The organism is Carnobacteriaceae bacterium zg-C25, assembly GCA_017945845.1.
Classification (GTDB): Bacteria; Bacillota; Bacilli; order Lactobacillales; family Aerococcaceae; genus WM01.
Genome location: CP072828.1, coordinates 288,358 through 403,700, shown reverse-complemented (window position 1 = coordinate 403,700; position 115,343 = coordinate 288,358). Strand labels below are relative to the sequence as shown.

General features: G+C 36.2%; 104 protein-coding genes, 1 pseudogene, 1 CRISPR repeat array, 1 riboswitch and 2 other annotated features (2 of these 109 only partly in view). Of the genes and pseudogenes, 13 read left to right on the top strand and 92 right to left on the bottom strand.

Annotation, left to right across the window (positions count from 1 at the left end; translation table 11 throughout):
* The 11 genes from J7S27_01945 to J7S27_01895 all read right to left on the bottom strand — a co-directional run.
* A protein-coding gene (locus J7S27_01945) for an InlB B-repeat-containing protein (protein ID QTU83301.1) crosses the window boundary here: on the bottom strand, positions 1-1,371 show its start. It extends 2,148 nt beyond the left edge of the window; 1,371 of the gene's 3,519 nt are visible here — the first part of the coding sequence; its start codon is at positions 1,369-1,371; the stop codon falls past the left edge of the window.
* Positions 1,372-1,891: 520 nt separating this feature from the next.
* Complete coding sequence (gene ptsP / locus J7S27_01940; GenBank protein ID QTU83300.1) at positions 1,892-3,619, bottom strand: phosphoenolpyruvate--protein phosphotransferase; 1,728 nt, start codon at positions 3,617-3,619, stop codon at positions 1,892-1,894.
* A gap of 1 nt (position 3,620) precedes the next feature.
* Positions 3,621-3,887 carry a phosphocarrier protein HPr gene (locus tag J7S27_01935; protein ID QTU83299.1) on the bottom strand — a complete coding sequence of 89 codons (267 nt, stop codon included), beginning with the start codon at positions 3,885-3,887 and terminating at the stop codon, positions 3,621-3,623.
* A gap of 511 nt (positions 3,888-4,398) precedes the next feature.
* On the bottom strand, positions 4,399-5,379 hold the full coding sequence (locus tag J7S27_01930) for a ribose-phosphate diphosphokinase (protein ID QTU83601.1): 981 nt from the start codon (positions 5,377-5,379) through the stop codon (positions 4,399-4,401).
* Between the two features lie 87 nt (positions 5,380-5,466).
* Positions 5,467-6,843, bottom strand: coding sequence for a bifunctional UDP-N-acetylglucosamine diphosphorylase/glucosamine-1-phosphate N-acetyltransferase GlmU (gene glmU, locus J7S27_01925; GenBank protein ID QTU83298.1), 1,377 nt, complete (start codon positions 6,841-6,843; stop codon positions 5,467-5,469).
* 230 nt (positions 6,844-7,073) lie between these two features.
* On the bottom strand, positions 7,074-8,504 hold the full coding sequence (locus tag J7S27_01920; protein ID QTU83297.1) for a family 1 glycosylhydrolase: 1,431 nt from the start codon (positions 8,502-8,504) through the stop codon (positions 7,074-7,076).
* Between the two features lie 183 nt (positions 8,505-8,687).
* Positions 8,688-8,882, bottom strand: coding sequence for a hypothetical protein (locus tag J7S27_01915; GenBank protein ID QTU83296.1), 195 nt, complete (start codon positions 8,880-8,882; stop codon positions 8,688-8,690).
* A complete protein-coding gene (locus tag J7S27_01910) occupies positions 8,882-9,169 on the bottom strand; it encodes a hypothetical protein (GenBank protein ID QTU83295.1) in 288 nt (95 codons plus the stop codon). Before J7S27_01910 ends, J7S27_01915 begins: the two co-directional genes overlap by 1 nt.
* Positions 9,170-9,221: 52 nt before the next feature.
* Entirely contained in the window at positions 9,222-9,428 is a 207-nt protein-coding gene (locus J7S27_01905) for a hypothetical protein (protein ID QTU83294.1), read from the bottom strand.
* A 507-nt stretch (positions 9,429-9,935) separates the two neighbouring features.
* Complete coding sequence (gene addA / locus J7S27_01900) at positions 9,936-13,631, bottom strand: helicase-exonuclease AddAB subunit AddA (GenBank protein ID QTU83293.1); 3,696 nt, start codon at positions 13,629-13,631, stop codon at positions 9,936-9,938.
* Entirely contained in the window at positions 13,624-16,953 is a 3,330-nt protein-coding gene (locus J7S27_01895; GenBank protein ID QTU83292.1) for a PD-(D/E)XK nuclease family protein, read from the bottom strand. Before J7S27_01895 ends, addA begins: the two co-directional genes overlap by 8 nt.
* Before the next feature lie 116 nt (positions 16,954-17,069).
* Positions 17,070-17,114: riboswitch (PreQ1 riboswitch) on the top strand.
* 5 nt (positions 17,115-17,119) lie between these two features.
* Here J7S27_01895 and J7S27_01890 point away from each other — a divergent pair.
* The 3 genes from J7S27_01890 (at position 17,120) to J7S27_01880 (ending at position 19,027) form a co-directional block, all read left to right on the top strand.
* A complete protein-coding gene (locus J7S27_01890) occupies positions 17,120-17,620 on the top strand; it encodes a QueT transporter family protein (protein QTU83291.1) in 501 nt (166 codons plus the stop codon).
* A 230-nt stretch (positions 17,621-17,850) separates the two neighbouring features.
* Positions 17,851-18,303, top strand: a complete 453-nt coding sequence (locus J7S27_01885; protein QTU83290.1) for a LytTR family transcriptional regulator — start codon at positions 17,851-17,853, stop codon at positions 18,301-18,303.
* A 4-nt stretch (positions 18,304-18,307) separates the two neighbouring features.
* The gene (locus tag J7S27_01880) at positions 18,308-19,027 is read left to right on the top strand and encodes a hypothetical protein (protein QTU83289.1); all 720 of its coding nucleotides are present in this window, start codon (positions 18,308-18,310) and stop codon (positions 19,025-19,027) included.
* 165 nt (positions 19,028-19,192) lie between these two features.
* On the opposite strand, the gene J7S27_01875 is transcribed toward J7S27_01880, so the two are convergent.
* The 9 genes and pseudogenes from J7S27_01875 to cas9 all read right to left on the bottom strand — a co-directional run bounded on the left by J7S27_01875 (position 19,193) and on the right by cas9 (position 27,933).
* Positions 19,193-19,699, bottom strand: a complete 507-nt coding sequence (locus J7S27_01875; protein ID QTU83288.1) for a GNAT family N-acetyltransferase — start codon at positions 19,697-19,699, stop codon at positions 19,193-19,195.
* Positions 19,700-19,872: 173 nt separating this feature from the next.
* Positions 19,873-20,232 carry a 50S ribosomal protein L20 gene (rplT, locus tag J7S27_01870; GenBank protein QTU83287.1) on the bottom strand — a complete coding sequence of 120 codons (360 nt, stop codon included), beginning with the start codon at positions 20,230-20,232 and terminating at the stop codon, positions 19,873-19,875.
* 77 nt (positions 20,233-20,309) lie between these two features.
* Entirely contained in the window at positions 20,310-20,510 is a 201-nt protein-coding gene (gene rpmI, locus J7S27_01865) for a 50S ribosomal protein L35 (GenBank protein ID QTU83286.1), read from the bottom strand.
* Positions 20,511-20,532: 22 nt separating this feature from the next.
* Positions 20,533-21,054, bottom strand: coding sequence for a translation initiation factor IF-3 (infC, locus tag J7S27_01860; protein QTU83600.1), 522 nt, complete (start codon positions 21,052-21,054; stop codon positions 20,533-20,535).
* A 22-nt stretch (positions 21,055-21,076) separates the two neighbouring features.
* Positions 21,077-21,188, bottom strand: a sequence feature (ribosomal protein L20 leader region).
* Between the two features lie 70 nt (positions 21,189-21,258).
* Positions 21,259-21,696: an Rrf2 family transcriptional regulator gene (locus J7S27_01855; GenBank protein ID QTU83285.1), complete on the bottom strand. Its 438-nt coding sequence runs from the start codon at positions 21,694-21,696 to the stop codon at positions 21,259-21,261.
* A gap of 229 nt (positions 21,697-21,925) precedes the next feature.
* A complete protein-coding gene (gene rplS / locus J7S27_01850) occupies positions 21,926-22,273 on the bottom strand; it encodes a 50S ribosomal protein L19 (protein ID QTU83284.1) in 348 nt (115 codons plus the stop codon).
* Between the two features lie 133 nt (positions 22,274-22,406).
* Positions 22,407-22,901: a CRISPR direct-repeat array (repeat unit 36 nt; unit sequence GTTTTGGAACCATTCAAAACAACACAGCTCTAAAAC).
* Between the two features lie 214 nt (positions 22,902-23,115).
* Positions 23,116-23,325: a hypothetical protein gene (locus J7S27_01845; protein QTU83283.1), complete on the bottom strand. Its 210-nt coding sequence runs from the start codon at positions 23,323-23,325 to the stop codon at positions 23,116-23,118.
* Between the two features lie 383 nt (positions 23,326-23,708).
* A pseudogene (locus tag J7S27_01840) lies at positions 23,709-23,884 on the bottom strand (subtype II CRISPR-associated endonuclease Cas1).
* Positions 23,884-27,933 (bottom strand): type II CRISPR RNA-guided endonuclease Cas9, encoded by a 4,050-nt coding sequence (gene cas9, locus J7S27_01835; protein QTU83282.1) that lies wholly within the window; start codon positions 27,931-27,933, stop codon positions 23,884-23,886. Before cas9 ends, J7S27_01840 begins: the two are co-directional and overlap by 1 nt.
* A 563-nt stretch (positions 27,934-28,496) precedes the next feature.
* Here cas9 and J7S27_01830 point away from each other — a divergent pair.
* The 3 genes from J7S27_01830 (at position 28,497) to J7S27_01820 (ending at position 31,502) form a co-directional block, all read left to right on the top strand.
* Positions 28,497-29,468: an asparaginase gene (locus tag J7S27_01830; GenBank protein QTU83281.1), complete on the top strand. Its 972-nt coding sequence runs from the start codon at positions 28,497-28,499 to the stop codon at positions 29,466-29,468.
* A gap of 10 nt (positions 29,469-29,478) precedes the next feature.
* Positions 29,479-30,558 (top strand): FAD-binding oxidoreductase, encoded by a 1,080-nt coding sequence (locus tag J7S27_01825; protein QTU83280.1) that lies wholly within the window; start codon positions 29,479-29,481, stop codon positions 30,556-30,558.
* Positions 30,559-30,677: 119 nt separating this feature from the next.
* The gene (locus tag J7S27_01820; protein ID QTU83279.1) at positions 30,678-31,502 is read left to right on the top strand and encodes a hypothetical protein; all 825 of its coding nucleotides are present in this window, start codon (positions 30,678-30,680) and stop codon (positions 31,500-31,502) included.
* 248 nt (positions 31,503-31,750) lie between these two features.
* Here the strand turns inward: J7S27_01820 and J7S27_01815 are convergent, their stop codons facing one another.
* The 17 genes from J7S27_01815 to J7S27_01735 form a co-directional block, all read right to left on the bottom strand.
* A complete protein-coding gene (locus tag J7S27_01815) occupies positions 31,751-32,500 on the bottom strand; it encodes a ChbG/HpnK family deacetylase (protein ID QTU83278.1) in 750 nt (249 codons plus the stop codon).
* A 55-nt stretch (positions 32,501-32,555) separates the two neighbouring features.
* Positions 32,556-33,998 (bottom strand): glycoside hydrolase family 1 protein, encoded by a 1,443-nt coding sequence (locus J7S27_01810; protein QTU83277.1) that lies wholly within the window; start codon positions 33,996-33,998, stop codon positions 32,556-32,558.
* A gap of 37 nt (positions 33,999-34,035) precedes the next feature.
* Positions 34,036-35,415, bottom strand: a complete 1,380-nt coding sequence (locus tag J7S27_01805; protein QTU83599.1) for a PTS transporter subunit EIIC — start codon at positions 35,413-35,415, stop codon at positions 34,036-34,038.
* Positions 35,416-35,481: 66 nt separating this feature from the next.
* The gene (locus tag J7S27_01800) at positions 35,482-36,324 is read right to left on the bottom strand and encodes a PRD domain-containing protein (protein QTU83276.1); all 843 of its coding nucleotides are present in this window, start codon (positions 36,322-36,324) and stop codon (positions 35,482-35,484) included.
* A 315-nt stretch (positions 36,325-36,639) separates the two neighbouring features.
* Positions 36,640-37,419 carry a ribonuclease HII gene (locus tag J7S27_01795; GenBank protein ID QTU83598.1) on the bottom strand — a complete coding sequence of 260 codons (780 nt, stop codon included), beginning with the start codon at positions 37,417-37,419 and terminating at the stop codon, positions 36,640-36,642.
* The gene (gene ylqF, locus J7S27_01790) at positions 37,406-38,269 is read right to left on the bottom strand and encodes a ribosome biogenesis GTPase YlqF (protein QTU83275.1); all 864 of its coding nucleotides are present in this window, start codon (positions 38,267-38,269) and stop codon (positions 37,406-37,408) included. Before ylqF ends, J7S27_01795 begins: the two co-directional genes overlap by 14 nt.
* Before the next feature lie 395 nt (positions 38,270-38,664).
* Positions 38,665-39,600 carry a sugar transferase gene (locus tag J7S27_01785; GenBank protein ID QTU83274.1) on the bottom strand — a complete coding sequence of 312 codons (936 nt, stop codon included), beginning with the start codon at positions 39,598-39,600 and terminating at the stop codon, positions 38,665-38,667.
* Positions 39,601-40,198: 598 nt separating this feature from the next.
* On the bottom strand, positions 40,199-41,233 hold the full coding sequence (locus J7S27_01780; protein QTU83273.1) for a glycosyltransferase: 1,035 nt from the start codon (positions 41,231-41,233) through the stop codon (positions 40,199-40,201).
* 10 nt (positions 41,234-41,243) lie between these two features.
* Positions 41,244-42,377: a glycosyltransferase gene (locus tag J7S27_01775; protein ID QTU83272.1), complete on the bottom strand. Its 1,134-nt coding sequence runs from the start codon at positions 42,375-42,377 to the stop codon at positions 41,244-41,246.
* Complete coding sequence (locus tag J7S27_01770; protein QTU83271.1) at positions 42,361-43,497, bottom strand: hypothetical protein; 1,137 nt, start codon at positions 43,495-43,497, stop codon at positions 42,361-42,363. Before J7S27_01770 ends, J7S27_01775 begins: the two co-directional genes overlap by 17 nt.
* Before the next feature lie 2 nt (positions 43,498-43,499).
* Positions 43,500-44,687, bottom strand: coding sequence for a glycosyltransferase family 4 protein (locus tag J7S27_01765; protein ID QTU83270.1), 1,188 nt, complete (start codon positions 44,685-44,687; stop codon positions 43,500-43,502).
* Between the two features lie 143 nt (positions 44,688-44,830).
* A complete protein-coding gene (locus J7S27_01760; GenBank protein QTU83269.1) occupies positions 44,831-45,610 on the bottom strand; it encodes a hypothetical protein in 780 nt (259 codons plus the stop codon).
* An 81-nt stretch (positions 45,611-45,691) separates the two neighbouring features.
* Positions 45,692-46,408, bottom strand: a complete 717-nt coding sequence (locus J7S27_01755; protein ID QTU83268.1) for a CpsD/CapB family tyrosine-protein kinase — start codon at positions 46,406-46,408, stop codon at positions 45,692-45,694.
* A 2-nt stretch (positions 46,409-46,410) separates the two neighbouring features.
* Positions 46,411-47,130: a hypothetical protein gene (locus J7S27_01750; GenBank protein ID QTU83267.1), complete on the bottom strand. Its 720-nt coding sequence runs from the start codon at positions 47,128-47,130 to the stop codon at positions 46,411-46,413.
* Between the two features lie 329 nt (positions 47,131-47,459).
* Positions 47,460-48,125 carry a rhomboid family intramembrane serine protease gene (locus J7S27_01745; protein ID QTU83266.1) on the bottom strand — a complete coding sequence of 222 codons (666 nt, stop codon included), beginning with the start codon at positions 48,123-48,125 and terminating at the stop codon, positions 47,460-47,462.
* Positions 48,126-48,206: 81 nt separating this feature from the next.
* Positions 48,207-49,436, bottom strand: a complete 1,230-nt coding sequence (gene pepT / locus J7S27_01740; protein QTU83597.1) for a peptidase T — start codon at positions 49,434-49,436, stop codon at positions 48,207-48,209.
* Positions 49,437-49,596: 160 nt separating this feature from the next.
* Complete coding sequence (locus tag J7S27_01735) at positions 49,597-50,718, bottom strand: NAD(P)-binding domain-containing protein (GenBank protein ID QTU83265.1); 1,122 nt, start codon at positions 50,716-50,718, stop codon at positions 49,597-49,599.
* A gap of 74 nt (positions 50,719-50,792) precedes the next feature.
* On the opposite strand from J7S27_01735, the gene J7S27_01730 reads away from it, so the two are divergent.
* Entirely contained in the window at positions 50,793-51,818 is a 1,026-nt protein-coding gene (locus J7S27_01730) for an ammonium transporter (GenBank protein ID QTU83264.1), read from the top strand.
* A 313-nt stretch (positions 51,819-52,131) separates the two neighbouring features.
* On the opposite strand, the gene J7S27_01725 is transcribed toward J7S27_01730, so the two are convergent.
* The 3 genes from J7S27_01725 to nagA form a co-directional block, all read right to left on the bottom strand.
* The gene (locus J7S27_01725) at positions 52,132-53,940 is read right to left on the bottom strand and encodes an ABC transporter ATP-binding protein (GenBank protein ID QTU83263.1); all 1,809 of its coding nucleotides are present in this window, start codon (positions 53,938-53,940) and stop codon (positions 52,132-52,134) included.
* Positions 53,933-55,669, bottom strand: coding sequence for an ABC transporter ATP-binding protein (locus tag J7S27_01720; GenBank protein ID QTU83262.1), 1,737 nt, complete (start codon positions 55,667-55,669; stop codon positions 53,933-53,935). Before J7S27_01720 ends, J7S27_01725 begins: the two co-directional genes overlap by 8 nt.
* 128 nt (positions 55,670-55,797) lie before the next feature.
* Positions 55,798-56,943: an N-acetylglucosamine-6-phosphate deacetylase gene (gene nagA, locus J7S27_01715; GenBank protein ID QTU83261.1), complete on the bottom strand. Its 1,146-nt coding sequence runs from the start codon at positions 56,941-56,943 to the stop codon at positions 55,798-55,800.
* Between the two features lie 114 nt (positions 56,944-57,057).
* On the opposite strand from nagA, the gene J7S27_01710 reads away from it, so the two are divergent.
* Positions 57,058-57,972: a ribonuclease HIII gene (locus J7S27_01710; protein QTU83260.1), complete on the top strand. Its 915-nt coding sequence runs from the start codon at positions 57,058-57,060 to the stop codon at positions 57,970-57,972.
* Between the two features lie 310 nt (positions 57,973-58,282).
* Here J7S27_01710 and J7S27_01705 read toward each other — a convergent pair whose 3' ends face one another.
* Complete coding sequence (locus J7S27_01705) at positions 58,283-59,890, bottom strand: potassium/proton antiporter (GenBank protein ID QTU83259.1); 1,608 nt, start codon at positions 59,888-59,890, stop codon at positions 58,283-58,285.
* A gap of 247 nt (positions 59,891-60,137) precedes the next feature.
* Here J7S27_01705 and efp point away from each other — a divergent pair, with 247 nt between their 5' ends.
* Positions 60,138-60,701 (top strand): elongation factor P, encoded by a 564-nt coding sequence (gene efp, locus J7S27_01700; GenBank protein ID QTU83258.1) that lies wholly within the window; start codon positions 60,138-60,140, stop codon positions 60,699-60,701.
* A gap of 115 nt (positions 60,702-60,816) precedes the next feature.
* Here the strand turns inward: efp and J7S27_01695 are convergent, their stop codons facing one another.
* From J7S27_01695 to J7S27_01585, 23 genes are all read right to left on the bottom strand, one after another.
* Entirely contained in the window at positions 60,817-61,914 is a 1,098-nt protein-coding gene (locus tag J7S27_01695; GenBank protein QTU83257.1) for a DUF871 domain-containing protein, read from the bottom strand.
* A gap of 62 nt (positions 61,915-61,976) precedes the next feature.
* A complete protein-coding gene (locus J7S27_01690; protein QTU83256.1) occupies positions 61,977-63,314 on the bottom strand; it encodes a PTS sugar transporter subunit IIC in 1,338 nt (445 codons plus the stop codon).
* Between the two features lie 28 nt (positions 63,315-63,342).
* On the bottom strand, positions 63,343-63,651 hold the full coding sequence (locus tag J7S27_01685) for a PTS sugar transporter subunit IIB (protein ID QTU83255.1): 309 nt from the start codon (positions 63,649-63,651) through the stop codon (positions 63,343-63,345).
* A 108-nt stretch (positions 63,652-63,759) separates the two neighbouring features.
* Positions 63,760-64,128: a hypothetical protein gene (locus tag J7S27_01680; protein QTU83254.1), complete on the bottom strand. Its 369-nt coding sequence runs from the start codon at positions 64,126-64,128 to the stop codon at positions 63,760-63,762.
* Between the two features lie 6 nt (positions 64,129-64,134).
* Positions 64,135-64,464 (bottom strand): PTS lactose/cellobiose transporter subunit IIA, encoded by a 330-nt coding sequence (locus tag J7S27_01675; protein ID QTU83253.1) that lies wholly within the window; start codon positions 64,462-64,464, stop codon positions 64,135-64,137.
* Position 64,465: 1 nt separating this feature from the next.
* Positions 64,466-65,368: an N-acetylmuramic acid 6-phosphate etherase gene (gene murQ, locus J7S27_01670; GenBank protein ID QTU83596.1), complete on the bottom strand. Its 903-nt coding sequence runs from the start codon at positions 65,366-65,368 to the stop codon at positions 64,466-64,468.
* Positions 65,369-65,470: 102 nt separating this feature from the next.
* Positions 65,471-66,319: a MurR/RpiR family transcriptional regulator gene (locus tag J7S27_01665; GenBank protein QTU83252.1), complete on the bottom strand. Its 849-nt coding sequence runs from the start codon at positions 66,317-66,319 to the stop codon at positions 65,471-65,473.
* 13 nt (positions 66,320-66,332) lie between these two features.
* A complete protein-coding gene (locus tag J7S27_01660; GenBank protein ID QTU83251.1) occupies positions 66,333-67,469 on the bottom strand; it encodes an anhydro-N-acetylmuramic acid kinase in 1,137 nt (378 codons plus the stop codon).
* 15 nt (positions 67,470-67,484) lie between these two features.
* On the bottom strand, positions 67,485-68,330 hold the full coding sequence (locus J7S27_01655) for a hypothetical protein (GenBank protein QTU83250.1): 846 nt from the start codon (positions 68,328-68,330) through the stop codon (positions 67,485-67,487).
* 102 nt (positions 68,331-68,432) lie between these two features.
* A complete protein-coding gene (locus J7S27_01650; protein ID QTU83249.1) occupies positions 68,433-69,071 on the bottom strand; it encodes a hemolysin III family protein in 639 nt (212 codons plus the stop codon).
* Positions 69,072-69,265: 194 nt separating this feature from the next.
* The gene (locus J7S27_01645; protein ID QTU83248.1) at positions 69,266-70,072 is read right to left on the bottom strand and encodes a TPM domain-containing protein; all 807 of its coding nucleotides are present in this window, start codon (positions 70,070-70,072) and stop codon (positions 69,266-69,268) included.
* Positions 70,073-70,098: 26 nt separating this feature from the next.
* Positions 70,099-70,689: a LemA family protein gene (locus J7S27_01640; GenBank protein ID QTU83247.1), complete on the bottom strand. Its 591-nt coding sequence runs from the start codon at positions 70,687-70,689 to the stop codon at positions 70,099-70,101.
* 938 nt (positions 70,690-71,627) lie between these two features.
* Complete coding sequence (dnaJ, locus tag J7S27_01635; protein ID QTU83246.1) at positions 71,628-72,770, bottom strand: molecular chaperone DnaJ; 1,143 nt, start codon at positions 72,768-72,770, stop codon at positions 71,628-71,630.
* A 55-nt stretch (positions 72,771-72,825) separates the two neighbouring features.
* Positions 72,826-74,652, bottom strand: coding sequence for a molecular chaperone DnaK (gene dnaK / locus J7S27_01630; GenBank protein ID QTU83245.1), 1,827 nt, complete (start codon positions 74,650-74,652; stop codon positions 72,826-72,828).
* A gap of 77 nt (positions 74,653-74,729) precedes the next feature.
* Positions 74,730-75,290: a nucleotide exchange factor GrpE gene (grpE, locus tag J7S27_01625; GenBank protein QTU83244.1), complete on the bottom strand. Its 561-nt coding sequence runs from the start codon at positions 75,288-75,290 to the stop codon at positions 74,730-74,732.
* Between the two features lies 1 nt (position 75,291).
* Complete coding sequence (gene hrcA / locus J7S27_01620; GenBank protein QTU83243.1) at positions 75,292-76,326, bottom strand: heat-inducible transcription repressor HrcA; 1,035 nt, start codon at positions 76,324-76,326, stop codon at positions 75,292-75,294.
* Positions 76,327-77,014: 688 nt separating this feature from the next.
* Positions 77,015-77,209 carry a helix-turn-helix transcriptional regulator gene (locus J7S27_01615; GenBank protein ID QTU83242.1) on the bottom strand — a complete coding sequence of 65 codons (195 nt, stop codon included), beginning with the start codon at positions 77,207-77,209 and terminating at the stop codon, positions 77,015-77,017.
* A 261-nt stretch (positions 77,210-77,470) separates the two neighbouring features.
* Positions 77,471-77,944 (bottom strand): 8-oxo-dGTP diphosphatase, encoded by a 474-nt coding sequence (locus tag J7S27_01610; GenBank protein ID QTU83241.1) that lies wholly within the window; start codon positions 77,942-77,944, stop codon positions 77,471-77,473.
* Positions 77,945-78,017: 73 nt separating this feature from the next.
* The gene (rpoD, locus tag J7S27_01605) at positions 78,018-79,127 is read right to left on the bottom strand and encodes an RNA polymerase sigma factor RpoD (GenBank protein ID QTU83240.1); all 1,110 of its coding nucleotides are present in this window, start codon (positions 79,125-79,127) and stop codon (positions 78,018-78,020) included.
* A 10-nt stretch (positions 79,128-79,137) separates the two neighbouring features.
* Positions 79,138-80,970 (bottom strand): DNA primase, encoded by a 1,833-nt coding sequence (gene dnaG / locus J7S27_01600; GenBank protein ID QTU83239.1) that lies wholly within the window; start codon positions 80,968-80,970, stop codon positions 79,138-79,140.
* A 378-nt stretch (positions 80,971-81,348) separates the two neighbouring features.
* Positions 81,349-83,739 (bottom strand): LPXTG cell wall anchor domain-containing protein, encoded by a 2,391-nt coding sequence (locus J7S27_01595; GenBank protein QTU83238.1) that lies wholly within the window; start codon positions 83,737-83,739, stop codon positions 81,349-81,351.
* 34 nt (positions 83,740-83,773) lie between these two features.
* Positions 83,774-84,346: a TlpA family protein disulfide reductase gene (locus tag J7S27_01590; GenBank protein QTU83237.1), complete on the bottom strand. Its 573-nt coding sequence runs from the start codon at positions 84,344-84,346 to the stop codon at positions 83,774-83,776.
* A gap of 262 nt (positions 84,347-84,608) precedes the next feature.
* Complete coding sequence (locus J7S27_01585; protein QTU83236.1) at positions 84,609-86,450, bottom strand: InlB B-repeat-containing protein; 1,842 nt, start codon at positions 86,448-86,450, stop codon at positions 84,609-84,611.
* Positions 86,451-86,866: 416 nt separating this feature from the next.
* On the opposite strand from J7S27_01585, the gene J7S27_01580 reads away from it, so the two are divergent.
* Entirely contained in the window at positions 86,867-87,634 is a 768-nt protein-coding gene (locus J7S27_01580; protein QTU83235.1) for a DUF1189 family protein, read from the top strand.
* A 71-nt stretch (positions 87,635-87,705) separates the two neighbouring features.
* Here J7S27_01580 and J7S27_01575 read toward each other — a convergent pair whose 3' ends face one another.
* Genes J7S27_01575 through J7S27_01560 form a run of 4 tightly spaced genes read right to left on the bottom strand, consistent with a single transcriptional unit; the run spans position 87,706 to position 91,513 of the window.
* Positions 87,706-88,527, bottom strand: coding sequence for a purine-nucleoside phosphorylase (locus J7S27_01575; protein QTU83234.1), 822 nt, complete (start codon positions 88,525-88,527; stop codon positions 87,706-87,708).
* 13 nt (positions 88,528-88,540) lie between these two features.
* A complete protein-coding gene (gene deoB / locus J7S27_01570; GenBank protein QTU83233.1) occupies positions 88,541-89,713 on the bottom strand; it encodes a phosphopentomutase in 1,173 nt (390 codons plus the stop codon).
* Positions 89,703-90,653 (bottom strand): tyrosine recombinase, encoded by a 951-nt coding sequence (locus J7S27_01565; GenBank protein ID QTU83232.1) that lies wholly within the window; start codon positions 90,651-90,653, stop codon positions 89,703-89,705. Before J7S27_01565 ends, deoB begins: the two co-directional genes overlap by 11 nt.
* Complete coding sequence (locus J7S27_01560; GenBank protein ID QTU83231.1) at positions 90,650-91,513, bottom strand: DNA-binding protein; 864 nt, start codon at positions 91,511-91,513, stop codon at positions 90,650-90,652. Before J7S27_01560 ends, J7S27_01565 begins: the two co-directional genes overlap by 4 nt.
* Positions 91,514-91,663: 150 nt before the next feature.
* On the opposite strand from J7S27_01560, the gene J7S27_01555 reads away from it, so the two are divergent.
* Positions 91,664-92,524 carry a YitT family protein gene (locus J7S27_01555; protein QTU83230.1) on the top strand — a complete coding sequence of 287 codons (861 nt, stop codon included), beginning with the start codon at positions 91,664-91,666 and terminating at the stop codon, positions 92,522-92,524.
* A 136-nt stretch (positions 92,525-92,660) separates the two neighbouring features.
* Here J7S27_01555 and J7S27_01550 read toward each other — a convergent pair whose 3' ends face one another.
* The 6 genes from J7S27_01550 to rplU form a co-directional block, all read right to left on the bottom strand.
* Positions 92,661-93,059 (bottom strand): rhodanese-like domain-containing protein, encoded by a 399-nt coding sequence (locus tag J7S27_01550; GenBank protein ID QTU83229.1) that lies wholly within the window; start codon positions 93,057-93,059, stop codon positions 92,661-92,663.
* Positions 93,060-93,130: 71 nt separating this feature from the next.
* Positions 93,131-94,324 (bottom strand): acetate kinase, encoded by a 1,194-nt coding sequence (locus tag J7S27_01545; protein QTU83228.1) that lies wholly within the window; start codon positions 94,322-94,324, stop codon positions 93,131-93,133.
* An 85-nt stretch (positions 94,325-94,409) separates the two neighbouring features.
* On the bottom strand, positions 94,410-95,402 hold the full coding sequence (locus tag J7S27_01540; GenBank protein ID QTU83227.1) for a class I SAM-dependent methyltransferase: 993 nt from the start codon (positions 95,400-95,402) through the stop codon (positions 94,410-94,412).
* Positions 95,403-95,459: 57 nt separating this feature from the next.
* Positions 95,460-95,747 carry a 50S ribosomal protein L27 gene (gene rpmA, locus J7S27_01535; protein QTU83226.1) on the bottom strand — a complete coding sequence of 96 codons (288 nt, stop codon included), beginning with the start codon at positions 95,745-95,747 and terminating at the stop codon, positions 95,460-95,462.
* Between the two features lie 27 nt (positions 95,748-95,774).
* A complete protein-coding gene (locus tag J7S27_01530; protein QTU83225.1) occupies positions 95,775-96,110 on the bottom strand; it encodes a ribosomal-processing cysteine protease Prp in 336 nt (111 codons plus the stop codon).
* Positions 96,111-96,121: 11 nt separating this feature from the next.
* Complete coding sequence (gene rplU / locus J7S27_01525) at positions 96,122-96,430, bottom strand: 50S ribosomal protein L21 (GenBank protein ID QTU83224.1); 309 nt, start codon at positions 96,428-96,430, stop codon at positions 96,122-96,124.
* Between the two features lie 15 nt (positions 96,431-96,445).
* Positions 96,446-96,517: a sequence feature (ribosomal protein L21 leader region), on the bottom strand.
* 167 nt (positions 96,518-96,684) lie between these two features.
* On the opposite strand from rplU, the gene J7S27_01520 reads away from it, so the two are divergent.
* On the top strand, positions 96,685-97,644 hold the full coding sequence (locus J7S27_01520) for an IS30 family transposase (GenBank protein ID QTU83223.1): 960 nt from the start codon (positions 96,685-96,687) through the stop codon (positions 97,642-97,644).
* A 272-nt stretch (positions 97,645-97,916) separates the two neighbouring features.
* Here J7S27_01520 and J7S27_01515 read toward each other — a convergent pair whose 3' ends face one another.
* Positions 97,917-98,945 carry a dihydrodipicolinate reductase gene (locus tag J7S27_01515; GenBank protein ID QTU83222.1) on the bottom strand — a complete coding sequence of 343 codons (1,029 nt, stop codon included), beginning with the start codon at positions 98,943-98,945 and terminating at the stop codon, positions 97,917-97,919.
* An 83-nt stretch (positions 98,946-99,028) separates the two neighbouring features.
* On the opposite strand from J7S27_01515, the gene J7S27_01510 reads away from it, so the two are divergent.
* The gene (locus J7S27_01510; protein QTU83221.1) at positions 99,029-99,886 is read left to right on the top strand and encodes a MerR family transcriptional regulator; all 858 of its coding nucleotides are present in this window, start codon (positions 99,029-99,031) and stop codon (positions 99,884-99,886) included.
* A gap of 218 nt (positions 99,887-100,104) precedes the next feature.
* Here J7S27_01510 and J7S27_01505 read toward each other — a convergent pair whose 3' ends face one another.
* The 17 genes from J7S27_01505 to atpB all read right to left on the bottom strand — a co-directional run.
* On the bottom strand, positions 100,105-101,418 hold the full coding sequence (locus J7S27_01505) for a DEAD/DEAH box helicase (protein QTU83220.1): 1,314 nt from the start codon (positions 101,416-101,418) through the stop codon (positions 100,105-100,107).
* Positions 101,419-101,471: 53 nt separating this feature from the next.
* Positions 101,472-102,146: a DUF1129 family protein gene (locus J7S27_01500; GenBank protein ID QTU83219.1), complete on the bottom strand. Its 675-nt coding sequence runs from the start codon at positions 102,144-102,146 to the stop codon at positions 101,472-101,474.
* A 336-nt stretch (positions 102,147-102,482) separates the two neighbouring features.
* A complete protein-coding gene (locus J7S27_01495; protein QTU83218.1) occupies positions 102,483-102,704 on the bottom strand; it encodes a hypothetical protein in 222 nt (73 codons plus the stop codon).
* Between the two features lie 24 nt (positions 102,705-102,728).
* Complete coding sequence (locus tag J7S27_01490) at positions 102,729-104,114, bottom strand: Cys-Gln thioester bond-forming surface protein (protein QTU83217.1); 1,386 nt, start codon at positions 104,112-104,114, stop codon at positions 102,729-102,731.
* A gap of 146 nt (positions 104,115-104,260) precedes the next feature.
* Complete coding sequence (locus tag J7S27_01485) at positions 104,261-105,037, bottom strand: hypothetical protein (protein ID QTU83216.1); 777 nt, start codon at positions 105,035-105,037, stop codon at positions 104,261-104,263.
* 100 nt (positions 105,038-105,137) lie between these two features.
* Positions 105,138-106,361, bottom strand: a complete 1,224-nt coding sequence (locus J7S27_01480) for a hypothetical protein (protein ID QTU83215.1) — start codon at positions 106,359-106,361, stop codon at positions 105,138-105,140.
* An 83-nt stretch (positions 106,362-106,444) separates the two neighbouring features.
* Complete coding sequence (locus J7S27_01475; protein ID QTU83214.1) at positions 106,445-107,254, bottom strand: undecaprenyl-diphosphate phosphatase; 810 nt, start codon at positions 107,252-107,254, stop codon at positions 106,445-106,447.
* A 21-nt stretch (positions 107,255-107,275) separates the two neighbouring features.
* Complete coding sequence (gene ftsX, locus J7S27_01470) at positions 107,276-108,157, bottom strand: permease-like cell division protein FtsX (GenBank protein ID QTU83213.1); 882 nt, start codon at positions 108,155-108,157, stop codon at positions 107,276-107,278.
* On the bottom strand, positions 108,150-108,836 hold the full coding sequence (gene ftsE / locus J7S27_01465; GenBank protein ID QTU83212.1) for a cell division ATP-binding protein FtsE: 687 nt from the start codon (positions 108,834-108,836) through the stop codon (positions 108,150-108,152). The genes ftsX and ftsE overlap by 8 nt, the downstream gene beginning before the upstream one ends.
* Before the next feature lie 232 nt (positions 108,837-109,068).
* A complete protein-coding gene (locus tag J7S27_01460; GenBank protein ID QTU83211.1) occupies positions 109,069-109,500 on the bottom strand; it encodes a F0F1 ATP synthase subunit epsilon in 432 nt (143 codons plus the stop codon).
* A 14-nt stretch (positions 109,501-109,514) separates the two neighbouring features.
* Entirely contained in the window at positions 109,515-110,981 is a 1,467-nt protein-coding gene (atpD, locus tag J7S27_01455; protein QTU83210.1) for a F0F1 ATP synthase subunit beta, read from the bottom strand.
* 17 nt (positions 110,982-110,998) lie between these two features.
* Positions 110,999-111,925 (bottom strand): ATP synthase F1 subunit gamma, encoded by a 927-nt coding sequence (gene atpG / locus J7S27_01450; GenBank protein ID QTU83209.1) that lies wholly within the window; start codon positions 111,923-111,925, stop codon positions 110,999-111,001.
* A 17-nt stretch (positions 111,926-111,942) separates the two neighbouring features.
* A complete protein-coding gene (gene atpA, locus J7S27_01445) occupies positions 111,943-113,454 on the bottom strand; it encodes a F0F1 ATP synthase subunit alpha (protein ID QTU83208.1) in 1,512 nt (503 codons plus the stop codon).
* 13 nt (positions 113,455-113,467) lie between these two features.
* Complete coding sequence (locus J7S27_01440; GenBank protein QTU83207.1) at positions 113,468-113,980, bottom strand: F0F1 ATP synthase subunit delta; 513 nt, start codon at positions 113,978-113,980, stop codon at positions 113,468-113,470.
* Positions 113,980-114,501: a F0F1 ATP synthase subunit B gene (gene atpF / locus J7S27_01435; GenBank protein ID QTU83206.1), complete on the bottom strand. Its 522-nt coding sequence runs from the start codon at positions 114,499-114,501 to the stop codon at positions 113,980-113,982. The genes J7S27_01440 and atpF overlap by 1 nt, the downstream gene beginning before the upstream one ends.
* Before the next feature lie 44 nt (positions 114,502-114,545).
* Positions 114,546-114,758, bottom strand: coding sequence for a F0F1 ATP synthase subunit C (atpE, locus tag J7S27_01430; protein QTU83595.1), 213 nt, complete (start codon positions 114,756-114,758; stop codon positions 114,546-114,548).
* Positions 114,759-114,806: 48 nt separating this feature from the next.
* Positions 114,807-115,343: the 3' portion of a F0F1 ATP synthase subunit A gene (gene atpB, locus J7S27_01425; GenBank protein QTU83205.1), read on the bottom strand. 183 nt of this gene lie beyond the right edge of the window; 537 of the gene's 720 nt are visible here — the last part of the coding sequence; its start codon lies beyond the right edge, outside the window; its stop codon occupies positions 114,807-114,809.

The following is a 115,343-nucleotide window of genomic DNA, read 5'->3' as shown; positions in this document are numbered from 1 at the left end:
TCCCGTATCGACATTCGATACAACCGTACTCTTCCAATAATCATAGTCTTCACGATTTGGATCGGGTTGTCCTAGCGGATGTGTTACTTTTTGCTTCCAATAAACAATCGTGTAACTCGTTTTACTTGGTGTCCATTTAGCATAAATCGTTGTATCACGTTGTGGTCTAGCGTCCCAGTTAAATGGGACTTTTAATTCTTTATCTGCAAACCACCCTGCAAAAGTATATCCTTGTCTAACCGGATCTGCTGGTTTCTTTGTTTTATTTTGTTGATTTTGTAAAATATAAACTGGAGAAAGAGATTCTGCTCCGTTTGTTTCAAAATAAATCCAGCGCGCTGATTGTACAATAGGATAAAGATCCATATCCGACGTTACAGGTGTACCTTCAGCAACCGGTGTCCGTCCATCCAATGTTCTCGACCAACCTGTCAATACTTTCCCATCGTCTGCTACAAAAGGAATATTTTTAAAATCTAATACATCATTACCATCTGATCGTGGATATTTTTGTGTAAACCACGCTGGTGAACCTTGCTCAGATTTCGATAAGTACCGTACAAAATATGCTTTTTCATACCGTGCATAGAGTTTTGTCTCTCTATTCGTTCTCAACGGTCCTTCTACTGTAAATCGATTATCAGCAAACTTTGTTCCACCTGTTTGAGCGGTATACCACCCTGTAAACACATACCCATCTTTATAAGTTGTTGGCGGTTTGCTTAATTTTTCTCCAGTAGATAATCTACGCACGTATTGCTCTCGTCCTTGTTCATCATAGAAACGATATGTATGAACGTTATGATTACTCAATCCTGTTCCTATGTAAACAGAAAAACTTTTTGCATCAAATGTAACGGTATCATCTTTTGCTGCTTTTGGTGTCACTTCCTCTTTTTGTTGCGTATCTCCTTCAACGTGATAAATCTTAATATTCGAAGCATCTTCAAAAATTGGATTTGACACACTCACTTGAATGCTATCAGATTCTTTTGGATTAAAAACACGTCCACTTGCATCATAAATCGTAATATCATAAGCAAATAAAACTGTTTCATTCCCTGACGGCACTTCAGCAGGATAAGCTTTGACAATGGCACCTCGTGGCATTTTTCCACGCAATGTAATCACACTCACATCTTCGGCTACTTCCTGATAACTAGCGTCTTGATAGATAGTTGCTTGTAATTCTTGTTCCACCGTATCGGCGTCACTAACATTGTCTATATTGTCTGATGTTCGTATTCGATTAACGTGTTCTGTGTGTTGCTCTTGGGCAAATGTTATCAATGGACCAAATACATTTGTCGATTGCGCAACTAACATCAAAACGGTCAACCAAACCAAACATTTTTTATTTACAGTTTTCACTTCTACCCTCTTTCTTCATGAAATAGATTACTAAAATATCCTTTCGAAAAAATTTTCAAACAGGGATACAATAGTGTGTTGTCGTGAACTGACGTATAATATTTTATTATTTCACAAATCATACTGTCAATAGCATTTTCAACATTATTTGCTTAGGAAACTATAAAATTAAACTAACCAATGACACAAAAAAAACACCTATAGAATGTACTTTCAATCACAACAAAAAAAGAGCGTACATTTGGGTAGATTTCACATCATTTTGCACCTTAATAAAACAAAAAAAACAGTGACTTAACACTGGTTAAATCACTACCTTTATCAATCACCAACACCATTTATCATAGAGCCCATAAATTTAGAGCTAGTGCCATATGCCATCAACTCTAAAAATGATACAGCCCTTTTGTCTACATCATTTAAAAGGTGTTGATAGCAACATTCGCAAGCCACCAACACCAAATAGTATAGAACCATTTATTGACACGCAAAAAGCGCCGGATAACCGACGCTTTCTTTCTTATAATTTTGCAATTGTTTCTTCAACTAAAGCAATCACTTCATCAACTGTTGAACATTCGTTAACCGCTTTTTCAGCCATCACTTTCATTTCAGCTGCATCTAATTTTTTCATTAAACTACGTGTTTTTAAGACACTTGACGCGCTCATTGAGAACTCGTCTAATCCTAAACCAACTAATAACGGCACAGCTGTTTGGTCACCAGCCATCTCGCCACACATACCTGCCCATTTACCTTCTGCATGAGCTGAATCGATAACGTGTTTAATTAATGTTAAAATTGATGGATTGTATGGTTGGTACAAGTAAGAAACTTGTTCATTCATACGGTCAGCAGCCATCGTGTATTGGATCAAGTCGTTTGTTCCAATACTGAAGAAATCAACTTCTTTAGCGAATTGGTGCGCTAATACAGCTGCCGCTGGAATTTCAATCATGATACCCACTTGAATATCAGATGACACACTCACACCTTCACTCATCAATTCTGCTTTTACTTCTTCTAAAATCGCTTTTGCTGAACGGAATTCTTGTACTGTTGCAATCATTGGGAACATGATACGTAATAAACCATGAACAGACGCACGTAACAACGCACGCAATTGTGTTTTAAACATATCTTTTTGATCCAATGAAATACGAATCGCACGATACCCTAAGAATGGGTTCATTTCATGTGGTAATTGTAAGTATGGTAACTCTTTATCCCCACCAATGTCCATTGTACGAACAACAACAGGTTTACCGTCCATACCTTCTAAAACCGCTTTATACGCTTCATACTGCTCGTCTTCTGTTGGGAATTCAGCAGAGTCCATGTATAAAAATTCTGTACGGTATAAACCGACACCTTCCGCACCGTTTGCATGCACACCTTTTAAGTCTTTTGGTGTACCAATGTTTGCAGCAATTTCAAAATGTTTGCCATCTTTTGTAACAGTTGGTTCGTTTTTCAACATTTCCCATTCTGCTTTTTGATCAGCAAACGCTTTTGCTTTCGCTTCGTATTCTGTAATTTCCGCTTCACTTGGGTTGATTAACACATTACCGTCTAAACCGTCAATGATTAAAACATCTCCGTTTTCAACTTCTTGTGTTATTGTACCTGTTCCAACAATTGCTGGAATTTCCAATGAACGCGCCATAATTGCAGAGTGAGATGTACGTCCGCCAATATCTGTGATAAAGCCTTTTACAAACTCACGATTTAATTGTGCAGTATCACTTGGTGTTAAGTCACGTGCCACAACAATCACTTGCTCTTTAATTGTTGCAGGACTTGGTAACTGTACACCTAATAAATTCGCTAATACACGTTTTGTAACGTCGCGAATATCCGCTGCACGCTCTTGCATGTAAGCATTGTCTGTCATTGATTCAAACAACGCAACAAACATATCTGCCACTTCTTTTAAACCAGCTTCAGCATTTACAGATTTTCCTTTAATAGTTGTTTGAATTTGTTCAACTAATTCTGGATCACCCAATACCAATAAGTGCGCTTCAAAAACTTGTGCTTCTTTTGGTCCTAAGTTTGCTAAAGCAACGTCACGAATGGCTTCGATTTCTGATTTAGATTGTGCTAACGCTACATCTAAACGATCTAATTCTGCTTGAACATCAGATACTTCACGTGTTTGGAAAGATAAATCTGGTTCAATTAAACGATAGGCCTTTGCAACCGCAACCCCATCACTTGCCGCAATACCTGTTAAGTGTTTTGCCATATTAGTTTGTTAATCCTTCTTTCTTCATTGCTTCGTCAATTGCTGCCATTGCGTCAACTTCATCAGCACCTTCACATGTGATTACCACATCTGCACCTTGACCAACACCTAAAGACATAACGCCCATAATTGATTTTAAGTTTACTGAACGTCCTTTATATTCTAAGTTAATATCAGAAGCAAATTTGCTTGCTGCTTGTACTAATAATGTTGCTGGACGTGCGTGGATTCCTGTTTCCGCTACTACGTGATATTCTCTTTTTTCCATGATAAAAGTCTCCTTTTATAATATATATTATTGTTTCGAGCATTTGCCCATTACTTCACCATTCTATCACGTTTCCAATTCACACTCAACACTTTTGTAAGGGATTACCATTGTTGTATACCTTTGTTTTCATTTACGGCATTTCATTTTCAAAAACCTTTTTCAAAACGTTACGATAAATAGACGTCTTCTATTTTTTAGCACAAAAATGTATCCGCTTTATTGAAAAAGAGAATGAAAACAGAAATTTCATGTCATCAAACAGGTTTTATCAATAGCAGACAACTTTGGGTGTATCATTTTTAAGGTGGCAACCATATATCATCAACCCTAACGCTATAAACCATCACCCTTAACGCCATTAGGCATAAACCTTTTAAACATCACACATCATTATTTATACGCTACACTCTTATTTTAACAAAACAACAAATTCATAACCGCCACTCATTTCAAGCAAGCAAATGACCACACAAAAACCGCCTATTGCTAGGCGGTTCGAATGGATTGATTAATCTTTTGAAACAAATTTTTCATTGAATAAAGGACTTACAGATAAGTTGTTGTGAATACGTCTAATCGCTTCAGCCAACAATTTACTTACTGATACCGTTACAATTTTATCGCTTTGTTTATCCTCATTTAACTGAATAGAGTCTGTGACAATAACTTCTTTAATGACAGAATCATTTAAGCGTTCTACTGCCGAACCAGATAAAATGGCATGCGTACAACAAACGTACACTTCTTTTGCACCACCGATTTCTTTAAGCGCTCGAGCACCCAATGTAATGGTTCCTGCCGTATCAATCATGTCGTCAATGACGATACAAGTTTTACCTTCAACATTACCAATGATATTCATAACTTCAGCAACGTTTTCTTTTGGACGGCGTTTATCAATAATTGCCAATGGCGCATGTAAAAATTCTGCTAATTTACGTGCACGTGTTACCCCACCATGATCGGGAGAAACAACGACAACATCACTAAATGTGGCAGGTCTTTCTAAGAAATAGTTCGCTAATAATGGCGCACCGAATAGGTGATCCACAGGAATATCAAAGAAACCTTGAATTTGTGCGGCATGTAAATCTAATGTAATGACACGGTCTGCACCTGCATGTGTAATCATGTTGGCTACTAATTTAGCTGTAATTGGCTCACGAGATTGCGCTTTACGTTCTTGACGTGCGTAGCCGTAATACGGAATAACAACCGTAATGGTTTTAGCACTTGCACGACGTAACGCATCCATCATAATTAACAATTCCATTAAATTGTCATTTACAGGATGAGAAGTAGATTGCACGATGTAAACATCGCCACCACGAATACTTTCATCAATGTTGATTTTAATTTCTCCATCACTAAAATGTGAAACCGTCAACTTTCCTAACTTTGTACCTAAAGCATCAGCAATTTTTTCTGCTAACGGTTCATTTGAACTTAACGAAAAAATTTTAAACGATGAATCGGTAATGTGTCCCATGTCCATTTCCTCCGATAAAAAGAGTATTTTATTTTGTACTCTCATCTTACTACTTTTTATATTTTTTTTCTAGACTAATTTAACCTTTTATTGATTTTTCATGTACGGCAATGACGAAACATAATCTTCTTTATTTTCTTGTCTACTCCGTGCAATCGCCAATGCGTTAGCGGGTACATCTTTTGTAATGGTTGATCCTGCGGCAATAAAGGCACCTTGTCCAATTTCAACAGGCGACACAATATTCGCATTACAGCCAATAAAACTATCATCACCAATAGTGGAATGATGTTTATATTTACCATCGTAATTTACAATAATTGTTCCGCAACCGATATTGATACGTTCGCCTAAAGTGGCATCTCCGATATACGTTAAATGACCCATTTTGGTGTCGTCACCAATTGTTGAATTTTTAACTTCCACAAAATTACCGACGTGAACACGTTTACCTAAACGACTGTTTGGACGAATGTGCGCCATCGGACCAACATCTGCCCCTTTATCAATATAAGATTGTTCAATACTTGATGAGCGAACCGACACATTATCTTCAAGTGTACTATCGATAATCTCACTATTCATTGACACAAAACAATTTTTACCAATACGCGTTTTTCCTTTCAAAAACACACCCGGTTCGATAACCGTATCTTCACCAATAACAACACGTGATTCAATATAAGTGTTGTCCGGATCAACTAAAGTTACACCATTTAACATATGCTCGCGGTTAATGCGTTTTTGCATAATGTTTTGAGCTTGTGCTAAAGCTACACGGTCGTTGACACCCAAACTTTCACTAAAATCGCTCAACTGATATGCCGTTACGATTTCTCCACGATTTTTTAACAACTCAATGACATCGGGCAAATAATACTCCCCTTGCGCATTGTTGTTCGTCACTTCTTCTAACACTTCAAATAACAACGCGTTGTCGAACACGTACGTTCCCGTATTGATTTCTTTAATGGCTAACTCTTCCGTGGTGGCATCTTTATGCTCAACGTTTTTCACGACAAACCCATTTTCATCACGCACAACACGACCATATCCCGTTGGGTCATCAGCAATTGCCGTTAAAATGGTTGCTTTAGCGTTTTGAGCGTGGTGGAAATGCATCGCTTCTTGAATAGTGCGCTCCGTAATTAATGGTGTATCACCACATAAAACAATTGTGACACCTTCTTGATTAGCTAACATCGGTTTAGCTTGTTTTACGGCATGACCCGTTCCAAGCTGTTCTTTTTGCAGTGCATATTGCACACGATCTTGTAAAAGCTCTTTAACGGCATCTGCACCATATCCAACAACGGTTACAATTTTATCTGCACCAGCCAATTCAACTTGTTTGACCACATGTTCAACCATTGGTTTACCACAAACTGGATGCAACACTTTATACAGTTTTGATTTCATACGCGTGCCTTTTCCTGCCGCTAAAATAATTGCAAATTTATTCATTTGAACGCTCCTTTAATCTTCTAGGGGTATTATACATGATTTTAATGAATTTATCATCACTGATCATCGTCTACCTAATGCTTATACGACGACAAGTACAAGCAATATACTGATTTTTTAGCAATAATACGCACTATCGTTTACCCTACTTTAAATCATTCATTTAATAACATTGTCCACGCACAATGACATGACTACAATGTGGATACCCCCCTATTTTGATGCAGTCATCATTTTTGTGATTGTATAAATTGTTTATACCACGCAAAGCTATCTTTTTTGTATCGCTTATACGTGCCGTTACCGTAATTATCGGCATCGACATACACCACACCATAACGCTTATCCATTTCACACGAACCGGCAGATACAATATCAATAATTCCCCAAGCGATATAGCCGAACACATCGACGTTATCTTCGTGTTTCGCTTTCATGATTTCATCAAAATGCGATTTAAAATAATCGATACGGTATTCATCATGAACTTTCCCATCAGCTGTCAATTCATCTTTTGCGCCTAACCCATTTTCACAAATGAGAACGGGCTTTTGATAACGATCGTACGCCTTATTTAGTGTTGTGCGTAAACCAACTGGGTCAATTTGCCAACCCCATTCGCTTGCTACTAAATACGGATTTTTAGTTGTTACGACTAAATTGCCCGCCGTCTTTGGCGCTTCATCAATCGAAATGACACTTGATGAATAGTATGAAAAGGACATAAAATCACACGAATAGTTTTGCAGTAATTCTCGTTCCTCATCGCTAAACTCTAACGCAACATCATGTTTTTTAAAAAATGGCGTCATGTAATAAGGGTACTTGCCGTTCATCAAGACATCTGCACAAAACCATTGATTGATTTGTTCTTCTTGTACCATTTTTAAATTTTCTTGTGGCTTTGCACTCATTGGGTAGTAACAAAAACACGCAATCATCGCACCAAATTGCCCACGTATTCCCATTTCACGTGCTTGCTTAATGGCACGGGCATTCGCTACAAATTGATTGTGCAACGATTGAAAAACATCTTGATAACGATAAGGGGTTTGCGCATCTTCACGAATTAACCCCGTCCCATTAAACGGACTGAAAAATCCCGTATTAATTTCGTTAAACGGCAACCAATAATCAACGGCATGCCCCCAGCGTTTAAAAATAAACGTGATATAACGCATATAAAAATCAATCATGCGTTTACTTTTCCAACCGCCATACGTTTCAACTAAATATAACGGCACTGCATAATGTGTTACCGATAAAAAAATTTTAATGTGATGTTGTGTTAAAAAATTAAAAATACGATCATAATACGCCACGCCCACAGGGTCCGGCACTAATTCATCTCCTTTCGGAAATAAACGTGCCCAAGAAATTGAAAAACGGTAAATATCCAAACCCAATTCCTTAATCAATTCCAAATCTTCTTCAACGTGTCCAAACCCGTCCGTTCCTTTACGAAACGGATAATAGTATGTCGATTGTATATTTTTCGCCTCATCGATGACCTGACGCGTCAATAAACGGGTCGCCGTCGTGGCATTGTTCGTACGCGGTAAGTAAGGACGACAATCTTGCGTATCCATACCTTTACGACCATCAAATCCTCCTTCATACTGTGCCGATGATGTCGCACCACCCCACAAAAAGTTTTTCATGTTTCCCCTCCTTAAAACAACAAAATAAACAACACTTTACTTTATTTTAACACAGAAAGAATAACCTTTTCATAACAGAGTGATTTTTATAAAGATTTTTTAGAAAGTTAAACATAGCGCTAAAAAACAGACAAAAAATTAAATGCCTCACTATTGGACAAAATAAAAAGCATCTAGAATTATCTAAATGCTTGAAATTGTATATTCTTTAACTTTAAAATCCAATTTATCTTTAATTTTTTCAAATAGCAAAATTGTTTCATTGGGAGTATTTTTATCAAACGTCAAAATAACACCATCTTCAGTATACTCTACCGCAGACACCCATTTATCTATTTTTTTAAAATAAATTAAAGTTTCTTTTTGTGGTATAGTCATTATGTCCATCGTAACACGCCTTTCACCAATTCTACCAAACGGGCATCTTCAACGTTACTATTTAAAACAATAACATCTGCAACTAATTCATTTATATTTCCTTTAGAAAATGCCGATTTTACATTCACACTAATTTTACTTAAGTATTGTCCATCTATAAACAATTGTTTTTTTACATAACTAAATAATTTTGAATCTAATTCATGTTTTGCTTGTTCAACGTTATTATACCGCTTTTCATTTGCTCTGTAAAACGCTTTCGCAATACCAAACAAAAAGTTTTTCATGTTTCCCCTCCTTAAAACAACAAAATAAAAAGCACCTAGAATTATCTAAGTGCTATACGAATATAACTGTTTGACCAACCTTTAATTCTTGTGTTTTTTCAATAAAAATATCAATATCACTTGAAATTGGAACACCTTTAATTTTATGGAAATTAATTCCATCAACTGTTATAGTTTTTCCCATCACACGACTTGGTATTTTGCTATAAAAACTAACAATTGTTCCGACTGGAGTTTGAATAATCTCTTTAATTTTCATATTTCTTTAACTCCTTTTTCAAAATTTTAAATTGCGTTCTGTATACTGTATTTCCACTACAGGTATATTATACCTTTTAGACAAAGAAAGCAAATAGTGTTGCGCTTCTTTTTCACGTTTAATTGTAACGACTAGCACGCTTTTGTATCAAAACTATTTCATGCAAATAACTATCGTTAACGATGTTTCTTAAATGCTTCGTTCACAAGTTAGTATCATTTTCAGACATATACGTCATAAACGCATCAATTTTTTCTAATCTATCGACTTTTCAATACGATTCGCAGATGTTGCACTGTCCATATCTGATAAATTAACAATAATTTGAAATAATTCTAATAAATTTATGAAACCAAAAAGAGAGAACCTTTTAAGATTCTCTCTAAAACTATTGATTTTATGACTTTTTAAAATCTTTAGATACTTATAAAAACACACTCTTGAATGCATTTCAAAGACTAAATTCATTAATCATCATTTAAAGTCATTTCTTATTGTTTTCATCATCTACTCACTAACATCAGTTAGTACATCAACAACATTTCCTGTCGATAATATCACAATATACGCATGTGTCACTTTTTTTCCTAAGCTTGCTTCTAATGCGCGCACATACGTTGTTAGCTGTACACGATAACGTGCAACAACATCATCTTGCGTAATGTTTCCGCCTACATAATCTGTTTTGTAATCAAATAACACAACGCCATCTGGTGTTTCATAATACCCGTCCACAATACCGTGAACCAGTACATCCGATTGATTCTCTTCCAATTGAGAAAACAGTTCCTTACCTTGAACAAGTAATGAAAATGGTACTTCAACACGTAACGTGTGTGCATGTTTTTTCATATCGTTTGCTAAGTCGGTACCAAAAAAACGCAACACATTGAAGTAATTGATTTTATCCGCTACATTTTGTTGTAAAACACCTTTTGCCACCAACTGATTGGCTTGTGATTGTAACGACGCCATCGTCACTTCTTGCGTCATATCCATACTTTGTAATAAAACGTGTGTTGCCGTTCCAATCATCGCCGGTGTAACAACTTCTTGTGACACCATAAATTTAGGTTTGGCAAAATCGTTTGTCACAAAGCGATACGTCGGGTTATCCAATTCCATTAAAATCGGGTCTTCATATAAACGTTTCAATTCCGACACCGACTGATAACTCGTTGTTTTTGTAGTGTTTTCAAATGGATAATCCCCCGTTAAATTTGATAGTGTTTGCTCTAATATACCTTGTTGGCTTTTTGATGATACAACACTTTCTTTCTGCACAGCAGACATCGGATTCACTTTAAAATCAGATACATTATAAAATTCATAATGAAATTTTGCTGGATGGTTTTTTAAACTATTTGGAATATACGCATGCGTCACAAAATCATTGCGATGATGTTCATGACGGACAAGCGCCATACTAATCCAATCAAATGCCGTTACACTGCTTTTTTCACGTTTACCTTGGGGTAAAAAGAGATGCGGATAATCTTGTAAAAAATCAAATTGTTCAAAATAGTGTTGACGGGATTTAGCACGTCCTACTAGAATCAATTTTTCTTTAGCACGTGTGAGTGCCACATATAATTTACGCATTTCTTCTGCCAATAATTGACGACGTTTAAACCATTTCATGCCCGTATGTGCCAATGTTTGATATTTCCATTTTTTGACAACATCAAAATCGTACGTCCCTACACCAAATTCTTCGGTAAAAATACTATCCCCTTTAATGTCTTGTAAATTGAATTGTTTTGCCAAGTCCATACAATAGACAATCGGAAATTCCAAACCTTTACTAGCGTGTATCGTCATGACACGTACGGCATTTTCACCTTGTGATAAAAGTGGCACTTGCGCAATGTCTTTATCTCTTTCTTGCATGCGTTCAATAAATTGAACAAACTGAAATAACCCTTTAAAGCGTGTTTGTTCGTACGCTTTAGCCGTATCATAAAGCGCATGTAAATTGGCTTGTCGTTGGACGCCTCCCGGCAGACCGCTAACAAAATCTAAAAATAAGGTTTGATCGTAAATATCCCAGATGAGCGCAACAATACTTTCTTTATTTGCCATATATCGCCAGCGACGCAAGCGCTCAATAAATACCGTCACTTTTTCAAATAAGGCATCATGAAATGCGTTCTGCTGTACACCACCGACACGGTAATCGTCCACAAAACGCAATAGCGCGCGGTAATAATCAGACGTTTGATCATTAATTCGAATCGCCGCCAACTGCGAATCATCTAAATCAACTAGCGGGGAACGTAAAACGGACACTAACGGAATATCTTGGTACGGATTATCAATAACACGCAAAAGCGATAACATGATCATAATTTCAGTCCGCTTAAAGTAGCTATCGGATTCTTGAATAACAACAGGAATACCATACGTTTCAAAAATCTCTTTAATTTTGACATTGTTTTTCTTCGTTGGAGATAATAGCACAATATCTTGATACGTCGCTTTTCGATTAGCTAAATCAAACCCTTCTGAAATCAAACGATTGATATGATTGGCAACCATATGAATTTCACCTTCCGTTGCAGAATCCACCTCATCATTTTCAGTATCGTCTTGGTCATCATTTTCATAAATCAACACCGACACATCACTATCTTCTTCATTTGGAAAACTCGTATTCCCATGCACAAGCATCGCATCCCCGTCATAATTCATTCCAGACAACACCTCGTCCATAATTTGCTGGAAAATAAGGTTTGTTGCATGAATGACGCTCCCACGTGAACGGAAATTTTCTTTCAGCAAAATGCGAACACCATCGGCGTTATCTTTAGCATACGCGTGATACTTTTCTAAAAACAACTTAGGATCTGCTAAACGAAACGCATAAATTGACTGCTTCACATCCCCTACCATAAACACATTTTTACCATTCGACACCGCTTGAATAATGCTCTCTTGCAAACGGTTCACATCTTGGTATTCATCCACCATAATTTCGTGGAAATGATTTTGATAATACTGCGCCACACTTGATACTTTTCGTGTGTTGTCGTGTTGTAAAGGCATTAAAATATTTAAAGCCAAATGCTCCAAGTCACTGTAGTCCACTAAATTATCTGCTTGTTTTTCTTGTGCATAAAGTTGTGCAAACCGTTTGGTTGCGCGTGCTAATGTTTGAATATTGCCCAATGCCGATTGTAAACGAGCAATTTGTGCTTGTTCATCGGCAAAATAAACCGCTTCGATCACCGATTCAACTATTTTTTTAGATGCGTTACGCAACCCTTTAGCTTTATCAATCGCTTCTTGAAAATCTTCACTATCTTTTATTTTCCCAATCATACGAGCATACTCGTACTGTGTCACAAATTGATAAATGTTGTCATATGTATCGAATTGCTCTAGTTTATCCAACCAAATGGCATAAAACTGACGCTCTTCTTGAAGAAATTGAGTGAGCTTGTCTAGCACTTTTTCACCGGCCAAAGTGTCTATCGCTTCATCGATCATTGTTAAAGCATCCATGACATTTTGTTGAATAAACGGCAACAATAACTCCCGATACAAGACACTTTCGTGAATCGTTGTGACGTAATATATCGTCGCTAAATCGTCTAGCCATTGGTCTGGTGCACTTTTTGAACGTGAAAAATCATATAGTTGAATGATGAGTTCAGCCACTTTTTTATCGGTACGTTTTGTGGCATAACTAAACATCAAACGCATAAAATCTTCATCGTCGCTCATCTCATTCACAATCATTTCATAGACACTTTCTTTCATTAACGAAATTTGTGTTTCATCCGTCAACATTTGAAAAACGGGATCCATGTGAATGTGTTCAAAGTGACGTGCAATCAACTTGGAACAAAAAGCATGAATGGTACTGATTTGTGCTTGCGGTAATAACGTTAATTGCTCTTGCAAATGATCGACTAAAGCATCATTTTTAAGGTCGATTTGTGCATTAATTTCTTTTTTTATGGCAGATTCAATACGCTCTTTCATTTCTAACGTTGCCGCATCGGTAAACGTACAGACTAATAATTGATCAACACGAACCCCTTTTTTTAATTTTTCAATAATGCGTCGCGTTAAAACGGTTGTTTTCCCTGATCCAGCAGAAGCCGATACTAGTATATTTGTACCGGTTAAATGAACTGCTTGCCATTGCGAATCTGTAAATTGCTCATTTTGTGGTTTTTCTGGAATACAACTAATCATGCACTTCACCTACTTTTTGTTGAATTTTCATTAAAATATCATCGTACGTGTTCGGTTTTTCAAAACGACGATAACGGTTTGTTGATTGTGTTGCGTCAAACAAAGAAATACTCCGATATTCATTTAATGACGGAATATACGGCGAATTTTCAATCGGATAAAGCGAAATATCGCCCGATAAAATGCGGTGACCCGCCTCTTTGATTTTTGCCATTAAATAATTAAATAACAGTGGTAATTGCGTTGTCTCAAAAATAAACGGTTGATTTTTAACATACTCTCCTTTTGTTGTCAAACGTGCATGATAAATCGCTTGATTGTCATCAAGTTCTTTTAACACCTGACTTGGTGACACAATTAACCCTTTTTGTTTCATCATCAATCGTTCTTCATCTACCTGTTGTGCCATTTGATACTCAAAATTCACTTCCCGATAAAACGCTCCAATCGGATGTTTATCTTTCGCAAAATAGGCATTTGCCACATATAAGTAGGTCATTAACTGTAACGACACACCTTCATAAAATTGTTCCAATTTAAATTGACGGTCACTTGATTTATAATCAACAACGCTATAATAGTGATCATTTGCATCTAATCGGTCAATAATCCCACGCAAATGTACCGCCGTTTTTGAATCAATTGGTATTGGTGGCACACTTAACATGCCCGCTTGTGCTTGTGTGCCAAATCGCATTTCTGTTGCGATAGTGTTTAATGATGTCATTTGATTTTGTCGATACAATTCCATTATCGTTTGTTGCAACGTTTCTTCAATCAAGCGTTTAGAAAATTGCATGGATTTCGTACGATTAAACACTTGATTTTGTGGTAAATCAAAGGTTCTATTGAGTTCCTGTTGTGTCAAATGCACCACATCGTCTAACGTTAAATTACGTAACTGTTTATTTTCTTTTAAAATATTTTGATGAATACCATCTAGTACCGCATGAAAAACATTTCCGATGTTGGCGGCACTTAATTCTAGCGTTGCACGCTCTTTTAATTTCAAGCCATATTTCAAAAAATGACTAAACGGATCTCCAAAATAACTTTCTAATTGTGAAATTGATAAATGCAATTGCCCTTGATACAATTGTTGCGCATTGATGAGTGGTTTTGGCTGATTCGTGTACTGCAAACTCGTCTTTAAAAATGCAAACCACTTCGCTAATTTAGGGGATTGTTCAATACCCTGTATCACTTTTTTGGATACATTCGTATCTAACGGTGACGCTTCTACATTGAGTGAACGCACGATTTGGCGTACCGCCATTTTACCAACACCAATCAGTTGATTAAAATCAATTGTCGGTGTATCAAAATGATTGGCTAATAAGTGCATATAGGCGGATTGACTCGATGAAGCCGTAGCGAATATAAACACTTTTTCTAGCGCACTCACCCACACATTCATCGCCACAAAAGGCTCGACACGTGTGCGGTAGTTACTACTTAAATCTAAATAGGTATCTTGTGAAAAATACGGTTGTAGCGCACCGATGTCATCTTGTGACAATAACGATTGTTGATCGTACATTTTTGGGAATTGAGTTGGTTGTGCACCAATGACAAACACCATTTTTTTAGGCGACAATCGTTTTCCATCAACACTGGCAACATTCACTTGATCAAGACTTGCCGGCACTAAATTAAACTCCGATTGTTCAAATCCGGTAATTAACACACGGTAAAACATTTCTTTATCAAACGATACATCTCCTAAAACAAGAACAAATTCATCTAAGAGTTGCACAAACGTTGTCCACGCTTGTTCTTGTTTTTTCCCACGTTCCAATTCTCCAAGTGCAATAAAATCATCGCGCCATTTTAATAACGTTTGAGGCACCTTTAATTCCAATAAAAACTGGTATAAAAGGCTAGCGGCTTCTTTCATGGTTTGGGCACTTTTTAATTGTTCAAAAAACGGTACAACACATTTTAAAAATGCTTGTCGTATCGCTTCATTTTCCCATTCGTCCGCTTTAAACCACCATCCGCCTGAATAACCGTTGGCTAGCAACTCATTTTCTAACAAATCTACCGCATCACTGGTGGCAAATGGCGGTAAATACGTTTTCAAAAATCGCATCACATCGTTATATTGATAATACCGTTTTTCAATGTCGTAAAGGCTGGCAATACATTCGATGAGCGGGTGTAAACTCATTGCTGAAGCATTATCAAAAAACAACGGAATTCGACTTTCTTTGAAAATCGGCTCCAATAACGTTTCGTAATCTTCAACTTGGCGCATTAAAACGTAAAAATCATTGTAACGATACCCTTTTTCGTGCACATAATATGAAATTAATTTCGCAACCGCTTCTACTTCTTCATACTTTGTCGCAAACGTGTGTAACATCAAATCGTCATTGGGCATTTTTTCAAGAGACACACTTTTATTCGAATACGTGTCTTCCCAAAACGTCAACAACGCCTGCATTCCTTTTGAATAGTTACGCGTCGTGTGCGTTAAATCAACATCAAACGCTACAGGCATTTTTTCCGATGTGGCAAAATGCAATAACTGTTGGTATGTTTGTTGCGGAATATAGCCTAAAGCATCAAATCGCGTCTGTTTAATTTTATGTTTTGGCAGTGGTAACGTGACCACAACTTTTTGACACGCTCGAATAAGGGCATGCACCACTTTTAACTCCATGGCATTAAAGCGTTCGTAACCATGAATATAAACAACCGTCTTAGACAAATCAGTTGCTTGAATGTAATTGACTAATTGTTCATAGAGCTGTTCCGTATCTAAAAATTGATGCGTGATATGCTTTGTGTAAGCATGATATAACAGTGTCAATTCACGCATTTTATTTAAAAGCGCTTCTTGCGATATATCTTTTGGCTGATAGCTTTTTACAAACTGTTCCAATAAATCCGTATCGACATTACCACGACGAAATTGTTGAAACAACTCACTCAAGCGCGTAATAAAGCCTTGCTTTCGGGCTTCCAATTTATAATGTTTTAAATCCTTCTCATGCGTCAATAACACGTAGCGCACAACCATTTCTTGTCCTAAACGACTTAAATGCGGTTTAGACAGTATGCCCGTATCTTTTAAAAACACCCATGACAACCGCGTAAAACTGTACACATTGACATTTAAATTTCCATAAATCGACTCGTTGTGTTGTTGCTGTGCTTTTAACCCGCGAAACATCGCCTTTTCAGCATCGAACTTCATATGGTCTGGTACTAACGTATAGATTTCTACACCATCATTATTGACTAATTGTTGATGAGCGTCTGCAATACACCATTGAAAATGATCTTGTGTTAAATCACCTAAAACAAACTGTAACATGGCAATCTCCTATTTGAGTATGACTTATTGTTATTATACAAAAGTTAAAGCTTGATTTCATCTGTTATTGTGTGTATAATTTTGGAGTTGTTCTTTCATGCTTTATGTATGGACACAAAAACGTGGTTCGAAACCATCCCACGAAAAAAAACTAGGAGGCATTTTTATGCAAAAAAATTTAACAAAACAAATCGTGCTTGCACTCGTTGCAGCAATTTATGTGGCAATGACGGTTTTAGTTGCCCCTATTTCATACGGGCCATTACAGTTTCGTATTTCGGAAACATTAAATCATTTAATGGCTTACAATAAAAAATATATCATCTCGCTTGGCGTTGGTGTATTTTTAGCCAATACCACTTCTCCATTCGGATGGATTGATATGGTATTCGGTACATTAGCAACTTTATTATGTTGCGTCATCTCTATTGTTGCCTTTAAAAAAATAAAAAACGAATTGGCAAGATTAGCGTTTAACATTTTCAACTTTACAGTAATCGGAATGTTACCCATTGCGTTAATTATATTTTTCGTAGATAACAGCGCTAATACAAGTGCATGGGCAATTTATTTCAGCTTGTTACCAAGCCAATTTGTCATTATGTCTATTGGTAGCGTTGCAATGTATATCATCAATAAAACCATTCATTTAAACGATATTGTCTAAATATAAATCGCTAAAAAACACACAACAAAAAGAGCAAATCTTACTTTTGTAAGGCTTGCTCTTTTTTACAACTTACTTTATACCACTTATCCATCAATTTATACCACTTACGCAAAAAGTATATCTTTTTTTACACAGAAAAGATATACTTTTTTATAGATAAGACATGATCATAGTAACACACTAAATTGGTCTATGCTTTTCACAACATAGGAAAGGAGCGTGTATGATTGAAGCTAATTATAGAGTTGGATGAATCTCTTCAAGATATTGAAGTCACGATTAAAACACCTGCATTTAACGAAAATTTTTCTAATTTACAAAAAGCGATTGAGATGAGTACAAAACAAACTTTAAAGTACGTCTTTTACAAAGAAAACAGTGAATATTATATACCAATTTCCGATATACTTTTTTTCGAAACCCAAGACAATATCGTATGTGCCCATACTGAAAAAGATACGTATACCACTAAATTGAAATTATATGAAATCGAATCTAGTATGCCTTTTGACTTTATACGAATTTCTAAATCAACGATTGTCAATACGAAAAAAATTCATGCACTGAATAAGTCTTTTTCGGGGACAAGTACAATTTCTTTTTACAAGACACATAAGCAGGTACATGTGTCTAGACATTACTATAAAGCATTGAAAGATAGATTAAACGAAACGAGGTAACATCATGAAAAAACAATTATGGGGTTTATGCTTTATCACCTTATCAGCATTGGTGATACTACAGTATTTTAAAGTAGTACCCAGTATACCGTTGATGCTCATTATTATCACTGGATTTTTATTCAATTGGTTCGTCCAAAGCATTAGAGGACGTCAATTATTCGGAATTTTTGCATCTTGTGTCATTGGATTTCTAGTATATAATCACGAATTTCAATTGGTCAATATACCGAATTGGACCGTTATACTATCGGCTACTCTAGCCTATATCGGTGTGAACATGCTTTTTGAACAACGTGAACCAAAAAAAATACACATTCATAAAAAAACGAAAAATAAAATCATTCTTGACAGTCATGATTTTAAAGAAATAGATTCTCAAGATACGCATGATGCGCAATCACGACACTATAATCACACCATTTTTGCGAGCACTACAGAATATATCAATACAAATGTAGACTATATGTCGTTTACTTGCTTATTTGGCGAAAGTAAAATATTTTTTGATAATGCTAAAATGGAAGACGACCAAGCATACATTCATGTTAACGCAACTTTTGGAGAAATCAATTTATTCATTCCGAAAAATTGGCAAGTCATCAATAAAGTATCTTGCTTTTTAGGAGAAACTACCCAAGCACAACATCCAAACACTTTTGAAAAAACACTCATTATCGAAGGTAGTGTGCAATTTGCACAATTAAATATCGTGTATATTTAAACAGTGTACAAACACAAAACACAACGTCAATTTTTTACAAATTGATACCTACCCAATCAACCTAAAAAGGTCAGTCGAAACGACTCTATCGTTCTCGACTGACCTTTTTATAATTACCCTAGCATCGTTTGTATTCAGTGGTTTTACGACATAATGACTTAGTGCTTACACCTTTTTCTCCATTATCCAATCGATTTGTTCATCATCGCCAACCCAAAAACTATGTGCGCCATTTTGTTCAAACCCTACTGACTGATAAAAAGCAATCGCTGCCGTATTACGCTCCCATACACCTAACCAAACAGATGTTTTGCCTAACTCTTTGGCTTTAGAGATTGCAAAATCCATCATTTGTTTACCGTATCCTTGGCGTTTAAACGCCACATCCACGTATAAACATTGAATTTCTAGCGTCTGTTCACCCATTTCTTCACTTTGCGCTGTTCCCCAATTCAATTTCAAATAACCCGCAACACCATCATCTACCATCAAAAAGTAATATTGTGATTGATCTTCTTGTAATTCGCGACTCAATTTATCCAAATGGTACGCCGTTTCAACATGCTTTTTCATATCTTCCGCTGTATTATCTTTACCAAATGTGTCCACAAACGTTTTTGAAGCGATGTGTTGTAATGCGCTAACATCTTGTAAAGTACATGGTTTAATCATTGTTTTCTCCAATAGTCTGCTTATTTTTTGCTATACAAATACACTTTTAACAAATGATAAAAGTCTACCGTATATAAAGGCACTTTCAATATAACATACATAGTGCACCTTATATCCGTGCATTTTCAATAAACTATAAAAGGCTTACCTTTCGGAAAGCCTTTTACTACTTGTTATTTATTTAAAGCTTTTTTAGCTTCTTCTACTAACGCTGTAAATGCTTGTGCATCGTTTACCGCTAAGTCAGCTAACATTTTACGGTTTACTTCGATACCTGCAACTTTTAAGCCGTTCATGAACACGCTATAGCTTAAGCCGTTCATGCGAGCCGCTGCATTAATACGTGTAATCCATAATTTACGGAAATCACGTTTTTTCGCACGACGGTCACGGTAAGCGTAAGTGTATGATTTCATTACTTGCTCTTTAGCAGTTTTGAACAATAAATGTTTTGCTCCATAGTAACCTTTAGCTAATTTTAAAATTCTTTTACGACGTCTGCGCGTCACTGTTCCACCTTTAACACGTGGCATAATCAATTCCTCCTTGCGTCATATTCACGTTATCGTGAATAACCAATATTCTCAATTATTAAATATTATTGTAACGATTAACGTAATTGCGCTAATTGTTTGCGGATACGTCTCATATCAGTGATATGTACCATAGTTGCTTTACGGTGTTGACGTCTTTGTTTTTTAGTTTTTCCGTGGAAGCGGTGGCTTCTTTCAGAGTGAGCACGTTTTAATCCTCCGTTACCAGTTCTTTTAAAACGTTTTGCTGATCCGCGGTGAGTTTTTTGTTTTGGCATGTTTACTTCCTCCTGTAAATATCTACTTGTCGCCTTTTGGTGCGAGCATTAAGAACATGCTACGCCCATCCATTTTCGGACGTGATTCAATGCTTGCAATATCTGCTGTTTCGTCGGCATATTTTTCTAAAACACGTTGTCCAATTTCTTTATGTGTAATCGCTCTTCCTTTAAAACGGATAGACACTTTAACTTTGTCGCCTTTTTCTAAGAATTTACGACCATTACGTAACTTCGTTTGGAAGTCATTGTCGTCAATCGTTGGACTTAAACGTACTTCTTTAATGGTTACCACTTTTTGATTTTTACGTGACTCACGCTCACGTTTTTGTTGCTCAAAACGGTATTTCCCATAATCCATAACACGTGCAACAGGCGGTTGTGCATTTGGTGAAACAAGCACTAAATCCATGTTTGAATCGTCAGCAATTTTTAATGCTTGTGCTTTTGACATAACACCTAATTGCTCTCCTGTTTCAGTAATGACACGTAACTCTTTTGCACGAATACCGTCGTTTACCATCATATCTTTTGCGATGATTATCACCTCCGTAATGATTTAACTTCAAACAGAAAAAAAGTGAGTGCACACAGCACCCACCATTCCAATACTAGAATCTCTATTTGCCCAAGGACTATGTCAACTTAGGCGAGAAGTGGGTACTTCTGCTTGTTCGTCTCTAATAATATATCAAAACACGACACACTTGTCAAACGTTTTTTCAGCATTTCTGCTCTATTTCAACAATTATTTTGTGTCTGGACATTGCATTTCTTGACTAAATAACGCTAGCGTCATCGTCTCTAATTTAGCATCTAGCGTTTGTTGAATATCGTCAAATGTATCGACCAATTTATGTTCTATAGATTGACCAAATGGACAATCTTTATTGTTTTGCGAATGGATACTAAATAACTGCCCTGATTTGCCGTTACTTTCCACCGCATAGTAAATATCTTTTAACGTAATACATTCTGGTTCTTTAGCTAATTGTGCTCCACCAACCCCACGTGAAACATGAATAATATCGGCTGACTTTAGCTGTTGCAAAATACGACGAATCACAACCGGATTGACATTTACTGTTTCAGCAAGAATCGCACTTGTTACTTTTTGTTTTTGTTGGTGCAATCCAATAAATACACACACGTGAATGGCAATGGAAAAGCGATTTGAAATTTGCATCGCAGTTCCTCCTTATGTGGCATAGTATACAATAAAACCATTGCCATCACAACTAATTCAACGCACGCTTAACATTACATAGATAGTGTATCACGTCATCAGACATATTTTTTCATTTTATACTGTTCATATATGTTTCGGCTGTATGTTTTTAGGGTTGATGGCATAAGCCACCAACCCTAATTTCATGTAGACAAAAAGGTCGCTTGCGCGACCTTCATTGTTTATCTTAACGACGTTTTTCAGCGATACGAGCTGATTTACCTGACAATGCACGTAAGTAGTACAATTTAGCACGACGTACTTTACCATGGCGAACCACTTCAATTTTCGCTACACGTGGTGTATGAATTGGGAATGTACGTTCCACACCAACACCGTTTGAAATTTTACGTACTGTATATGTTTCACTAATACCAGCACCACGGCGTTTAATAACAACACCTTCAAATAACTGAATACGTTCACGAGTACCCTCTACAACTTTCGCATGAACACGTACTGTGTCACCAGGGCGAAAATCAGGAATATCGTTACGTAATTGATTTTGTGTAATCAATTCAATTAATTTGCTCATTGTTTTTCTCCTTTTCCTGCGAAAATTCTTAAAAGTCTGCACTTCCAGCGGAATAATCTGAATCACGGTGCAATCACACCATTGCATAGTTTACTATTTTTCACCGCGTTTGTAAAGTTATTTTCACCGGAAAATATGCCGCCCATTCAAAACAACACAACTCTAAAACGTTCCTATGAAATGTTAGCGACGCTCTATAGTTTTGGAACCATTCAAAACAACACAGCTCTAAAACTTTAATCAACGCTAATCTTAACCCACCGGAGTTTTGGAACCATTCAAAACAGCACAGCTCTAAAACCCTACTTAGAGTACGGGGGCGCCTGCCGTTTTGGAACCATTCAAAACAACACAGCTCTAAAACGAAAAAGATAAATAAACATCGTCAAATTCAGTTTTGGAACCATTCAAAACAACACAGCTCTAAAACTTTCGGTAACATCACAGAAGTTATCTATACGTTTTGGAACCATTCAAAACAACACAGCTCTAAAACGTCTATCATTCATTAGTAAGTAGATTTTATGTTTTGGAACCATTCAAAGCAACACAGCTCTAAAACTCTGTTATTTGTTCTAATGTGACATGCATTGTTTTGGAACCATTCAAAACAACACAGCTCTAAAACCTCAAATTGTCTTTTCGGTTTATCATCAAACTGCTCATTCTAGCAAAATTTCAGTTTTGAATGGTCTTTTACTTCGATTATAACATATGCATATGATTAACGTTAAAACAATATAATTTCTCTTATAAAATTACGATATTTTTCAATTTTTCTATTATTATATAAATCGCTGAATCTTCAATAAGAATTGTAAAAGATTTTTCGTAGCGTTTTCCTACTCCATATATTTCAATTGTTCTTCTCGTTCTTGTATCAGTACCTTTAATTCGTTTAAATCTTCTTGTGTTGCTTTGTTTCTGATGAAACTTCTCGCTTTACTTCTATCGTTTAAATAATTTCGATGTTCTCTATTCTTTTCGTTCCACCGCTTATCAGCTTCTAATTGTTGTTGTATGTCTTTATAACCTTTTCTTTTTTCTGTCATTCGTCATCATCTCTTTCTATCCATTTGTATATTAAGTAAACAACAAAATATATGAGTATGTATTTCATTCTCTCTTTTAACATGTTATAGTCTTCATAAGGATTTCGAGAGTTTTCACTCTCTTTTCCTTGTAAACAACTACTTAACTTTCTTATGCTTGTCTTGCTTCGATTGTTTTTGTGGTTGTTTTTTTGTCTTTTAAACTTCTACAATAGTTATAATGAATTTACCATCATTATACATTTTTTATAATATACACATCTTTTTCTTCTATTTTTTTAAATAGCATAATACATCACAAACATCACAACAAACTATCGGAAATTATTTTCCGATAGTTTGTTGTCATTTACTGACTACGTTTGATTACTTCATAGCAATCATCTATTCTCATCAACTAGACGTTTAATTAACATCGTTGTCAACAGTATATCTGTTGTTTCGAGTAATTTTCAGAAAGATGAATCATTTCTGTTTTATACGCATCTTTAAAGACTAAATGGTTGTTTTTACACGCTAATTTTGAATGTGTATTAACAACAACTGTTCGCCATCCCATTACAATGCTCCTAAATCAATACGTGTTTCGTATAAACCTGTAACAGATTGATAAATTAATGTTGCTTGGTAGCACTCACTTATACTTGTATATCTTGTTCTTACGATTTTTGTATCAAAAAATTTAAAATCAGCAGGTGCACCAAAAGATGCGAGCGTCATTAAATTTACGAAAGATTCCGCAATCGCTTCAATATCACTATTTTTATTTTCATCATATAAACGCTTTAACTCATTAAATGATTTATCTATTAAAAGATATTGATTAAACTCTACCACTCGTTCAAATAATGTATCAAACAGATGTCTATTTTCTTCCAAACTATATGTATCTTCACTATCAACAGTTGTCTTTCCTAACGCTACGGCATGATATAATAATTCTGTTAAAGGTTTATCCAAACGCAAATAATTCCCTTTTTGTAATTCGTTTGAGGTAGCTAATAATCGACGTCTGCCATTTTCAAATTCAAACAAACTATATTTAGGTAATCTAAACCATATTTTAATATTTTCAAAACCTAACGACGTTAAATAAGCTCGTTCATCTTTTTCGAACGTCATTCGTTCAAGTAGATTGATACCAATGATTTTAGACACTTCTTTTGGTTTCTTTTTAGATTGATCCACATATTTGACGAAAACCGCATAGGCTTCTGTAGGTTCAATAAAACCACCGTATCTCGCCGCATTTAAATGTTGTTTTCTATCAATCAACTTATTGTTATATCCCGCCGGCTTATTTGATTCTTTATACAACCTTCCCGTTTGAATCTCCGTTTTTTTCGTCACTGTTACCGGCATGTTATATATCACATGCCCTAACTTCTCTTTCATACCTTCCTTATCCCAAACAACTTCACCAGTTAATGTATCCACAAGTCTTTCTTTCTGCATAAAGGAGAGGATTTTATTATACATTGCATGTCTTTGAGTTGCTTTCATTCCATTTTGGTCAAAAGTACCGTGTTTGATATAACTGCCATATACCAATTCTTTTTCCATTTGAGGATAAAGTTTCAACAATACATCGGCTACCACTGTTAGTAAGTAAGCATCATGAGCGTGATGATATGGATTAACTTCTCTTAACTTATACAACTTTAATTCTCGTCTAAAACGAGAAACAATATTAGCATGAACCGTCATCACTTTTACGCGTCTTATTTTTCTACCGTCATTATCTATCTCTTTATTGAATTTATCATCTAATAAACGCGCAACGTGTTTTGTAATTTGACGTGTTTCCACAATTTGTCGTTGAATAAATCGCATTTTATCTTCAACTGTCAATTCTTGCTTCATTAAACGACTTAATTTTTTATCACTTATTAAACCTACTGCATGCAATTTTTTCCAAAACAAACTTTCTTTTCTCACGATGTCTGAATCAAGTACATCATTTGTTTTTTTAGCATTTTCTTTAGCCGAAGTTAATACTTTATTATCAACTGAATCATCTTTAATAAAACTTCTTGGCACAATATGATCAACATGGTACTGTGATAAAAAGTTTATGTCTAAATCCTTACCAGTGTATAAATCTTTTCCATTTTGCAAATAATATAAAAACAGTTTCTCTTTATGCAGTAATCGATTATCCGCAACAGGCTCTTGCTTTAATAACTCACTTCCTAAATCATTCAGACCTTTTTCAATCGTTTCATATCTTTTTTTTGAATTATCTTTTCCTTTTTTCGTTGTTTGATGCTCTTTTGCCATTTCAATCACAATATTTTCTGGTAATTGATTTCCCATAACACGAATAATTTCATCAACAATTTTAAGACTTTGTAAAATACCTTTCTTAATTGCTGGACTACCTGAAAGAGAGGCAACAAGTTCTTCATTATTATCTAACTCTAATTGTTGTACTTGCGCTTTTTCAATTTCCTCTTTAAATGACAATGATGTATCACGAATTAACTGCATGAAATTACGATTATTTAATTCATCATCTATCAAATAATCTAAAATCGTTTTTCCGTTTTCTTTATTTCGTATCCCATGTAATAATGTTTTTGACAAACGTCCCCACCCAGTAAATTTCTTACGAGATAATTTTTTAATTATCGCATCATCAAGTATACCTAAATCAAATAACTGTTTTTCAATCATTTTTCGATCATCAAAAATAGTTAAAATATGAATCACATTTTCAATAAGTGCTTCATTTTTCACATCATCTAAAAAATCTTTAGAAAAAACGTTTAACAAGTCTATATATGTACTATACGATGCATTAAACGCTGCATCATTTTGTACATTTTTCAATTTAAAATCATAAAACTGCAATTCATTTTCCATAAAACGAATCAACTGTTTATAAGTGACTTTTCTATATTTTTTAAATAATGCATCAAATATTTTCTGTTTGTCTTGTGTCGATAAGTAAGCCCATTGACCTCCATTAAATTGGAATCTAACTTTTGTTAATTCATTAAATACCATATATTTTTCATAAATTAAACTATGTTTAGGTAAAACACGGCAATCAGGTAAATATGTATCAAATAGTGTCATTTTTTCAATAAATCGTTTCGCAGATTCTTCTTCATTGACAATTTCTTCAAAATTCCAAGGACGAATAGGTTCGTTTGATTTTCTAGACAACCAAGCAAACTCACTTTGTCCATTTGCTAGAGGGCCTACATAGTAAGGGATTCTAAACGTTAATATTTGTTTGATTTTGTCGGCGTTGTCTTTCAAAAATGGATAATGCTTTCCTTGACTTTCCAAAATAGCCTCTAATTCTTGTAAGTGAATTTGATGCGGAATAACGCCGTTGGCATACGAACGTTGTTTGTTAAGGAAAGTTTGTTCTTTTATTTTATCAATAAATATCTGTCCTTCTGGAATTTTATCAATAAGCTTTTCCGTATATTTATAAAAGGCTTCTTGAGAAACAGGTTTAGCCGTAGATGTAAATGTGGAACCAACTTTTTTATGTTCACCAGAAATATATCCTGCATATCCTTGTTGACTTTTATCTTTGAACATCACACCATATTTATCAGGAAGATATAATTTAAAGAACTGTTTTAAATCTTTTAAGTCTTGATGGTGTTCATGATATTTCACAACCATACTAGAAGATAGCGGGGCTTTAGAATCTAAGGGACTATCTCTTAAAATATCAAATAATAATATCGACTCATAAACTTTTTTAGCATACTCAAATAAAGGCTCATAATCTAAACCAATAATTGCTAAAAGAGCTTCTACTTCTTCTTCATAAGTTTCACTTGAAAATTGTAGGTCAAATTTTTCTGTTAGTTTGAATACTGTTTTAAAATCTACTTTATTTCCAATAATCAACTTAACAAAATATTTCAAAGCACTTTTTGACAACTCATCTGGAAAAAATTTCATCATATTTTCCACTTTTTTACTTTGTCTGAGTTTACGTGTCAATTCCTCTTCATATAAATGCTCATTTATTTTATTTAAACGTCCAAAATGTCCTTCGTACTCTGATAAAAACTCTTCAAAATTTTTTTGAACACCTATATTTGACACATCCAGTGCCCCTTCAAGGAGAAAATGTCCACGATATTTTAAAATATGTGCAATCGCTAAATAAACAAGGCGTAAATCAGCTTTTTCAGTTGTATTGGCTAAATATTCTCTAAGATGATAAATCGTTTTAAACGTCTTGTGATAGTGCCGTTCTTCTTCCAATGTTGCAAAAATCGGATATTTAGATTCCGATAATTTTTTATCATCTTCTTGCAAAAAACTTTCACTTAAACGATGAAAAAAGTTTTTATCTACTTTCATCATCTCTTCTGCAAAAATGTCTTGTAAATACAACAAACGGTTACGACGTCTGTTATATCTACGTCTTGTCGTTCGATGTATTCTTCTTTCTGCTGCTGTGTCAGCCGGTTCAAATAAAGAAGAACCCATCAAACTTTTTTTCACATACTTCTTATCTGTATTCCCTAAAACTTTTATTTTTTTAACCGGTACACGATAATCATCCATCACAACAGCATAACCAACAGATCCGACACCTATATCTAAACCAATTGAATATTTTTTCGACATGAAACCCCTCCCATTTGAAAATAAAGCGCTTTACATATTTAACAAAAGCTGATACTATAATGATGTTAGACCATTCAAAACAACATAGCGAGTTAAAATAAGGCTTTGTCCTTTAACAAATTTGTGTGCCGTTCCGGCACTTTTTTTATTTACAAAGCATTTGAAGCGCTTTCAATAATGTATCTATTTTCCATACCATACTACTCATTTTACGCTGTGTCAAATGGTATTCACATCAATCATTCAACGGGTTTATCCACTAATAAAAAACTTTTTTCTTCGATTATTTTTTCAAATAACGCACACAAATTCCGATTTTAATACCTTTCATTTAGACGCATACTTTTTTTACATTGACATTATTTTTCTTTCAAATTTCAGCTTATTTCACACTTTAATAAACGACTAGTGCCTCTCTTTTTTTAAGAGGCTATTTTTTAATTTTTAGTCGATTGAACACTGTTTATTTTTTGCCATTTTTCTAATTGATGATTGGACGATTTCCCCCTTTTTCAGCTATAATATATGAAAATAATTGAATTGAAATGAAGGAACGTCTGACAATGAAAAAATTATTGCTTCTACATACTGGCGGCACAATTTCCATGCAAGAAAACGAAACAACTGGACATGTAACGCCAACACAACAAAATCCTTTAATTACGTTATCTAAACAGTTCGGCCACTTGGCGACGTTGGAACAGGAAAGTATTTTTCAATTACCTAGCCCGCACATCACCCCTAAAGAAATGTTTGTTTTAAAAACACGAATTGAACGCGCCATTCAAGAAGGTTATGACGGCATTGTTGTCACACATGGTACCGACACGTTGGAAGAAACGGCATACTTTTTAGATTTAACGGTCGGTCAGCAACTGCCTATCGTCATTACAGGGGCAATGCGTCCAAGCAACGAGCTAGGTTCGGACGGCTTAATCAATTTACAAAATGCGATTCTTGTTGCTTTAGATGCCAATACTGTCGAAAAAGGTGTCGTCGTTGTCATGAACGATGAAATTCATAGTGCAAAATATGTCACTAAAACACACACGACAAACTTAGCGACTTTCCAAACCCCTACCTTTGGCCCACTTGGCATTATATCCAAAAATCGCGTATTGTACTTTCAACATTTAACAACGCATGAACGCTATAACGTTGACGCTTTGAACCATCAAAATATTCATCTGATTAAAGCCTATTCCGGTATTAGTGGAGAATTGTTCGACGCGGTCAATACGCCACATACGAACGGGGTCATTATTGAAGCGCTTGGCGCCGGCAACTTGCCACCTAGCACCCTTCCGGCAATCGATCGCCTGTTATCGAATAACATTCCTATCGTCCTTGTATCGCGTGCGTTTAACGGTGTGACGCAAGACGTTTACGATTATGAAGGTGGTGGAAAGCAGCTACGTGATAAAGGCATTATTTTCACAACAGGGCTTAGCGGACAGAAAGCACGATTGAAATTAATGGTTCTGCTGAACACTTCTATTGAGCAACCCATTGCACACTACTTTGCAATGCAGTAAGGAGACAAATATGAAAATTGCCATTATTGGTGGAGGCATTGTCGGCATGACAGTTGCTTACTATTTATCCAAAACACACGATGTCACCTTATTTGATGACGGACGCAATCAAGCCACTAGCGCTTCTGCAGGTATTATATGCCCATGGTTGTCGCAACGACGCAATAAAGACTGGTATCGTTTAACAGCCAATGGTGCCCGTTTTTACAAAACATTAATTGCTGATTTACAAAATGACGGTATCGACACTACTTTTTACCGTCAAAATGGTGCCATCTATTTTAAAAAGAGTGAAGCGTTACTCAACAAATTAGAAACTTTAGCACACGAACGTCGTCAAAACGACGCGTTCATCGGTGACATTAAGCGATTAAGTGCTAACGAAATTATGGAACGTATTCCTGAATTACAAACAGAGCAAGATGGTCTATTTATTTCAGGTGGTGCGTGCATTGATGGACGCTCTTATTTACAGACCGTCAAACAAGCGGCTCTTCAAAATGGCGCTACATTTATAAGCGAACGCACAACTATATCATCGCTTCGCCATTTCGATAAAATCGTTGTCTGTGCTGGTGCCTATACAAAAGAACTTTTAGAAGCACTTGATTATACCGTTGATATTACAGCACAAAAAGGACAATTGTTTACGGTACAACTAGAAAATACACACACCCACAATTATCCGGTCATCATTCCGCAAAGTGAATTTGACTTGTTGCCATTCGACAGTGGGCATTGGGTTATTGGCGCAACCCACGAAAAAAATATGGGGTTTGATCATCAAGTCGATTTAGCCTTACTCAACGATATGAAATCTAGCGCAAGTGTATGGATGCCGTCATTAAAAACGGTGGACATCGCTTCCACACGTGTTGGTACGCGTGCCTTTACAAGTGATTATTTGCCATGCTTTGGGCAAGTTCCCGCATCTCATCAATTACTTGTAGGTAGTGGTTTAGGCTCTTCTGGTTTGACAAATGGCCCTTACATTGCGTATTTATTAACACTACTCATCAACAATCAACCGTTACACGAAGACATTAGCGCGTTTAATCCTGAACGCTATATACAAAAAAATACCCCTTAATCGATAGATAACCGATAAATAACCGATGAGGCTTAATACTATCTATAACTTATACTTATTAGACAAAGTCAATCAACCCTTTTAAAATGAAGTTATAAAAGATTTTAAAGGAGTTCATAATGACAGTAGAATCATTGATTTTTGCGTTCTTTGGTGGTGTTTTTGGTGCAACGATTGGAGCGGTTCCATCAATTGGATTGACCGGTTTCTTTGTAATTATCGGGTCAATTATTCAATATTTAGGTGGTGGCACCGCATTTTTAAACGATGTGGCATTCGGGTACTTTTTCGGTCCTCACATTGCTTTTGCAGGAGCGGTAGCCGCAACGGCTTATTTAGGTAAAAAGAACATTGGGCAATTTACGGGAAACAGCATTGATAAATCACCATTTGAAACACAAAATGCCGTCGCTTTATTATACGGTGGACTATACGCAATCATTGGTTTAATCAGCGCTTATTTCTTTACACAAGTGCTTGGTTTAAAAGTAGACGGTGGGGCAGTGGGTATTATCGTAACAGGGATTATCACACGTATCCATTTTGGAGATGGTAAAATTTTATCGCCACATCTCAACTTATCCTTTTCATCTAAAGAGTTGTTATTTGGGATGTTGTATTCCGGTGCATTTTCAGCAGTGATTGCTTGGACTGTTTCGATCACTCATATAGCCGCCTTTGGTTTTGGTATTGGTGCATTTTTATTTTTCTTTACCATTTTCGGTGCAAAATTTTTCGTAGGTCACCATATCGGTATTTCTGCCGGGTTGGCTTATATGGCTTTCCAAAACTTTAGTATTGCCATTTTATTCGGTGTTGGTGCATGGTTTTTATTTGAACTAACTGCTCGTTTACTAAATACAAACACACGTACACATATCGACCCACCAGCTTATGCAATTGCCGTAGTAACACTTATTATTCAAACCTTTTTTATGCGTTAAATACAGTTTGAGACTAGATTAAATAAACCGATAGAAAACACGTTTTTCTATCGGTTTTTTGACGGCGATTTAATCTATCGTACGCCATAAGTGTTGATAGCCCATTTACAAGCCACCAACACCAACTGTTATAAAACGACAAAAAGACTGCTGACACTTTTGTTGTCAACAGTCTGGTAGTGACGCAATAGATATGAAATCACTACTCTTTTATTAGGTTCAATCCCATTTGACATAGCATCAATACATTATAATTCTCTATAATCTATCAATTGAACATCATATTCTTGTAGCATCAATCTGGTTCGCTTATCAATTAAAACCTCAACCTCTTGAGTCCGGGGTATCGTTAAACTTGAATTTGATAAAATATAAGCATCTAAGTATCCCGGATGAAAAATCCCTAATTGTACCACATCATCCGTTGCATTCTCCGCCATATTTTCAAGCATATGATACGGACTATAATCTGGAGACCAAGATTCAATATTGAACTTCACTAAAGATTGTCCAATTTTCAAAGGCTTGTTATCAACTGGAATACCTGAATATTTCAAGTTATACTTATCGGCTACATATTCCAATCCTTTAAAGAAATTTTTTGAAGCCACAGCATGTCCGTCAAAATAATCCGGTTTACGACCAAAGAGTTCAACAAAGCGATGATATTGTGCTTCAATTTCAATAATGACTTCTTCAAAAACAACAAAATCTTCTTTGGCTTGACGATAGATTTTAGAAGACTTAAAGCCACCACGCTCATCAACCAAACTCGGAATCAAACGCGGGTCACTTAAAGGCCTTTCGACACAAATATTTGCATGCACTCCAAACGCTATATCATACCCCTTAATTAAATTCACGCCATGTTGCGTAGCGGGCATATTGACCATAACACCTAGACTTCTAATTAAACCATCTTTTATTGATTTTTCAATACCATAGTTGACTGCCTCAGAATAACCAAGGTCGTCTGCACGAAGTAAAAGTTTTTTCATAATAAACCTCCCATATAGACGAATATTAAAGTCTTAATATAAACGATTCAGATGTCTAATCAATATTTTGACCATTTGACGCAATAACTTTTTTGTACCAATAGAATGAATCTTTCTTGTATCGATTAAAAGTACCATTTCCTTTATTATCCGAATCCACATACACAAATCCGTAGCGTTTTTCCATTTCACCTGTCGATACACTGATTAAGTCGATACAACCCCAAGGTGTGTAGCCGATAAGGTCTACACCATCTTTAATCGCCTCAGCCATATTTTTAATATGCTCTTTGATATAGGCAATGCGATAGTCATCATGTATACTGCCGTCTTCTTCCAATTTGTCATATGAACCAAGCCCGTTTTCTACCACCATCATCGGAATCTGGTATCGTGCATATAACTCATTCAAGGCATACCGAAGACCTTCTGCGTCAATTTGCCACCCCCACTCACTTGTTGTCAAATAAGGGTTAGTAATACCACCTACAATATTCCCTTCAGTTGTATTTTGCTTTTCTTCTTCATGTGAAATACAGTTTGATGAGTAATATGAGAATGCAAAGAAATCTACTGTCCCTTCTTTTAGAGCTATTTCATCCTCAGGTTCCATAACAATATGGATACCATTTTCTTCCCAGTACCGTTTTGCAAAAAATGGATATTTCCCTCGTACCACAACATCAGCACAATAAAAATTACCAATTCCCATTTGCTTTTGACATTGTAATGCATCTTTTGGATGGCATGTCAGCGGGTAACTTTGCATATAAGCAATCATACAACCTAATTTAAAATCGGGATTAATTTCTCTAGCTAATTTTACTACTTTCGCACCTGCAACAAGTTGATTATGTAAAGCTTGATATCTTTTTTGAACATCATCTACTTGATATATTGCATTTTCAGTACCATCGTTCAATATCCCTAAACTGATATAATTACCAAAAGGATATGCTCCACAATTCACTTCGTTTAAAGGTAACCAGTATTTTACTTTATTCTTAAACCGTTCAAAAATAACTTTACAATATTTTAAATAAAAATCAATTAACTTTCTACTATACCAACCATTAAACTTTTGCGACAAATAAAGTGGCATCTCATAATGTGAAATCGTAACTAAAGGTTCGATATTGTATTTTTTTAATTCATCAAATACATTATCATAAAAAGCTAATCCCTCTTCGTTTGGTTCATCTTCAATGCCCGTTGGAAAAATTCTCGTCCACGCAATTGACATGCGATATACTTTGAACCCCATCTCGCCCATAAGCGCAATATCTTCTTTATAACGATGATAAAAATCACTCGCTTTATGAGATGGATAATAGGCATCTTGCTCAATCTGCTTTGTAATTCTTCGTGGAGATGAGTGTGTACCATCTGTTAAAACATCAGCAGTACTTGGACCTTTTCCTCCCACATTCCATGCACCTTCAAATTGATTAGCGGCAGTTGCTCCACCCCATAAAAAATTTTCATTAAACATCAACATAAATTCCTCCAAACTTTTTAAAAATCAACAACACCCTTTATTCTGCATCAGAATATGATACATATGTGATAATACAAGTCAAAATCATAGCCACTACAACCCCAGCTACTAACCAAAGTACATTCGCAAGCCCCCCAGGCATATATACAGGAAAAATAGCGACTCCACCTGCTCCTGGCAAGGCATACATAGCTGCTTTACCAAACCCAGCAACACATCCACCAACTAAACTACCTATCATTGACGCATACATTGGCGTTTTATATTTCAGTGTAACACCATACATTGCTGGTTCTGTTACACCTCCGAACAACGCTGTAGTAAATGCACCGATTGAAACAGATTTTACACGTTTAGATTTTGACTTCAAAGCTACCCCTAAACACGCTGCTGCCTGAGTCATTCCTGAAATAGCCATACTAGTTCCAACAATAGGCTCTAACCCTAAAGTTGCTAACGAATTAATGGTGTAAGGGAACAATGAAGAATGCATTCCCGTCATAATCACAAACGGCATAATAGCCGCCAAAACACCTACCCCCAAAAAGCCTGTTACGTCATAAATCCAAATAATTGTTGCTGATAAATAATTTCCTAAAAATGCACCTACGGGCCCTGTTAAACAAAGCGCTATCGGAATCATGACTAAAATAGTCAACAGAGGCTCAGTAATAGCACGAATATACTCAGGAGAAATTTTCCCAAAAAACTTTTGAATTGGCGTCATTAGCCATACAGATAAAATTGCAGGAAAAATTGTACTTGCATAAAATGCTGGATAAATTGGGATATTTAAAAAATTAAGTGGTGTACCTGCTGTTACTGCAGAAATAAAAGCTGGATGAATAAACATCGCACCGATTAGCATTCCCAATCCCATGTTGGCACCAAATCTTCGAGCTGCTGTAGCTCCAACAAATATTGGCAAGAAATAAAACACTGAATCCCCAACAAAACTTAATACCATATGTGTCGAATTGTCAGTTGTGAGTATACCTGAAATTTCTAATACTAGCGCAAGTACTTTAACCATTCCTCCACCTATTAAAAGAGGAATAAGTGGGGTAATACAGGCTGTAATAGCATTAAAAATTGCGCCGATTTCGAATTTTTTCGGTAAATCTTCTAAATCTACATTATTTTCAGATAGTTCACTTTGTGTTCCTAGCCCTGTTTTGTGAGAAATAAGGTTGTAAGCATCTCCTACTGACTGCCCAATGATAATCTGAAATTGTTCGTTTTGCCACTGAGTCCCTAAAACACCTTCGATATCTTCAATCTCTTCTTTTTTAACAAGACTTCTATCCTTTACATTAAAACGCAAGCGCGTTACACAATGCGTAAAGAACGTAACGTTCGATTTCCCTCCGATTAAATCTAAAATATTATTGGATAATTCTTCATATTTTGTATTCATCATTATTTACTCCTTTTTAGTTTATATTATGTAAAGTTGACTATTATTAGTCACTAGTTATTTAGACTATATTAATGATTCACTCTTGTTTTTTTCATATAATCTATTGATATGAATCATCAAATACAATAATTCATCATCCGATTGTGCAAACCCAAATGATTGGTGAACATAATCAAAAATAGTGACGGCAACTTGGTAGATTCGAGGCTGTTTTTCTTGAAGCTCTTGTAAAATAATAGCATTTCCATCAATAAAATATTCTTGCTGCCGAACTCTTTTGAGATAATAGCGTACATGAGCTTGAAATCGTTGGTAATTAAATTCTTGCCGATTAACTGTTATATCCAGCTGATTTTCAATAGTTTGCGTCATCACTTCAATCATTTCCTCAATAACTTGAGATGTATGATCAATTGAACTTTCAGTCTGACTATTAATAAAATGCATCGCAATACTTGTCGCCTCACTATCAGGTAAGGATACTGACAATCGATCATTGATTAAAATCAACGCTTCTTGTGCTATACGCATTTCCAAAGGATATAACTGTGCAACATCTTGAGAAAATAAAATTTTCATCTCTTTAAATTCTTCGAGACGTTTAATCGCAAATTGAATATGATCTGCAAGACTAAACACTAGAGTTGGATTAAGTCTCCCTTGTACTTTATTCTGAGCGTTTTGAACAATTTCGACACTTAAAAGCATCAATTTTTCAGGAATTTCATTAATTAGTAATTGAAAATGCTTGTCTAAATGATAAAAAGTCATATCTATTTTAGATAAATCTGTTAAATCATATGGTGTTTTCGGAAAACCAATACCTTTTCCAAAGGCAATCAAATATTTACCATTGCTATCAATACATTCTGCAACATTATTATTTATTTTTTTTACAACTCTCATATCTTTCTACCTTTAATTATTAATCCGTTTCTTCATATCAGTGATAATACGACAAAAAACTCTTCGTAGACACACCCCACCCCTTACTTTTGAGTTTGGTAATGCCTCCCGAAGAGTTACAATCCTAATTATTATATTGTCATTCTACACGTTTTTGTAAACGGTGTCAATTTCTTTATAAATAAAATTTGCGATAAAATTTACTTTTTGCTTGAAGTAGCTAACTTACTATTGTAATTTGCAGACGCAGATGTTACATCTCTACTCTTTTATTAGGTGTTCATTCTATTTCATAGATTGTCCTATTTTAACAACCTATACATCACCATTTTTATTTTGCAACATACTTTTAATAGGTTCAAATGTTTTTCGATGAATGGGCGTTATACCCAGTTTTGATAATCCTTCTAAATGTTTTTTTGTACCGTACCCTGCATTTTCAGCAAAGGCATAACCCGGATACTGTTTGTCATAATCAGCCATCATGCGATCACGTGTCACTTTAGCCACAATACTGGCGCATGCAATACTATAACTTTTTGCATCCCCTTTAATCAAATTTTCTTGTGGGATACTGTTATTCAATTTCATCGCATCAATTAACAAATAATCTGGTTTTACCGTCATTTGATCAATGGCTTGTTGCATCGCGACTTTCGTAGCTTCATAGATGTTGATGTCATCAATCGTTTCACAAGACACCACACCAATACCATAATCTAGTGCTTGTGACAAAATCAAATCATATAAGGTGTCCCGTTTTTCTAACGACAATTTTTTAGAGTCGTTCACCTCTAAAAGATGCGAATCTTCTTTCATCACAACACACGCTGCTACCACAGGCCCAGCCAAAGGTCCACGTCCTACCTCGTCAATACCCGCAATATAACGATACCCTTCACAACGCTTTAATTGTTCAAACATCAACATTTTTTCGTGTCGCTGTTGTAGTGCCACTTTTTTCTCATACACGTTACGAAAACGGCGAATTTCTTTTTGTACACCAACGCGTTCATCATTTAAAATCTCTAGTGGAATCTCATCGGGAGAATTTAACGTACTGAACAATTGTTTAATTTCACTAATTTTCATCAGGCGTTCCCACTTCACTTACTTCATCTAATGTGTAACCACCTAATTTACCCGAACGAATATCAAATACAATTTTTTCACACGCTTTATCATAATCGTCTTTTAAGCCCATTCGATTCGTCATATAAATTAACAATTCCGTATTTGGCAAATCTAAATTTTCATCGGTTAAACCAAACGATTTTTTGAAAGGTTCTGCATAATAGCGTGAAAAATGATCAATCGCAAATAACGCTACAGTCTCTTGATTGAAGATGGTATCTTTAATCGCACCCGTCAACGCTAATTTTTTACCAATTTCTTGATCTTCAAATTTCGGCCATAAAATTCCCGGTGTATCCAGCAATTCAAACTCTTTTCCTAGTTTGAGCCATTGTTGCCCTTTCGTTACCCCTGGTTTATTACCGGTTTCCGCTTTATTCTTTTTAATAAAACGATTGATTAAGGTGGATTTGCCAACGTTTGGAATACCTAGAATCATCAATCGAATTGGACGATTTTTCAACCCTTTGGCACGTAGGCGCTCCAACTTTTCCGACATAATTTCTTTCAATTTATCTTGAATTTGTTTTAACCCTTTGCCATCTTTTGCTTGAATCGTCAATACGGAATGCCCACAGGATTTGAAATAATTTACCCACTCACCTGTTTTTTTGTCGTCGGCTAAATCAATTTTATTTAAGACGATTAAACGTGGCTTTTGATTCACAATTTCATCAATCATCGGATTACGCGACGAATACGGAATACGCGCATCAATTAACTCAACCACCACATCAACAAGCGACATTTTTTCGATTGCCTGACGACGCGCCTTTGCCATATGCCCCGGAAACCATTGAATATTAGACATTTTTTAAATCCTTTCATACCAAGATTTTATCTTGCTTTTAAAATTAAAACAGTATTGATTGAACGTTGTCGCCTTTTTATTTTGGTGTGTTTTAAAGGCAACCGTAAAAAAATCGTATTTACCAATAACTGACGTTAGTTCGCATACGCTCACAACTATAACCACGTCTACTATAACAGAAACACGCCGACAATAAAAGACTAACACTATGACAATGCTATGAACAAACCACTAAATCAATGTCATAACCGTTTATAAAAAGCCTATCTCCTTATATAAACTTAGACCATCACGCAAAATAAAAGATAGCCACTCAACTTTTGTTAAGTGCTATCTCTTGTCATCATTTACTTTTTTAAATTTTCAATTATTTCATCAAACGTTTAATGACAGACTTATTCGTCATCAATACCTTCGGCTTTTACTTTAGAAAATAAAACGCCTATTGTTTTAAACATGATTTTGATATCTAACCACAAATTAAAACGTGTAATATAGAGAATATCTAATACTAATTTGTCTTTTAAATCGGTATTGTATTTCCCTTCAACTTGCGCTAAACCCGTCAAGCCAGCTTTGACTTTTAATCGATCATTAAAATCCGGTATTTCCGCTAATTTACTCGCAACAATTTCTGGTCTTTCAGGTCTTGGCCCTACGATTGACATATCGCCAACAAGAATATTAATGAGTTGTGGTAGTTCATCTATACGGCTATGTCTTAAACATTTACCAATAGGTGTAATGCGACTATCGTTCTTTTTCGCAAATTGCGCAACCCCGTCTTTTTCGGCATCTATTCGCATACTTCTAAATTTTAAAATTTTAAAAACTTTTCCATTTAGTGTCAGTCTTTCTTGCGAATAAAAGACAGGTCCACCATCTTGGATTTTAATACAAATTGCTACCAAGAGTAAGATTGGCGAAACGAGTAATACCGCAATACTACTGACGATAATATCGAATAATCTTTTGATGACGAGTTGAATTTTTCTAGAATTTTTTACTGAATAGTGATAATGGAAAACGGGTATATCGTCAACATACGCAATTTTTGGATTAGCCAATAGTAATTGCGCCTTATTTGGAATGACGGTTAAATCACAATTTCTAGCGAATGCGTCTACGGCAAGTTCTTCCAATATAGGATCTGGTAATTTGTAAGCTAACAACGTATAACTTTCTTTAAGTGTCTCTCTTTTTTCTACCCATTCTTCATACGTGATGTAATCTTCTACCTGCTTTTCCGGATAGTTTAAATTGACAAATGATTTGATGTTAGATTCACACGTTTTTATATCGGTTTGATTCAAAATAACAATAACGTTCATAAAATTCCTACTTTATTTCTATTCATTTCTTTACTATTTTGCTTTAGTAAAGTTTTATTCTATACAAGTTATATAAAATAACTAATGCCCAATTTCTATCTACAAATATTATCCATAACAGCTGTTTCACACATAGCTTGTTTAACATGAACACGCTATGAAACACGCTAATGTACTGTTCATATTTTACGAACGTATATGCTTGGATATATATATATATATATATAAATTGAGATATTTTCGCTATAAACTCCATCGTATTGTTCGGAATTTATAACAATTAAAAATCATATAATTGATTAGTGGCAAAACGATTTTCACAAAACCATTTTGTCATTTGTAAATTGGACATTCATATAAACTGTATAGCCTAAAATAAAGTGGACATCACTTTTTCAAAGGATACGGATTGTATGAAATATCATTAAAGTTATAAGGTTACTATCGTAACACATTTTTTATATTTTTCAAGCAAAAGCGCTATATAAAGCATTTTATTGTATTCAATCATCAAAACGATATCATTTTTTACAGTTTTTAACGTCAATTGATAGGTAAAATCAACTTTATGGCGTACGCTCTGCCCCAAGCTTATCGTTTATTTTTGATAAATTTTTTCCATTTGCTGTTTATAATTGTCGATATTGTTGATGTTTGAAAAACTGTTTATCGCTCCATGAGATAGTGAATTTGCCAATTTTTCATCAGATAAAATTGCCACTATTTTATCGGCTAATACGCAACTGTCGTCCGCCAAAAATCCATTGACACCATTTTCGATAATGTCTTTCAATCCATCAACCGCAGTCGACACGATAGGCGTTCCCAACGCTAAAGATTCTAAAGCAACCATGGGTAAACCTTCAAATCTAGATGTCATGACCATCACCTTAGCATTTTTTAAATAGGGCAATGGATTCACGATAAAGTCATGAAATACAATATGCTTCAACAAATTTTTTTCTTTGGCAACGTTTAAAACTTGCTCTTTCATATCGCCACTGCCGATTATCGCCATTTTAACATTCGATTTTTTAGCAATTACTTTTTCCAAAACATCTAAAAGCTTCAAAGGATTTTTTTGATCGGTCAATCGCCCAACATAAATAACGTCGTAGTGTTCAGTTTGTAATACGTCACTTCTTTTTTGAATATCGTCTCCATCAACGACATTCGCTAAAACGATACTTTTGTGCGCCACTTTTTCTTTAAACCGATATTCCGAATAACAAGAATTTGACACCCAAATGATTTTTTCAAATCGTTTCGAAAACAAGTGATACAACACGGTTTTGACATTTACTTTTGCCATGTTTGCATGATTGACATGAATATGCGAAATAATTTTAACCGACTTAGGACACGCTAACGCGGCTATAATACTTGCACTCACATCATGAGCATGAACCACATCTGGATGATAGGTTTTGATTGCTTGCTTCGTTTCTTTGACACTAAGTTTGTCTAAAGGTAAATAATCCACATTTTTTTGTAATAGCACATCTTGTATCGGCCCTTTAGGAGAAGCATACACCATTTGAATGGCTGTGTTTGAAAAGAGTTTGATGATTTGACAGACCACATTTTCTGCGCCTGAAAACACATGACTTCTCAACAAATGTAAAACTTTCATTTTCTTTCTCCTATGATGTAGCATTTAATAAATCGTCATACAATTGGCTCAATTTACGCATGGCAATACTGTCATTAAATGCACTAGCACTCATTTGTTCATAATAGTGGGAACGATTGTTTTTCGTCTTTTTAAAATGTATATACCACGCATCTAGTGGATCACTCAAGGCAACAAACGACACTAAATCGGTTGCTTGTGTATCTTTTGAAATGGTGTCACTCAGTACACAAGGAAGACCTGTCGTTTGCGCTTCTAAAGCGACGAGTGGCAATCCTTCTGAAAGTGAGGGTAAAACAAAGATGTCCATTGCCATCAAATAGTGTTTCGCATTTTCAACTTGTTCAATTCTTAAAATGCGATCGCTAACATCGCTTTCTAAAATGCGTTTATCAATACTTTCTTGCATATCGCCTTTACCAATATACAAAAATTTTGCTTTGGGCTCTTGTTTTAAAAACGGAATGATAATATCGAGTAAATACTCCGGGTTTTTAGACATCGCCACGCGACCGATATGCCCTAGTAGCAACTCATCCTCTTCAACACCTAATGTTTGCCGAGTTGATTTTCGAGCGTGTTCATCAAATTGATAACCTTGCATATCAATGCCAGCATAAAAAACACTTGCTTTTGCTGTTCGAATATCTTGTTTGAAAAAGGCATCTTCAAGCACCAATTGCGAAACGGCTAAGCTTTTATCCGTAAAAAATCGTGATACATATCCCACCCCTAAAAAATCTAAACATTCTCTGATTTTTAATTTAAAAGTCCCATCGCTTAATGAGACCGTATGACAATATAGTAAGACTTTTGCTTTGGGAAAGGCTAATTTTGCAAGGATTGCCTTAGCATTTTCAACGCGATGCGCCGTATGAATATGCACTAAATCATACAACTGTTGAGACGCCACATTTTTTAAACCTTTAAAAATACTTTTTTCTGTATTGATGTAAATTTTAACGTGGTGTTTTTTCAACAGCATTTCATATATATTATCATTCACATAATGGCGCGCTACAAACAAATCGTGTTGATAGTTATCTCCAGATTTTTGAATGATGTTCGTAATAATTTTCTCTACGCCACCATTGCCCCACACACTAACATAGTGTAATACTCTCTTTTTAGATTGCTGCATCATCAATGGTTACTCCTGTTTTTTGCGGTTTCTGCACTTTTTTATGATAAAGCGATACAAACACACCAATAATGAGTATCCAAGAGATGACTCTAAGTCTTGAGGCTGTTCCGATATTATCATTTGTAAAGGCGATAATCATGTTCCACACAAACGCCTGAATTAGAGCGTATTTTCCTAATGGCGAAATTTCACTTTTCTTTTTATAAATAGACAGTAACATCGCAATCATGAAGAAAAACTCCGTTACGAAAACTAAAAGTGTTCCTAATCCTGTAATTTGCCAAGGAAACGGGGATAATAAATTGTAAATATACGATTGTGCATAGTTAAATAAAAAGACAAAAATATTGTCTACATCCAACGGTATGTATAAATTGGACCCACCAGAAAATTCTGTCATATTTAAATTTCGATAAGCCAACGCATTGGTCAAACTAAATCCGGCTATTTTAATTTGCTTAAAAAACGTATAGTAAATGGCAAATAAAACAATTGCAATGAGCAATAGACGCTTATAATTTTTGACATGTTTAAAAAATAAATACACACCAATACCAAGCACGATCGAAAGGGCGGCATAGCCCCTAAAACCAAATAAGAAATAGAAACTAACAACAAACATAATTAGTGATACGATACGTTTATTCAATATGACGTCATAACTATAGTAGACTGTCATCATAAAGAAAAAATAAATCCAAATATCTCGATAAATGCCCAATGTTGTAATCGTTAAAATGGAAGCGTAAAACATGATGATGATATTGGACATTTTTACCGCTTTTTCACTAGATGATTGTAATCTAATCAAACGATTACTATAAAAGATAAGACCGGATAAAGCTCCTATATTTAGCAATCGGACAAAATAAGGCGAATTTAATCCTGTGATTTGAATAAAAAAACCGATAAAATCAACATAAATCGACGTTTTAATATAAGGAAGGCCATTTAATTTGTTTTGAAGAAAATACCAATACCCTAGTGAATCATCGCCTCCACCAAACAAAGCAAAGGAAATCCCCATATTTTTTTCTAACGATAATAAGAAAAATAGAGTTGTCATAATGAAATAGAAGAAAATCGTTAATAAACTATATTTATTGATTTTAAATTCCACGATTAGCCTCCTATTAATTTCGTACTCGCATTTCCTAGTATGGATAAATAAATTGATTTCATTTCTTGTTCTACGGTTTCTAACGTATATTGATTGCTCAAATTTAAAGACGCCGCTGACATGTTTTGATAGAGTTGTTTATCGGATAAAATATGCAAAATTTTATCGGCAAACAATTCTGCTTCAAAGGGTAAAACGTACCCGTTTTTTTCATTTACAACTAAATCGCGATTGCCCCTCACATCACTAACAACACAAGGCAACCCAACGAGCAAACCTTCAATGACGTTGACAGGTAAACCTTCTCTTTTAGCGGTAGAGACTAACACGTCAGCAACATTCATGAGATTGTTAATGTTTGAGTTGTACCCTAAAAATGTGACGTGATGTTGCAAACCTTTTTCGATAACTAAAGCTTTTATTCTATCTTCTTCATTCCCGGCTCCAGATAACAAAAGCAAAACGTTGGCGTCTTTTGCTTTAATGTGACGAAGCACTTCGAGTAAAAAGTCGTGATTTTTTCGAGATGTGAATGACGCGACGTACAATAACACTTTTCGATCTGGTGCGATACCCATCTGCGTTTTAAGTGTACGGATGGTGTTTTCAGGTAATCGATAAAATAAATCATGATCAACACCAACACCGTTGATCATATAAGCGTGCTTCATTGAAAAATGTTTATCTGCCAACAAATTATAATCTTCATGATTAATGGTAATCAAAGCATCTGTATATTTAGACATGAATTTTTCTATTGGATAAAATATGAGCCAATCTAATTTGAATGCCCCTTTCGCAAATTGAAAACCATGTGCCGTATATATTTTTTTAATGTTTTTAAATTTCCGAAGCGCAAATCTTGTAATCACACTGGCAAACGGCGTATGCGTGTGAACGGCGCTATACTGATTCATTTTAGCTAATGCTTTAATCTGTTTATAAACGAATCGATGTTTTTTAATATCACTAATTGAATTGGTAAACGGTACATCATAAAATGTAACGTTCATATCGGATAATGTTTTTTTAAAATTTTCAATACTTTGTTCATCCATAGGATTTTCAGACTGATCAAAGCTGACTGCAACTTCTACGTCATAGCCCATATCTTGCAATAATTTGATATTCGGCAATTCAAAAGATTTTATCATATAAGCAGTCGTTGCTGTAATTAAAATTTTCTCCATCTATTCCTCGCATTCTCATTTACCCATAAAGCTGGACAAATGTATGGTCTACTTGCTTTTACGAGATAATCTGTTTAGTTGTGCCTATCGCCCTATTTTGTGGTGTTTCTAAGTTATGACATTTTCATACGTTATGATAAAAACTATTTTTTAAAATATTTATTTAAAACATCACCCAGCCAATTGCTTTTTGTTGGTGGACGTCTATTGATATCTTTTCCTAAAACAATATCTTCAGCATTTTTTTGAAAATAGGTTGCCGTATCACGACTAAATTCTTTTTCCAATTGTTGATACGCTGCATTTAAAATAACAGGCCTTTTCACTGAATGATGCGCATCGGTTGCAATAACATGCACAAGGTTTTGTTTAATCATCTCATGGCTAACGTGTCGCAATTTTTCACCATATGTACCAAGATACGAATGACTGGTCACTTGCGCTAAGCAACCCAATTCAATAAATTGTCGTAATTTTTTTAAATTTTTGGCAAACACATGATTTCTTTCTGGGTGCGCAATAATAGGCGTTATCCCTTGTGAAACTAACTCCTCAAGTATCGATAACGCATCATCTGGTATCGTTTTTGTTGGAAATTCAATCAAATAATATTTTCCCGTATCGTCTAACGATAAATAATCGTCTCCATATAAAATGTCATCTACTAACGTTTTAGTCAGTCGAATCTCTTGAGACGGCATAACACGCAACGGAATGTCTTGACTATCGTAAATGCGTTGCAACTGTTCTACGGCAGTAATGACATCGTCTTTATGGTTAATAAAGCGTTGATTGTAATGTGGTGTTAATACCATTTGTGTGATACCGTCTAAAACAGCTTGCTTAGCTAGTGCGATAGATTCTTCTATGGTTTGTGCACCATCATCTACATCTGGTAATAAATGTGCATGAATATCAATCATTTTATCCCTCTATTCTAACAGTGATGCTACCTATTTTTTGTTGTTTACAAAACCATCGTTTAGACGTTCAAAAACAACTCACTATTCTCCATAATACACATAGTCAGAATCATTATCTAATTCTTGATCGTTCATCACATAGCCTAATAATTTAGCACCCACATTTTCTAATGTTTGTTTTGAATGTAGCACTTCTTTTTTTGTCACATAGTCTTGACGAACAACTAGCACTGTTCCATCTGTTTTAGTCGATACAATAACGGCATCGGATATAATCCCAACTGGTGGCACATCAAAAATCACAATATCAAAATGTCTTTTCAAGTCATCAATAATGACGTTCATTCGACTCGATGACAACATTTCGGATGGATTTGGTGGAATCGGACCGGACGGTAAAACATATAAATCCAATTTTGGTTCATAATGAACTGCATCTACAACATTTACATCGGGATGTGCAAACAGTGTAGACAACCCTTTTGTATTTTGGATATTAAAACTTTTATGTACTATCGGTTTACGCATATCCGCATCAACAATAACAACACGCTTGCCTGTCGCTGCCAACACATACGCTAAATTAATCGATACGGTCGATTTCCCTTCACCTGGAATACTCGACGTAACCGTTAATGTTTTTAACTGCCCTTCCAAATTTAAAAAGGATAAATTTGTTCGAATGTTACGATACTGTTCCGCGTAAACAGATTTTGGTTGAATATGCGCAACTAACGGCACACCATTGGCCCGTTTCTTTTCTAGTGACTGTCTTTTTTTCGCTCTACTTTTAAACATGTTTAAACCTTTCTACGTCGATTTCGTTGCGTCATCATTTGAATATCTTTTTCCGATATTCTCGGAACACTCCCTAATTTCGTCACGCCTAACGCTTGTAAGAAATCATCATTTTTAACTGTATTTTCTGTTTCTTCTTTAATAAAGGCATATAGCACAACAATCACTAGACCACCAATCAATCCATACGCTAAAAATATAATTTGTCTTGGTGAAATTGGCTTTTCATTAAAGGTTGCCGGTTGTACAACGTATACGCTACTTTCATTCATTTGGAAAATTTGCAATATTTTTTGTTGGAACAACCGTATAATTTCAGACAACACTTTTTGTGCGTCGTTTGCATTGCCCAACGCAACTTTAACAGAAAAAACTTGTGATCCTTCTGATTGCGTTACACTCACCGCATCACGTATTTGTGATACCGAATAAGCACCCCCGATTGACTGACTCACCTCGCCAAGCAGTTGTTGTCCCGTAATAATATCTTTATACGTATTGATGACATACACATTGGATTGCATATCGCCAATATTGACTGATTTTTCATTTTGGTATTGATTCACTAATAATTGTGCTTCAGATTGATATTTAGGTTTCACTAAAAATAGCATGATAGCTAGTGAGATAACCGCACCAACAACCATCGCTACAAGCGTTGCCCAAAAATATTTTTTCAAAATACCGCCTAACTCTTTTAAACTAATCTTTTCTGATAACATGTCCAAACTCTCTTTCTCATTATAACGCTCCAAAAGACTCCATTTTATCATTGTTTACACTTAAATGGAAGCTATTCACCTTGATATGCCAGCACTTTTGGGCATCTTCACGCTCTATTGTGTTGGTTTTGCAACGCTAAAAGAACGCCTATTATCGCCATCATCAATGCTTTCACTTAAACAGTGATATATCCATTATACAGTATTGCTCATTGTTGACATGGATACATACCATTAAACTGCTCTCTTCATACATGACGATTCACGTGTGCAATCCCATTAAATCAACTGACCCTTTTTACATACATCGCATAATACTTGTTTACCATTTAAAATAAGCTATACACTGATTTTGTGCCGATAACATTTAACACCACAACGGCAATCAAAAATATACTCATCAACAACATTTGCTTTTGCCGATTTGTTGTGTAGTAGCCAAACATGTAAAATGCCAATACACCACCTAACGCACCACCTAGATGACCTAACCAATCAATCCCCGGCAAGAAGCTCAAGGCAACATTGAGTAAAACCGTCGCCAGAAATTGTTGAGATAGTGCGCGGACACCGCGATGATACGGCGCTAATTTAGTGAGCAAGACAACCGTAATAAAATAACCGAAAATGGCGCCACTTGCACCGACGCTCACACGATTTGCCGCGCCGAACGCATAACTAAACGATATCGAAAAAATGCTCGATACCATATAAATACCAATAAATTTTTCTTTTTTAAATATCGGCTCTAATATCGTGCCGACAATAAATAGCGAAAACATATTTGTCATTAAGTGCGTCACACCTGAATGTAAAAAGCCAGCTGTTATCAGTCGCCAATATTCATTAAATACGGCAATACGTAACGGATACATCCCTCCCAATTTGATTAGGGCTTGACTATTCCCACCTTGAACTGTCGTACTGACAAATAACAAAAGATTCACCGCAATGAGTGTCATCGTTGCGGGATACGCTTTTAAATATTGCTTCATATTATACTCACTTTCTTTATCTTATCGTTATTGTAAACTAAAAAACAGATGATGCCTAGCGACATCACCTGTTTCGCTTGATTATTGTGCATTCATTTCCACAATTTTGACAATTAATGCTGTCGCTTTTTCCATTGCTTCTAGTGTGATGAACTCGTATCGACCGTGGAAGTTTTCCCCTCCGACAAACAAGTTAGGTGTTGGTAAGCCTAAATGTGAAATTTTAGACCCGTCTGTTCCACCACGAAACGGCTCAACAATCGGCGTAATGCCTAGCGAATGCATTGCATTTTTGGCTAACTCGACAATCGACATATCATTTTCAATGACATCACGCATGTTGTAATATTGATCAAACAAGTGCATGGTCACACGCTCTTCCGTAAATTGCGCATTAACTTGTTTTACAATTGACTCAAGTAATGCTTTGCGTTGTTCAAATTTTGCTTTAGCATGGTCACGAATAATATACACCATACGCGCTTCTTCAATCGTACCGTCTAAATTATGTAACAAGAAAAAGCCTTCATACCCACTCGTTTTTTCTGGCACCTCTTGTTGTGGTAATTGCGCATCAATCTGCATAGCCACTTTCAATGCATTTACCATGCGATCTTTTGCCGTACCGGGATGCACGCTAACCCCTTTAATATGAATTTCGGCTTGCGCGGCATTAAACGTTTCAAATTCCATGTGTCCAACACGACCACTATCCATCGTGTAAGCAAAATCCGCATTAAAGCGTTTGACATCAAATAGATCAGCACCACGCCCAATTTCTTCATCGGGACCAAACGCAATACGAATATCGCCATGTTTGATATGCGGATTCGCTTGTAAAAATTCAATAGCACTTAAAATTTCAGCAATTCCTGCTTTATCGTCAGCACCTAGTAACGTATCGCCACTTGTTGTAATTAACGTTTCCCCTAAATAATCTTTTAAATTTGGAAACTCATTTACTGATAAAATGAATTTACCCTCTGCATCTAAAGCAATATCACTACCGTCATAGTTTTCATGAATGCGTGGTTGAATATTTACAGAATTGAAATCTGCTGTGTCCACATGTGAGATAAATCCAATTGTTTTAGCACCTTCAACATTCCCTTTGTAAGTCGCTGTTAAAAAACCGTTGGCTTCATCATAATGAATATCTTCCAATCCCATTGCCATCAATTCTTCTTTTAATTGTAATGTAAATTCAACTTGTTTATACGTTGTTGGTACTGTACGACTAGACGCGTCTGAGCGTGTGTCCACTTTACAATAACGAATAAAACGTTCTAATAAATTTGGATAAACTGACATCATACATTTCTCCTTTAATTGTACTAGTTCTATCTTATCATCGTCCATTACGCTCATTCAACCGTTTTACCTTCATTTCATCAAACTTTTTATGATTTTACTCACACAAAAACGCCGTATCTTTTTGAATAGAAGATACGGCGTTGACTGGATAAACCGCCTAACAATCACAAACAACATCACAACATTCAGCGTTTGGTAAATACATTTGATTGCGCTTATACACTTCTAATTGCTCCGCATGACAGGTTACACCCATTCGTTTCGCTAATAATTCTGCAACGACTGCAAAACGTTGTCTAAATTTATAAATGTAACAGAAAATCACTGTATTTTGGCGTAAACTTGGTCCTACTAAAAAGACATTTTTAGCTATTGTCGACTCATCGTGTTCGTTCACTAATGGAATGCCATCTTCATTAAATGAAAATAGTGCATCTCCTTGTATATGATGCATTGCATTTAAAAAGCCTGTCGCTAAAATGGGAGCATTTTCCACCACCTGTTTCGACCCATCTTCAAAACTTAACGTGTAGTCGCTACCGTCAAAATCAATTGAACGCAACGTTTTATTTTCATGAATCGTTAGCGGTGCTTTAGAGCGAATCGCATGTGCTAGGCGTGATTTTGTAATTGGCGAAAGGGCGATACTTGGATCGGGAACTTTTGCATTTTGTCCCAAATCCGTTGTAAACAACTCAACTTGATTGCCTTGTTCCAATAAGTTAATCGCTGCATCAACACCACTTTCATTACCGCCAATCACGACAAATGGTGTATCCGACTGAACGGCAAAACTATCCACCTCACCGTAATGTAGCCCATGATGCGCTCCAGCAATTGCCGTTTTATTCGGATTTTGGAACTCACCCGTTGCCATTACAATATACGTACAAATCATTTCACCTAATGTCGTATTTAAGCAATAGCCGTTTTCTGTTTGTTTAATGGCGGTAACGTGACAATTTTCTTCAATCGGTAGTTCATAATGATCCGCTACCATTTGTAAATACTCACCGTACTCTTCTCCACTTAAATGCTCTTTAGCAAACGTATACGCTGGAGAAGTATCTGGCGCAATGGCATTGATATCCGGAAAACCAAATCCATTTGTTGTAAATGACGGTGTAATTAAACGCGTTTCTTTTGGCCAATTAAAAAAACTTTCACCAACAACACCTTTTTCTAAAATCACAAAATCGTTGATTCCTAATTTATGTAACGCACAACCCATTCCAATTCCGGCTGCACCCGCACCAATAATGACAATCTCTTTTTTCATAAACCCTCCTTGACATTTTCAAACTTTCACTTTAACATTATAAAACGTAATCGTTTCGTTTTCAAGGAGGATATATGTTTTTATTAATTTCAATTGCGATGATGTGGCTCATGATTTTTGGTGTTGGCTGTTTCTATTTTGGCATGTTACCAAAATCTGACACAAACCACATCTTAAGTGTGGTGAGCGTTTCCTTATTTAGCGCAACCATCGCTTTTCTATTTATCGGCTATCCTATCGCCTTTTCAACACCATCTCTTCTTTTCACAGAAAATATGGATACATCGACGTTGCTTAACCTGTTATTCCAACTATGCTTTTGTTTATACGCCGTTGTCATGGTCATTGGTTCCGTCGTCAATCGCTTAAAATTGACACACGCCATCATCATTTCAATGTTATGGGTGATTGCCGTTTACACCCCACTTGTTCATCTTTTTTGGAGCGAAAACGCCTTTTTTGCACAACTCGGCGCCCTTGATTTTTCAGGCGGTATTGTTGTCCATTTATCCGCCGGCGTATCCAGTTACGTGTTAGCCTATTTCTTTAAACAAGCGGAAAAAGTGGACGCCCCCGTTCAAAATCCTTGGCTCTATTTAGGCATGATTTTCATTACGCTCGGCTGGTTTTTCTTTAATGCAGGACCCGTAGGCGAGTTGAACGACCAGTCGGCACTCATTATCGTTAAAACGCTAGTTGCTTTAATTACGGGCGGTGGTGTTTGGGCGGTTTCACAATATACATGCGACAAAAAAGTAGATACCGAAACCATTTTAAACGGTACAATTGTCGGATTAGTCACGAGCACATCAAGCGTCGGATTTGTCTCATTATTCGAGCTACTTTGCATTGTAGGTATTGCGAGTGCACTCACTTATTTTGGCATTCGTCACATTTTAACTTTAGTTCACATCAATGACGTTGTCGATTCTTTTGGCATGAATGGTATCGGTGGATTATTTGGTTCACTCGGAACGATTCTTTTTAGATGGAATGCTTTAATCGGTCAAATCAGCGGTATTGCGTTTACCATTATGTTAAGTTTTGTTTTCACCACTCTATTATCGATTCTCCTAAAAAAATCGAAGCGTTTTTTATAATATGAAATTAGGTGGATAGGTTTCGTCATCTAATCACTAGATGATGATAACTGTGAAATTTAACAAATAAAAATGGCTAACAGTTTATGTTACCAACAATATATAAGACATTTCGGAACGAATCGTATATAACGCATTAAGCGGTACAATTTAATAGATGTCAAAAAAAGAGTGCTGACCAAAACTTTAACCGACTATAATGCGTTGTGGTGCAAATCGTGTACATTATATTAAGATAATGCAAAAAAGACTGCTGATTAAAAATGTCAACAGTCTAAGGGTAGCCGTTCAACAGAACGGCTACCCTTTTTAATTAATCTAATTCAATTTGTCCTGTATACAGTTTATAGTAAACACCATTTTTTTCCATTAATGATTCATGATTCCCACGTTCAATAATTTCGCCATGATCCATTACCATAATCACATCGGCATTACGAATCGTTGATAAACGGTGCGCAATAACAAACGATGTCCGTCCAGCCATTAGCTGATCCATACCCTTTGAAATTTGTGCTTCCGTATGGCTATCAATCGAACTCGTTGCCTCATCTAAAATCAACACTTTTGGATTGGCAACAGCCGCTCGCGCAATGGCTAGTAATTGACGTTGACCTTGTGATAACCCGTCACCGTCTCCTGTAATTTGTGTATGATACCCTTGCGGTAAACGTTTAATAAAACTATGCGCATTGGCTAATTTTGCCGCTTTAATGACATCGTCATCACTAGCATCTAATCGACCATAGCGAATGTTGTCTGCAATTGTGCCTGTAAATAAATGCGTATCTTGTAACACAATCGAAATCGTTTGACGCAAATCCGATTTTTTAATATCGGTTACTGGAATACCATCAAAAGTAATTTGCCCCGCATGGATTTCATAAAAACGATTAATTAAATTGGTAATTGTTGTTTTTCCCGCACCGGTTGCACCAACAAAGGCAATTTTTAAACCAGGCTCTGCCCAAACGTTAATGCCTTTTAAAATTTGTTTTTCTGGTGTGTACCCAAAATCAACATCTTCTAAAATAATTTTTCCAACAACTTCAACTGCACCGTCAGGTGTTTGCCAGTACCATTTATCTTTATCCACACGATTTAATGTTACCGTACCGTTGTCAATTTCTTCCGTTTGTTCTAATATTTTAAAAATACGTTCTGCACCCGCTAAAGCGGCTAAAAGGACGTTGACTTGTTGCGATAATTGACCGATTGGCATCGAAAAGGTACGTGTATATTGTAAAAAGGATGCCAACGCGCCAATATCCATCACACCATTAATCGTTAAAAATCCACCTAATGTTGCCGTTAAAGCGTAATTAATATAACCTAAACTCCCTAAAACAGGAAACATCGTATTGGCATAAAACTGCGCCTGTTTTGACGCTTCTAAAACTTGTTCATTCAGCTCATCAAAAGATTGCAATACTTTATCTTCGTGATGGAAAACTTTAATGACTTTTTGACCTTCGATATGTTCTTCAATAAATCCATTTAATGTCCCAATATGCTTTTGTTGCATGCCAAAATAACGTGCGGAACGTCCACCAATAAAACGCACCGTTACAATAATGACACCTAACATAACCACAATCGAAATCGTTAATAACGGTGACAACAACACCATCATCGTAAACGTCAACACTAATTGTAAAGATGATGTAATAATCATTAGCACACTGTTATTAAACATATTTTGAATGTTGTCAAAATCGTTTGTAAAGCGAGACATTAAATCACCATGTTTATGCGTGTCAAAAAATTGAATCGGCAGTTTTTGAATGTGATTGAATAACTCACCACGCATCAATTCAATGGTGCGTTGACCAATGCCGACCATCATTTTAGAGGCGATAAAACTACACACAACACCAAATACATAAATGGCACTAATCATTAAAATCATACGCCCTAAACCAGCAACATCTTTTGTGTCGATAAAATCATTGACTAACGGTCTAATAAAATAGGTTCCTGCTATATTGGCTAAAGAGCTGACAACTAACGCAACGGCTACAACGGCTAATCCCCATTTACTTTTCAATAAATAGCGCATTAATTGTGCGAGCGTTGCTTTCATATTTTCAGGGCGTCTGCCTTTTTTCACTTGCTTACTCATTTCCAGACACTCCTTCCAATTGTGTTTGATAAATATTTTGATACATTTCATTACTTGATAGTAACGCTTCATGCGTACCCATACCGTCCATTTTACCGTCATTTAAAACGATAATTTTGTCGGCACCTTGAATGGACGAAATGCGTTGAGCAATAATAATGACCGTTGTTTCCGGTAAATAGTTAAAGAACGCTTCACGAATTTTACTATCCGTCGCCGTATCAACTGCTGATGTGGAATCGTCTAAAATAAGAACTGCTGGTTTACGTACCATGGCACGTGCAATACACAAGCGTTGTTTTTGACCACCAGAGAAATTCCCACCGCCTTGTTCAACGCGTGAATCATATCCGTCTGGTAATTCCATAATAAAATCGTGTGCTTGCGCGTATTTTGCCGCTTGTATCATCTCTTCTTCGCTTGCATTCGGATTACCCCACAACAAGTTTTCTCGAATCGTTCCAGAAAATAGCGTATTTTTTTGTAGCACCATTGCCACTTGTTCACGCAACGTTTCAAAGCTATACGCTTTTACATTTTTACCACCAACCATTACTTTTCCGCTTGTGACATCAAATAAACGTGGCAACAGTTGGACAAGTGACGTTTTCCCCGATCCTGTTGGTCCGATAATTCCCAATACTTGCCCTTTGTCTAATGTAAATGAAATATCGCTCAATACTTCTTCAGTAGGATCTTTTGCGTAAGAAAAGTGGACATTTTCAAAAACGACATCACCACTAATTTTTTCATGCGCTGTTGCGTGAGATGGTTCAACAATATCAACGTGTGTATCCAACACCTCAAAAACACGCTCCACAGACGCTTTTGTCATTGTCAACATCACAAAAACAAACGAAATCATCATTAACGACATCATCAATTGTCCGATGTAAGAAATGTAGCTAACTAAATTTCCGGTCGTCATCACACCGTTAATTGCAAGATTTCCACCAAACCACATCACCGCAATGGTACACGCGTAAACGGTCAGTTGCATAATCGGGTTATTAAAAATGACAACGTTCATGGCGTGTAATGCCCGTTTTTTGAAATTGGTGTTTTCCGTATAAAATTTTTCGCGTTCGTAATCTTCACGAACATACGCTTTGACAACACGAATACCAATAAAGTTTTCTTGTAACGTTCGGTTGATGTTATCAATAGCTTGTTGCAATTTATGGAATCGTGGAAAGGCAATCGCAATAATTAAAAATAACGATAGCGCTAAAATGGGAACAGCTACCACCAAGACTAAAGATAATTGTGCATTAATTTGAATAATTAAAAATAATGTGGATAAAATCATAATCGGGGCACGCGCTAAAATGCGAAGTGTCATAATCGCGGTATTTTGAATACCTGAAATATCACTCGTTAAACGTGTAATCAATGATGCGTTTGAAAAATGATCAATATTATGAAAAGAAAATTGCTGAATTTTTGCCATTTGCTCTTTTCTAACGGCATACGCCAATGAAGCGCCAGCAATTGATGCATGCTTTGCACCTAAAGCCCCCGTCAACAAGGCTAGCGCCGATAAGCCAATCATCAGCACACCTTGTTGCACAATGTAGCTAATATCTTGATTTGGTATCCCTTTATCAATAATACCTGCCATTAACCATGGTTGTACCACCTCACATGCCACTTCAACAAAAATAGCAAAGATAGCAAACCAAACATGTTTTTGATACGGTTTCGCGTATCGTAAAATTCGTTTTATCATCTACTCTCTCCTTTTTCAACATATGCAATGGTACCATAAAAAAAATACCACTTCAAACAAAATGGATTTCATCAGTCTATCAAAAAAAGACGCCACAAAATGACGTCTTTTATACACAATTCACCTAATTATTTTTCGTAGCGTTTTTCACCATTTAAGTAAGTGGCTGTTAAATTGTAGTTTGTATCTACTACAACAAAATCCGCTTCATATCCAGCGTCCAATTTTCCGCACACATCACCTAAACCAACACTGTTGGCTGCGTTGTAGCTTGCCATACGAAACGCTTCATACGGTTGAGCAATTTCCCATTTAATGACATTTTGCACGCTTTCAAATAAACGCAACACACTACCAGCTAAACTACCGTTATCTTTTAATCGAGCTGTTCCTTTTTCAACGATAACGTCTAATTCACCTAATTTGTAGTCACCTTCTGGTTGACCACCGGCTGCCATACAGTCTGTAATTAATACGGAATTGTCACGACCGTTACAATCCATTACGATTTTTGCAGATACTGGATGCACATGGTGTCCATCACAAATCAATTCATCATGTACGTGTGGTAATGTTAATGCTGCCCCTACAACACCTGGCTCACGATGGTGTAAACCGCGCATACCGTTGTAAACATGCACAAAAATATTGGCTCCAGCATCAACCGCATCTTTACACTCTTGATACGTTGCATCCGTATGTGCAATCGCTACATACACATCATTTGCTTTTGCGTCTTTAATAAACGGAATTGACCCTTCACGCTCAGGTGCAATCGCAATTTTACGCACCAAGCCATTTGATAAATCTTTCCAAGTTTGTAATTTTTCACTACTTGGATCGTTCATATATTTTGGATTTTGTGCCCCTTTATATTTTTCATTGAAAAATGGACCTTCTAAAAAGATACCGCGAATTTTTGCACCTTTCACTAAATGCGCATTTTTTCCAATCGTTTCACACACATCGTTTAACAATTCAGTTGATGCGGTCAACGTTGTTGGTAAAAATGACGTTACACCAGTTTCTAATAGACGATCGGACATAATCACTAAACCTTGCGCATCGTTGTCCATAACATCGTGTCCACCGTAACCGTGAATATGTGTATCGACTAATCCCGGGCCTACATAATACCCACTGTAATCGACAATTTTACCGTCTGGTTTATCGGTTGTATACGCACCAAATCGACCATCTACAACTTCCAAATAACCAGCTGGTTTTTCACCGTCGGTAAAGAAAAACTTATCCGCGTAAATATAATAATTCATAAATTAACCCCGCTCTCATTTAATATAATAATTATACGCCTATTACATCGACTTTTCAACTTTTAAAAGACCCACTTATTTGATACAATAAATGTAAGTTTAGGAGGGTGTTTTATGGTAGTTTTACAAGTTGACGCAACAACAATTGAAAAAATGCAACATTTTTATAAAGACCATTTAAAAGACAATTATCCTGCACATAGCATTTTTGCAGCATCTACCAATGGTGTTACCATTACCGTTTATAAATCCGGAAAAGCGTTATTTCAAGGGGCAAATGCTGATGATGAAGCGTCTATTTGGCAAGCCATTTCTACCACATCCCCACAGCAAAAATCGAGCAAAAACAGTGATTTGCCAAAAGATTTCGATAAATGGTCCGTCATTGGTAGTGATGAAGTCGGGACGGGCAGTTATTTTGGATCACTCGTCGTTTGTAGTGCGTTTGTGAAAAGCGAAGATATTGAAGTGCTAAAACAACTCGGTGTACAAGATTCTAAAAATTTAACGGACACTAAAATTATGGCACTTGCGCAAACGTTAAAACAGCGTATTGAGTATGAAGTGTTAAACGTAATGCCCGAAAAATACAACAGTGTTCAACCAACGATGTCGCAAGGTCAAATGAAAGCCGAACTGCATAATCACGCCCTTTTGCGTATCCGAAAAAAACTGGATATGTCACAAGTTGACGGTATTTTAATTGATCAATTTGAATTACCCAAAACATATTGGGCGCATTTAGCACACAAACGTGATGTCGTTAAGCAAAACGTTTATTTTGCGACAAAAGGCGAAAGCGAACACATTGCGGTTGCCGCTGCTAGTATTATCGCACGTGCTGAATTTTTAGAATCCTTGAAATTATTGAGCGAACAAACCAATATGACAATTCCTAGTGGTGCAGGCGCAACCGTTGATCAAGTTGCAGCAAAACTAATTGAACGTGATGGTGTTGACGCACTCAATCGTGTCGCAAAATTGCATTTTGCCAATACACAAAAAGCAATCGCATTGGCAAAAAAATAAGTTTTAACGTGTTGACATTATGTATTTCTGCATTGTTTTTATCCTATTTGGTGTTGGTAACAATATTCACAAGTTATTAACGTCTTTTCCATAATTTTTAAGGTTGATGCCATACGGTATCAACCTTATTTTGTATTATGGGTTGCTCAACTAACACACTAAACCTGCACTCAAAAATCGATAAACGGCCACAAAATCACCTACACCATCTAACAGAAAATTCAAAAAGTGCTAGTACCTATCACGTACTAGCACATCAATCTTTTTATGATTACTGACTGCCTATCGGTCAAACTTTTATGATTATCAACTATTGATTTCCCGTCATCTTTTTCATTAATAGCGTATCGCCTAACAACACCATCGTATCGCCATTTGGCACAATCATGTGACCGTCACGTTCAATGGCAACGACTAAATCTTGGCTAAATATGCTATCTTTAAGCACTTTTCCTAAGTAACGGCTATCGTCTTCGACGTTGATTTGATAAAACTTCAAGTGCGAATGATTTTGACGAGTGAAGACCACACATTGCAATAAATCGCCAACTTGCAATACCGTTTGGCCATCTGGAACAATCAACTCTTCATCTCTTTGTATTTGAAACACGAGTGTGGATGGTGGAAAATCAATGGTTTCAATGGCACGATTCGCCCACGCATGTGTTTCGGGTATGCGAATCGTTAAAATATCGAGCGGTACCTCTTCAGAATAAAAGTTAAATGTTTTAAAGACATTTTCGTTGACGTCAATCATATTCGTCCGTCGCGCAATAATGGGTAACAACGTCCCTTGTATAATAATCGACACCAGTACAACGCATAGCACAATATGAAAAATATCCATCGTTAAATGCACTTGATTCACAATCATTATTGAAAAAACAATCGATGATGCCCCTCTTAATCCCGCCCACGAAATAACGGTCATTTGCTCTTTTTTCAAATGAAATACTTTACCGATGATCCAAACAACAATTGGTCGTACGACAAGCATTAATACAACCGCAATAACACCACCTAAAACCAATAAATCAGGCAATAATTTTGGCGCACTCAACAACCCTAATAAAAAGAACGTTAAGATTTGGCAAATGCTAATCACCCCTTCAAAAAAGACCATCACTTCCTTTTTTTGTGGGATATAGTGATTCCCTAAAATTAAACCGACTAAATATGCCGATAAATAACCGTTCCCTTTAAACGCCTCGGGCAAGGCATAGGATAATAACGCAACCGCCATAATAAAGGTTACTAAAATACCAACATTATCAAATGTCATGCGATCAAAAATAAAACGAGTGACTTTGGACAAGACGACGGTTACGAGTAAGGCAACACCAATTTGTAAAACCAATATCCAAAAAATTTCGCTAATTTGAAATTGCCCTTTAAAAATGAAAATCCCCACGACAGCCAATAGATAGGCAAATGGGTCATTACTCCCCGATTCCAACTCTAATAAAGACGCCGTTTGATGCTTTAAATGCAATTCTTGTGACTTTAAAATAGAAAAGACAGATGCCGCGTCCGTAGACGATAACACTGCTGAAATTAAAAAGCTTTCAACAACGGATAATCTTAAAATAAAATGAATAATCGCTGTCATCATTAAAGCGGTCAATAAAACACCACCTGTGGATAGTACAACTGCTGGTTTCATAATGGCATTCACCTTATTTAACCGCGTTTCAAAACCACCAAAAAACATGATAAAAATCAGCGCCACCGTACAAATAATTTGCGCAATACGAAAGTTTTCAAATTGAATGCGTAAAACACCATCTGACCCAAAAAGCATCCCTAATATAATAAAACCGACTAAATAAGGCACCCCTATTCGATTCGTTAGTTTTTGTAGAAGCAGACACCCCACAATAACAATAGCACAAAAAATTAATACGATAGATAAATTCATAGACTCTTCCTTTCTTTTTTAAATTTGATACATCGCACATTCACGTGTTATCCAATGATTTTATAAAATCATTGGATAACACTAAAAAAGACAACTGTATTTTGTGACGATTTTCCGTCGTTTTAAATCCATTTCTTTTTCGTTTTTATGAATAGTTAGTGTCTATTATATCATAATATAGGTTGAGATTCCTGTAAAAATATGGTATAAATACAGAGTATTAGAAACACAATTTAAGGAGATTGATATGATCAACGTTAGTGATTTAAAAGCCGGCATGACATATGTTGCCGATGGTAAATTATGGAAAGTATTAGAAATTAGCCACCACAAACCTGGTAAAGGAAATACCGTAATGCGTATGAAAATCCGTGACTTACGCAACGGATCAACTGTCGATACAACAATGCGTCCTGACGAAAAAGTAGAACGTGCACACATCGACACAAAAGAAGTGCAATACTTATACAACATGGATGGAACAGCCGTATTTATGGATAACGAAAGTTACGAACAATACGAAATCCCACAAGAAACAATTGAGCACGAATTAAAATACATTTTAGAAAACGAAAATGTAAAAATTCAATTTTACGGTACTGAAGTCGTTGGTGTAACATTACCAACATCTGTTGTTTTACAAATTGCTGAAACACAACCGTCAATTAAAGGTGCAACAGCTACAGGTTCAGGTAAACCTGCCGTTATGGAAACTGGTTTAGTGGTTAACGTGCCTGACTTTATTGAAGCTGGCGAGTATATCGAAGTGAATACACAAGAAGGTACATACATTAAACGTGCTTCTAAATAATTTTAAAAGTGATGTCGCAAATAGCGATGTCACTTTTTTGTAGTTGTCAACATAACGAAAGTTACACAAAAAAGACTGCTGACACTTATGTATCAACAGTCAACATTTTACGGTTCTATTTTTTAACTTGTCTAAAGCGGAATTTTTGCCATGGTTTAATGTAATCTAATAAGAACAACTCTTCATCGCGCACGCGCGCTACAACATTGGATTTTCCAGAATTTTCCATATCTTTCAATGCAATTTGTAATTCTCCAGCATAGTGACCATATTCACTTGACTCAATCACCACATCACCACGTTTAATGACATCCGGCGTATTGAAAATATCAAATTGATGCCCTTTATATTTCACACGACTTTGCGTTGAGCGAATTAAATTATCACTTTGATCCCCACGATTAAAATGCAATTCATTTAACACAATATCTTTTTCAACTTCTGGAATCCCCTCAACTAAAGCCACATCAAACGTAACCAACTCTAACGGTAAATCGGCTAAACTCTCTAATTCTTGTTGTGTTGGATAGCAATTCGCCAATAAAATATCATCAATTGTATTTAGTGCCACATAATGTTTCACTTGCACATCTAAAGGCAATGTACGGTGCATTTCCAATGTCACCAAACCTTCAGTAGTCGGCCATGGCCCAAATGCACCCTCGCTTTGCGTACCAACAAATGCCGCTGTTTTAATGCCGTATTGTTTAAAGCGTTGTGTACACGCATTAAAAAAGTCTAAACCTAAACCTGAATAGCGATGTGGGTAAAAGTTATGACAGCCGTATAAATTGTACACATTTGGTTGATAGTCCATAATCGTATCTAATGTATGTACATTGTTACTCATGTTAATCTCTACTTTTAAATTTTGTGGATTAAATGTCATTAACGACTCTTCATTTCCGGTAAATCCGACATCTAAACGAATCCCATCTGCACCAATTTCCTCAAAAAATGATAAATCTTTATAAGAAATCCCTAATTGATCAAACACACGCGGTGCGACATCCACAATGACTTCATAACCTAAATCATGTGCTAACTGGTTTGTTTCTTTAAATTCTGCTTTAATTTCTTCTGCTGGTTTATCCACTGATAATAAGCAAGAAAAAATGCGTGAAAATCCGGCTTTACTTGCACGTTTTAAATAATCATGAATTTCTTCTTTTGTTGATTTATCTGGATAAATCGATAATCCTAATCGTCTCATATGTTTTCCTTTACTATATAAAATAGGCTTGGACATTTAGCCCAAGCCCATCGCTTTTTTTATTACATTTCTTCTTGTTCTTGTTTTAACATTTGGTTGTCGTACATTTTGAAGAATGGGAAGTAAATTAAGATTGATAATAAAATTAATACAACACTTAAAATAGCTCCTTTAACATCCCCACCTGTTGCAAAGAATGATCCAATTGGTCCAGGTAATGTCCAAGCTGCTGATGCAACTACACGATGTACTAAACCTGTTGAGAATGCAATCCACGCTACGATACCATTTACTAATGGTGCAGCGATAAATGGAATCATTAATGTTGGGTTCAATACTAATGGTGTACCGAATACTAATGGTTCGTTAATGTTAAATACTGCTGGTAAGAACGGTGTACGTCCTAACGCTTTCAAGTAAGCAGAACGTGCGAATAATAATGAAATCGCTAAACCGATTGTAGCACCTGATCCACCGATCATAACAAACCATTGATAGAATGGTTCTGCCGCTGTGTTAGCAACTGTTGCGCCACTAGCAAATGCTTCTGTATTTTGGTCTAATAACACAACCCATAATGGACGTGCTAATGAACCAACGATTGACCAACCGTGAATACCGAATGACCAGAAGAACTGTGTCAATACAATAATAATGATTACTGATGGTAATGAGTCTGATGCAGATACTAAAGGTTTAACGGCATCACTAACAATTGTATGTACATTAACTTTGAAGAACATTGTCAATGTTGCAACTGATAATAATACGATAAATGTTGGTGTCAATGCTTCAAATGAACGTGCTACTGAAGCAGGTACTTGAGGTGGCATTGAAATTTTGAAACCAGATTTTTGTGTGAAACGATATACTTCAACAGCAAAGAATGCTGATAAGATACCTACGAACATACCTGCTGATCCAAGGTTTGGCATTGGTAAATGGAAACCTGCTGGTACAGCAGCAACAAATTTAGCCACATCTTCTGAAGTTTGAGCAACTGCTTTTACGCCTTTAGATGCTGCAGGAATGGCTACAGGAATAATCGTTAATAAAAATGCTAATTCTGATAATACAGCACCTGATAAACCATCTAAGTCATAAGATTTTGATAGAGAGTAACCAATACCAAATACGGCATACAACGTCATAATGTACATTGATACACGGTAAGGTAATAAAATTGTTGCTTGGTTAGTTTTGATGAATTGAGTAATTCCCCAAGATTCTGGTAAAGAGTTCGGTAAGAACGCAATAACCATGAACATAGATGCAACTACGATAATTGGTAAAGTTGCAATAATACCATCACGGATCGCACGTAAATGTCTTTGTTCAGCTAATTTAGCCATTGGTGTCGACAACTTCGTGTCCATAAAATGTGTTAATTTATCAAACATTTTGTTTTCTCCTTTCGTTTTGAGAACATTATAATCCTAATAATTCTTTAACTTGCGTTAATAATTTTGGACCACCTAACGGTGTATAACCAGTCGGTTGAATTAACGCAACGGGTATACCTGCTGCCTTAGCCGACTCCGACAACACATCATAACGATGTCTAATTTGTGGCGCAACTAATGCTGCATCATATCCATTAGCAACTTCTGAAGCGAAGGCTTGCGTTCCACATTCTGTTACCGTAATATCTAAACCGGCTTTTTGCCCTGCGTCTTGTAACGCTTTTGCAACAATGGCGCTTGACATACCACCTGAACAAACTAATAAGATTTTCATGTTTTTTCCTCCTTATTTGATAATTGCATTATAACAAAGAAAACGTTTTATTGCAATAATGTTTTATTTTTTGTTTTTTACTAACGAAAAATTTTTTCATTTTTTAAACTAAATCATAATTGAGTGAAAAAATAGTGCGTATACAGCTAAGCTAATGATGATGGATAACACTCCCCCCACAATCCAAAACTGCTGCGTCATTTTTTCTTTTTTCTCACGGACAATTTGCAAATAAGCAACACTAAACCCACAAATAGGCCCACCCAAAATAACCGTTGGCCAGCCCGGTGCAATATTTAACGCCTGACATGCTGCTGGAACACCAACAAACGCCGCCATAAACACTAAAACCATTAAAAATGCACTTTTATAACCAAACGACGGAATATCGTAGTCCGTTTTTCTCATTTTTGATCCATATTTTTTTGGTTGCTTGTTATTTTTAGTTTCCCATTTCAAGTTTTTTTTCGTTGCCATTGTTCATTACCCTAATCTTTTTTCTAATGCGACAAGTCGTTTATTCATGCGAATCACATTTTCGGCTAAACTTCTCACTTCAATTGATGTCATTAAATGGTCTTGTGCATGAACAAATAAAACCGTTACTTCATTTTTTTGTCCTGCTGCTTCTTGTTGAATAATGCGTGTTTGCGTTAAATGCGCAATTCGTAAAAATTCATCCGCTTCTTTTAACAATTCATCTGCTTTATCAAAGTCGCCTTCTTCTGATGCTTGCATCGCATCATAAACTAACGCTTTAGCGTTACCGCCATTACTAATAATTTCAAAAATGGCTAATTCCATTTCTTCCATACTATCCCTCCACTTCTTTAAGCGCTACTGCTACGCGATCGTCCGATTTGAGTAATAACTCAACGGCTTCTTGCTTCGTTAATTGTGCAAGTGCCATGACAATAGCTACTTTTACATTTTGTCCACTTAACTCAAATAGACGTTGCGCTGTGTGTTCATCCACTTGAGCTAATGTTTGTATCATATTCATGGCACGAACCACTAATTTTTGATTAGTTGGTTGAACATCCACCATATAATTTTGATACACTTTTCCAAGTTTAATCATCAATCCTGAAGAAATCATGTTTAACACCAGTTTTTGTGCCGTTCCCGCTTTCATACGCGTAGAACCCATAACCACTTCTGGTCCAGTTACAACTTCAATTGGATAAGTTGCAACTTTGGAAACTTGAGCATTTTCTACACACGATACACTACCTGTAGTTGCTCCAATTTCATTAGCGTATTCTAAAGCACCAACAACATACGGTGTCCGTCCACTAGCAGCAAGACCAACAACCACATCTTCCTTTACAAGATGGATTCCTTTTAAATCTGTTATTGCACCTTCTTTAGAATCTTCAGCGCCTTCTTTAGCTTTAAACATCGCATCTTTTCCGCCAGCGATAATCCCTTGTACAAGGTCATGCGTTACACCATATGTCGGTGGGCATTCAGAAGCATCTAATACACCTAAACGACCTGACGTTCCAGCTCCAATATAGATTAGTCGTCCCCCTTGACGAACGGCTAAATAGGCTGCATCAATCAATTGTGCAATTGCAGGAATTTGTAATTGCACAACTTGTGCAACGGTTTGGTCCTCCGCATTTATTTTTAGCAACATTTCCTGCGTGGATACCGAATCAATATTTCGTGTATTTGGATTGTTGCTCTCTGTATTTAATACAGATAAATCTATTTGCGTCACAATATCACCTTCCTTACGGATAGTATACCATATTTTTTTCAATTTTTGAAAAACTTTTTCATATTTTTGTCTTAGAAACCAAAAAAAGTTACATTATTGATTTAATCGTTTAATATTTTCCCTTGTTTTGCGAACACTTGAAATCACTTCATCATAGTGGAATGACATGTAGTAAAAGAATAAAATATCTACCGTTATAAATTGAACGTGTAATGATGAAGTCGCTGCAGAACGGTATTCAGACTCATTTGTTTTAACGGTTTGAATGGAAACATCCGCTTTTTGAGATAGTGGATTATTCCCAAATTGCGTCAACGCGATTGTTTTCACACCGTTGTCTTTTGCAATTTTCAATAAATTAAGCGCTTCTTTTGTATAACCAGAGTTAGAAACTAAAATTAATGCCGCTTTTTCTTTATACGCACTTAAACGCGTTGCCGTTAAATGATGATCGTTACTTCCCATAGCCATTTTTCCAACACGTGTCCATTTTTGCGCAATATTTTCAGCCGTTAAATACGATGCACCAACACCATAAACATATAAAATATCCGATTGTTCAATTACCGTATTCGCACGTGAGAGAATATCTTCTGTTAAATAGTGCAACGTATCTTGCATCGATTGATACGAACTTTCTAGCAGTTTTTGTTTAATCGTTTCAATATTTTCTTGGTATAAAAATTCTAAATCTACCGGTTTATCATTTACCAACGCCGTTGCAATTTCTACTTTTAACAACGTAAAACTTTTTACATTTAAGCTTTGGCATAAACGAATTACAGACGCCGGAGAAGAATTTGCCAACTCCGCCAACTCAATAACCGTTAAACTTGGAATATCTTTTGGATGATCCAATATATATCGCGCGATAGATTTTTGTGATTTTGATAAATCGTCATAAACACTTTCTAATTTTCTTAAAATATCTGTTTTTAACATATTTTCTCCCCTCTTACTGATAGTATGTCACACTACCTAATATGACTTGTTTTTTTGCACCTGTTGCTGCCGGTACGTTACTTGGTTGGTGGTGTAATGTCTGATTACCAATGATTGCCATAGCGATAGCTTCTTTAGCATCAGAAGAAAAACCAATATCTTCTTGAATTTTAACATCTACATTAGATAGTAACTCCCCAATGTAACCAACTAATGTATGATTATAACTACCACCTCCACCGACAATCAATTCAGCAGGAGCATCACTTAAAAATTGCTTAACATGATACGCAATACAGTACGCTGTAAAATACGTCACGGTTGCAATCATATCGTTTGCACTCACGTTATCATATTTAGCCAATAAATATTCAGCATACTGTTGACCAAACATTTCTCTACCCGTTGTTTTTGGAAACGGTAGAGACAAATACTCATGTGCTACTAACTCATCTAATAACGGTTGGTGTAACTTACCTTGTGCACCATAATTGCCATTTTTATCATAAGACACCCCATAAAACTTTTGACAAAATGCATCGATAATCATATTACCCGGCCCAGTATCAAAAGCAATCACATCATCCATTGTGCCATCTTTTGAAAGTACCGTCACATTTCCAATACCACCAATATTTTGTAAAAAAACATCTCTATCATCTTTTTTATATAAAATATATTCTGAATACGGTACAATCGGTGCTCCTTGTCCACCAACTACCATATCTGCTGGTCGTAAATTAGAAATTACCGTTGTTTTTAATCGTTGTGACAATACGGCAGGTTCGCCGAGTTGTAATGTAGAAACTACCAAGTTGTCAGTAGCTACCGGTTGATGATACATCGTTTGACCATGCGAAGCGACAAAATCAATGTCGTCTAATGCAATATGATGCCTTTGGCACGTTTCAATGACCGCATCCGCAAAAGCATGTGTTATTTCAAAATTCAAACTACACAACTCATCAACACGTGATGTTTCTGGAATCAACTGCGTTTTAATTTTTTGTTTTAAATGACTAGGCATTTCAATTGATTCATACGCTTTTAATGTGACTTGAGTGTGTTCATTAACCCCTTCAATCTCAACAATCGCCACATCAATGCCATCTAAAGATGTTCCAGACATAATCCCAACACCTAATCCCATACTCATACCTCCAATCTATACATATAACACTGCATATGCACCGTTTTGTTTTTCAATAACGTTTACGTGATGACAATTTGTTTCCAATTGTGTCATTGTTGCTTTTAAAACGGCTTCATTTTTTGTAATGACGCCACCTTCAAACGCAACCGTCACATCCTTTTTACTAGAATGCCCTAATATTAAATTTACCAAATGGCTGGCTACTAATTGAACCAATTCATTTGTATAATCACTTTCTTTTGAACCATCTAACAATTGTGCCAATTCGGCAACTTCATCTTTTGTACGACGATACACTAAATTAATGATGGCTTGTCTATCCGGCAATTTTTCTTTTAATTGTTCAACATACGTTTCAAACCCGGCAGGCATTTCATTCGTTTCTAAATAACGGATATACGTTAGCACAATTTGTTTAGCAATCCAGTAGGCACTTCCCTCATCACCGAGCAAATGCCCCCATCCGCCACGTTGTTGAAATTCACCATTTGTTTTATCTAACGCAACCGAACCTGTCCCAGCAATGAGCAGCACCCCATCTCCATTTTGAAATGTCGCGATGTGACTCATCTGCACATCCGTTTTAACGACTACGCGTGTACTAAAGTCGTTTTCAAGAGCAGTTTGTAATTTATCCACCATAACCGAAACACCTGCTGCACCGACTGAAATACAGTCTATGGCTTTATCGGTTTGCGTTTTTAATTGTTGAATGCATTGTCGAATATTTTGATACGCCTCATCATAATCCACTAAAACATTCCCCATCGCCTCTTTAGCAGTAGCAACCACTTGATGTTGTTCATCAAATAATAATCCTGTTGTTTTTGTTCCCCCGGCATCGATACCAATGCGCATGAAATCACCCCTTATCTTTTTACCTTTAGTATATCATTTAGGAAAAAAATTTCAATATCCTATACCTTTAAAACGAAAAAAAAACCAAGTTTTATACTTGGCTTAACTATATAATAAAATTGAAAAATACATGAACGCTGCACCTGCCATGACAAAAAGGTGCCAAACAACATGCATGAACTGTATTTTTTTCATGCTGTAAAATATGGTGCCTACCGAATACGACACCCCACCAAAAACTAAAAGCAACAACCCGTTCAAACCGATGGCATGATATAGCGGCACAATCAAGAACAGGGACAGCCATCCCATCCCTAAATATAGGAATATTGATAACCATTTATGTTTTCCGATGGTGAAGCATTTCAAGACAATCCCTAAAATAGCGAGTACCCAAATGACGACTAACATCAACGTGCCATTTGTACCGCCGACAGCATTAAGGCAATAAGGTGTATACGAACCGGCGATAAGTACATAAATAGCCGAATGATCAAAAATTCGCATTACGCGCTTTGCTTTTGTAAACGATAAACTGTGATAAAGCGTTGAAAATAAAAATAATAAAATCAGCGAAACGCCGTAAATGATATACGCCACTAAAGCAACACTAGATTGCAGTTCATTCGCTTTTAACACCAATAAAATTAATCCAACGACGCCTAAAACGACACCTACACCATGTGTTATCGCATTAAAAATTTCAGTAACTAACGTTTTTCTATCGATCACAGTTTCCATACACTCACCTCTTCTTAAACAGTATACTATACTTTCATTTAAATACATAAACTTTTATGCATATTTTGCTTGTTAATTCAAAAATGGTGCCTATAGTCAACACGATACGGTATCCTATACAAAAATAGGCTCTAGCCGATTTGCTAAAACCTATCTTCATCTATTGTATTCTTTTTACGACGTCTCAAAGCAGACTACCAACCACCGCTTGAGCCACCGCCACTAAATCCGCCTCCAGACCAGCCACCACTTGAGCCACCTGAAGAGCCACCACCGAATCCTCCAAAAAAGTCGTCATCATCGTCATCTTTATATCTTCGTGAAGATCGTCTACCACTATTAAATGCTGACGTCCAAAATAGACTATCTACTAACGTAGAACCATATCTTCTGTATCGACGTGACGAATAAGAAACGATAAACAAAACAGCCAAAATCATAACCACAGTAATTAATTCGATACTATCGTTAGATGAACTGGACAAATATTTTTCAACCCGTTTTGTTGTTTGTTCATCAATCGTGAGATCGAGTTGCTTACCGAGAGTCACTAATAAGCCATCCACCATTTTAGTCACGCCCGCGCTATAATCTTCACGTCTAAAATCATCTTTAGCCGCTCCAATCAATTGATTAGCTTGTGCATCTGTTAAAATGGTCGCCATCTCATCACTTGTTTCAATGCGCATTTTTCGATCTTTTACGGAAACAAAAATTAACGCTCCCATGTTAGTATCTGAAAATCCGATTTTCCAAGCACGTGCTGTTTCCAATGCGGCTTGCTCAATCGATTTCCCATCTAATCGATCAATCATCATAACCGCAATTTGTGGTTTTCGATTACTTTTTGCCAATTGTAAATTCACATCATTGACACGTTGGATTAAAGTGGCATCCAAATAACCATTTGGATCATGTACTGCATTATCTGGTTTCGTCGGCACCGTAAATCCAGCCAGTAACAAGAAGGAGACGATCATCAACATTATTTTTTTCATCATTGACATAGCCTACTCCTTTCTCTTCACTACGGCTGCGGTGTCGTTTTATTAAAATCAACAACTGGTGCATTTTGTGCACCCTCTGCAGCGTTAAATAACGTTACTTCTTTATACCCAAACAGATTTGCAAAAATAACTGTTGGGAAGGATTTAATGGTTCGATTGTAATCTGCCGCTATCGTATTGTAATCATTACGTGCTACAAAAACGCGATTTTCGCTTCCTTCTAATTCAACAATTAATGCATTTACTTGTTCGTTTGCTTTTAATTGTGGATAATTTTCAGTTAATACTAATAAACGGCTAACGGCACTTGATAATTCTGATTGCGCTTGTGCTTGCTCTTGTGGCGTTGTACTTGAACCGATTTTTGCACGTGCATTAGCAATGTTTTCAAACACTTCTTTTTCATGTGTCATGTAGCCTTTAGTGGCATTCACAACATTTGGAATTAAATCATAGCGTCGTTGTAACGCCGTTTCAATTTTACTTTGTGCAGTTTGCACTTGTGTATGTTTATCAACTAATCCGTTGTATTGTCCAACAAAAAATAAACCAATAACAACTAGAATAGCAAAAATGCTACCGCATCCTATAAATAAACTTTTATTTTTCATTTCATTGCCCTCATTTCTTAAATGTACCTTTATTATACATCATTTCCTCCTAATCACATCAGTCTATAGGCTGATTTTTAATCATGTGCATTTATTGCCCTTTGAAAATGTAGCATCAAAAAAGGTTTCCCATTAAGAATAACCTAAATCTTAACTAGAAAACCTTTTCTGTCATACTACCATAAATGATTTCGCAAAAATGACCGATTCTTTTTAATATCTGTCATAACTGTCTGTTTTTTATTCGGATATCATTAATTTAATATGGAAATTGGAACATCGTTAGTAAAGTCAACAAAGTGAAAAATATGGATACACTTAAACCCACCAACCGTCCTTTCATATAGTCTACATGCGTTTTATGAATATAACTATCAATTACAGTAAATAGTTGTATTCCTACCGATGAAAACAATAGAAACAATAATTTATTTTTACCTGATAAAAATAGTGACATACATAACAAAACACTACATACAACTATAAATAAAACATTTCGTTTTTGTATTTTAAACACATTCAACACCTTCTATCTCGCTTAGCAACTATAAAATAAACGTTTATTTAAATCTAAAATCATACTATTTCCAGCAATGAAGCATCGTATCATATTAAAAACACAACATCACTGAAATACCACGATTGTCCACCAAATACCACTGCTATAAGTCAAAAAGGCGGAATAACTTTTTTCAAAACACCTGTGACAAGACCTATAGTTGCTACATTATTCAACATTAAAATATACCGTCGTATTTAAATCGGTACATTGGACCCCCCTGCCTTTCATAAACGACAAACCCCTATGTGATACTTTAATTCTACCATATTAACAATAAAATTATAATAATTTATTTAACCGTTATCATTAAAAGTAGGTAGAGTTTTTTTAATCTGAACACAGACAAAAAACTGGGATATTTTCCTTGTTTGTTAAGTTATTTTTTCTTACCACCATGGAACAGCTTATCAAAGAACCCTTCCTCTTCTTCTGGCAAATTATCCCCACCAGCTTTTGCAAATTCACGTAATAGATTTTTTTGTTTTTCATTTAAGTCTTTTGGTATCAACACTTTTACTTTAACGTGTTGATCACCCATAGCAGAACTACGTAACTTAGGTGCACCTTTACCGCGCAATCTAAATGATGTCCCCGACTGTGTTCCTGCTGGAATTTTCAATTTCACATCTCCATGTACCGTCGGCACTTCAATTTCATCACCTAAAGTAGCTTGTACAAAACTAATGGTTTGCTCAAAGTAAATATCCGCACCGTTACGATCAAAGCGATCACTTTCTTGAACACTAAATACAACATATAAATCACCGTACGGTCCACCGTTATATCCCGCTTCACCTTGTCCACTCAAGCGCATTTGTTGACCATCTTCAACACCTGCTGGAATCGTTACACTAACAGAATGTTGTTTTTTCTCACGACCAACACCATGACATGTGTCACATTTTTCAGTAATCACTTCTCCACTACCGTTACATACATCACATGTCGCTTGTGACATCATACGACCAAACATTGTATTTTGTTCAACGTTCACAAACCCGCGACCGCTACATTTAGAACACGTTTGTTTTTTAGATCCATCTTTTGCACCACTACCATGACACGTATGACATTCTTGTTCGCGATGATAGGTCAATGTTTCTTTTTTACCAAAAATGGCTTCTTCAAACGTTAAATGAATGCGGTACTGTAAATCACTACCTTGGCGTGCCATATTACGACGATTTTGAGAAGATCCAAAGCCACCAAATCCGCCACCACCGCCGAAGAATGAGCTGAAAATATCTTCAAAGCCACCGCCACTAAAGCCACCAAAACCACCCGCTCCAAAATTAGGATCGTTGGCTGCATGACCATATTGATCATAGGCTGCACGTTTTTGTGGATCACTTAGCATTTCATACGCTTCAGCAATTTCTTTAAATTTTTCATCAGCATCAGGCTCTTTATTAATATCTGGATGATATTTTTTCGATAGTTTACGGTAGGCTTTTTTGATTTCATCATCACTTGCTGTTTTTGCCACACCTAAAACTTCATAATAATCTCTTTTTGACATGTATTCTCCTTACTAAACAAGGTTGAGATGATCTCAACCTTGCCTTTTTAAATGATTATTTGATTTCTTCAAAATCAGCATCTACTACATTGTCATCAGAAGCATTATTTGTTGCACCTTCTTGACCTTGCGCTGCTTGTTGTGCAGCTGCCGCTTGCTCATACAATTTAACCGTTAAGTTTTGAACAACTTCATTTAACGCATCACGTTTTACTTTCATTTGTTCTAAATCGTTTGCTTCTTGAGCAGTTTTTAATTCATCGCGTGCAGTCTCTGCTTTTTTCACATCTTCTGCATCAACTTTGCCTTCTAATTCTTTTAATGTTTTGTCTACTTGGAATAACAATTGATCAACATCGTTACGTAAATCAACTTCTTCTTTACGCGCTTTATCCGCTTCAGCATTTGCCTCAGCATCTTTAACCATGCGTTCGATTTCTTCGTCTGTTAAACCTGAATTTGATTTAATCGTAATTTGTTGTTCTTTTTGTGTCCCTAAATCTTTAGCACGTACACTTACGATACCGTTTTTGTCAATATCAAACGTTACTTCGATTTGTGGCACACCACGAGGTGCTGCTGGAATATCTGCCAATTGGAAACGACCTAACGTTTTGTTGTCATTTGCCATCGGACGCTCACCTTGAAGCACGTGAATATCTACTGCTGGTTGGTTGTCAGCCGCTGTTGAAAAGACTTGCGATTTGCTTGTTGGGATTGTTGTATTACGGTCAATCAATTTTGTAAACACGCCACCCATTGTTTCGATACCTAATGATAATGGTGTAACGTCTAATAAAACAACGTCTTTCACATCACCTGTAATGACACCACCTTGAATAGCAGCACCCATTGCAACAACTTCATCAGGGTTTACAGATTTATTTGGTTCTTTACCCGTTTCTTTACGAACTGCTTCAACAACCGCTGGAATACGTGTTGAACCACCAACTAAAATTACTTCATCAATTTCACTTGTTGATAATCCTGCGTCTTTTAATGCTTGACGAACTGGACCTTTTGTACGTTCTACTAAATCATGCGTCAATTCATCAAATTTAGCACGTGTTAATGTCATTTCTAAATGGACAGGGCCTGCAGGGCCTGCTGTAATAAACGGTAAACTAATTTGAGTTGATGTCACACCTGATAAATCTTTTTTCGCTTTTTCAGCAGCGTCTTTTAGACGTTGCAACGCCATTTTATCTTGTGCTAAATCAATGCTATTTTCTTTTTTAAATTCTGCGATTAAGTGGTCAATAATTTTTTGGTCAAAATCATCCCCACCTAATTTATTGTCACCGGCAGTTGCCAACACATCAAATACCCCATCACCTAATTCAAGGATTGACACGTCGAACGTTCCACCACCAAGGTCGAATACTAAGATTTTTTCGTCTTTATCGGTTTTATCCAAACCATAAGCTAAAGCTGCCGCTGTTGGCTCGTTAATAATACGTTCTACTTCTAAACCAGCAATTTTACCAGCATCTTTTGTTGCTTGACGTTGTGCGTCGTTGAAGTAAGCGGGTACCGTAATAACTGCTTTTTCAACTTTTTCACCTAAATAGTCTTCAGCATACCCTTTTAAGTATTGTAAAATCATCGCTGAAATTTCTTGTGGTGTGTAGTCTTTTCCGTCTACGTTTACTTTGTATCCTGCTTCACCCATTTGTGATTTAATTGAGATCACTGTATTTGGATTTGTAACTGCTTGACGTTTTGCTACTTCACCGACTTGAATTTCACCATTTTTAAACGCAACAACAGATGGTGTTGTACGGTTTCCTTCTGGGTTAGGAATAATTTTTGATTCTGTTCCTTCTAATACAGCTACTGCTGAGTTTGTTGTTCCTAAGTCAATACCAATAATTTTTGTCATAATTGTTTTACCTCTTTGTGTTTATTTGTGCTATCATTTCCGATTAGTCGCACGATTTAATCGGCATCATTTTTTATTTATTGTGCAATGACTACCATTGCTGGACGAATCACACGTTCATGTAACATGTAACCTTCTTGAAAAACTTGCACAACCGTATCGCTTGCTTGACCATCTTGTGCACTAACTTGTTGAATCGCTTGATGCACATTTGGATCAAACGGTTCACCTAACGCTTTAATTTTTGTGACGCCCTCACTTTCTAAATTACTTAAAAAGTTTTGATACGCCATTTCTAATCCTTTTTTCAGCTGTACACTTTGTTCATCGCTCACTTCAACTTTTAACGCTTGCTCTAAACTATCAATAACCGGTAATAAGGCAGTCGCTAACGATTGCGAACGGTAACGGATTAAATCGCTACGTTCTTTTTGTTGTCTTTTTTGGACATTTTGTAACTCGGCTTGTGCACGTAACACTTTGTCAGCTAGCGCATCATTCTCGCCTTGTAACTTTTCAATTTCTAGTTGCTCTGGTGTTTTGTCTAACGCTTCTTCTACTACTTCTGCATTTTCTAAAACGTCATCAGAAAGCTCTTCTACCTTTTCTAATTGTTCATTTTTCACTTCTTCGCTCACGTCATCCTCCTAAATAATGGTCAAAATAATCATTGATACTATCACGTAACTCTTCACTCATGACGTTCATCAATCCCACAACACGTGAATACGACATATTTGTCGGACCAACTAGTGCAATAATGCCCGTACCGTTGTTGGTTTCGTACGTTGTCGTTACAACGCTTAAATCTTTAAACGATTCGTGGTTTAATTCCGAGCCAAATTTAATGTCTACACCTTTGTGATTTGGCGTCATCAATTCATACACTGCATTAGCGTTTTCCAACATGTCATAGACATGTTTCAAATGGGCGCGGTCGTTTTCGTAATAATCAATTAAATTGTTTTTCCCCGCAATGAATAGCCGTTCAGCTTCTAATCGCATCATTAAAGATTGTAAAATCGGCAAAATATCAAACTTAATGTTCATATTATCTTGTATAATATTTGGAATATCTTTTTGGAGTTTTTCATAGACTTCTGAAAGATTTAAGCCAATGAGTTCTTCATTTAAAATACCGACAACTTTTTCAATATCGATCGGTGACACGCCTTGTGGTAATGTGAATAATTGATTTTCAACTGCACCTTTATCCGTCACTAAAATGGCCATTACTTGATGTTTGTCAATTGGCACTAATCTAAAACCAGTTAATTTGCTTTTGGTTGTTTCTGGTCCTAACACAATGGTTGTGTAATTGGTTAATGACGATAACATTTTTGCAGACATATCCACAATATCATTAATTTGTTGGGCGCGTTGTTTAAACGCTTGCTTCACGTTGACAATTTCGTTTTGTGACATATCCAATGCCGGTAATAAATTATCCACATAAAAGCGGTATCCTGATACTGATGGCACACGTCCTGAAGATGAATGGGTTTTTTCTAAAAATCCCAATTCTTCTAAACGCATCATCTCATTACGAATAGTTGCTGAACTAAAAGGTAAATCGGTCTGGCTTAATAATGTTTTAGACCCAACCGGTTCATGCTGTTCAGTATAGAGTCGAATGACTAGTTGCAATATTTTTAATTGTCTATCTGTTAGCATCCGTTCACCTTCTTTCGTTCATTTTAGCATTTAGCACTTTAGTTTGCTAATTGCTAACAACGCTAGTTTATCACGTGTTAGCACTCTTGTCAACACTATGCTAAAAATTTTAAAGGTATCATTTTTTATTTCTGAATACTCGATTTCATCAGCTTTTTTGGTTCTATAATATTTAGTGCTGACGACTTCCTTTTGGAAACCACCAAATATTATAGAACCTTAAACATAAGAAAACCGATAACGAAGAATTTCTCTCGTTATCGGTTGATACAGTTACTTAATTTTGATCGCCAACACCGTAAAAGTAAGTGTTAATTATCTATATTTTCGTACTTTACTTTACAATTGTTTTTTTATTCGTTCACAAATATATGTAATGAAATAAAACACATACATTACTGCTAGAATTTTGTTATTTTCATTGTTATCAAAATTCAGAACAATAAATGCTCCCAAACTTGAAAAAATAAACAAAAAACTATTTAAATTTTTTTTAGTAATTACTGCATGAAATAAATCTACACAAATAAAAATTAAACTTCCAAATCTAATCAATTCATACATATAAAAATCCTTTTAATCAAACAAACGTTTTGTATCTAGCAACCATACTGCTACACAATCAAATTGATCATGTTGCCTAACACAAGGGACAAAACATACTACTTATCCCACTTATTATGACATTTTATTCAAATATAAAGACTTCCTTAATGTCTTTACCTAAAACTTTACTAATCTCATAAGCTGTTTTTATAGTAGGAAATTTCGTTTGATTTTCATAAGCCATTATAGAATGTCTTTTTAATCCTACTAACTTTGCTAATCTATGTTGTGATAAACCTAAAGGTTTTCTAAATTCCGCTATCCTATTCTTCATCATCTCACCACCCTTGGTTGTTTATATTGTACCAAACAATTAATATGGTCGTCAATATATAACACATCGTAAATTATAAATAGGTGTCCTTACCTATGTGAAAAACACTGATTTAACAACCTTTTTTCATTAAAATAATGCATCGCTTCATCAGTTTTTTCAACACAAAAAGTGAATGACGCTTTCATCATCCACTATTTTTAAACATCTAATTTTGAGATGTGCTGGCAAGTCGTTAAGATTAGCGCCTTTAATCAGCGCTTTTTATATCCCCGCATTTTTAAAATCGACACTGTACGTTACAAATTCTCCATTTTCATAAATAATTTTAGCGCTAAAAAACGACTGATCCGTCAGTAACCATTTCAAAAATAACGTGTCCCCTTTCCACGTTGGTTTATCCAATACATGATGGTAAGCGACCCATTCTAAATCCCCTTCATCTGATTGAATCAAGTGTCCTGTAAATGTTTTTGCAACAAATACAAAAACACCCCAGTCATTCGTCCCGTCAAATTTAGGAAACATAATAAACCCTTTTAAGTCCGGATTTTGTATCGTTAAACCCGTTTCTTCAAAAACTTCTCGTACGACACACTCTTGTGGCGTTTCTCCAGCTTCAAATTTACCGCCTACACCAATCCATTTACCGTGATGTATATCTTGCTCTTTCTTATTTCGATGAAGCAACAAATACTCTCTTCCATTATCAATGTAGCATAGTGTCGCTAAGATCATGCAGCACACTCCTTTATTTTTCGATTTCAAAAAAGCAGATTTTAAATACGCTTTAAAATCTGCTCATCTATGATTAATCTAAAAAGTCTTTCAATTGTTTTGAGCGACTTGGATGGCGTAATTTACGCAAAGCTTTTGCTTCGATTTGGCGAATACGTTCACGTGTCACACCAAAAACTTTTCCAACTTGTTCTAACGTGCGAACGTTCCCATCATCTAATCCAAAGCGTAAACGCAACACATTTTCCTCACGATCTGTCAATGTGTCTAAAACTTCTTCTAACTGTTCACGCAATAGAGCAAACGCCGTATGTTCTGCCGGACTTGTTGCACCATCATCTTCAATAAAATCACCTAAATGTGAATCATCTTCTTCACCAATTGGCGTTTCTAAAGATACCGGTTCTTGAGCGATTTTTAAAATATCACGCACTTTATCAGCTGTTAAGTCCATTTTTTCACCAATTTCTTCAGGACTCGGTTCGCGACCTAACTCTTGAACAAGTTGACGTTGAATACGCACCAATTTATTAATTGTCTCTACCATATGAACCGGTATACGAATGGTACGCGCTTGATCGGCAATCGCACGTGTAATCGCTTGACGAATCCACCACGTTGCATACGTTGAAAATTTAAACCCTTTTGTGTGGTCAAATTTATCAACGGCTTTCATTAATCCCATATTACCTTCTTGGATTAAATCTAAAAATTGCATACCACGACCAACATAACGTTTAGCAATAGACACAACTAAACGCAAGTTGGCTTCAGCTAACTCTTGTTTTGCCTCTTGGTCACCTTTTTCAATACGCAACGCCAATTCAATTTCTTCATCGGCAGTTAATAAAGGTACACGCCCAATTTCTTTTAAATACATACGAACAGGATCATTGATTTTAACATTCAAATCATCCTCTTCTTGTTGTGTTTCTTTTAACAACTCTTGCGTTTCTTGCTCTTGTTTTTCAATTTGACGATCGGTTGGATTGCCCTGTTCATCGACAACACTTACCGCATTATCTTCAAATTGTTGAATTAACGCATCAACTTCATCAGCGTTTAACTCAAACGGAATCGCCAATGTATTAGACAACTCCTCATAGGTAACAGTACCAAATAATTTACGTTCTGCTAATAATTTATCCGCTTCAATTTTATACTGTTTATTATCTTTAGCCATTCCCTAACTCCTATTGTTTTAATAAATTTTGATACACGAACAATAACTGTTGCACTTTTTCCGTATCTCCAGCTTTAGTCGCTTCATTAATGTCGTGTTGTATCCGTCCTAATTCTTGTTTGACAAGCGCTCGATTGCGCGTTTGCATCACTTCTACAATTTCACGCTGGGTTACTGGCGCATCATCAAATGATAACATTAACTCACTGACCAATTGTTGTTGCGGTAACTCCTCAAGTTGATGCATAAATTCGGTTAACGTCCCCTGTTGGTGTTGTAAAAAGGCTCGATAATGTCGATACAACTCACCTAATTGGCTATTTTTAAATGTAAACGCACTATCTACCACATCAATAAATGATAACGCATGAACATCTTGTAAAACACGTCGCAATAAATGCCGCTCTGCAATTGTAATTTCGTCCAAATCGGCGTTTACTTTAGGAACGCCGTAAGACACGCTTCGACCAAACGGTGCAACAGCTTCATTCGATACACGTTTAGGCTGATTTTTAGCAATCACCTCATACTGTTGCTGCAATACTTTTTCATCCATATGAAAGGATTTGGCAATTTCAGAAATCGCTAACGCCCGTGCCGTAATCGAAGATTCGAACGTTAATTCTTTTAATAGCGCATCAATATAATCTAATTGCCCTTTTTGATTATCCAATCTAAATTCATGACGATAATAGCGTTCATAAAATTTAAAAATGGTTTCTTTTTCATGCAATACGTGATTTAAAAAATAAGTATTTCCGTAACGCTGAATCATTTCGTCGGGATCTAAATTATCAATCATCGGTATAACACTCACTTCAAAATGTCGATAATCTCGAATTAAACGGATGGCACGATCGGTAGCTTTTAAACCAGCGCTATCTCCATCATACGCTAATGTGATATGTCGGGCAATGCGTTGCATCATACCTAATTGCTGCTGGGTTAAACTCGTTCCCATAGATGCTACGCTATTGTGTAAACCAGCTTGATAGAGTGCAATGACATCCATGTAGCCTTCACACAACACCACCTCTTCTTTTTTACGAATTGGACCTCTCGCTAAATCCAAGTTAAACAAAAACTGACTCTTTTGAAAAACATGCGTTTCCGGCGAATTTAAATATTTCGGCTCGACAAAATCCGTCGAATCACTTTCAGCTGTTTTTTTATATATACGTCCTGAAAACGCAACACATCGACCGGATGCATCTCGAAGAGGCACCATAATACGATTATAAAAACGGTCGATTCGCCGATTATCAAAAACAGAAACCAATCCCGTTTTATCAATTAACTCATCACTGTACCCTTTTGATTGAAGCAATTTCACTAATAATTCACGTGACGCTGGCGATACACCGATTTTAAACGTTTGGATTGTTTCCAAAGTCAATCCGCGGTCTTTCAAATAAGCTAACGCTTCTTCACCTTCTGTCGTATGCAATAAAACGTGATGGTAAAAATCAAGTGCCCACTCATGACACGCAATGATTTCATCTTGTTCGATTTGTTGTGGGGTGCGTTGAAGCGAAGACTCATCCGTATCAATTTTTAATGGGACTCCCGCTAAGTCAGCCACCTTTTTAACCGATTGAGAAAATGTCAGCCCATCTTTTTCCATAAAAAACGAAAAAACATTGCCGGCACGTCCACACGAAAAACATTTAAATAGTTGCTTTTCTTGAGAAACTGAAAAAGACGGGGTGCGCTCATCGTGAAACGGACAATAGCCAAAATGATTTTTTCCACGTTTTTTTAAAGAGACAAATTGGTCAATAACATCAACAATATCTACAGATTTCGCAATGGACTCAATCTGTTCGTTCGGTATTTTCACCATATTTCACCCCCAAATCGACAATTAGCCTATTTTATATATTAAGTCATAGTAAAGTATAGCATAAATTACTACTTTTTCAATAAGTACACCTTTCAAACACGACAAATCAACAAAGAAAATGCCTTTTTAATAGGCGCACCATACAATTCCCATTTACCGCACTTTGTAACCTTACACCAAAATGTATTCAACTTTTTAATCAAGCACAGACTATCAAAATAATATTGGCACATTATAAATAGTGATTATCACGACTGTATCGTGTACATCGCGGTAAGCCGTACAACTTAACGTCTGGTACGAAAAAAGACTGTTGACAGTGTATTTGTCAACAGTCTGAAAAAAGAAAGGGTTGAGCCTTTCTTTTTTACAATTTAATTATTTTTCTTTTTTTACACGATATACACATACGGCAAGAAGCACTAAAGTAACCCCTAATACATTCACCCAATTAGACAGCGTTTCACCCGTACTTGGCAGTGTTGGTTTCGGTTTAACCATTGTCGCAGGCGGTGTGACTTGTTTTTTGTTCATAAATTTACCAAGGTCAACAACGACACCCTCTTTTGAAATTGTCACTTCACGCATTTCATCACTTAAAACATAACCATCAATCGTTGATTTTTCAACCAGTTTATATGTCCCGTAAGGAACGTTTTTAAACAATGCTACACCTTGTGCATCTGTTGTTGCTTGTGCAATTTCTGTTTCGCCTTGTTTCAACGCAAAGACAACACCCGATAACACTTTCGTTTGGTCTTCGGCATCGACTTTTGTCACTTTAACGTTACCTTTAATGCGATGATTTTCAAAGTTTTGTAAATCAACTACTTTACCAGCTTGCATAATGTTCACTTGACGTGTTTCTTCACTTAGCACGTACCCATCAATTGTTGACACTTCTGAAAGTGTGTACTCGCCATATGGCACATTTTCAAATAGCGCGATACCATTAACATCTGTTGTCGCTCGTGCAATCTCTGTTTCACCTTGTTTCAATACAAAGACAACGCCCGATAACACTTTCGTTTGGTCTTCGGCATCGACTTTTGTCACTTTAACGCTACCTTTAATGCGATGATTGTCAAAGTTTTGTAAATCAACTACTTTGCCAGCTTGCGTAATGTCCACTTGACGTGTTTCTTCACTTAGCACGTACCCATCAATTGTTGACACTTCTGAAAGTGTATACTCGCCATATGGCACATTTTCAAATAGCGCGACACCATTAACATCTGTTGTTGCTCGTGCAATTTCTTTTTCACCTTGTTTCAACGCAAAGACAACACCCGATAACACTTTTGTTTGGTCTTCGGCATCAACTTTTGTCACTTTAATACTACCTTTTGCGACATTTTCAACTTGATGCACGACAACTGCCGTAGTTGTGCCATCAAGTGTAACCGTCATGATTGTATCATCAAGAACATACCCAACTGGCGCTTCAACTTCCGTAACCGTATATTCACCAAGAGCAAGTCCATCAACAGAAGCTTTTCCACTTTCATCAGTCGTTACCGTCTTAACAAGAGTACCTTCTGCGTTGCGGATTTCAAATGTTGCACCCGCTAATTTTTTAGTTTTATCATTTTTATCTATTTTTTCGATTTGTAGTTCTTTGTGCGGCACACAGCGAACATTTTGTATCTCACGACCTGTCGCCCAATCTATAGTCGCTGCGCTATTCATCAATACAACGATACCTGCTTTTTTACCTTTATAAATAGCTTCCGGCACATACCAAATCCCTTTTTCAGTCACGTAACTTCCATGAGATATAAAAGCATATTTCGTAAATTCATTACTTGCTGTTGTATATTCAATACCTGTATCCGTTACCGTTTTTGTAAATGATGCTGTCACATCTTGCCACGCTGGATTAATGCCATAGCCACCAATTTCTTCACCCTCTGGGATAGCATAAATCGTTAAATGCGTTTCTTCATTAATCGGCACACTGGCATCTTGTGGATAACGGAAGGTTAATTCACTACCCGTACCATTCACTTTAACTTTTGTAACAGTTTCAAATTTATTATTTGTAGGATTAATGTCTGTCAATTTAGAAATTAAATCTACTGGATTGTTATCGCCTACACTATTGAAGCGTTCAACATCATTTTTTGAATACACTTCTACATCATATGTATACGAATATGGCAGTCCTGCATACACCGCATTAAATGTGTGCTCTCCATTTTCAAATACATTATTTTGATAAATAGATTCATTATATTGACGAACGATTTGAATATTTTGATGTGTCTCTACATAATCTGTAAAAACGTAGGTAACGGTTTTCGTTTCTGGATCATAGTTAGCAACCGCAATGACGACTTCTTGTCCATTTTCATTAGTTGTAATATCGGGAATGCGTACAACACCTTGATTTGTAATTCCTGAAATACGCGTATCCGGTGAAAATTGAACCGTAAAATAATCCCCTTTTTTCAATGAAAAATCAGTATTTGGTAATACCCCTTGGAATTGAACAAATACAGACTCATAGTCATTGGCTTTATACGGTGAATTTTCTGCCGCCTCAAGGTAACCATTTTTATCAGTCACTTTAAGATGCCCTACACCTTTATCTTCAAATAAATCATTGACATTTTTACCAACTTTACATTTATCTGTGTAAACGTAGCTAATATTTGTCGTCGAATCTGCTTCGTTAACTGCAAATACTTGACGTACACTGGCAGCGTTACTAAATAGCAATCCAAACGTAGCGCCAAGATACGCGCATTTTTTCATTATTTTTTTCATTTGTTTAACCCTTTTAATTTTATTTTGATACACACTAGTTCATTAATGACTCTAATGCATTGATTATTTTTTCTTCTGTTTCAACATCCACAAAAACTTTTTCTATCTTATTCCCCTTAATAAAATACATCGTAGGAATCGTCTCAACTTTTAAAAATTTTTGTGTCGCTTCATTTTTATCAAAAACGATTGGTACGGTATACCCCTTATCTTTGACATATTGAACGGCTTTTTCTTGCGTCTCGCGACTGCCGTCCGTATAGTTAATTCCTACAAAACTTATACGATCTTTGTAGCGTTGATACACTTTTTCAATAACTGGTAATTGTTTTTGACAATCCGGGCACCAACTCGCCCACACAACAAAAACACTCGCTTTTTCTCCCAACAATTGCTGCAAAGAAACTGTCTCACCACTTGCCGAAAACACATTGAAATCCGGCAACATTTCCCCCTCCACACTTTTAGCAGAATTCGTGGCGATATGAGTGTTCCTAGGTGGTGCTGTACTATTCGATGTAAAATTTGTCTTTTCATTTGAACATGCTGTTCCTAAAAAAGCAAATGCTACAGCCAATATAACAGACCATCTTAATTTTTTATTCACTAACATCCCCCTTTCTTTTGCATTGTCAATGTGTCATTCAGTTAAGATGCTTTTTAAACATCATTTCAAACAAAAAAGCATCTGCCGTAATTGTACTACAGAGAGTTATTATACTCTTCACGCCTGTTATATTCAAGATACTAGACCATTTTTTGCTTTAAAATTTTAAGCATCAACCTAATTTGACATAGCCTTGAATCAAATACACAAAAAGCGTGAAGAACACTGTCCTTCACGCTTTTGAAATGCATTACATTGTTAATTATTTACGTTTCATCCATGCGAATAATAATCCGAATAGTGATAGCACTGATCCCGCAAACAACACTGGTGTTTCAGCAGTACCTGTATATGGTAAACGTGATGCTCCATTTACTCTACGTCCTGTTGTTGTTTGCATATTTGCAGGTGCATCTCCTGATGAAACAGGTGTATTATTTTCTGGTGTCGGTGCTCCTGGAACTACAATTTGTTTGTAAATGTGTACTGTATTTCCGTTAATATCTACAACAGTACGTACAAATTCATATCCTTTGATTGTTTTAACTTCTTTTGTACCTTTTTCTTGATTTGCAATATCTAGTCCTGACTCATCTACAAATCGTGTGCTAACTTCTGTTGTTGGCGCTACATTTTCTTTTACTACTGTACCGTCTACTGCAGAACTACGTAATTTACCTTCTTCAATTTGTACTGCAGATACGTTGTCGCCATTTACTAAAGCTGCAGCTTCTGGAACAGCAACTGTCCAAGCACCATCTTGTCCTACAGTTGTTTCGACAGACGTTCCATTTTTAAAAGTAACGGTTAAAGAAGAACCAGCAATACCTAATCCTTTTACTTCTTTATCACCTTCAACTAAACGTAACACAACTGGATTTTTAGAAATTTCTTGAGTTACTGGAATTTTACGATATTTCGCATAGTACACTTGGTTACCTACAATGTTATTGCCTAAAATAACATTTTCTGGAACCGTATTTGTTGTTAAATCAACAAACCAACCAACAAATTCATATCCAGCTTCTGGAGTTGGAACAGGTAATTCTGGTAATTTTGTTAAGTTACCGTAAGCAACAAATGTTTTAGTGCCTTGACCTTCAATTTTTCCTTTTTCAAGGTCTGTTGAGAATCGAACAACGTGAATAGGTGCTGTGAATTCTGCGTGTAATTTTAAATCGCCTTTAGCACCAAAAGATAAAACTTGTTCAGTTGATAAAGCACGAATTAATGTTTCTTCCGTTCTTTGCTCCATTGGAATGTATTTAAATGGTGCTAATTCAGGATAAGCCGCTAATGACGACTCATCAATAGACCAACCTAAAAATGAATAACCGAATCTTACTTCTTCATCAGACAATACAGGTGGAACTAAGCTCGTACCACGTGAAGTAATCGCTGTGCCAAATGTATCTAATGACAAGGCACCTAAAACAGCCATGTATCCACGATTTGAATAGACACCTGTTTGAACGCCACCAGGGAAGTAATTTACTTCTTTTGTAGCTGTACCGTTAGTTAAAAGAAACGAACCAATATCCGTTGCAACATCTAACGCCCATGGACGACGAACAACTGCGAATGAAAATTGAGGCGCTTGAATACCTTCTACATATTCATTTGTATCGTAAATTTGTCCTTGTGCATTTACAATTTCACCATTTTTTACATAGATCAATTCAGAAACCAATGTATCTTGGAAGAAATATTCATTATTTGAATTGTTAATCGCTAAAGCTGGAATAGACACGTGTTCTACACCGTCTGAGTTGACAGGTGCCACACGAATTCTATATGTTCCATCAGGTACTCCTCTAAATGTGAACGCACCGTAGCCTTGTGCTTGTGCATTATTTCCTGAAAGAATAGTTGATACAACGTTGCCTGAAGCAGCGTCTAATAAAGACACCTCTACTTGCTCATATCCAGCAAACCAACTACGTGGCACTGAAATTGTTTGGAAAAACGCATTATCGCGCGCTTCGTTATTCGGTAATAAAAATACGTTTCCGTCGATATCACCATTTGACGCAAATACATTTGTATTAAATGCTAATGTTGATAATACAACGGTCGCTAAACCCGTTACTAATTTTTTCTTCATATGTAAACTCCTTACTGATTAACGGTTTATAATTCATATAAACACTTAAAATTTTTATATATTTTTCCAATCGATTGGTCTTTTGAAAAAACATAATTTCTCCACTTATATTATAGTAAATTCAAATTTTGTCAATACTCTTTGCGTGTTTGATACGCTTTTCAAAACGATAAAAACCGAATTTTTAAAGTGCCTTTTCTATATTTTGTATGCCTTTTTCAACGCAAAAATTTGCACTTTTAAACACAAAAATGCCATCATTACCTATTGCTAACAGATTTATACGCTCTTATGATGTCATTTTTTTCATTTAAATTAAAATGTCCCTACTTTATATACCTATTTTCCAAATCATTACACTAGCGTTTTATCGTCAAATCAAGTATAGTAGCAATGATACTGAAACGGAGGAATATATGTTACACATATTATTGAAATCAATTCATCAGCCTGAAATTTTGACACATGTGACGCTATTAAGAAAGCATATCATTGTAAAACTCACGTTATTGCTCTCTTGTGTTGTTGCTTTACCAACTCTTATCGAGCAATATAGTGTTGCCAATACATTAAACAACAACTTATCAACCGTCGCACAAAACCTTCCACAGTTCACAACGACACAACAAAAAATCATTAAAACGTTCGATTCAACTAATGCCAGTGAAGCGATTCAAACAGAGCACGTCTACTACGCATTTGATTCAAATCAAACATTGACATCTAACCAAATTCAAAACTTGATTGATGACTATACAATGACGATTATTACACAAAACAATGAAACAAATTACTATCTATTGGGTAAACTTTTTTTAAAACAAACAATATCAAGTGAGGCCGTTTCAACATATCAACTACAAGAAACATTGTCCTTATTACAAAACGGTATTTCAATTTCTTATTTTATCATACCTATTTTTTCTATTTTATTTAGCGTTATCATCGTCTTAACACAAAACCTATTTTTAACGTTGGCGGCTCGTTTTATTTTTCTACTCAGTCAAAAAATCGTTCGCTTCCAACATTTATGGAGAGTTAGTTTATTCGCATCATTTGGTCCATACGTCATTATAACCATAGCCAAACTTTTAAATTTAACGCTACCGTTTGAATTGTTTGTATTTTTTTACGTTCTCTTTATACAACATACCGTTCTAAAAATTGCATTAACACAAAAATAGCTTGGCACATCGCCAAGTTATTTTTTATATTTAATTAGGGTTGACGGCGCGATCCGTCAACCCTAATCACATTAAATGAATTCAATTGTTTTACGCACTAACGCTTTAAATAAATGTTTTACTTTTTGAGTCACTTCGACAACTTCTTCATGGCTCAATTGTTCGCCACTCATTCCAGCAGCCATATTGGTAATACAAGAAATTCCCATAACTTTCATACCCGCATGATTAGCCACAATTGCTTCTGGAACAGTAGACATGCCAATCGCATCTGTGCCTAACGTTCTAAACATACGAATTTCTGCTGGCGTTTCATAACTTGGTCCTGAATACCATGTGTAAACACCCTCTTTTAAATCAACCCCTACTTCTTTAGCCGCTTGACGAATCACATCGCGGTAAGCAGGATGATACACTTGTGTCATATCTGGGAAACGTGTACCAATTTCATCATCATTTGGTCCAATCAATGGATTTGGTCCCGCATAATTAATATGATCGGTAATCATCATTAACGTGCCCGGTTTATACGTTTCATTAACACCACCTGCTGCATTGGTTAAAAATACATTTTCAATACCTAACGCTTTAAATACACGAATTGGGAAAGTAATCGCTTCTAACCCATATCCTTCGTAATAGTGGAAACGTCCTTTCATCACTAATACATTTTTACCATTTAACACACCATACACTAATTCATTTGCATGCCCAACCACTGTTGTTGTAGGAAAATGAGGAATATTTGAATAATCAATGCTGATCGCATTTTCTACTTCTTCAGCCAATTCACCTAATCCTGAACCTAAAATTAAGGCAAATTCGGGATTCACAACACCTTGCGATTTAATATAGTCTGCGGCTTCTTGAATTTTTCTTCTGTAATCTAACATATTACTTGTCTCCTTAATTTAATTGACTTAAAAAACTGTGACCATTTTCAGTTTGTGCTACGCCAAAGTTTTCACTAATTGTTGCAGCAATATCCGCAAAGTGTCCACCTGATGTTAGCGCACCTGAATGATTAAACGCTTTTGAATATAACAATACGGGTATGTACTCTCTTGTATGATCTGTACCCGTAAACGTTGGATCGTTTCCATGGTCTGCCGTAATGATTAACAAGTCATTTTCTTGCATGCGTTCCATAATTTCCGGAATACGCGCATCAAAATCTTCTAACGCTTTTGCATAACCTTTGACGTCTCGACGATGACCATACAACGCATCAAAATCAACTAAGTTTAAAAAACTCATTCCAGTAAATGATGTTTCTAACACTTGAAGCAATTGATCAACACCATCCATATTATCTTTTGTACGAATGGATTTTGTTAAACCTTGTCCATTAAAAATATCGTTAATTTTTCCAATCGTAATTGTATCATAATGCGCTTCTTTCAAGAAATCTAATGTTGTTTGCCCAAAAGGACTGAGCGCATAATCATGACGATTGCTTGTTCGAACAAATGCTCCCGGTTCGCCAATATATGGACGTGCGATAATACGACCAATCATATAAGGGTCTTCCAACGTAATGGAACGCACGTATTCACAAATATCATACAGTTCTTCTAACGGAATCACATCTTCATGCGCAGCAATTTGCAACACCGGATCAGCCGATGTATACACAATTAACGCGCCTGTTTCTAATTGTTCTTTACCGTAGTCATCTAATACTTTTGTTCCACTATATGGCAAATTACAAATGACTTTTCGACCCGTATAGGCTTCTATTTTATCTAATAGTTCTTTCGGGAACCCGTCAGGAAACACTCTAAAAGGTGTTTGAATATTCAAACCCATCAATTCCCAATGACCTGTCATTGTATCTTTACCAACAGATTGCTCTTGTAATTTTGTATAGTATCCATGTGTTTCCAATTGATCTGAAATACCGTCTAGATGCGCAATTTTCCCTAAACCTAGTTTTGTCATATTTGGCACGCGCAAACCGACTTCACTAGCAATATGCCCTAACGTATGTGCACCGACATCATTAAATTTATCTGCATCTGGTGCTTCACCTATTCCAACTGAGTCCATCACAATAACATGTATTCGATTAAATTTCACTATCCACTTCTCCTTTCACCCGACTATGCGGGTGGTATAAATAATAATCATCTGTAATTTTCCGACGATCCACATGTGTGTAAATTTCTGTCGTAACTAAATTTTCATGCCCTAACATTTCTTGAATGAGTCGAAGATTCATTCCATTTGACAACAAATGCGTGGCAACGGAATGACGCAATGTATGTGGCGTTACCGTTTTTGTAATGCCGGCTTTGACAACCATTGCTTTAATCATTTTCCAAATGCCTTGACGCGTAAATGGTTTCCCACGTCGATTTAAAAATACCGCATCACTTACTGAATCCCCTAGCAGTTTGTCTCTTACAAAATTTAAATAAAATTGCAACGCTTCGATTGCCTCATCGCCGATAAGGACTAGACGTGCCTTATTCCCTTTACCAATGACATCAATTTGATGCTCTTGTAAATGCAGTTGCGATAACGATAGTTCACACAATTCACTCACACGCAATCCCGTTGCATAAAACACTTCTAATATCGCTTTATCCCGTATACCTTGAACGGTCGTCAAATCTGGAACCCCTAACAACCGATCGATTTCATCCGTCGTTAATACACTCGGTAACGTTTTTCGTTTTTTAGGCAAACTAATCGTTTCCATGGGATCAATTTCTATAGCGTTATGTTGTTTTAAAAATTTGAAAAATTTACGAAACGCTGAAATTTTACGGCTAACCGTTGCCGATTTTGCCTGCTCCTCATTTAAATGTGCCAAATAATGCGTCAACATTTCACGAGTGACTTCAAAAAACGATTGAATGTGGTAGGTTTCATATAAAAAGTCACTCAATTTTTCTAAATCCAATTGATAACTCACTCTTGAATTGTCAGACAACCCATCAAATTGCATTTCGATGTCAAACTCACGTATTTTTTGTAGCAATTGTTCGTTTTTTTTATCATTTACTGTCATCATGCGTTATTTATCAATTCAATGCCGTCGGGTGTCAACGTAATTTTGCGTTGTTTCAATAAATTACCCACCGCTCTTTTAAATTGACCTTTACTAATTCCAAAATGCGATTTAATGATTTCTGGATCACTTTTATCTGTAAACGGTAAAAATCCTGCAGCACTTTGCTCTAACATAGCTAACAACATTGCAGCATCATCACCAATCGCTTCATGTGCGCGCTGGCGTAACGATACATTTAAAATACCATCTGGTCGCACACCGATAACACGCCCCTTAACCGTTTCTCCAAGACGCGGCTCGTCCACACGTTCACTCGGATGAATGAATCCAACATAAAAATCATCCGTTAAAATATACGTCCCTACCAATTTCAAACGAAATGCCACACCTGAAATATCACGATTTCGATCAGATTCTTTTCCTTTTTTAGAGATAGCTTTGAAAATACCTTCATCAGCCAAATCGCCCCACAGTCGATTTTTTTTATCGACTTTTAAGCCCATCATCAATCGATCGCCTTTTTTAGGCCACAATTCTTTCATTTGCGGTAAATCGTCTAAAGAAACGACGATTTCCTTGTCCGCAAGACCAATATCAACGAACACACCTAAATCTTTACGTACTTGCGTTACTGTTCCCCAAGCATACTTTCCTTGTTGAACTTTTGGAATATCCACTGTTATTTTTTTACGTTTATCACTCGATTCATAAATAAAACCACTAACGACATCTCCAATTTGGTACGTCATCCCTTCCGTTTTATCTAGCGCGAATGTCACACCCGATTTTTGCACAAAATATTGTTTTGCATTTTCATCGGTTACAATACCCGCAATTACCGTTCCATATGCCGATTCCATAATTCACCTCCACTTTACATATTGTACTCACTCATTTTACCACACTTGGCAAACGTTTGGGATATTTGAAAAATTTTTATAAAATTACTCTAATTTTCAGCCTATCCCACTGAAAGTATGTTAAAATATGGAAAGTTTTAGGAGGTATTTATGAAAAACATTTCTTTAAAATCTCTGGGAGTCATCACCCTAGGTAACCTAACCTTTGCATTAGCCGTCAACTTATTTTTAGTGTCTAATCATATGGGAGAAGGTGGCATTACCGGTGTATCCATTCTTTTGAAATACGCATTTAATATCGATCCAAGTTTGACCTATTTTGGCATCAACGCCGTCTTACTTGTTCTCGGTTATAAATTACTCGATCGCACACGTATCGGATACACACTCTATTCAATCGCAAGCTTTACGCTTTTTTTACGACTAACCAACCAATTCCACTACCACTTTCAAGACATTATGCTCGTGCCTATCGTGGGAGGTGTTGTCATCGGAGCGTCCATCGGTTTTGTCCTACTAGCAGGAGGATCTACTGCAGGTACAGATATTATTGCACTGATTTTACAAAAATATTTACACATTCCAACTAGTGTCGGATTATTCATTATCGATCTATTCATCATTATACCGGGCGCATTTATTATCGGATTTGAAAAAACAATCTACACTTTAATCATGCTAGCCATTTCAACAAAAGTATTAGATTTCATATTAGAAGGACTAAACCCCAAAAAATCTGCCATCATTATTTCAAATCAATACGAAGCCATTGCACAAGCCATTTCGGATAAAATCGGTCGTGGCGTAACGATTTTTAATGGCGAAGGATTTTACTCAAAGCAAGGCAAGAAAATTTTGTATGTCGTTGTGGATAGACGTCAAATTATCAATTTATCTCGTTTAGTTAGCGAAATTGATTCAACAGCGTTCATGACCATTTCACACGTGAGCAGTGTATCTGGCGAAGGATTTACTTATCACCTTTCACCCGATACATCAACATCTGTATAGTCCGTCTATTTTATAAATCTAAATCATGTTTAGGGTTGATGTCATGAGACATCAACCCTAATTTCATTTAATCATTCACTTCAAATCGATAATCATAAAAAGCCACTGGTTACACTTAACCAGTGGCTCTTATTTGTTAATCAACTTTTGTTTTTACTTTACCTTCAAAGCGCTCTAAACCGCCTTTTAATAAATAAATATTTTTATAACCTAAACGTTTCAATTTACCCGCTGCACGTCCGGCCATAAAACCAAATTGGTCATAGACATATACCGGTTGATCTTTACGGATTTTTGAATACATTTGTTTAAACTGCGTATAAGGAATATTGCGCGCACCTAAAATGTGTTTACGATTAAACTCATCACGTTCACGAACATCAATAATTTGAATTCCTTTTCCAGCAGCCATCATTTCTTCGCCAGTGACATATTTCGCGCTTGTACGACGCTCTACAAATAAAAATATTTGATACAACGCATATCCAATTGCAAAAATAATAATTAGCATTTGAAAAACTTGTCCAAAACTCATTTACTTCCTCCACTTTAAAAGCAAAACAGCAGCCAAACAACTGCCATTTGCATTCATTTTAACAATTTATTCTACGCTCTTAGACGCTCTACATCACGAGCAATTTCAACTTCCTCATCAGTAGGAATATTTAAAACAGCTACACGTGCATTTGGTGTTGATATGATCATTTCTTCACCACGTTTTGCATTCGCTTCAGGGTCAATATCACAACCGAACCATGTTAAACCTGAAATAATAGCTTCACGCGCCTCTTTAGAATTTTCACCAATACCCGCTGTAAATACAATCGCGTCTACACCATTCATCGCTGCTACGTATGACCCAATGTATTTTTGAATACGGTAATAGAAAATATCTAACGCTAATTGCGCACGTTTATTACCTTCTTTAGCGGCCGCTTCAACATCGCGCATATCACTTGATAAACCTGAAATACCTAATAAACCAGATTTTTTATTCGCAATATTAATAAACTCATTAACGTCTTTAATGTTTTCTTTTTCCATTAAGAACGGAATTAAAGATGGATCAAAATCACCTGTACGTGTTCCCATTGTTACACCAACTAATGGCGTGAATCCCATAGATGTATCTACCGAACGACCACCATCAACAGCCGTAATTGAACCACCATTACCTAAATGGCATGTAATAATTTTTAAATCTTTAATATCTTTGTTCAATAATGCTGCTGCACGACGTGACACATAGTTATGACTTGTTCCATGAGCACCGTAACGACGTGCACCATGTTTTTCATAATATTCATATGGCAAACTATACACATATGCTTTTTCTGGCATGTTTGCATGGAAAGACGTATCAAATACCGCTACACTTGTAACATTTGGCAATAATTTTTTAAACGCTTTAATACCAGCAACTTCAGCCATTTGATGTAATGGTGCATATTCCGCTAAACTTTCAATTTGCTCTAAAACTGCATCTGTGACAACTGCTGAATCTTTAAAAATTTCACCACCTGCCACAACACGATGACCCACACCTGTAATTTCATCATATTGCGCAACAATATTTAATTCTAATAATGTATCTAATAACATTTGAACAGCTTGATCGTGATCTTTAATGTCTAAAACGACTTCATGTTTTTCGCCGTTTCCATATTTCACACTAAACACTGAATCTTTTAATCCAATACGCTCTACTAATCCTTTAGCCAACACATCTTCTTGAGGCATTTGGAATAATTGGAATTTTAAACTCGAACTTCCTGCGTTAATCGCTATTGTTTTTGACATCGTCAATCTCCTTTATAAACATTTATATTTAGTATACCACATCTTGTCTAAAAAAATAATAAGACAATCACATTTAACCTGTACACTAAAATTGGCTCGCCCATTTAGAAAAACGTTCAACAAAACCTTGCATCGCTCTAACATCTTTGAATGACGGTATTTCTCCCAGCAATACTTGGTCGGCTTTTTTGGCACGTTCCCCATTTCGTTGGACCATTAAAATCGCTTTTTGTGCACTTTCCTGTTTAAATAACGTTTTAGGCAGTGTTAGAAAGGCTTGCATAAAATAATCTTGTTGCGTTAATAACGCCAATAATTGTGGTGCTTGATTTGTATCGAACACATTAGATGGCACAATAAAAAATGCCCAGCCATTATCTTCCAAATGATTCAATGCATTTTCAATCAGCAAATGATGTGCGTATGTATGTTCTTTCGAAACAGACACTTGATATTCTTTAGCCACATCATCTTTTGGATAATAGCCTATCGGTAAGTCACTGGCTACAACATTGACCGTTGACGTCAATAATGGTAAAACCGCATCTTGATGTTTAATATCGATCAGTTGATTTTGCAATTGACTCGACATTGCCAATAAGCTCACCAACACATCATCAACCTCAAACGCTGTCGCATGCACTAACCGTTCTTTCAACCCCTCACTCAATAGCGTTACTAAATTTCCCGCTCCAGCCGTTATATCTAATAGACGAATGTCCGACTTTACTAGTTGCTGGATAAAATAAAGTAACAAATTACCGATGGTATCTGGAGTAATATGATGATTAGCCTGAATGTTATCGTTTTTAATGGCATTTAAAAAAGTGAATTGAATGACTTTTCGCCATTGTGTTGCATCAAGCGAAAATGCCTTTAATTCAGTATAATGGCCATCCAAAGCATTAAGCGTCTGGCTAGATGGTAATCCATCAATTTGTTGCGCTTTGTAGTCATAGACACAATTTTGAAGCGTTTCTGCCATTGCTTCTAAATAGGACGTCTTAACATCTTCGTGCAATAATTCAACTGCGTTTTGAAACACTTCAAACGCACGTAAAACTTTGTCTTGTGTCATTTTTTCTCCTTTATAATAACAAAAACGGTTGGACATAAGCCCAACCGTTTCAATTCATTATTTTGCTGGTGCTGGGTATACAGAAACTTGTTTTTTGTCACGTCCTAAACGTTCAAAACGAACAACTCCGTCTACTTTAGCGAATAAAGTATCATCGCCACCGCGACCTACGTTAACACCTGGATGAATTTTAGTTCCGCGTTGACGGTATAAAATGGCACCACCCAATACGTATTGACCATCAGCACGTTTAGCACCTAAACGTTTTGCTTGTGAATCACGACCGTTGGAAGTAGAACCCCCACCTTTTTTATGCGCGAATAATTGTAAATTCAATTTCAACATGTGTTACACCTCCTTGTTGAATACTATCTACTTAACTATATTTACTGTTACAAACTCTGGATATTGCTCTTGAATATCAAGTAATCCATCGTAAAAATTTTGAATCAAAATTTGTGTGATCAATTGTTGTTCTTGCGTTAAATTGGCAAGCGATTCAACATATAAAAATCCACCCAAATCTTCCTCAACATCTATAATCGGACGATATTTAGCAATTCGCTCTAATCCATTACACGTATTGGTCGCTAAAACCGATACCGCTGCACAGACAATATCGTAACCACGTTCATCATATCCAGCATGACCGGACACTTCAAACGCTACCCAATTATCATCTTTCTTTTTTAATGATGCGATTATCATTAGTTCACCAATTACGCGTTAATTGCGTTAATGACAACTTTTGTATATGGTTGACGGTGACCTTGTTTACGGTGAGTATCTTTTCTACGTTTGTATTTGAACGTTACAACTTTCTTTTGACGGCCTTGTTTTTCAACAGTTCCTTCAACAGTTGCGCCAGTTACGAACGGAGCACCCACTTTAACTGAATCTCCACCTACGAAAACAACTTCGTCAAATGTTACTGTTTCGCCAGCTTCTGCGTTTAATTTTTCAACGTAGATTGCTTGACCAACTTCAACTTTAACTTGTTTTCCACCTGTTTTGATGATTGCGTACATTTATTGCACCTCCTTATTTATACTTAGACTCGCCAAAGCACGTGCCTTTACGGTCTTAAACGTCACTTCGTGCGGTTGTAGCTGTGGTGCACACATTTACAACATTGCCATTTTACCAAAAAAAAGCATTGAAATCAATGTTTTTTTTACGATTCATCATGATTAGTAAATTATAGAATTAAGTTAGCCAGTGATACAAAAAAAGCATCTCATAGGATATACTTTTAGTAACAACACAAAAAGGATACCTAGAGATGCAAGAACACTATAACACAAAAGGCAAACATATTACAGAAAAAGAGCGTTATTTAATTGAAAAATGGAAAAAAGAAGGAAAAAGCAACCGAGAAATTGGTAGATTATTAGGTAAAAATCACCAAACGATTAATAACGAAATTAAACGCGGACTGATTGATTTATCTTTTCATGGTGGCACTATAGAATACTCTGCTCAAAAAGCACAGAACGATTATAATCATTTACGTTTAGCCGTAGGTAGAACGGATACGTGGACTGTAGAAAAAGAAAATATCATCAGAGAAAAAATTATGCAGAAATATTCCCCTGAAATGATTAGTCAATTACCGGATATGCCGTCTTTTACGACAATTTACACATGGATATATAAAGGATGGATAGCAGGTATTTCACGCAAACATTTGATTTACCCTAGAAAAACTAAGCCAATAAAATCAAATGAAAAACGTCCACCAAGAAAAGCAAATGCTCTCTCTATTGAACAGCGTCCACAAGACATTAACGAACGAAAAGAAATTGGGCATTTTGAAATTGATTTAGTCATTTTAAACAAGAACCGTGGACAACAGTTATTAACATTAACAGATAGAAAAACGCGATTTGAAATCATTCGTCTTATTCCTGATAAAACTGCTCACAGCGTTAATACCGCTTTGACAGACATTCAACAAAATTACTTAATCCGCTCTTTAACAGCTGATAACGGTTCGGAGTTTTTAAAATTAGATGAAGCAGTCAATTGTCCTATTTATTACGCACATCCGTTCTCTTCTTATGAGCGTGGTAGTAATGAAAATTCAAATCGCTTGATTAGACGGTGGTTCCCAAAAGGCACAACAGCCGTTACTCCTAACGAAGTAACGGCTGTTGAACAATGGATAAATCGTTATCCACGTAAATTATTTAATTATGTATGTCCTTATGACTTGCCTGAAGTGGCTAACTTACTATTGTAATTTGCGGACATCATGATTCACGTAAATAATTTAATGGTACCTGTCCTTATGACTTAATCGAAATGGTTAACTGACTATGGTAACTTACGAATTCATCAGTATTAGTAAATGATAGCAATGGTAAAGTAAAGTGTGAGTACAAAATAGTATCACGAAAATGATGCAACCAAAACAAAAAGATAGTGACTCAACTTTTGTTCATCACTACCTTTTATTTGTCATCACCCTGTTGGATAGACAGCCATATTTTAACGCTATTTATCCTTTAATGATTACACATATAAATGCATTGGATACGTAGCAAATGCTGTTGACGGTGCTTTTTCAGATGTTACAAATCCAGGTTCAGCCGCCAAGACACTTGGGATACGGTTTACAATTGTTCCACATGTCAATGCTACTGTATCTGGTTTTTTCAATGTGAATTCCATATCTGGCTCACCAGTAATGTACCAATCACACATATCGCCATCTTCAGGACGATACACTTTACCAATACATTCTACTTCTAACTCAACACCTTGATATGTTTTCACAACCGTTACAGCTGACATACCTGTTGCTTGTCCTGCAGGAATGACACGGCCTAATGTTTCAGAATGAATATCTTCTTCTAATGTGTAAGGAACGCTCTTTTGTGAAATAGATGCAATTGTCCAATTCATTTTTGAGCAAATTGCTTCTGCAGCATTCCACATATAAGATGGGAAACTTTCTTTTGACGCAATTTCTGTTTCAAATTTATCTAAATCGAAACCAGCACCATGTGCTTGTGCTAAAGCTAATCCGTAATCTTCTACGTTATAGGATACAACACCTTTAATTTTTTTCACTTGATTCATACCTGCTAACATTAAGCATGGCATATTAATCCAGTAAATGTCTTGCATACCAGAACCCATAATCGTTACGCCATTTTCTTTAGCGATACGGTCTAAACGATTTGTTTCAGCTGGTGATGTGTTCCATGGATAAATTGCTTCTTCACACGTTGTAATAACATTAACTTTGTTTTTCAACGCTAATTCATAGAATTCATACATTTCAGGCATGTATGAGAAAATAGTGACAATTGCGATATCTGCTTGGCAACTATCAAATACTGCTTGTGCATCGTTTGAAATAGTGACACCAGTCTTATAGCCTAAGCCAGCAAAATCACCGACATCTTGTCCAACAACAGCCGGATTGTTATCAATCGCCCCTACGATTTCCACTCCGTGCTCGATTAAGTAGCGGAAAATAACTTTTGACATTTTTCCACAACCGTATTGAATTGCTCTTACTTTATTTAATGACATATGTAACACTCCTTGTTTGTATTTTTTATCACAAACATAGTATAATCTCTATAGTAACTATAGAGTCAAGGAGGGTTTTAAAATTGGATAATCTTTTGAAAATAGGCGAATTTTCCCGCATTAATAACATTTCTATACAAACTTTACGCTATTACGATGACATCAACTTACTTAAACCGTATACAGTTGATCAATTTACAAATTATCGCTACTACCATATCAATCAATCCGCATTAATTGACATCATTCAATACTTGCGGCAACTTGATTTTTCACTCGACCAAATCCAGCATATTTTAACCGACGAAAATCCTAGTCGTATTCTGGATGAAATAAAGTTACACGCTGATCAATTGCTTGACGAACATAAAAAACTCACTCAAAAATTAAAAGAATTAGACGTATATCAAAAATCAGCGCAACTTTATATTGACTATAATCATTGTCCACAACTCACTTTTGAATATTTACCCAAACGAGAAGCACTAACGTATACATTGGAAAAAAATATTTATCAAATGGACGATGCGGGATACGAAAAAAGTCTACGTGCATTTAAAAATACATTGGTTAATGAACAAATCGTTCTCGCTCCGTTTATGCGCATTGGTACAATTATGGAAAAACACTATTTTTGTGATAAAAAATGGTACTCTAATAAAATGTTTATCATTAACGACCAATTAAGTCCGTCTAACAAGCTTGTTTCTCACCATTTCCCTAGAGCGCTATACGCCATTAGTTATTGTCACTCATTTAATGACGAGCTTCATTCATTAAACCAATTTCACAACGCCATAAAAAAAGCCGGCTATATCATAACCGGTGATTATATTTGTGAAGTGATTTATGAACACCCAAATTTAAAAGAAAATAAACGTCACATGTTCATTCGACTACAAGTACCAGTCAAAAAAGCATCAACTGATGAGATAACGTAACCGACGACATGGCGTGAAAGTAGGACGAGCGCATTGAAACGACAACGAGTGATACCATAGCCGTTTATGCAAATTAAACAAAACAAACGTCAAGATAGTTATCTCTAATCGCTTACGAATACAACTGTTAAATTAGGAAAGCCACAGAAAAACGCGGACATGATGACAGGGATTCCCCGTCATCATGTCCACATCACATTTCCTATTTTTTATAACCACTATTTCTTTTTATTCGCAGCGTTTGCTTTTTTACGGGTTTGACGTTGACGTTGTTTAATTTGCTCATTTAATTTACGTTTATATCCAGGTTTCACACGCTTTTTCGCTTTTTTGATCATACCCGTTACAACCGCATCTTTTTCAACTTCTGCTGTTTTTTCACGTTTTTCACGACGACGGCGATCAAACGTTTCTTGCAATTCTCCATTTTTCAATACGACAGGCTTAAATTCAATACCACGTTTTTCAAGCAAACTAATACTGTAATCATCTTCCGGTGTATAAAAAGTAATTGCTTCTCCTAATAAGCCGTTACGCCCAGTACGTCCCACACGATGAACAAAGAAATCTAGTTCTTTCGGTATTTCCATATTGACGACTAGCGATACCCCTTCAATATCAATACCACGAGCCGCCAAGTCACTTGCTACGACAAACTGATAATCTAATTGTTGAATTTGTCGCATAATTTGTTTACGACTGCGCGCTGGGACATCTCCGTGAATCATCGCGACTTTTAACCCTTTTTCACGAAGCGCGTACGTTATTTTTTCAACGTATTGTTTTGTATTGGCGAAAACCATTGCTAAGTATGGTTGACCTAATGTGAGCACCTCATGTAACAATTCAATTGGATCTTGTCCTTTTGTAGAGAGCAATTTATTTGTAACCGTCGTTGCAACAATTGCTTCATTTTCAATGGTGATTTCACTAGGGTTTTCCATATATTTTTTCAAAAACGGTTTTAATTTTTGAGGGATAGTTGCAGAAAACACTAGCATTTGCAATTCTTTTGAAAATTGTGACGCAATATTGTCAACGTCATCTAAAAAACCTAAATCAAGTGTCATATCGGCTTCGTCAATAACTAGTGCATTGACATACGTTGGTACAATCGCATTTTCTTTCATTAAATCTAAAATACGACCCGGTGTTCCAATAACAATGTGTGGCTGATTCGCTTGTAATTTCGCAATTTGGCGTTGCTTGTCTGTCCCACCAACAAAATTTGACACCGTAATCTCACTATGAACCAATAGTTGTTTTGTCACAGCGTATAATTGATTCGCTAACTCTCGACTAGGCGATGTAATCATCACTTGAACTTGCGGTAACGTCTCATCAATTTGATGAATTAACGGCAAAAGAAAACTATGACTTTTTCCACTTCCCGTTTGCGATTGTGCAATAATGCTATCTCCCTTTAAAACAAGCGGGATAACTTTTTCTTGAACGCTTGTCGGTTTGTTAAATTTCAAATCATCTAACGCTTTCACTAAAAACGATTTGAACTCATATTGTTTAAAATTCATTCCATTCTCCTATTCATACGAAAACTAGAAGAGTTTCCCCTTCTAGTTTGACATTAAAATATTGTTCCACGAATATTTAACTTACGTTTTAAGTAAAAACGTAACGCAATAATCACTACACCTAAAACAATGTAAACTGTACCATCTAAGACTGGATTAATGGCTTGTGGGACTAATCCCATCAATCCCATTCCAATAACCCAAACAAACATCGCTAACGCTGTCATTCCAATGTAGCGTATTAAAAATTTATTATTTCTAAAATTTGTTATACCTAAATATTTTGGTGATGATTTTGTAATAATTAACATGGCAAACCCACCAAAGAAAAAGTTAAGCAATAACGATACAATCCCAAACGAACTTTGCGAAGAGATACCCGTAATGACCATAAACATGGCACCAATCATTAATGCCCCGTCGATAAACAAATGCAAGTCAGGTGACGGTTTTGAGAAATCTTCTTTTGGACCAGATAATATAGCCGCCACTTGTTGAGATACCGTACCATAAATTTGACGCGCTGTAGCACCTTGTTTTTGTGCAGTAATTAACTCTTGCATCATATCGTGTTTTACAGAATGGCGTTGTAAACTAGCAACGTTGGCTGCTTGTAAAGCCTTATCTAAATCATAAATATATTGTTGGTTACGTTTATTTAATTGTTTGTATAACTCAACGTTTACTGTAGCGTAATCAATTTTCATTTCTTCATTATGTTTACTCATTTTTCCCTCTTCTTCGTTCACCATCTGTGCATAAACACATTTCAACTGAACATTTTTTATATTTTTTAAATACTGCACTATATTCAATAGCGCTACACCTTTATGTGTACAACTAAAAACAATACACTCATTGAATAAATACAATCCTGTCAAAAAGGATAACGTATTTCATCATACGAATACGCATTTATCCCAACAGTGCTGTTTTTCATGATTGTGCTGATGTGTATTGAACAAATCATTATAGCTTTATTTTAATACAAAACAGAAAAAAGGTCCACTCTTTCGAGTAGACCCAGACTGTTGACAAATAAACTGTCAACAGTCTTTTTCGTATCAGACGTTAATTGTACGGCTTAACGCGATGTACACGATACATCGCGCGTTCTCTACTACGTGCAAGAACGACGCCATTCGTACAACAACGTCTGATACGATAATGACACTTAACAATTCAAATTGATGTACTTGCATCACCAGAGTACAAATGGCAATACAATTCTTCATAATATCGGAAAATGTACTGTAATGTAGCGTAAATGTACTAGATATATCCATTTTCCGTACTTTGCGCAATATAAACTACTGAAATGCACTGTAACTGGCTACCCTTATATTGCGCAAAGTTATCCTACACCAACGTACCTGCAAGTCACTTGGTGCTTTATAGGTAAAGGATAAGGTGTGTTTTCTATCCACTGCTCTAAACGTTTTTTCTTGGTGACTTAATGCCTTACCTGTTGCTTTATCATATTGTGTCGATACAACTTTATAATCTCTTCCTTTGATTAATCTATCAAGGTTGACTTTTTCAATTTGGTTCTCGTGAGCATATACTGCTTTACCACCTTGTTCTGCGGTTGCTTGTGACGTTATTGCCGTTGTTGGCTCGTTTGTAAACGTCATGGTAAATTCTTGTCCCGGTTGTAAACGATGTTCTTTTGATACTCGTTTATTGAGATAACCATTCGCTACTTTTGTTTCTTTTACAATATAATCGACATTCGCTGGTAAATCTCTAAATATAATCACACCACTCTTATCCGTCTTTTGTCGTGATAATTCTTGTCCTGTCGCTTTATTCACAATCGCAAATTCTACACCTTCAATCGACTGTCCATCTAACTCCGATGTTTTATGGATTCGGATAATGCCATTTTTAATTGCCGTTAAGTTTACAAACGTTCCTTGTGGGTCACGTAACTTAAATGAACCAACTGTTTGACTACCTGCCTTACGGAAAATAATAGACGCTCCGTGAATACGGTTATCTCTAAATTGTGAAAAAGTAAATCGCCCATCTGCCGCGTTCGGTGTTGCCGTAATGGTTAGTTGATTGCCGTTACGCACAAATTTATACCCACCGTTTTCGGCTGGTACAAAGAGATTTTGAATAACATTATAATTATCAGTTAAGGTGATACTCTCTCCTACTTTTAGTGTATGTGATTGTCCGTGAAATGAAGATACTTGCTTAAAGTTATTTACATTATTCAATACATTCGCTTTCCACGCTTGATATTCACTCATTGATAATGTTCCATTAAACGATACTGCCCTACTACCCAATGTTTCCCAAATTAACGCTTGTGTATAGTGGTAGTTTTTATGATTTGGATTCACTTTATAACCATAGTAGGTAATAAGTGTTAAACGGTTAAACGTTGCTTTATCAATTTGAATATTCGCATTAATACGCTCCACATCATTAAATTCTCTACCTACATACGCACCCTGAAAAACTTCTATACTCGGCTCTAAACAGAATACAGGCTCACCATTGATATTTAATATCATATAATCTTCATACGAATTTTGTGTTGCCCCTGCTCGTCTAAACTCCATTCGCCCACTATGTGTTGACGGTGTAATTGTCAACGTTCCATTAACGGCGTGAACTGGTGTTGTTACGCCTAATAAAATAGCCATTCCCGTAAAAAGAGTGGCTAACCATTTAAATTTTTTCATTTCATACCTCAATTTCTTTTTATTTTTATTTTTCTCTAACCAAAAGAAAAAATTCCTATCTCTTGGTCTTATTGTTGTCAATTCCATTTTTTTTATTCCCCTTTCCATAATAAAAAGACTACCTGAAAAGATAGTCCCTAAACGTTTTAAATCCAATCAACTGTATATTTTGTTTCATAATCTTCATAGATAACAGGTATTACTGTATATCGACCGCCACCCTTTTTCTCCATTTCTTTCCAACCCCATTCAAACGCTTCATCATCTGTATCGAACAATCGCCCACTATTACCAATACCACCCATAATGATCTTTTTCTCTTTTTTAGGTGCCGGCTTTGGTGCGGGTTTTTGTGTCGTTGTAACAGGTGCTTGCGTTGTCGCTTGTGTTGTTTGTGTAGGTTGTGGTTTCGGTGGTGCGGGTTGCTCGTCTTTCACTACCGCTGGTTTTTCCACTCGTGGTTGTGGTGTGCTATCGCTTTCCTTCGGTGTATTTACCTGTGGTGTACTCCCTTGCGATTCGTTTACATTTTGTGTAGTCGCTGACGCTTCATTTACCTGCGGTGTTGCCACTGGTGTATTGGCTGATTCTGCTTTTTTCTTTTCGTCTACCTTTGCGACAACTTTCTCTTTATAGGCATTTACTTTTTCCGTTAGTTTTGCCTTTACACTCTCATCTGTTATCTCGGCTAATTTTTTCTCTAACTCTTGTACATTTGTTTCCGCTGTCGGCTCAATCAATAATTGACTTTCTATCGCTTTAATCGCACTTTCACTTTTGTTTTCGACTTTATTTGTCACCACCGCTTCATTTTTAGCGATTGTGTTATTCGGTTGATTGAGTAACGCTAAAGTAGCACCACAAGCCAATACGGTCGTGATCATTACTCCAATAATCACTTTTTTACGCTTATTTTCTGACATGATAGTCTCCTTAATTTATCGTTGACAATACGCATACGAACTGTTGACACTTGTGTGTCAACAGTCTAGGGTCTACTCTTTCGAGTAGGCCCATTTATCGCTATTGGTCATTTTGGGTATCTTTTTGATCTGTTACTTCGGCCATTTCTTTAGCGGATTGCATATCGTTATGTTCACTTTCTGTATCAACCACATTTTCTGAATCATTCACGATAACACTTGCTTCATTAACACGATCATTGGTGTCATCTGTATCTTTAGGATTTTCATCTAAAACATCGTTTTCTTGAGTGACGTCTTCTTGTGATGCTTTCTGTGCTAAAGCAGCCGCTTCTTGCGCTTGTTTTTCAGCAACAAATTCAGCAATTGTTTTCTTGTTTGAAACACCTACTACGTCATTTGGTCTATTTTCTTGTCCAATCGCAATATGTGTGAACTGTTCGGCTAACACTTCAAAAAGACGGTCGATATCTTCGGCATTCTTTTTACGATACTTGCCTAAATCAAATTCCTGTATTATCTCTTCATCTACCAATAAGTAGAGCAGACTTGCCGTAGTAGCACCACGGAATCGTACTTTTTTAAAATCTAGCCATTTAACATTTGGTAAGTTCAATGCATTAAATCCGGAACGCAAATTCATTAAATGATTTTTATAAATATATAATTTTAATTTTTCACTTGCATACAGCCCATCTGTTTGAATCAATGAGAAATCATTTCGTAATTCTGGGTAGTTTTGCGTCATCTCCATATACGTTACTTTGTTTTGCTTTCTTCTAGAAAAACCACCACAGACTACAACAACACCTAAAAGACCTATAAATAGAGATATGATTGGGGCCCAAAAATGATCATTTTCAAGTTCTACGGTCGATAGCAAATAAACACTTTCAAACTCTGATTCAAGTCCTATTGATTTGGCTAACGCTTTAAATTTCTCTTGTGTTTCTTCGGACCATTTTCCAGATTTAACAGCCAATTTTAATGGCGTGTCAAATCGCTTACCTTTTTCGGCGTCAAATAATGTCGTGTTTTCTGGAACTTCCAACACAATATAGTCATATTCTTCTGTTTCAATAATATAATAAGCATTTCCGTCTTTCTTACCCGCTAAAGCACTCGTTGCTTGAATAGCAACTGCCATCGATTCATCTGCTTTAATATTTGCCGAACGACGATACACTTTCCCTGCAGCATACATTTTTTCTGCTGTTTCATCTGCTTTTATAACATAGGTAAAGATTGCCAATGCGATAAATAAAATGCCAACAACCATTAAAGAGATAAACCCTTTATTTTTCTTAAATTTAATTGGTTTCACTTTATATCTCCTTGCGTTTCATTAATGGTACTATTTTAATACAAAATAAAAAAAAGGTCTACTTTTCAAAGTAGACCGCTATTTTATAAGAAAAAACTTGCAACTAATACCGCAATCCCTAAAGCAATTCGATATTTTCCAAACAACGTAAAATCATGGCGTTTGACATAGTTGACTAATTTTTGAATAACAATCATCGATACAACAAATGATACTAACATACCAATGATTAAAATAAACAATTCATCTACCGTATAGTGAAAGCCAAATTTCAATATTTTTAATCCACTCAACCCAAACATTGCAGGGATACCTAAAAAGAATGAAAATTCAGTTGCCACAAATCGACTTGTTCCAAGTAATACGGCCATCAAAATAGTTGCACCTGAACGGCTTGTTCCAGGAATTAAAGCAAGCACTTGCGCCATACCAATAAATAACGCCGTTTTTGTCGTTAATTGCTCTAATGTTGCCATCGTTACATCACGATTTTGTCGTTCAATATAGATGAACGCAACACCGTAAGCAATTAAGGCAATGGCTACCACGTAATAATTCATCAAATATTGTTCTAACAAATCATCTAACGGTGCAACCAGTACGGCTGGTAAAGTAGCAATCACCACTTTTTTCCAAATCGATAGCGTTTCTTGTTTTTCAATATTTGTTTTTTGTTTATCTAACGGATTTAATTTTTTGAAATATAAAATCATGACCGCAATAATCGCACCAAGCTGAATGACCACTTTAAACATTTCAAAAAATTCTGGAGTAACATTTAACGGTAAAAATTGTTGTAATAAAATTAAATGTCCGGTACTACTAATCGGTAACCATTCCGTAATACCTTCAACAATGCCGTAAATAATTACTTTTAATGCTTCTAAAATCATAAAATAAACCTTCCCTTATCATTAGCGCTTCAAAAATCGACGAATCGAAATAACCGATCCCACGGCACCAACAACAACCCCTAACATCATAACACTTAGCGCAATAATCCATGCGTATGGATCAGACGGCAATAAACTGTACTGTGTTAATACAAGTTGTGGCGTAATCATGGCATAAATAAATTCATACCCAAAATATAGTACAGCTGCTGGTAACACACTACCTAGCAAACCAATCAATGCCCCTTCAATTAAGAACGGCCAACGAATAAACCATTTCGTTGCTCCCACCAATCGCATAATTGAAATTTCAGTATGACGTGAAATAATCGTTGAACGAATCGTATTCATAATTAAAATAATGGCAATGAATACGAGAACCGCAATAAGCACTAATCCCCAAAATTGAAATCCATTTGAAAACGCGACTAATTTATCGGTAATATCGCCACCATCATTTACTTTATAAACGAACATAAACGACTTAACTTGACTAGAAACAGTTTTAATTTGTTCTCCATCTTTCAAACTAATGATAAACGCATTTAATAATGGGTTTGTATCATTTTGAAATAAATTAAATGACGGATATTTTTCAACAATTGCCGCTAATTGATCATCTTTTGATGAATAGCGTACATTCGTTACTTGCGGCAGATTTTTTAATTGCGATTCTAAATACTTAATGTCCGCATCACTTGCCGCCGAATCAACATAAACGTTCACTTCTAATGTCGATGTGGCATCTTGCGCCATTTTATTAACGTTAAGCAATACGGTAGCAAAACCACTCATCAATAACAAAATTAAACCTACGGTTGTAATCGATAAAAAACTACGCCCAAAATTACGTGTTACGCTTAGAACAGCTTCACGAAAATGTCTAAATAAAATTCTAATCATAATACCCGTAATCTCCTTCCTGCTCATCACGGACAATACGACCGTTTTCGATGGCTAGCACACGATGTTTCATTTCGTTTACAATTTGTTTTGAGTGTGTTGCCATAATGACAGTTGTCCCATTTTCGCTAATTCTTTCTAAAATGTGCATAATTTCTAAAGCGGTATCTGGATCCAAGTTACCTGTTGGCTCATCGGCAATTAACACGCCCGGCATATTGGCAATGGCACGCGCAATGGCGATACGTTGCTGTTCTCCACCAGATAATTCGTTAGGAAACATTCTAATTTTATGTTTCAATCCAACTAAATCTAATACTTCCAATACACGTTTACGAATGAAAGATGGTTTCTTTCCGATAACTTCCATAGCATAAGCAATATTTTCATAAACTGTTTTTTTATCTAACAATTTAAAGTCTTGGAACACCACACCAACATAACGTCTTAAATATGGTAACTCTTTTTGTTTGATACGTTTTAAATCAAATTCGCCGACACGAATATCTCCTGTAGTTAAGCGTTCATCGCAATACAACATTTTAATAAATGTTGATTTCCCTGATCCACTAGGTCCTACAATATAAACAAATTCACCTTGTTCAATGGTTACGGACACATCATTGATGGCTGTAATTCCATTTGGGTATCGCTTGGATACGCGTGTTATTTCAATCATGTTTACACCTACTTTATTTCTTGTCTATTTATATGAATAAATCATTTTTTCCTTAAACGGTAGCAAAAGTATTATAACAAAGCTTTGCAACGATAACGTGTATTTTATATTACAATTAGATTACGAGAAATCATCAAATCAATAGATTTTGCGTGTCCCCAGCAACAAAAAGTGGTTGCTAAAACGTATTTAACAACCACTTTCATAACACTAAACTGTTTTTACCTTATTTTTATTGTTTGTATTTATTGGCTACACCGATACGATTGATGGCACGATTTAACGCCAATTTAGCGCGTTTTAATTTCGCCGCATCTTGCGCAAGTTGTGCATCTTCAATATCATGCTCCGCTTTTTCTTTTGCTTTTTGAGCGCGTATTTCATCTATCTCACGTGCACGTTCAGCAGTATCTGCAATGATATTGCACACATTATGGCTAAACTCCAATAATCCACCATTAACCGCAATATAATTTTGCGTTCCTTGATTATTGACACGTGTTACCGTAACCGGTCCAATACCTAATGACGTCACAAGGGGCATATGATTAGCCATTATTGTGAGTCCTCCGTCTAACGTTGTGACATCCACCGATATGGCACGATGCTTAAACACCACCCCATCAGGTGTCACAATATTTAATTGAAAATGATGTTGTGTCATATCACTCACCTAAACTACGCATTTAAAAAACAGCTGTCGTTTTTATCTAACATATCACATGCTTTACCGTTATAACCCATACCAACCGCTTTACGAACAACGTCTTCGATTGGGCCGACATTACGAAAGGCATCTTCTGGAACATCGTCCAATTTACCTTCAATAATCCATTTGAATCCTTTAACCGTTTCTACAACCGGAACGAATGATCCTTTTTGTCCAGTAAAGTTTTCTGCAACGTGAAAGTTTTGCGATAAGAAGAATTGAATACGACGCGCACGACGCACTAATATTTTTTCCGCATCGGATAATTCATCTAAACCTAAAATGGCAATAATATCTTGTAATTCACGATAACGTTGTAAAATGCGTTGTACTTCCATAGCCACATCATAGTGCTCTTGACCAACAATGCGTGGCGTTAATGCACTAGACGTTGATGCCAATGGATCAACTGCTGGATAAATACCTAATTCTGTTAATTTACGCTCCAAGTTTGTTGTCGCATCCAAGTGCGCAAATGTTGTTGCTGGCGCAGGGTCTGTATAATCGTCTGCTGGAACATAAATCGCTTGAATAGACGTAATCGAACCATTTTTTGTTGATGTGATACGTTCTTGTAATCGTCCCATTTCTGAAGCAAGTGTTGGTTGATAACCTACCGCCGATGGCATACGCCCTAACAACGCAGAAACTTCTGAACCTGCTTGCGTAAACCGGAAAATATTATCAATGAATAAAAGTACATCTTGTTGTTTATCATCTCTAAAATGTTCCGCAATGGTTAAACCAGTCAACGCAACTCGCATACGTGCTCCAGGTGGTTCGTTCATCTGACCAAAAACCATTGCCGTTTTTTCAGATACACCCGATTCTTTCATTTCGTAGTATAAGTCGTTTCCTTCACGTGTCCGTTCACCAACACCGGCAAAGACTGAAATACCATTTGATTTTTCTGCAATGTTGTGAATTAATTCTTGGATAAGAACCGTTTTTCCGACACCGGCACCACCAAACAATCCGATTTTCCCACCTTTTAAATATGGCGCCATTAAGTCGATAACTTTAATACCCGTTTGTAAAATTTCATATTGACTATTTAAATTATCGTACACAGGTGCACTTTGGTGGATTGAACGTCTTGGAAAATCTTTTGGAAAATTTTCTCCGCCGTCAATAACATCCCCTAATACGTTAAACACGCGGCCTAGGGTCTCGTCTCCAACCGGTACTTGAATGGTATTTCCCGTATCTTCTACGCGCATACCACGAATCAACCCGTCAGTAGATTCCATGGCAATGGTACGAACAGTTCCATTTCCTAATTCTACTACTGTTTCTAACGTAATGTCCTTTACTAAATGATTAGCAGATTGTGCTTTGACAATAAGGGCATTATGAATATCTGGCACGCCAGTTGACAGTGGAAATGTCACATCTACCACCGGTCCAACAATTTGTGTGATTTGTCCAATTTTCATTTCGCTTCCCTCGTTTTCTAATTAGCAAGACCATTGGCACCACCGACAATTTCAGTGATTTCTTGTGTAATGCTATCTTGTCGTTTTTGATTATATTCTTTTTTCAGCGTTTCCATTAACGCATCCGCGTTATCACTTGCTTGTCGCATTGCAATCATACGACTAGCGTGTTCGGCTGTTTTTGCATCAATAATCGCACCATAAATTAAACTCTCCGCATATTGTGGGAGTAATTTTGATAGTACAACTTCTGCAGATGGCTCAAAAATAAATTGAGCATGTTTTCCAGTTTCATATTCAATATCTTGAATTTCCATCAAAGGCAACATTTGCTCGACGCGATATTGCGAAACCATTGGATTCACGTGATGGTTGTAACATACATAAAATGCATCTACTTCACCCGACTTAAACATTTTAACGGCACGAACAATAATTTCACGCACCTCTTCAAATGAAGGATGGTCACTTAACGCATCAATTTGATACGCCACTGTCATATTTTCTTTTTCAAAAAAATCAACAGCAGACTGCCCAATCGCCAAAATAAAAAATTCATCTAAACTTTTGTGATTATCTTTCAACATATTGGCTGTAGCATGAAACAAGTTGGTGTTATAACTACCCGCCAACCCCTCATCAGAGGAAATGACTAAATACGCCGTTTTTTGAATAGGACGCTCAACGAGCATGTCGTGATAGTCAATATACGCTTCTTGTAGTTCGTCTGAATCATCAAATTCCGAAGACTCTTGATCATACAAAGACGTCGCTAAATGGGCGACAATTTCTTGAATTTTTTTGGAATAAATTTGGAAATTTTTGACGTGTTGTTCAGCGCGTGCCATTTTTGACGCGGATACCATCTGCATAGCAGATGTAATTTGACGAGTCATTTTAGTGGATTCAATTCTTTTTTTGATATCAATTAAAGACGCACCCATAAAATTCCCCCATTTCTTTAAATAATTTCTGGAACATATGTCAATTTAAATTGTTCAATATGTTCAAGCAATACATTTTTATCTGGTGCATTACCAGTTTTTTCTAAAGTTTGCATCATATCAGCAGCATGCGTGTGCATATAAGCGATTAATCCTTTTTCAAACGCTTTAATATCTTTTACGGCGATGCTATCTAAAACACCGTTTGTTAACGCAAATAAAACAACGACTTGTTCTGCAACTGAAAGTGGTGCGTGTAAATCTTGTTTTAACACTTCAACTGTTCGTTTTCCACGATTTAATTTTTGTTGCGTTGCAGCATCTAAATCAGAACCAAATTGTGTAAATGCTTCTAATTCACGATAGCTTGCCAAATCAATACGTAACGTTCCTGAAACGCTCTTCATTGCTTTTGTTTGAGCAGATCCCCCGACACGACTAACGGATAGCCCTGCCGCTAAAGCTGGACGGACACCGGATGCAAATAAATCGCGTTGCAAGAAAATTTGCCCATCTGTAATGGAAATCACATTCGTTGGAATATACGCAGAAATATCACCTGCTTGCGTTTCAATAATTGGTAAGGCAGTTAGTGAACCGCCACCCAATTCATCGCTTAAACGTGCTGAACGTTCCAATAAACGTGAATGCAAATAGAACACATCCCCTGGATACGCTTCACGCCCTGGCGGACGACGTAATAACAATGAAATTTCACGATAAGCCGCTGCTTGTTTTGATAAATCATCGTACACGATTAATACGTCTTTACCGGCGTACATAAATTCTTCACCCATAGCTGTCGCTGAATACGGTGCAATATACAGCATTGGAGAAGGTTGTGATGCACTGGCTGAAACCACAATCGTATAACCCATGGCATCTTGTTCTTCTAACATTTGTACGATTGCTTTTACAGTAGATTCTTTTTGACCGATTGCAACATAAATACAAATCGTATCTTTACCTTTTTGGTTTAATATCGTATCAATTGCCAAAGAGGTTTTACCTGTTTGGCGATCTCCGATAATTAACTCACGTTGCCCTTTACCAATTGGTACAAGTGCATCAACCACTTTTAAACCTGTTGCTAACGACTCATTAACCGATTGTCGATCCATAATACCTGGGGCACTTGTTTCTACTGGACGTGTTTTATCCGTAACAATTGTCCCTTTGCCATCGATTGGATTTCCTAGAGCGTCGACCACACGACCAATAAGCGCTTGCCCAACGGGAACTTCTAAAATTTTCCCTGTTGGCTTAACTAAATCACCTTCATGTATCGTGTCGTATTTTCCTAATATAATAATACCGACATCTTGCTTTTCTAAGTTTTGCGCAACACCTATTGTTCCGTTTGGAAAAACAACCATCTCATTAGCCATGACATTGGTTAATCCTGTTGCGCGTGCAATACCGTCACCCACAAATGTTACTTCACCAATTTCTGTAATTTTGTGTTCGACTTTAAATGCCCGTACTTTTTCTTTAATTGCTTGACTAATGTCAAAAGCCTCGTTTGACATTGCTTTCACCTCTTTACACTTCCTGTTGAAACGCTTTTAGTTGCGCTGTTACGGTTGAATCTGAAATAAATGTATGTGATTCAACTTTAATTCCTGCAATAATTTGATCATCAATTACTGTACTGTACGTATCAATTACGCGATTCATTTTAAATGCGATTTTTGCAATAATACGTTGAATTTGCTGTTGTGTTAATTCAATGGCACTTGTAATTTTGATATGATGTTCGTGGTATAGCCACTCAAAATGTTCCACACCTTGATAAATCACGTCGTACATACCATCTTCTACGAAGGCAGTAAAAAATTGTTGTGTATCTTCTTTAAAAAATGGCAATAAAGATTGGATTAATTTGGCTTTATCATGATCCACAATAGCCTCATTTGTCATCATTTGCATAAAAGGCAACTGGCCACCAACACCCTCTTTAAACACTTGCATATCTGCATAAATATCATCAATACAATTATGTGCTTTTGCGCGTATGTAAAGTTCCTGTGCTTCTTGTTCAAAAAATGTACCCATTATTTATCCAACCCTTCAATAAAGTTGTCAATTAGATGTTGATGATCTGCTTGATTGACTTCACGTTGTATAATTTTTTGAGCTAAGGCAACACTCATTTCACCAACTTGTTTTTGTAACTGTATTAACATTTCGGCACGTTCTTGTTCAATCGATGCTCGAGCAACTTCTTTCATTTGTTGAAGCTCTTCTTGAATTTGTGTTACCATCATTTCTCTATGTTTTTCTGATGCATCTTTAGCCGAAACTAAAATATCATTTGCTTGAATTTGTGCATTTCTTACAATGCTTGCGGCTTCTTGTTCTTTTAATTGCGCATTTTCTAATGCCATTTGTCCATCATCGAGTTGTTTGGCAATGTGTTCCTCACGTTTTTCCATCATGGACAAAATTGGTCCTGCTGCAAATTTATTAATAATATAAAGTAAAATTGTAAATGATAAAAAAATGATAAGGGAATTTCCCAACACTGTTGTCAAATCATGCGGATGTTCTTGTGCATTTAAAATTAAAGTATACATATGCTATCCTTTCTCCTTTAAATGTGGTTACTCTAAAATCGAGTTTATTGGAATAGCATAATAAATCCAGCAATAACACCTAACAACGGAATCGCTTCAATCATACCAATACCAACGAACATCGTACTCATAATACTTCCTCTTAATTCAGGTTGACGTGTAATACTCTCAATTGTTTTTGACACAACACGTGCGTTAGCCAATGCTGATCCAAACGCTGCCAAACCCATAACTAATGCTACTGCAATAAATTTCATTTCCATTATAAAACTCTCCTATACTTTACTTTCTAAATTAATGTAACTTTATTCATGATCTTCTAGTTTATGGCCAATGTAGACATTGGAAAGCGTCACAAACACATAGGCTTGAATAAATGACACCATAACCGAAAAACCTTGCCATAAAATAGTCAATAAAACTGTTGGAACAATTGTCACCAAACCTGACGATAACGCTAATTGCGCTAACAACGCTATCAATACTTCACCGGCATAAATATTCCCGTACAAACGTAGTGCCAATGTGAGTGTATTCGTAAATTCTTCAAGAATTTTTAACGGCAACATAAATGATACCGGTTGTAAATAATTTTTCTTGATATATCGCTTTACACCAAAACGTTGAATACTTAAATAATGGCTCATTAAAATAACCATTAATGATAACGCTAGACAGACAACCGCATTAGCTGTTGGTGCATTCCAATAGGCGTACCCGTTTGATTCAACAAAAAAAGGCAAGTCAAGTAAGTTGGATGTGACGATAAATAAAAATAGCGCTACAGAAAAAATGGTTAGTGGCTTTCCGGCTACTTTCCACTCTACATTACTGGTTACGAC

What these genes read in the sequence shown, in the direction of transcription:
- ptsP (QTU83300.1), bottom strand. Translation starts at nt 3,619, where the DNA reads ATGGCAAAACACTTAACAGGTATTGCGGCAAGTGATGGGGTTGCGGTT.
- J7S27_01935 (QTU83299.1), bottom strand. Translation starts at nt 3,887, where the DNA reads ATGGAAAAAAGAGAATATCACGTAGTAGCGGAAACAGGAATCCACGCA.
- J7S27_01930 (QTU83601.1), bottom strand. Translation starts at nt 5,379, where the DNA reads ATGGGACACATTACCGATTCATCGTTTAAAATTTTTTCGTTAAGTTCA.
- glmU (QTU83298.1), bottom strand. Translation starts at nt 6,843, where the DNA reads ATGAATAAATTTGCAATTATTTTAGCGGCAGGAAAAGGCACGCGTATG.
- J7S27_01920 (QTU83297.1), bottom strand. Translation starts at nt 8,504, where the DNA reads ATGAAAAACTTTTTGTGGGGTGGTGCGACATCATCGGCACAGTATGAA.
- J7S27_01915 (QTU83296.1), bottom strand. Translation starts at nt 8,882, where the DNA reads ATGACTATACCACAAAAAGAAACTTTAATTTATTTTAAAAAAATAGAT.
- J7S27_01910 (QTU83295.1), bottom strand. Translation starts at nt 9,169, where the DNA reads ATGAAAAACTTTTTGTTTGGTATTGCGAAAGCGTTTTACAGAGCAAAT.
- J7S27_01905 (QTU83294.1), bottom strand. Translation starts at nt 9,428, where the DNA reads ATGAAAATTAAAGAGATTATTCAAACTCCAGTCGGAACAATTGTTAGT.
- addA (QTU83293.1), bottom strand. Translation starts at nt 13,631, where the DNA reads ATGATTAGTTGTATTCCAGAAAAACCACAAAATGAGCAATTTACAGAT.
- J7S27_01895 (QTU83292.1), bottom strand. Translation starts at nt 16,953, where the DNA reads ATGTTACAGTTTGTTTTAGGTGATTTAACACAAGATCATTTTCAATGG.
- J7S27_01890 (QTU83291.1), top strand. Translation starts at nt 17,120, where the DNA reads ATGCAAAAAAATTTAACAAAACAAATCGTGCTTGCACTCGTTGCAGCA.
- J7S27_01880 (QTU83289.1), top strand. Translation starts at nt 18,308, where the DNA reads ATGAAAAAACAATTATGGGGTTTATGCTTTATCACCTTATCAGCATTG.
- J7S27_01875 (QTU83288.1), bottom strand. Translation starts at nt 19,699, where the DNA reads ATGATTAAACCATGTACTTTACAAGATGTTAGCGCATTACAACACATC.
- rplT (QTU83287.1), bottom strand. Translation starts at nt 20,232, where the DNA reads ATGCCACGTGTTAAAGGTGGAACAGTGACGCGCAGACGTCGTAAAAGA.
- rpmI (QTU83286.1), bottom strand. Translation starts at nt 20,510, where the DNA reads ATGCCAAAACAAAAAACTCACCGCGGATCAGCAAAACGTTTTAAAAGA.
- J7S27_01855 (QTU83285.1), bottom strand. Translation starts at nt 21,696, where the DNA reads ATGCAAATTTCAAATCGCTTTTCCATTGCCATTCACGTGTGTGTATTT.
- rplS (QTU83284.1), bottom strand. Translation starts at nt 22,273, where the DNA reads ATGAGCAAATTAATTGAATTGATTACACAAAATCAATTACGTAACGAT.
- J7S27_01845 (QTU83283.1), bottom strand. Translation starts at nt 23,325, where the DNA reads ATGACAGAAAAAAGAAAAGGTTATAAAGACATACAACAACAATTAGAA.
- cas9 (QTU83282.1), bottom strand. Translation starts at nt 27,933, where the DNA reads ATGTCGAAAAAATATTCAATTGGTTTAGATATAGGTGTCGGATCTGTT.
- J7S27_01830 (QTU83281.1), top strand. Translation starts at nt 28,497, where the DNA reads ATGAAAAAATTATTGCTTCTACATACTGGCGGCACAATTTCCATGCAA.
- J7S27_01825 (QTU83280.1), top strand. Translation starts at nt 29,479, where the DNA reads ATGAAAATTGCCATTATTGGTGGAGGCATTGTCGGCATGACAGTTGCT.
- J7S27_01820 (QTU83279.1), top strand. Translation starts at nt 30,678, where the DNA reads ATGACAGTAGAATCATTGATTTTTGCGTTCTTTGGTGGTGTTTTTGGT.
- J7S27_01815 (QTU83278.1), bottom strand. Translation starts at nt 32,500, where the DNA reads ATGAAAAAACTTTTACTTCGTGCAGACGACCTTGGTTATTCTGAGGCA.
- J7S27_01810 (QTU83277.1), bottom strand. Translation starts at nt 33,998, where the DNA reads ATGTTGATGTTTAATGAAAATTTTTTATGGGGTGGAGCAACTGCCGCT.
- J7S27_01805 (QTU83599.1), bottom strand. Translation starts at nt 35,415, where the DNA reads ATGAATACAAAATATGAAGAATTATCCAATAATATTTTAGATTTAATC.
- J7S27_01800 (QTU83276.1), bottom strand. Translation starts at nt 36,324, where the DNA reads ATGAGAGTTGTAAAAAAAATAAATAATAATGTTGCAGAATGTATTGAT.
- ylqF (QTU83275.1), bottom strand. Translation starts at nt 38,269, where the DNA reads ATGTCTAATATTCAATGGTTTCCGGGGCATATGGCAAAGGCGCGTCGT.
- J7S27_01785 (QTU83274.1), bottom strand. Translation starts at nt 39,600, where the DNA reads ATGAACGTTATTGTTATTTTGAATCAAACCGATATAAAAACGTGTGAA.
- J7S27_01780 (QTU83273.1), bottom strand. Translation starts at nt 41,233, where the DNA reads ATGAAAGTTTTACATTTGTTGAGAAGTCATGTGTTTTCAGGCGCAGAA.
- J7S27_01775 (QTU83272.1), bottom strand. Translation starts at nt 42,377, where the DNA reads ATGATGCAGCAATCTAAAAAGAGAGTATTACACTATGTTAGTGTGTGG.
- J7S27_01765 (QTU83270.1), bottom strand. Translation starts at nt 44,687, where the DNA reads ATGGAGAAAATTTTAATTACAGCAACGACTGCTTATATGATAAAATCT.
- J7S27_01760 (QTU83269.1), bottom strand. Translation starts at nt 45,610, where the DNA reads ATGATTGATATTCATGCACATTTATTACCAGATGTAGATGATGGTGCA.
- J7S27_01755 (QTU83268.1), bottom strand. Translation starts at nt 46,408, where the DNA reads ATGTTTAAAAGTAGAGCGAAAAAAAGACAGTCACTAGAAAAGAAACGG.
- J7S27_01750 (QTU83267.1), bottom strand. Translation starts at nt 47,130, where the DNA reads ATGTTATCAGAAAAGATTAGTTTAAAAGAGTTAGGCGGTATTTTGAAA.
- J7S27_01745 (QTU83266.1), bottom strand. Translation starts at nt 48,125, where the DNA reads ATGAAGCAATATTTAAAAGCGTATCCCGCAACGATGACACTCATTGCG.
- pepT (QTU83597.1), bottom strand. Translation starts at nt 49,436, where the DNA reads ATGTCAGTTTATCCAAATTTATTAGAACGTTTTATTCGTTATTGTAAA.
- J7S27_01735 (QTU83265.1), bottom strand. Translation starts at nt 50,718, where the DNA reads ATGAAAAAAGAGATTGTCATTATTGGTGCGGGTGCAGCCGGAATTGGA.
- J7S27_01730 (QTU83264.1), top strand. Translation starts at nt 50,793, where the DNA reads ATGTTTTTATTAATTTCAATTGCGATGATGTGGCTCATGATTTTTGGT.
- J7S27_01725 (QTU83263.1), bottom strand. Translation starts at nt 53,940, where the DNA reads ATGAGTAAGCAAGTGAAAAAAGGCAGACGCCCTGAAAATATGAAAGCA.
- J7S27_01720 (QTU83262.1), bottom strand. Translation starts at nt 55,669, where the DNA reads ATGATAAAACGAATTTTACGATACGCGAAACCGTATCAAAAACATGTT.
- nagA (QTU83261.1), bottom strand. Translation starts at nt 56,943, where the DNA reads ATGAATTATTATATTTACGCGGATAAGTTTTTCTTTACCGACGGTGAA.
- J7S27_01710 (QTU83260.1), top strand. Translation starts at nt 57,058, where the DNA reads ATGGTAGTTTTACAAGTTGACGCAACAACAATTGAAAAAATGCAACAT.
- J7S27_01705 (QTU83259.1), bottom strand. Translation starts at nt 59,890, where the DNA reads ATGAATTTATCTATCGTATTAATTTTTTGTGCTATTGTTATTGTGGGG.
- efp (QTU83258.1), top strand. Translation starts at nt 60,138, where the DNA reads ATGATCAACGTTAGTGATTTAAAAGCCGGCATGACATATGTTGCCGAT.
- J7S27_01695 (QTU83257.1), bottom strand. Translation starts at nt 61,914, where the DNA reads ATGAGACGATTAGGATTATCGATTTATCCAGATAAATCAACAAAAGAA.
- J7S27_01690 (QTU83256.1), bottom strand. Translation starts at nt 63,314, where the DNA reads ATGTTTGATAAATTAACACATTTTATGGACACGAAGTTGTCGACACCA.
- J7S27_01685 (QTU83255.1), bottom strand. Translation starts at nt 63,651, where the DNA reads ATGAAAATCTTATTAGTTTGTTCAGGTGGTATGTCAAGCGCCATTGTT.
- J7S27_01680 (QTU83254.1), bottom strand. Translation starts at nt 64,128, where the DNA reads ATGGCAACGAAAAAAAACTTGAAATGGGAAACTAAAAATAACAAGCAA.
- J7S27_01675 (QTU83253.1), bottom strand. Translation starts at nt 64,464, where the DNA reads ATGGAAGAAATGGAATTAGCCATTTTTGAAATTATTAGTAATGGCGGT.
- J7S27_01665 (QTU83252.1), bottom strand. Translation starts at nt 66,319, where the DNA reads ATGTTAAAAACAGATATTTTAAGAAAATTAGAAAGTGTTTATGACGAT.
- J7S27_01660 (QTU83251.1), bottom strand. Translation starts at nt 67,469, where the DNA reads ATGGGATTAGGTGTTGGGATTATGTCTGGAACATCTTTAGATGGCATT.
- J7S27_01655 (QTU83250.1), bottom strand. Translation starts at nt 68,330, where the DNA reads ATGCGCATTGGTATCGATGCCGGGGGAACAAAAACAACAGGATTATTA.
- J7S27_01650 (QTU83249.1), bottom strand. Translation starts at nt 69,071, where the DNA reads ATGGAAACTGTGATCGATAGAAAAACGTTAGTTACTGAAATTTTTAAT.
- J7S27_01645 (QTU83248.1), bottom strand. Translation starts at nt 70,072, where the DNA reads ATGATGAAAAAAATAATGTTGATGATCGTCTCCTTCTTGTTACTGGCT.
- J7S27_01640 (QTU83247.1), bottom strand. Translation starts at nt 70,689, where the DNA reads ATGAAAAATAAAAGTTTATTTATAGGATGCGGTAGCATTTTTGCTATT.
- dnaJ (QTU83246.1), bottom strand. Translation starts at nt 72,770, where the DNA reads ATGTCAAAAAGAGATTATTATGAAGTTTTAGGTGTGGCAAAAACAGCA.
- dnaK (QTU83245.1), bottom strand. Translation starts at nt 74,652, where the DNA reads ATGACAAAAATTATTGGTATTGACTTAGGAACAACAAACTCAGCAGTA.
- hrcA (QTU83243.1), bottom strand. Translation starts at nt 76,326, where the DNA reads ATGCTAACAGATAGACAATTAAAAATATTGCAACTAGTCATTCGACTC.
- J7S27_01615 (QTU83242.1), bottom strand. Translation starts at nt 77,209, where the DNA reads ATGATGAAGAATAGGATAGCGGAATTTAGAAAACCTTTAGGTTTATCA.
- J7S27_01610 (QTU83241.1), bottom strand. Translation starts at nt 77,944, where the DNA reads ATGATCTTAGCGACACTATGCTACATTGATAATGGAAGAGAGTATTTG.
- rpoD (QTU83240.1), bottom strand. Translation starts at nt 79,127, where the DNA reads ATGGCTAAAGATAATAAACAGTATAAAATTGAAGCGGATAAATTATTA.
- dnaG (QTU83239.1), bottom strand. Translation starts at nt 80,970, where the DNA reads ATGGTGAAAATACCGAACGAACAGATTGAGTCCATTGCGAAATCTGTA.
- J7S27_01595 (QTU83238.1), bottom strand. Translation starts at nt 83,739, where the DNA reads ATGAAAAAAATAATGAAAAAATGCGCGTATCTTGGCGCTACGTTTGGA.
- J7S27_01585 (QTU83236.1), bottom strand. Translation starts at nt 86,450, where the DNA reads ATGAAGAAAAAATTAGTAACGGGTTTAGCGACCGTTGTATTATCAACA.
- J7S27_01580 (QTU83235.1), top strand. Translation starts at nt 86,867, where the DNA reads ATGTTACACATATTATTGAAATCAATTCATCAGCCTGAAATTTTGACA.
- J7S27_01575 (QTU83234.1), bottom strand. Translation starts at nt 88,527, where the DNA reads ATGTTAGATTACAGAAGAAAAATTCAAGAAGCCGCAGACTATATTAAA.
- J7S27_01565 (QTU83232.1), bottom strand. Translation starts at nt 90,653, where the DNA reads ATGATGACAGTAAATGATAAAAAAAACGAACAATTGCTACAAAAAATA.
- J7S27_01560 (QTU83231.1), bottom strand. Translation starts at nt 91,513, where the DNA reads ATGGAATCGGCATATGGAACGGTAATTGCGGGTATTGTAACCGATGAA.
- J7S27_01555 (QTU83230.1), top strand. Translation starts at nt 91,664, where the DNA reads ATGAAAAACATTTCTTTAAAATCTCTGGGAGTCATCACCCTAGGTAAC.
- J7S27_01550 (QTU83229.1), bottom strand. Translation starts at nt 93,059, where the DNA reads ATGAGTTTTGGACAAGTTTTTCAAATGCTAATTATTATTTTTGCAATT.
- J7S27_01545 (QTU83228.1), bottom strand. Translation starts at nt 94,324, where the DNA reads ATGTCAAAAACAATAGCGATTAACGCAGGAAGTTCGAGTTTAAAATTC.
- J7S27_01540 (QTU83227.1), bottom strand. Translation starts at nt 95,402, where the DNA reads ATGACACAAGACAAAGTTTTACGTGCGTTTGAAGTGTTTCAAAACGCA.
- rpmA (QTU83226.1), bottom strand. Translation starts at nt 95,747, where the DNA reads ATGTTGAAATTGAATTTACAATTATTCGCGCATAAAAAAGGTGGGGGT.
- J7S27_01530 (QTU83225.1), bottom strand. Translation starts at nt 96,110, where the DNA reads ATGATAATCGCATCATTAAAAAAGAAAGATGATAATTGGGTAGCGTTT.
- rplU (QTU83224.1), bottom strand. Translation starts at nt 96,430, where the DNA reads ATGTACGCAATCATCAAAACAGGTGGAAAACAAGTTAAAGTTGAAGTT.
- J7S27_01520 (QTU83223.1), top strand. Translation starts at nt 96,685, where the DNA reads ATGCAAGAACACTATAACACAAAAGGCAAACATATTACAGAAAAAGAG.
- J7S27_01515 (QTU83222.1), bottom strand. Translation starts at nt 98,945, where the DNA reads ATGTCATTAAATAAAGTAAGAGCAATTCAATACGGTTGTGGAAAAATG.
- J7S27_01505 (QTU83220.1), bottom strand. Translation starts at nt 101,418, where the DNA reads ATGAATTTTAAACAATATGAGTTCAAATCGTTTTTAGTGAAAGCGTTA.
- J7S27_01500 (QTU83219.1), bottom strand. Translation starts at nt 102,146, where the DNA reads ATGAGTAAACATAATGAAGAAATGAAAATTGATTACGCTACAGTAAAC.
- J7S27_01495 (QTU83218.1), bottom strand. Translation starts at nt 102,704, where the DNA reads ATGGATATATCTAGTACATTTACGCTACATTACAGTACATTTTCCGAT.
- J7S27_01490 (QTU83217.1), bottom strand. Translation starts at nt 104,114, where the DNA reads ATGAAAAAATTTAAATGGTTAGCCACTCTTTTTACGGGAATGGCTATT.
- J7S27_01485 (QTU83216.1), bottom strand. Translation starts at nt 105,037, where the DNA reads ATGTCAGAAAATAAGCGTAAAAAAGTGATTATTGGAGTAATGATCACG.
- J7S27_01475 (QTU83214.1), bottom strand. Translation starts at nt 107,254, where the DNA reads ATGATTTTAGAAGCATTAAAAGTAATTATTTACGGCATTGTTGAAGGT.
- ftsX (QTU83213.1), bottom strand. Translation starts at nt 108,157, where the DNA reads ATGATTAGAATTTTATTTAGACATTTTCGTGAAGCTGTTCTAAGCGTA.
- ftsE (QTU83212.1), bottom strand. Translation starts at nt 108,836, where the DNA reads ATGATTGAAATAACACGCGTATCCAAGCGATACCCAAATGGAATTACA.
- J7S27_01460 (QTU83211.1), bottom strand. Translation starts at nt 109,500, where the DNA reads ATGACACAACATCATTTTCAATTAAATATTGTGACACCTGATGGGGTG.
- atpD (QTU83210.1), bottom strand. Translation starts at nt 110,981, where the DNA reads ATGAAAATTGGACAAATCACACAAATTGTTGGACCGGTGGTAGATGTG.
- atpG (QTU83209.1), bottom strand. Translation starts at nt 111,925, where the DNA reads ATGGGTGCGTCTTTAATTGATATCAAAAAAAGAATTGAATCCACTAAA.
- atpA (QTU83208.1), bottom strand. Translation starts at nt 113,454, where the DNA reads ATGTCAAACGAGGCTTTTGACATTAGTCAAGCAATTAAAGAAAAAGTA.
- J7S27_01440 (QTU83207.1), bottom strand. Translation starts at nt 113,980, where the DNA reads ATGGGTACATTTTTTGAACAAGAAGCACAGGAACTTTACATACGCGCA.
- atpF (QTU83206.1), bottom strand. Translation starts at nt 114,501, where the DNA reads ATGTATACTTTAATTTTAAATGCACAAGAACATCCGCATGATTTGACA.
- atpE (QTU83595.1), bottom strand. Translation starts at nt 114,758, where the DNA reads ATGAAATTTATTGCAGTAGCATTAGTTATGGGTTTGGCAGCGTTTGGA.